Raw genomic sequence first — 113,847 nt, forward strand, 5'->3', positions numbered from 1 at the left:
GGCAAGAGGCACAGACGCTGATTTTCGAGACGTTCTCGGAGTTGCGCCGTACATCGACGAGGTTGTAGAGGCCGCAAACCGTGAGCGCCTTGCGCTAGGCTTCTTTCCGATCAGCCTGTTTAAAGAGCAGGCGCGCAAAGGCAATCTGTTCGTGGCGGTCAGGTGGTACGCGATGTTGAGGTAGATGTGGTATGGGGGAATGGCTTCTTCGCGGGCCCAACTGGATTCAATGATCTGGGCTAAGTCCGCCGACACGTCCAATGCCCATCGGTCACCCCAGCGGGCATCGAACCAGCTGGACAACTTCGCGGTACCCAGATGGTCCAGAACATCAACGTTGAGTTCGCCGTGTCGAGACAAGCCGGACAGCGTCAAATTGCTGCTTCCCACAAACCCGGTGATCGGATTGTTAATGTCATCGCGGAAAAGCAGGTACAGCTTTGCGTGCAGCGGATATGGCAGGAAAAGCTTGACGACCGTTTGCCCTGAGCGAAGTTGCTTCGCAAATGCGCGCAACCCTGCCTCGTCCTTGCCAGTGGGAATCCCCAAAGTGATTTGTTCCCGCAAATGGGCGGCGAACTGCATCTTGAGGCGAGTGGCCGTCGCGTTGTCGATGAGGGTGTCGTCGCTACTCTGACGATAGAGATCGCGGATTTCATCCTGTGGCGGACGTTGCATGCCGACCAACACACGGCAGACCTGGCCAGTTAATGGATTCCAGGGGCGGATCAAATCCTCAATGGCCTGCCAGCCCCGCAAGTTCAAATAGCCGACACAAAAGTCAGCTCGATGGGATACCGCCATCGTGCCGCGAAGTGCGGTGAGCAGGTCCTGCTCGATGTTGTCAAAAATTCTTGCCATATGTTCTTGCTGTTGTTATCGGGGACTGACATCCCGCCGCTGGCGAACTCATGTCCTTGGATTGTGGTTGAGGGTTGATCGTGCGGAAGCGAGTTGAACTAAAAAAACCCCGCGTAACCGTACCCTCTGGCTGGCCATGCACTAGCTCCGCTTAGAGAGACCGACTAAGGATCGACCCTTCCGGCTTGCGTTCGTTTGCTCACGGTCTACTGTTGGCAGAGGCCGGTTGAGGAAATGCTGATCAAGATTGCGCGTGCTCGCGTTGTAGGTCCACCGGACGAACTGCTCTAGCAAGCGTCTGTTTTCGTCCTCGAGTCTCTGGTTTGCCGCTGTCAGCCGCTCGATGCGGTCCAATGCCAGCTGTAGTTCAGGTTGCTTGGTAGGCCGTTTTGAAGCGCCAGCCCCCCCAGTAAGCGACCTCTTTCTGCTGCTAAATGCGTCTTTGATACGTGCATGCTTGTGTAGCGCCTGGCGTGTGTAGCGCACAAAGAGCCGCCGTTCGATCTCGGCAATGAGAAGCTCCCAGCGCAGCGGCGCGGTCCACCCATCGAGGATCTCAACAATTCTCGCGATGTCTTCATCGCTCAAGTTCCGCGCTCGGCTCATTCGAGGGCCTCCTCTTCAACAACGCGCCAGGACAGGCGCGCTGGAGTCGATTCTTCGGAGATCAACTTCCGGGCTTCTACTGCCTGCTGGAGCCTCGACGCGCCTTTTATGTGTCTGAGACGTATGACCGCTCCTCGTGGGACGCCCGGGTCTTCCAGAATTGCGAGCAACTGAGTCAGGCGTTCAAGGGCAATGCGCTGATGTCTAACCCAACGTGTCGCACCGTAAGCCTTCTCGGTCTCGGCAACTTCGGCTTCAAGCAGCAGCATTTGAATCTCGCTTAGCCTGGCTCGGAGGTTCACTTCCCCGATCTCGTCTCCTTTGATGCAGACCTGCTCGTTGCAATTGATGCAGTCCAGGTGCATCTGGCACGGCGACAAAGCATAGTCATGTGCACAGAAGCCGAAGTCCGTCGTGTGCGCGGCGTGAATGCCCATTGCGGCGAACTTGGCGCGGGGCAAGATATTCACTCGTGCCACGACCACTTCCTTGCTTGACGCTCTCGCTTCACTCTCAATCAGCTCCGCGAGACGCGCCTGAACGTCGCGGTCCGACATGTGGTTGTAGGCGCTGTTTTGGCGGATGTCTTTCCGGCCGGACCATTTCGCAATGTCCATCTCACTCAGACCACCCTTCTGGGCAAGAGTGTTCAGGTAGTGCCTGAACTGGTGCGAGCGAATTGAGATGGGTGTGCCGTCAGCCTCGAATAGGCCAAACCGATCGAAGACGGAACGGGAGCCATGCTCCGACGCATTGCCCAGACCCGTCGCAATAAGGCCTTGATCAATGCCATGCACGACGCACCTGTAAGTTGTCTTTGACTCGTTCAGCTCATGGCGACGGACGATGCAGAGTGCCTCGCTGAATCGAAGTCCTGTTTCGATGTCCAGGACTGGGAAGCGTTCCGGCATCAGCTTCAAAATTGCACGCTCTACATCAGCGAATTTCGCGACGTACTCGCCTCGCCCCCGCCTTTCCAGCGGAACGTCGTTGGTCTTGCACCATGCAGTCACTGAGTTGACCGCCGCGACGGCGAAGATGGTTCTGTCGTTGATGCAGGCGATTCGCTTGTCGGAGGTATTGAGGAGCCGCTCGCGGTTCTGGATGAGATAGCTCAGCACGGCCTCGTGCGGCCCCTCCAACCAAGCCTCAAAGCTTTTGCAGGTGTAGCACGCTATCGGGGCATTGAAGCCGCAGAACCCATGTCGCCCACACTCGCCCATTGCCTCGCCACTGCGGTCGATACGCAAGTCGATGATGCGCTGCGCAGGGTCGTGTTCACCAAGCAAGCCATCGACGACCACCCCGGCGAAGGCTTGGGCAAGCGGCGCCATGCCCATGGCGACAGACCGGTCGATGCGGTCGATGATGGCTGGCGAGTTTGCCGAGTACACCATGACGTTCTGCGTGTCGGTGTGGTCAAGCAGCTTAGCGATGACCAGAGGCCCGTACCCCTCTTCCGCAGCTCGAGTCCCAATCGTCCGGCGGAAACGCACGGGCAGGATTTTTAGCTTCTGGGCAGTTCGCTCTGACACGACCTCCAGGCTTTCAAGTACAGCCTTCAGTATCTGACCAAGTTCGCTGCTGGATTGATGGAACTTGTAGTCATCGGACCATCGGGTGCTTGCCCGACTGGGGAACAGGGGAGCCTCGCCGGCATCAGGGAGGGCGGTCGCAAATTCTTGCCTGAGACGCTCCGCGTATTCGTACAGAATTTCGCCGAACTGTTCGATGAGCGGCCGCTCCGTGAACTCGTCGCGCAGGTCTCGATGTCTTTGTTTTGCCCGAGGCATCATGATTGAGTACGTCGGCTCGCCATCTTCGTTGCGAACCAATCGGACATCGCAGACCTTGAGGACCGCGTGCTGGGTATTTCTCTGACCGAGCAGCATGTAGAGCCAGGCGAGCACGAATTGTTCAGTGTTGACCCGTCCTTCGGCGTACGCGGCGTTCAATGCAGCTTGCAGACCCTCGAGTTCGAGATAGGTGAACGGGCCCTCGTTCGGGTCCATTGTCAGCACCGCTTCCCCCTTGCGGTTGCCGTGCAGGCGTAGCTGTTTGAGGAGCAGAACGGCGTCATCGTCGACACCTGCATAACCTAGCCGATGCCAGCGCCGGAGTAGGCCCGCAAAGGTGGATAGATACCAGGCGTTGGTTTCATCGAGCGACGCGCGGTAGTTGATGAGGTCGTCGGCCCCGATGCTCGTCAGTGTCTGAGCATGACTCGCCCTCGCCTTCGCAAAATGTTTGAGCCGTTGGAACATATTGCTCAGATGGTCGGGCGAACGATTTCCGGCATACCAAGCGAGCACAGCTTTCGACGCCCGCACGAATTCTTCAGTGGCGCCTTCAAGTGCATCGAAGTCCAGAGACACATTCGTCACGCCATCGCGGTATGACCACCTCGCAGCGGAAGGGTCGAACGTGGCGCCACTTTGTGTTCGGACGACATTCTTGAACGCCTGCAACTTAGCGCTGCCGACGTCATTCTCAATTTGAGCGCCACGCTTCATTCTTCGCTGGCCCTCGGTGGCAACATTTTCGACTGGAGTTCGAGAGACGCCTCGTCGGACTTCCTCTTCACATGTCGCTTGGTGTAGACAGCTGCCATCTTCGACCTGTCGGACCAACCCATCTGCTGCTTCCGCATCTTCTCTTCCTCTTCTACGGGCACCTTGTGCTTGTCCATGAGTTCGGAGAAGCTGTCGTTCCAGTTATGCCGGAGCACATGAGGCGTCAGTTCTTCCGGCAAACCAGCAACCTTGTTTCTCAGTTCGACAAACAGCTTGTTCAAAGCAGACTTTGACAGCGGGCGACCTGTGCCGGTAGCAAGAATCAGATGCGGGTAGCGACTGCTGTTTTTGACGTTGCGACGCGCACCATGGATGTATGCACGCGTCAATGCAGCGAGCTCATCACCGAGCACAAGCAATCTGTCAAAGGTCTTTGCGTTGGGTGCGTCCGAACGGGGTTCTTCCGGGTCATCAGCCCGGCGAGCAATGAGTACTTCGTTGCTTCTCAGGTTGACGTCTTCCAAACGGATGATGAGCAACTCACTCTTCCGCAATCCAAGGCCTAGCAGCCAGTGGAAGATTAGCTGATTGCGGGTGCGAACGTGCGCGCCTTTCCATGGGTTCTCTGGTGAATCCGGTGCGATGACATCGAGCATTCGCGCAATGTCTGCCGACGCCATACCTTGAGGCAAGGCAACCTTATTGCGCCGCGCCGACGACTGGACGCGTTCGCTGAGGGACTCAACAACCAATCGCGACGTTGCCTGTAGCGGCAGGTACGTCGGGTGCCGCGGATTCAGCCGCAGAAGCCAGCGCCGCGCAAGCCAAGCGATGTAGTCCCGGATGTACATGAGCCGAATGCCCGCCGTCTCAACGCTGACGGTCGGCAGGGCTGCGCGCCCTGCCGACCGCATGCGCACCTGCTCGAGCGAAGGAACTTTCGCAGGGAGCAAAGACGTCTCGTCACCATAAGGGGGCAGGCCATCGAGCGCTTCTTGGCTTAATGCGGACAGTTTGCAAAGCGCCTCAATTTCGCCAAGGTCCAACACCTTTCCTTCGGCGAAGCGAGCGCTAAGGTCGACGTCGAGGTGGTCCAAGACGAGCTTGCAAACCATGATTGACCGTGTTGCCTGAGCCAACGTGGCGGACGCCCGATTGAGCGCGCGCAGTTCAGTCAGTACAAATAGGGTCGGCTCGAACAGTGGGGCCCCTGTGGTGCCGTCAAGCAAGAGGGGCAGTCGCTCTCCGGACTCGCAGACAAGATTTTTGACCCTATAGCGCAGCGACATGTTGTCGTTTCTAAAACATATTAGATAAGTGTAGTTCTGATCAAGTCCCTGAAAACTGTAAACAAGAAAAAAAGACCCGAAGCATAAGCGCTACGGGCCTTTTGTTTACGAATGCAAAAAAGTGGAGTCTAGAACGGGATGTCGTCGTCCATGTCGTCGAAGCCCGACGACGACTTGGCCGGTGCCTGGCGCAGCGCCGGTGCCGGGGCACGCGGTGCGGCAGCAGGTGCGCGCGGGGCGTAACCGCCACCACCGCCGCCGCCGCCGCCGCCACCACCACCACCGTTCCCGCCCTGCGAGTAGCCACCGCCACCGCCGCCACCTTGCGAGTAACCGCCGTCGTCCTCGGGACCGCCCGACGGGCCGCCCTGGCCTTGGCGGCTGCCCAGCATCTGCATCTGGTCGGCGCGGATTTCGGTGGTGTACTTTTCGATGCCGTCCTTGTCGGTCCACTTGCGCGTGCGCAGGCTTCCTTCGACGTAGACCTGCGAGCCCTTGCGCAGGTACTGGCCGGCAATTTCGGCCAGGCGGCCGTTGAAGACGATGCGGTGCCACTCGGTGGCTTCGCGCATTTCGCCGCTTTGCTTGTCTTTCCAGCGATCGGTGGTGGCCACTGTGACGTTCGCGACCTGATCGCCGCTCGGGAAGGTCCGCATTTCGGGGTCGCGCCCCAGGTTGCCGACGACGATGACTTTATTGACCGATGCCATATGCACTGCCCCTGATAAGTAGATGAAGGAGGAGGAAGAGAACCCTCGATTGTGCCCGATGCCGGCCCCACCGAAAGGCTTTCCGAGCCCGCCCGCTCGCCAGGAAATGCGCGCCGGACTATCATGTCCGGTTGCCCTCGGACGATCGCACCCTTTGAATTCCAAAGCCACTGACACAGCCGAAGCCCGCGAAAACAGCGCACAACGCGCCGAACGCGAAGAACGCGAACGTGATGCCCAGCGCGAACGCGACACCTACCTCGGCGCCGTGCTCGCGCAGCAACGCATCAGCATCCGCGGCGCGCGCACGCACAACCTGAAGAACGTCGACCTCGACATTCCGCGCAACAAGCTGGTGGTCATCACCGGCCTGTCGGGCTCGGGCAAATCGAGCCTGGCCTTCGACACGCTGTATGCCGAAGGCCAGCGCCGCTACGTCGAAAGCCTCTCGGCCTATGCGCGGCAGTTCCTGCAGCTGATGGACAAGCCCGACGTCGACGTGATCGAAGGGCTGTCGCCCGCCATCAGCATTGAGCAGAAGGCCACCAGCCACAACCCGCGCTCCACCGTGGGCACGGTGACGGAGATTCACGACTACCTGCGCCTGCTGTTCGCGCGCGCCGGCACGCCCTTCTGCCCCGACCACCACCTGCCGCTGCAGGCGCAGACGGTCTCGCAGATGGTCGACACCACGCTGGCCCTGCCCGGCGAGCCGCGCCTGATGATCCTGGCGCCCGTGGCGCGCGAGAAGAAGGGCGAGTTCCTCGAGCTCTTCGCGGAGATGCAGGCCGCGGGCTACGTGCGCTTTCGCGTCGACGGGCAAACCTACGAATACAACGACCTGCCCAAGCTCAAGAAGACCGAGAAGCACGACATCGACGTGGTCATCGACCGCCTGCGCGCGCGCGCCGACATGCAGCAGCGCCTGGCCGAGAGCTTCGAGGCCGCGCTGCGCCTGGCCGAAGGCCGCGCCATTGCGCTGGAGCTGGGCGCCGAGGGCGCGAGCGACACCGAGCACCTGTTCAACGCCAAGTTCTCCTGCCCGATCTGCCATTACTCGCTGTCGGAGCTCGAGCCGCGCTTGTTCTCGTTCAACTCGCCCGTGGGCGCGTGCCCGAGCTGCGACGGCCTGGGCCACCGCGAGGTGTTCGACCCGGCGCGCGTGGTGGCGTTTCCGTCGCTGTCGATCGCCAGCGGCGCCATCAAGGGCTGGGACCGGCGCAACGGCTACTACTTCAGCATGATCGAGAGCGTTGCCAAGCACTACAAGTTCGACGTCGACGCACCCTTCGAGTCGTTGCCCGCCTCGGTGCAGCAGGTGCTGCTGAACGGCTCGGCCGCGGAAGAGATCAAGTTCAACTACGTGATGGAGTCGGGCAACTTCGCGGGCAAGAAGCTCACGAAGAAGCACCCCTTCGAGGGGATCATCCCGAACATGACGCGGCGCTACCGCGAGACCGATTCGGTGCTAGTGCGCGAAGACCTCGCGCGCTTTCGCAACCTGCAGCCCTGCCCCGACTGCGGCGGCTCGCGCCTGCGGCGCGAAGCGCGCAACGTGTTCCTGGTGGACGAGTCGGGCCGGCCGGCGGACGGTGGCGAGGGCCAAGCCGCAGGCACTGAGCCCTCGCGCATGGCCATCTTCGAGCTCAGCCACCTCACCCTGCGCGACTCGCTGGCCTGGTTCCAGAACCTCAAGCTGCGCGGCTCCAAGGCCGACATCGCCGACAAGGTGGTGCGCGAGATCGGCCTGCGGCTGAAGTTCCTGAACGACGTGGGCCTGAACTACCTGAGCCTGGACCGCAGCGCCGAGACGCTGTCGGGCGGCGAGGCGCAGCGCATTCGCCTCGCCTCGCAGATCGGCTCGGGCCTCACCGGCGTGATGTACGTGCTCGACGAGCCCAGCATCGGCCTGCACCAGCGCGACAACGACCGCCTGATCGGCACGCTGAAGCACCTGCGCGACATCGGCAACAGCGTGATCGTGGTCGAGCACGACGAGGACATGATCCACGCCGCCGACCACGTCATCGACATGGGCCCGGGCGCCGGCGTGCATGGTGGCCGCGTGATGGCGCAGGGCACCTACGCCGAGGTGTCGGCCAACCCCGAGTCGCTCACGGGCCAGTACCTGTCGGGCACCCGCAAGATCGAAGTGCCAAAGCACCGCACCGCATGGCTGCCCGTGGTGAGCAAGCCCGCGTTCAACGAAGGCAAGAAGGCCTCGCGCTTCGCGCCCAGCCCCGCGGCCGAACGCCGCGCCGCGCGCGAGGCGGCCCACCTGGCCTCGCAGGGCGAGCTGCAGGAAATTCGCGTGGTCAACGCCAGCGGCAACAACCTGAAGAACGTGAGCGTGGCGTTTCCGGTCGGCCTGCTGACCTGCGTGACGGGCGTGTCGGGCTCGGGCAAGTCGACGCTGGTGAACGACACGCTCTACACCGCCGTGGCCCGCACGCTGTACCGCGCGCACGAGGAGCCGGCGGCGCACGAGGCCATCGAGGGCATCGAGTACTTCGACAAGGTCATCAACGTCGACCAGAGCCCCATCGGGCGCACGCCGCGCAGCAACCCGGCCACCTACACTGGCCTGTTCACGCCCATTCGCGAACTGATGGCCGAAACCAACACCGCGCGCGAGCGCGGCTACGGCCCGGGGCGCTTCAGCTTCAACGTGGCAGGCGGGCGCTGCGAGGCCTGCCAGGGCGACGGCGTGGTGAAGGTCGAGATGCACTTCCTGCCCGACGTGTACGTGCCCTGCGAGGTGTGCCACGGCCAGCGCTACAACCGCGAGACGCTCGAGGTGCTCTACAAGGGCCGCAACATCGCGCAGATCCTCGAGATGACGGTGGAGACCGCGCACGAGTTCCTGAAGGCCGTGCCCACCATCGAGCGCAAGCTGCGCACGCTGCTGGACGTGGGCCTGAGCTACATCAAGCTGGGCCAGTCGGCCACCACGCTGTCGGGCGGCGAGGCGCAGCGCGTGAAGCTCGCGCTGGAGCTCAGCAAGCGCGACACCGGCCGCACGCTGTACATCCTGGACGAGCCGACCACCGGCCTGCACTTCGCCGACATCGAGCTGCTGCTGAAGGTGCTGCACCAGCTGCGCGACGCGGGCAACACCATCGTGGTGATCGAGCACAACCTGGACGTCATCAAGACCGCCGACTGGCTGATCGACATGGGGCCGGAAGGCGGCGCGGGCGGCGGCACGGTGGTGGGCGAAGGCACGCCGGAAGACATCGCGGCGAACGAGGCGAGCCACACGGGGCGGTATTTGAAGCGGCTGCTCTAGAACTGACCGGGCGGCGAGTGCCGCGTTGTGGCGCTTGCTGCCTATTCGCTGAATTGCCTAATCGCCCAACAGGCCTCGCTGGCCATTGTCGAACCACGCTGAATCGAAACCGTCCGCCAGCAGTATCGGCTTGACCGTACTGATGCCGGCCTCGTTCAACCGGCGCAGGTACTTCACCAGCGTTTGCGCGTCCTCGGTGAGGATGTGCGTCAGCGATTCGCAGATGGCCTGGGCAATCAGCTTGATGTCGTCCTTGACGGCGCTTCGGTCGTCCGTGCCGTCCCGCTTCAGGTCGCGCATCAGCAATCCGGCAGTCATCGCATGGTCGATGTTGAAAGGGAGCACCTCGAAATTGCGCAGCGGCAGGTCGGTCACGGCCTGCTTGACCTGGAACTCCGACGCCGCGATCGCGGACAGGTACACGGGCACGCCGCGCCTCAACGCCTCCCGCAGGTAGTCGACCGCAGCCTGATGGTGCGCACGCGCCGGATCGGCCAGCGAGATCAGGTAGCTCGTGTCGAGCAGGATCGCGCTCACTCCTTGCTTCCCCGAAGCTCGTCGATCCAGGTTCCCGCATCGGGCACATCGCGCCATGCCTTGGCCCCGCGTTGCGTCAGGCGATCGAGGTCTTTTTCATCGAGCCGGCTTTCGTGCTCCACGAACTCCAGCAGCCTGGCGCCCCGGTACTCCCGCGTCATGACGTTGTACTCGGCAACGATGCGGATCATGGCCGGCTTGTAGAGCCGATTGACCTTTTCGTCACGCAGCATTTCACGGGCCGCATCGACCAGCAGCGCCTTGCCGTCGGGCAGGCGGATGTGGGCGTTCGGCTTGGTGTGGCCGCCCATGTCTTCGATCTCGCCACGCACATAGCGCTCTACGCGCACCCACTGGTCCGCATCGTCGGCGCGAAAGTCCGACTCGGCACTGATCACGATGGCGGCGGGCAGAAAGTCCGCCGCGATGCTCACGCGCCAGCGACGACCGCCGCGTGCACTTTTTTGCCACCGCTCGATCACGGCACGCCGCTTCAACCCGATGCCATCCATCTCCTGGCTGCCGGCCAGCTTGCGCAGGTCGTTCAGCAAGACAGGGTTGGCCGTGGGTGCCGTGCGAATGGCCAGCGATCCTTTTTCGACGGACACATCGAGTGCGCTGGTGTCGACGTCGTTGCTGTCGCCGCGAAGGAATTCGTCCACGTCCCTGGCAAAGCTGCGCAACACGGACAGCGGCACCCGGTCGGGCGAGATTTCATACCCGGCCGACTCGTCGTGCAAAGCAATCAGCAACTCTTGCGCTTCCATCGTTTCATTCTAGGGGTCGAGCCCCTTTTCTTGCAGGGGGCCAGCGCGGGAACGCCCTCGGCCATCCGGCACGAATGCACGCCCCACGCCACAATCGCGGCCCATGCCTTCCTTCACCCCCCGCCAGCTCGTCCTCCTCGTCCTCCTGACCCTCGTCTGGGGCTTCAACTGGCCGGTGATGAAGCTCGGCGTGGTCGACTATCCGCCGCTCGGGTTTCGCGCCATCTCCATCTGGCTCGGCCTGCCGGTGCTGGCCCTGGCGCTGGTGTGGCTGAAGGTGCCGTTTCGCGTGCCGCGCAGCGCGTGGCCCGAGCTGGTGTGGCTGGGCGCGACCAACATGTTCGTCTGGCACGCCTGCATCATCCTCGCGGTGAAGGCGCTGTCGGGCGGGCGCGCGGCGATCCTGGGCTACACGATGCCGGTGTTTTCCGCGGTGATCGGCGCGCTGCTGTTCTCGGCGGTGCTGGCGCGGCGCGCGTGGCTGGGCGTGGGCGCCTGCGCGGTCGGCGTGGGGCTGCTGCTGTGGCACGAGCTCACGGACCTGTCGGGCCGCCCCGGCTACGTGGCGCTGGCGCTGGTGGCCGCGGCCACCTGGGCATTGGGCACGCAGCTGCTGCGCCACACGCGCATCGGCCTGCCGACGCTCACGATCTCGTTCTGGATGACGGCCATGACCGCGGTGGTGATGACGGTGCTCTCGCTGCTCTTCGAGCGCGACCAGCTCTACTGGCCCGGCCAGGTGACCTGGGGGTCGATCGGCTACAACGCAGTGCTGATCTTCGGCTTCGCGCACGCGGCATGGTTCTACCTGGCGCGCGGCCTGCCGCCCATCGCGTCGACGCTGAGCGTGATGTTCATCCCGGTGCTCGGGGTGTTCAGCGGCGCGGTGTGGCTCGGCGAGGCCGTGCACTGGCAGGACTGGGTGGCGGTGGTGCTGATGGTGGTGGCCATCGCCTCGGTGCTGCTGCCCTCGCGCGCGGCCCCGGCCAAGGCCTGAGCGCGGGCGCTCAGGTCGTCGTCTGCACGTGCAGGCGGCTGGTCTTGCAGCGGTGCAGCGCGCGGTAGTGCTCCAGCGGCCGGCCGTTGGCGCCGTAGGCAATCGACTCGATGCGCAACAGCGGCTCGGGCGTGGGCAGGTTCAGCAGCTCGCAGGTGGCGGCATCGGGCAGCACCGCGTCGATCCAGCGTTCGGCGCGCACCAGCCGCAGGCCGTACTGGCGGCGCAGCACGTCGTACAGCGAGCGGTCGTCCAGCCGGGTGCGGTGCAGCCCCGGCGCCAGGTCGGCGGGCACCACGGTTTCCACCAGCAGGCGCAACTCGCCGTCCACGCTGCGCAGGCGCTTCAGCGCCACCACCTGCGTGTCGTCGGTGAGGCCCAGCGAGGCGGCCTCCTGCTCGGTGGGCGCGCGCAGCTCCTGCGTGAGGATCTGCGTGCGCACCGAGCGGCCCTTGCGCTCCATCTCGTCGGAGAAGCCGAGCACGGTGGAGACGAAGTCTTCGTCGCGTTCACGCGCCGAGACGAAGGCGCCGCGGCCCTTGATCTTGTAGATGAGGTTGTTGCGCACCAGGTCGGCCAGCGCCTCGCGCACCACGATGCGCGAGATGCCGAACTGCTCGCCCAGCTCGGCCTCGGACGGCAGCTTGGCGCCGATGGGCAGCACGCCCTGCAGGATCTGCAGGCGCAGCGCGTCGCGGAACTGGGCCCACAGGGGGGATTCGGAGCTCCGGTCGAGCACGGTCGGGATGTCTGTCGCAGAGTTCACGTTTGGGGCTGGCCCAGGGCCTGAGGGGTCGTCAATGATGCATCGAAAGGCGGCGGCGCATCGGCCACCACCGCTGAAAGCCGCACGCCGTGGCGCTCTCGCAAGGCGCTCGCGCAGGCCTGCAGTTCCTTGTGCTGCTGCTGTGCGTCCCAGCCCAGCGCCTCGGCCGCGATGGCCGCCATTTCGGCGAGCGCGGCGTCGGTGACGAGCCCGCGAATGGCCAGCAGCGTGCGGCGGATGACGAGGTCGTCCAGGTGGATCACGCCCGTCTCCAGGCACAGGTACGACAGCTCCGCGACCGAATACGTCGGCGCATGCTGCAGTGGCACGTCGCCCGAGGCGCCCAGGCGCTGCGCGAGCGGCATCGCCTTGGAACCGTAGCGGCGCAGCAGCGTGTGCGCCCGCGCGCGGCCCACGCCCGAAGACGCCACCATGCGCTCGATGAAGCGCTCGGTGGCCTGCGCATCGGCCGGCAGCTCCGCGCCGCCGCCGATGGGCAGGCCCTCGGTCGACGCGGTGCGCGGACGGCCCAGTTGCTGCAGCACCTCGTTGGTGGCCTCTTCGGCCAGCGCCCTGAAGGTGGTCCACTTGCCGCCGACCAGGCCGATGATGGGAATGTCGCGCGTCGCGTTCGGCAGGTCGAGCACCACCGAGTGGTCGCGCGAAATCTGCCCGGGCTTGTCGGCGTCGGAGCGCGCGAGCGGGCGCACGCCGACATAGGTGTACACCACGTCGCCGCGCCCGAATGCAAGGTTGGGAAACACCTCGGCCAGCACCTCGAGCAGGTAGTCGACCTCGGCCGGCTCGGTGCCGATCTGGTCGGGGTCGTCCACCGGAATGTCGGTGGACCCCACCAGCACGCGGTCCAGAAAGGGGTAGACGATGCACACGCGCCCATCCACCGCCTCGAAGTACGCCATGCGCCCTTCGAGCGCGTCGCGCAGCGCCGGGTGGTCGAGCACCAGGTGCGAGCCCTTGGTGCCCATCACGCGCGACTTGATGCGCGAGCCGGCGCCGCCCAGCACGGCGGTGCTGCGGTCCAGCCAGGCGCCGCTGGCGTTCACCACGGTGTCGGCCGTCACGCGCACCAGCGCGCCGGTGATCTCGTCGCGCAGCGTGAGGATGTTGCCCGCGCACCCGATCACGCGGCAGTAGTTGGACGCGGCCGAGCGCGGCTGGTCGCGGCAGGCATCGCCGATGAGCTCCAGCACCAGCCACTCGGGGTGGCTGATCCATGCATCGAAGAAGGTCGCGGTCCAGCGCACCGCGGCGCGAAACAGGTTGCGGTCGGCCGCCGGCACGCGGGCGATGCGGTGGTTGGGCATCACGCGCTGGCGGCGGCCCAGCAGGTCGTACAGGCGCAGGCCCGCGGCCACGGCCAGCAGGCCGCGGGTGCGTTGCGGCGGCGTGCGGCCGAAGAACTTCAGCGCGCTGCTCATCAGCCCGCCGAAGAAGCTCGACAGCGGCACCACCGTCTTCAGCGGCTGCACCAGGTGCGGCGCGTTGCGCAGCAGCAGGTTGCGCTCGCGCGTGGCCTCGGCCACCAGCGAGAAACTGCCGTTCTCCAGGTAGCGCAGGCCACCGTGGATCATGCGGGACGGCGCGCTGCTGGCGCCCGCGCTGAAGTCGCCCTTGTCGACGATGAGGCAATCCACGCGCTGCAGCGACAGGTCGCGGAACACGCCCACGCCGTTGATGCCGGCGCCGACGATCACGGTCGAGAAATGGCGGTCGGCCAGCGCGGCGGGGCGCACGAAGGGCAGTTGCCACGCGCTCATCGCGCGGCTCCCGACAGGTGGGAAAACACAGGGGACATGGTGTCGATCAGTTCGTTGAATCCGGCGTTGAAGTCGGCGTGGGCGCGCGCCTGCGCGGCGTCGGGTTCGACCGTGTCGCAGGGCGCGAGCAAGGCGCTGCCCTGCGCGGCGTCGTCGATGCCTTGCGACATGGCGGCATACAGCGCGGCGCCGCGCGCGCCGGTCTCGTCGTCGGCGCAACGCTCCACCGGGTGGCCGAGGAACGAAGCCAGCAGGCGCACGAGCCGCGTGTCGCTGGCGCCGCCGCCGAGCACGGTCGATGCGGCCACCGGCAAGCCGCAGGCCGCGAGCCGCGCCGTGTGGCGCGCATGCAGCGCAGCCACGGCATCGACCACGGCGCGCGCCATGTCGCCGCGCGTGTGGTGGCTCTTCAGGCCGACGAAGCCCGCAGTCACCCCACCTTCGCCACCTTCGCCACCTCCGCCTCCTCCGCCATTCACGAACGGCAGGAAGCGCAGCCCGCTGGCGCCCAGCGGCACCGACATCGCCAGGTCGACCACCGCGCGCGCATCGGGCAGGCCCAGCGCACCGGCCAGCCACGCGATGTTGGCCATCGAGGAGGGGCTGTTCTCCATGTACAGCCGCTTGTCGGCGCGGCCGAAGTTCACCACGGCCGCGACATCGGGCTTGGGCTCGATCACCGGGCCGATGACCGCGTTGACGCACCACGTGCCGAACACCGCCACCGCGCGCCCTCTTCCCTCGGCGCAGATGGCGGTCATCGACGCCAGCAGGTCGATGGCGCCCATCGCCACCGGAATGCCCGCGGGCAGCCCGCACAGCGCGGCTTCGGAAGGCTTCAACGTGCCGACGACCTCGCCGCTGGGCACCAGCGGCCCGAAGGCGCGGGGCCCGAGGTCGGCGATGCCCGAGGCGTCGAAGGCCGCCTGCGACCAGGTGCCCGTGGCGATGGACACCAGTCCCGCCGTGCTCGCGTCGCTTGCGTCGGTGGCGATCTCGCCGGTCAGCAGAAAGCCGAGGTAGTCCTTGGCGAAGAGCAGCCGGCGCACCGCGCCGCGCTGCACGGCGTCGGTGCCCAGCAGCTCGGCCGCGATCACCGTGGGCTGGCCCGGCCACGGCTGGCAGCCGACGTCGGCGAACAGCGCCTTGCCGTGGCTCAGCGCCAGCGAACGTGCCCGCGCATCGGCGCGCTGGTCGGTGGAGGCCACGGCCCGTCCGCCGACGAGTTCGTTCTTCGCGTCGAGCGCGTAGAGCCCCGCGCCGTGGCCGGTGCAGCCGATGGCGCGGACCTCGGCCACGCGGGCGCCGAGCTGGTGGGCGACGTCGCGCAGCACATGGGTCAGGGCTGCGCGAATGGCCGTGGCGGCCACCTCGCATCCCCCTCCAGGCAGCCGGTCGTGCGGCAATGGCATGCGGGACAGGGCGACGGCCCGGCCGCTGCCGGCCTCGAGGGCCAGGGCTTTCAGGCTGCTCGACCCCATGTCGATGCCGATGAGTATGTTGGGCTTCATGTCATAACAGCTTCGGCTGAATAAAAGCGCGTTGCCAGTAGCGTTTCCCCTAGTTATCGGCTCAAACGACCAGCGCTTACATTCTACCTGTCATAACAACTTTCGTGACAAAGAGGATCAGAGGGTTGCCCCGAAAGGGCAGCACCGCAAGTTGAGCCACCCAACGCGAGGAGACAAAAAATGAGGCGTAATTTCCTGAAGTCCGCAGCGGCCGCCGGCATCGGCCTGGCGGGCGCGAGCGCATTCGCGCAGCAGCCAGCGGCCACCCCTGCAGCAGGCGCAGCCGGTGCCGGCCTGCGCGGCAACGCCAGCGACGTCTACGTGATGAACGTGATGGTGTCGGGCGTGGAGTACTGGTTTCCGGTCTACGAAATGATGAAGCAGCTCGGCCGCACGCTGGGCGTGCGCACCCGCTACACCGGCACGCCGGAGTACGACGTGAACAAGCAGCTCGCGTCCTTCGAGCAGGAGCTGGCGCGCAAGCCCGCGGGCATCCTGCTGCACCCGATGAACCCCGACCCGTTCATCGAGCCCATCAACCGGGCGGCGGCCATGGGCATTCCGGTGGTCACCTTCGCGGCGGATTCGCCCAACTCCAAGCGCACATCGTTCATCACCTCGGACAACGACCGCGAAGGCACGCAGGCCGCCGACGCCATTGCCGCGTCGATGGGCGGCAAGGGCGAATACGCCGTGCTGGAGAACCCCGGCCAGGACAACCACGACCGCCGCATCGCCGCCTTCGTGAACCGCATGAAGACCAAGCACCCCGGCATGAAGCTGGTGGGCCGCGCCGCCAGCAACCAGGACCCGAACAAGGCCTACCAGGCCGTGCTGAGCCTGGCGCAGGCCAACCCGAACCTGGGCGCGCTCTTCATGCCCGAGGCCAACTCGGCGCTGGGCGCGGCGCAGGCCAAGGTCGAGACCAAGAAGAACATCAAGGTGATGTGCTGCGACGTGAACGCCAAGATTCTCGACATGATCAAGTCGGGCGACGTGTTCGGCTCCATCAACCCCAACCAGGGCATGCAGGGCTACATGGGCATGATGATGCTGTTCCTGGCGAAGAACCCCACGCTCATCGACCCGATGAACGACGCCAAGCGCAACGGCACCAACCCGATGGCCGTGCCCTTCCTGGACAACGGCCTGGCGGTGGTCAGCAAGGCGAACGCCGACGACTTCTACTGGGACAAGTACCTCGCGCGCCGCGGCACCAAGGGAATCGGGGAGTGAGCTCCTTGCTCGAACTGCGCGGCATCAGCAAGCGCTTCGGCGCTTCGCGCGCGCTCACGGGCGTGGACTTCTCGCTGCAGCGCGGCGAGATCCACGCGCTGTGCGGCGAGAACGGCGCGGGCAAGTCCACGCTGATGAACATCATCGACGGCATCCACCGGCCCGACGAAGGCGAGATCTCGCTGGACGGGCACAAGGTGGTCATCGACGGCCCGGCGCACGCCATGCGCCTGGGCATCGGCCTGGTGCACCAGGAGATCGCGCTGTGCGCCGACGCCACCGTGGCCGAGAACATCTTCATGCCGGAGATCAACGCCGGCAAGCACGCGTGGATGAACTACGCCAGCCTGAACGAGCGCGCGGCCAAGGTGCTGCAGCGCCTGGGGCAGGACGTGGACCCCGCCTGCCTGGTGAAGGACCTGAGCATTTCCACCCAGCAGCTCATCGAGATCGCCAAGGCGCTCACGCTGGACTGCAAGGTGCTGATCCTGGACGAGCCCACCGCGGCGCTCACCGACAACGAATCGGCCGCGCTGTTCAAGGTGCTGCACGACCTGAAGGACCAGGGCATCGGCATCATCTACATCAGCCACCGCATGGCCGAGATCTTCGCGCACTGCTCGCGCGTGACGGTGCTGCGCGACGGGCGCAACGTGCACAGCGGGCCGCTGGCCGAGCTGAACGCCGACGGCCTGGTGCGCCGCATGGTGGGGCGCGACCTGGGCAACTACTACCCGCCGAAGCTGGGCGAGCAGCAAGGCGCACCACACGGCGGCTCACACGGCGGCCCGCACGGCGAACCTGTGCTCGAGGTGCGCGACATCGCCGACGGCGAGCGCGTGCACGGCGTGTCGTTCACGCTGCGGCGCGGCGAAATCCTCGGCATCGCGGGCCTCATGGGCGCGGGCCGCAGCGAGCTCGCCGAAACCGTGTGCGGCCTGCGCGCGGCCACGCGCGGCACGGTGCGCCTGAATGGCAAGGCCTTGACCATCCGCAAGTACAGCGACGCGCTGCGCGAAGGCATCGCCTACCTCAGCGAAGACCGCAAGGCCGCGGGCGTGTACCTCGACCTGCCCATCGCGCAGAACATCGCATCGATGGCGCTGAAGCGCGTGAGCTCGCGCTTCGGCCTGCTGCAGCGCGCGGCCGAGCACAGGCTGGCGGTGGAGCTGGGCGCCAAGCTCAAGCTGAAGAGCGACGGCGTGGACATCGACGTGGCCAGCCTGTCGGGCGGCAACCAGCAGAAGGTGGCCATCGCCAAGCTGCTGGCCACGCACCCCTCGGTGCTGCTGATGGACGAGCCCACGCGCGGCGTGGACGTGGGCGCCAAGTCGGAGATCCACCACATCCTGCGCGAGCTGGCGAACCAGGGCGTGGGCGTGGTGGTGATCTCTTCGGAGCTGCCCGAGATCATCGGGCTGTGCGACCGCGCGCTGGTGATCCGCGACGGCCGGCTCGCCGGCGAAGTGCAAGACGACGACATGACGGAAGAGGCCCTGCTGCGGCTGGCCTCCGGACTTTGCGAACAGGAAACAGCATGAACTACCCGGCACAACTCGACGCGGGCGCGCCCGCGGGCCTGGCGCCCCGACAGCAAGGCGGCGGCCCCGTGAAGCCAGCCAACAAGCTCACCAGCATGCGCGAGATGGGCTTGCTGCTCATCATCGCGGTGCTGTGCGTGGGCATGAGCTTCGCGTCGCCCTACTTCCTCACCTGGGACAACGTGCGCGCGATGCTGCTCTCGTTCTCCATCGAAGGCATCGTGGTGGTGGGCATGACCATCCTGCTGATCGTCGGCGGCATCGACCTGTCGGTGGGCTCGGTGGTGTGCTTCGCGATGGTGGTCACGGGCAAGCTCTTCCTGATGGGCTTCGACCCGTGGACGGCGGGGCTCATCGCCATTGCCGCGAGCGCGGGCATCGGCGCCATGATCGGCGGCTGCGTCACGCGCATCGGGCTGAACCACTTCATCGCCTCGCTGGCCTTCATGGTCATCGTGCGCGGGCTGTGCCTGGCGCTCACGCAGGGCACGCCGCAGTCGCTGTTCTCGCTGCCGGCGGAGTTCAAGTTCATCGGCCAGGGCACGGTGTTCGGCATTCCGGCGGTCATCCTCATCTTCCTGGCGATCGTGGTGGTCAGCGACTTCGTGCTGCGCCGCTCCACCTTGCTGCGCCGCGTGTTCTACACGGGCAGCAACGAGAAGGCCGCGCTGTACTCGGGCATTCGCGTGGGGCACGTCAAGTTCTGGGTCACGGTGCTGTGCGCTGCGTCGGCGGGCCTGGCCGGCGTGATCTACACCGCGCGCTTCGGCGCCGCCACGCCCACCTTCGGCATGGGCATGGAGCTGAACGTGATCGCCGCGGCCGTCATCGGCGGGGCCAGCCTGAAGGGCGGCTCGGGCACGGTGCTGGGCGCGGTGCTGGGGCTGGCGCTGCTGTCGGTGGTGACCAGCTCGCTCATCCTGCTGGACGTGTCCCCTTACTGGCAGGACGTGATCAAGGGCCTGATCCTGCTCGCGGCCGTGACCATCGATCACCTCATGAACACCCGAAAGACCAAGCGATGAACAACCCGTCGATGAAGAAGACCACCCTGGGCCCCTCGGGCATCGAATGCGCGGCCATCGGCCTGGGCACCTGGGCCATGGGCGGCTGGATGTGGGGCGGCGGGGACAACGCCGCCGCGGTGCTGGCCATCCAGGCCTCGCTGGACGCGGGCGTGACGCTGATCGACACCGCGCCGGCCTACGGCCTGGGGCGCTCGGAGAGCATCGTCGGCACCGCGCTGAAGGGCCGCCGCCAGCAGGCCGTGGTCGCCACCAAGTGCGGGCTGGTGTGGCACACGCAGAAGGGAACGCACTTCTTTGAAGAAGACGGCCACCCGGTGTACCGCTACCTGGGGCGCGAATCGATCTTCCATGAATGCGAAGAGAGCCTGAAGCGCCTGCAGACCGACTACATCGACCTGTACATCACGCACTGGCAGGACAGCACCACGCCCGTGGCAGAGACCATGGACGCGCTGCTCGAACTGAAGAAGCAGGGAAAGATCCGCGCCATCGGCGTGAGCAACGTGAGCCCCGAGACGCTGGCCGAGTACCTGCGGTACGGCCCGGTCGACGCGGCGCAGGAGCGCTACAGCCTGATCGACCGCGAGATCGAGCAGGCGCTGGTGCCGCTGTGCGCCGAGCACGGCGTGGCAGTGCTGGGCTACTCGTCGCTGGCGCTCGGCCTGCTGGCGGGCCCCATCGATCCCGCGCGCCAGTTCACCGGCGACGACCAGCGCGCCAGCAACCCGCGCTTCAGCGCGCAGAACCGCGCGAAGCTCAAGGCCTTCTTCGACGAGCTGGAGCCGCTGCGCCAGCACCTCGAATGCTCGTTCGGCCAACTGATGATCGCGTGGACGCTGGCGCGCGGCAGCGTGCAGGTGGCGCTGTGCGGCGCACGCGTGAGCAAGCAGGCGAGCGAGAACGCGGCCGCCGGCTCGCTCGCGCTGCGCGACGACGCGCTGCTGCTCATCGACGCGGCGGCGGCCAGGCACCTGCACGCGCTGGCCTGAGCGGCCGACCTGCTTCATCCCCCAAACATCCCCACACAAGGACCTCTTCGTATGTCGAAGGACAAGACCGCACGCCTGAACCGGCTGCTGAACAACGGGCGCTGCCTGGACATCGCGCTCGACCACGGCGTGTGCAACGAGCCTTCGTTCCTCAACGGGCTGGAAGACATGCCCGCGATCGTCGACAGGCTGGTGGCCGCGCGCCCCGACGCGCTGCAACTCAATTACGGCCAGGCCGACCTGCTGCAGGACCGTCCGGGCCGGGACAAGCCCGCGCTGGTGCAGCGCATCGACATGGGCAACCCCTACAACGCCACCGCGCACCGCGTGATGTGGGCGCTGCTGCAGAACGAGCACGACCCGGTGCTGCCCGCGGTGCAGCGCGACGCGGCCTGCGTGGTGGTGAACCTGTTCATGCTGCCCAACGAGCCCGACCTGTTCCGCCAGTGCGTGCAGAACATCGCGCGCGTGCGCGCCGACTGCGATCGCTACGGCATGCCGCTGATGATCGAGCCGCTGGTGATGCGCCCGCACAGCGAGCAAGGCGGCTACATGGTTGACGGCGATGCCGAGAAGATCGTGACGCTGGTGCGCCTGGCGCGCGAGATGGGCGCCGACATCGTCAAGGCCGACCCCACCACCGACCCCAATGATTTCCACCGCGTGGTGCAGGCCGCGCGCTGCCCCGTGCTCGTGCGCGGCGGCGGGCGCGAAGACCTGCAGCAGGTGTTCGCGCGCTCGCGCGTGCTGATGGACCAGGGCGCGGTCGGCATGGTGTACGGGCGCAACGTGTACCAGCATGCCAACCCGTCGGCGGTGGTGGATGCGCTGATGGCCATGATCCACCGCGGCGCGAGCGCCAAGGCGGCATGGGACATCTACGAGTCGGGCGGCGAGCGCGAAGCCCGGGGCACAAACGAGCGCAAGGGCAGCGTGAACTGACGACCTGCCCGCCGTCGAAGACAAAAAAAGGAGAGAGAGAGGAAGAGAGAGGGAGAGGCTGTACGGCCGGCGGCGGGCTCGTCGCCGGCCGGGTGCGCCCCTGCGCGCGCGCTTTGTCGAGAGAACCCAACAACCTGGAGGCGACGATGAAAATCCGGTACTACGTGATGGCGTTCCTGCTGCCATTCGTCACGCTGCTGACGCATGCGGCAATCACCGGGGTCAGTCCGATGACGACCCTGAACAACATGGCCACCGCGGTGGCCCAGGCCGTTGCAGACCCGCTGCCCCTGCAGGGGCCGGGCCTGGGCAACCTCACCTACACATCGGCCGAGCTCTTCAAGCCGGTGTCGATGATCACCAGCCCCGCGCACCCGCTCGACCCCGCGCACAGCAGCGCCTACGAGTCGCGCGAGGTGCCGGCCACGTACCCGGGCCGCAAGGACTACGGCATGAACGCCGGCATCATGCTCAACGGCTACTTCCTCACCTCCTTCGCGCCGGACAGCGGCCTCGGCCCGGGCGGCTTCCTGCTGTACGACGTGTCGAACCCGCGCCAGATCAAGCTGGTGAAGAAGATCTACGAGCCTGACGACGCTACAGGTGGTCGCACCAAGGAGTTCCGCGAGACGCACTCCTTCGGCACCGCGAAGATCGGCGGCAAGACCTACGTGACGCTGCCCAGCATCAACGGCATCGAGTTCTGGGACTTCAGCGACATCAACGACATCAAGCAGGTGAAGAAGCTCGCGCTGCCCGGCGTGAACGGCGGCGACTACGAGAACGTGGCCTGGCAGCTGTGGTGGCAGGCGCCCTACGTGTACGTGGCCTCGGCGGGCCGAGGCATCTTCATCGTCGATGCGGCCGACCCCGCCAATGCCGTGGTCGCGAACCGCGGCGCGGGCAAGCCCAACCCGGTTCCCACGGGCGAGCTCGGTGGCTTCCGCATCGGCCCCATCTTCACCATCGGCAACCACATGGTGCTGACCGCGATGGAAAGCAACGGCGGCTTCGCGAGCCTGGACATTTCCGACCCGCTCAACCCCAAGGTGCTCGACACCATCGTGGGCAGCACGCCGTTCTACTACGCGACCTGCTTCGACGGGCGCAACCTGCATGCCTCCACGCGCAACAGCGGCGCGAAGATGTACAGCTACGACCTGAGCGACCGCTCGCGCTTCGTGGCCGAGGACAACCGGCTCGTCATCGACGAGCAGCTGTACTGCGCCACGCAGGACAACTACGTGATCCAGGGCGCGCAGACCCGCATCCACAAGGTGGACGTGAGCAATCCGCTGAACCACGTGGAGGTGGGCCGCGGCAGCATCCTGCGCGAGGACGACCCGAACTTCTCGCACTCGGACAACGGCCAGGTCGCGATGTTCGGCAACCTGGTCTTCGTGGGCAACGACCACGGCTCGGGCAGCGGCTTCATCGTGCACCAGGTCGACCCCGACACCACGAAGCCCGAAGTGAAGCAGGTCTCGCCCGTGAACGGCGCCAGGCAGCAGGCACTGAGCTCGCGCATCGGCCTGGGCATGACGGACAACATCCGCCCCGAGAGCGTGAACGCCAACACCTTCATCGTGCGGCCGGTGGGCGGCAACACGCTGGCGGGCACGTACAGCGTGCAGCTGGGCATCGTCAACTTCCACCCCGAGCAGCCGCTGCAACCGGGCACCAGCTACGAGGTGTTCCTGCCGGCCAACGGCCTGAAGGACTATGCGGGCAATGCCATCGGCGCGGACTACAGGTCGGTGTTCCACACCGGCAACGCGACCGACATCAGCCTGATGCACCACTGGACGCTGGCGGGCAACCTGTCCGACCAGATCGGCGCCAACAACGGCACGCCGGCCACCGGCGACGCCTTCGAGAGCATCGGCCTGAGCTTCGCGAACCGCACCGCGGGCGTGCCGCTGAAGAACGACACGGTGGCCACCGTGCTGGGAGGCACCGCCTCGCTGAGCTTCTACATGAAGACCACGCAGCCGGGCGCCGGCAACGCGTGGTCGGCGCCCGGCCTGTTCGGGCGCGACCAGGCCAACGGCACCGACGACGTGTTCTGGGGCTGGCTCGACAGCACCGGACGCATCAAGCTGTCGGTGGGCAACGACGGCGGCACCGCTTCTTCCGCGGTAGTGAACGACGGCGCCTGGCACCACGTGGTGCTGACGCGCGACGCGGCCTCCGGCGCGCAAGCCGTGTACGTCGACGGCGCTAAGACCACCTCGGCCGGCCTCACGGGCAACAAGGGGCTGTCGAACAAGTTCCAGCTGCTGGGGCAGATCCAGGGCAACACCGCGCTCTTCAAGGGCACGCTGGCCGAGGTGCGCGTGTACGGCCGCGTGCTGAACGACACCGAGGTGGCCGCGCTGCGCGCGCAGGCCATCATCGGCGACCCCGGCATCGGCGGCGGGCCGAAGGTGGTCAACGGGCAGCTGGTGTTCAACCCCGCCACGCTGGGCGCCAACGGCGCGCAGTACCGCTGGAACTTCGGCAACGGCACGCAGACGGCCTTCTCCAACCAGCCTAACTACACCTACACCTACGCGAGCCCCGGCCACTACACGGTGACGCTCACGGTGCGCGACGCGCAGGGCCGCGAGACCTACTACACCTACAACGTGACGGTGATCGCGCCGGTCACCGCGCGCGCGCCCACGCACACCACCAACATCGCGGGCGACGCCAACTCGGTGTATTCGGTGAACCCCGACAGCGGCACGGTGGCCGCCATCGACGCGCAGACGCTGGCCAAGCGCTGGGAAACGCGCGTGGGCGACGAGCCCAAGACGCTGGCCGTGGGGCCCGACGGCCGCATCTGGGTGTCGGTGCACGGCGAAGACAAGCTGGTGGCGCTGAACGCGGCCGACGGCGCCGTGTCGGCCAGCGTCTCGCTGGGCTACGGCAGCGGCCCTTACGGCGTGGTGTTCACGCCCGACGGCACCAAGGGGCTGCTCACGCTGGAGAGCAAGTCGGCGCTGATGAGCTTCGACCCGGCCAACGGCAACGCCACTGGCACGGTGCCGTTGCAGGGCGAGGTGCGCGGCATCGCGGTGAGCGCCGACTCGCAGGTGGCCTACGTGACGCGCTTCAAGTCGAAGCTCACCGGCGGCCAGCTGCACAAGGTGAACCTGCAGGGACTGAGCGCCATCGGCGTCATCGCGCTGCCGGTGGACACCAGCACGGTGGACACCGAGAGCCGCGCGCGCGGCGTGGCCAACTACCTGAGCCAGGTGGTGATCTCGCCCGACGGCACGCGCGCCGTGCTGCCTTCGAAGAAGGACAACATCGTGCGCGGCAAGTTCAGGGACGGCAACAACCTCGTGCACGACCAGACGGTGCGCTCCATCCTGTCGCAGGTCGACCTGCAGCAGGCGGCGGAGAAGTTCGACGAGCAGATCGACTTCGACGACCGCGCACCCGCGCGCGCCGCGCTGTTCTCGCCGGCGGGCGACTACCTGTTCGTGGCGCAGATGGAGGGCAACCGCGTGGCCATCGTCGACAGCTACACGCGCTCCGTTCGCGGTGAGATCAACGCGAGCAGCGCGCCGCACGGGCTGTACCTGGACGCGGTGCGCAAGCGGCTGTTCGTCAACAACTTCCTCGCGCGCTCGGTCACGGTGCACGACGTGGCGACGGTGCTGAGCGCCGAGAGCAACGCGCCCACCTTCCTGCAGACCGTGCAGACGGTGGCCAGCGAGCCCCTGGCCGCGGCGGCCCTGCGCGGCAAGCAGGTGTTCTACAACGCCTCCGACCGGCGCATGAGCAAGGACAACTACATCTCCTGCGCGAGCTGCCACGCGGACGGCGGCGACGACGGCATGGTATGGGACTTCACCCAGCGCGGAGAAGGCCTGCGACGCACCATCAGCCTGCAGGGCAAGCGCGGCACCAGCCACGGCAAGCTGCACTGGACGGCCAACTTCGACGAGCTGCAGGACTTCGAGAACGACATCCGCAACGAGTTCGGCGGCACCGGCTTCCTGAGCAACGCCGACTTCGCGGCCACGTCCGACCCGCTGGGCGCGCCCAAGGCCGGCAAGAACGCGCAACTGGACGACCTGGCGGCCTACCTGAACTCGCTGAACAAGTACATGCGCAGCCCGGCGCGCATGGCGGACGGCAACCTCAGCGTGGAGGCTGTGCGCGGGCAGACCGTGTTCAACACCGCGCAGTGCGCCACGTGCCACACCGGCGGCACGCTGCGCGACGGGCTGCGCCACGACGTGGGCACCATCCAGCTCTCGTCGGGCAAGGGCAGCAACCTGCCGCTGGCGGGCACGGGCTTCGACACGCCGACGCTGTCGGGCACGTGGAACGCGGCCTCGTACTTCCACAACGGGCAGGCCGCCACGCTGCAGGACGTGCTGGCGGGCGGCCACGGCAATGCATCGAGCCTGCCGGCGTCGGACGTGGTGGCGCTGCGCGAGTACGTGCGCTCGCTGGACACGGCACCGCCGTTCGTGGCGCGGCTGCGCTCGGAGCTGAGCGGCATGTGCGTGAACATCAAGGGCGGCGCGGCGGCCAGCGGTACCACCGCGGTGCAATGGCCCTGCGGCAACGCGAGCCACGAGAAGTTCACGGTGACGCCGATCCTCGGGGGCTACGTGCAGTTCGTGGCCGAGCACAGCGGCCTATGCCTGGCGCAGAACGGCACGGCCACCACCAACGCGCCGGTGGTGCAGGTGGCCTGCTCGGTGGGCAACACCGCGCAGTGGAGCGTGGTCGGCGGGGCGTTGAAGAACCGGGCCTCGGGCTCGTGCCTCGACGTGCCCAACAGCTCGACCACGCAGGACACCGCGCTCATCACCTGGACCTGCAACGGCGGCAACAACCAGAACTGGGCGCAGGTTCCCTGAGCGATCGACGCGAGCTTGCTCCTTTCGAAAGCCGCCCCCCGGGGCGGCTTTTTTTCGTTCGCGCTGCGCACCGCGCATGACCTCCCAGGTCATCGACCGAACGCAGCCGGTCTGGGAAAGTACCTCCATCGATTCACTAACCACCAGGAGAAAACACCATGACCGGCTTCAACATCCTTCCCCTCGCCGTCGCCTTGCTGATCGGCGTTGCCGCGCTCGGCTCGTGCCTGGGCATCGGGCTGGTCGGCCAGAAGTTTTTGGAGAGCACCGCGCGGCAGCCCGAGCTGGTCGACACGCTGCAGACCAAGTTCTTCCTGGTGGCGGGCGTGACCGACGGCGCCTTCATCATCGCGACCGGCATCGGCCTGTGGTTCGCCACGGCCAACCCCTTCGGCTGACCCGCCGAAAAGGCCCGCGCCCCACCCGGCAAAACGGGGCGCGCGCACCAGGAAGTGACATGAAGCACTGGCACCATTCGTGCTAGTACCGTTGACACCGAATTGTTTATGGTTAAAGTATTTAGCTATCAACGGTTCAATGTTGACGGTGCCGCATGGAGCGGCGCCGGTGCTTCGTTTCACCATTCCTCGCCGGAGAATCCATGAGCCAACTGTCCCCGAAGTCGCCCGCGCTGCCGCGCACCCTGCTCTCGCTGCTGCTGTGCGGCGCAGCCCTCGGTACCTCGGTGTCGGCGCTGGCCGCGCCGGTGAAGGTGGGCTTGGCCCTCGACATCTCAGGGCCATTCGCCGCGCTGGGCGCCGAAGCGCGCGACGGCTTCGCGCTGGGCATCAAGCAGCTCAACGGCAAGCTCGGCGGGCAGGACGTGGAGTTCGTGCAGGCCGACATGGCCGGCAGCCCCGACCAGGCCAAGCAGCTGGTCGACCGCATGGTCCAGCGCGACAAGATCGACATCTTCAGCGGCCCCATCGGCTCCAACGTGGCGCTGGCCGTGGGCCCCACGCTGTTCAACGCCAAGGTCCCGTACCTGTCGGCCAACGCCGGCCCCAGCCAGTTCGCGGGCGCGCAGTGCAATGCCTACTTCTTCGGCACCGCCTACCAGAACGACCAGTTCCACGAGGCCGCCGGCAAGTTCGCGCAAGACCGCGGTTTCAAGAAGACCGTGCTCATCGCCCCCAACTACCCGGCCGGCAAGGACGCCCTGGGCGGCTTCAAGCGCCAGTTCAAGGGCCAGGTGGCCGACGAGCTGTACACCAAGCTCGGCCAGATCGACTACGCCGCCGAACTGGCGCAGCTGCGCGCGGCCAAGCCAGACTCCATCTACTTCTTCCTGCCCGGCGCGATGGGCATCAACTTCATCAAGCAGTTCGTGGGCGCGGGCCTGTCGAAGGACATCACGCTGGTCACCAGCGGCTTCTCGGCCGACGAGGACGTGATCGGCGCCGTGGGCGAGCCCATGCTCGGCCTGTTCAACACCTCGCACTGGGCGCACGACCTGGACAACGCGGCCAACAAGCAGTTCGTGGCCGCGTTCCGCAAGGAATTCAACGGCCGCTACCCGTCGGTGTACGCGGCGCAGGCCTACGACGCCATCCTCGCGATGGACGCGGCCGTGAAGCAGGCCGGCGGCAACGCGCAGAACCGCGAGGCCGTGGTGGCCGCGCTGAAGAAGGCCAACTACGCGTCCACGCGCGGCAGCTTCAAGTACGCGAACAACCACTACCCCATCGAGAACTTCTACCTGCGCGTGATCGGCAAGGACGCGCAGGGCAAGGTCACGAACAAGCTGATCAACACGGTGCTCACGAACTACGGCGACAGCTACGCCGACAAGTGCCCACTGAAATAAAGCTCGCCCCCAGGCTGCGCGCACTTCGTGTCGCTTCTCCTTCCCCCTACCGGGGGCAACACCTGAGGCCCGGCGAAGCCGGTTCCTCGGTGTTTCCCGAATGAAAACGCGGGCAACCCTCTTCATCCTATGAGTGGAATTCTTGTTCTAGAGCAGTTGCTCAACGGCCTCGGCTACGGGCTGATGCTGTTCCTGCTGGCCGCGGGGCTCACGCTGGTGTTCGGCATCATGGACGTGCTGAACCTCGCGCACGGCTCGCTGTTCATGGCGGGCGCCTACGTGGCGGCCGAGGCGCACACGCGCACGGGCTCGTTCACCGCGGCCATCGTCATCGCGGTGGCGGTCACGGTGGTGGTGGCGCTGCTGCTCGAGGTGCTGCTGATGCGCCGGCTCTACACGCGCGACCACCTGGCGCAGGTGCTCGCGACCTTCGGCGTGATCCTGGTGGCCGACGACATCGTGACGATGGCGTGGGGCCCCTCGCCGGTGATGGCGCCGACGCCCGCCGCGCTCTCCGGGCCGGTCAACCTGATGGACGGGCTGCCTTACCCCTCGTACCGGCTGGTGATCCTGGTCGGCGGGCTTCTTGTGGCGCTGGCGCTGTACCTGCTGGTGAACCACACGCGCATCGGCATGCGGGTGCGCGCGGGCGCGTCGGACCGGCCGATGGCCGAGCTGATGGGTGTGCGCGTGGGCCGCATCTTCAACGGCGTGTTCCTGCTGGGCGCGGCGCTGGCCGCGCTGGCGGGCGCGCTCATGGGGCCGATCGTCGCGGTGCAGGTGGGCATGGGCGAGGCCATCCTGATTCCGGCGCTGGTGGTGCTGGTGATCGGCGGCATCGGTTCGGTGCGCGGCGCCTTCGTGGCCGCGCTGCTGGTGGGCGTGGTCGACACCATCGGCCGCGCGTTCGTGCCGATGCTGCTGCGCGCCACGCTGCCGCCGGCCACCGCGGCCGACCTGGGGCCGCTGTTCGCCGAAGTCGCGATGTACGCGCTGATGGTTGTCGTCCTCATCTTCCGGCCCTCCGGTCTTTTCTCGGCGCGCGCATGAAGCCTTCTCTTCTTTCATCTCCTCGTTACCTGGGCCTCGGGCTGCTGCTGGTGCTGCTGGCGGTGTTTCCGCTGGTGGCGCCGCTGTTCGGGCTGGAGTTCTACATCGGCTTCGTGCGGCGCGTGCTCGTCGTGGCGCTCGCGGCCGCGAGCCTCAACTTCGTTCTCGGCTTCGGCGGCATGGTGGCGCTGGGGCACGCGGGCTTCATCGGCGTGGGCGCGTACACGCTCGTGGCGCTGAGCGACGCGGGCGTGGTGTCGGGCTGGCTGCTGTGGCCGGCCGCGGCGCTGGTCGCGGGCGCGGTGGCCGCGCTGATCGGCACGGTGGCGCTGCGCACGCGCGGCGTGTACTTCATCATGACCACGCTGGCCTTCGCGCAGATGCTGTACTTCGTGGTGGTGTCGCTGCGCCGCTATGGCGGCGACGACGGCTACACGCTCATGAGCCGGCCCGTGCTGCTGCCGGGGCTGGACCTGGGCAACGAGGCCAACTTCTACTGGGTGGTGCTGGTGATCGTGGCGCTGGCGCTGTGGTGGCTGCACCGCGCCACGCAGTCGCGCTTCGGCCACGCGCTCATGGGCATCCGCGACAACGAGACGCGCATGCGCGCGCTGGGCTACCCGGTGTTCCGGCTGCAGCTGGTGGCCTTCGCCATCGCGGGCGCCATCGCCGGCCTGGCCGGCGCGCTGCTGGCGGGCGGCAACGGCTTCGTGAGCCCGGCGACCATGCACTGGACGCAGTCGGCCACGCTGCTGGTGATGGTGGTCATCGGCGGGCTGGGGCGCAGCTGGGGCGGGCCCGTGGGCGCGGTCGTGTGGCTGCTGCTCGAAGAGGTGCTCAAGCAGCACACCGACCATTGGCACATGCCGCTCGGGCTGCTGTTGATCGCCGTCGCGCTGTGGGCACCGAAGGGGCTGGCCGCCTTGTACAAGCGCCGCGTGCCCAACACCCTGACCCCGACGCTCTCGACCGAAGCCAAAGCGGGCAACGCACCATGAGCCTTTTCAGAATCGAAGGGTTGGTCAAGCGCTTCGGCGGCCTGCTGGCGACCGACCATGTGAACCTCACCGTGGAGCGCGGCGAAGTGCATGCGCTCATCGGGCCGAACGGCGCGGGCAAGACCACGCTGGTGAACCTGATCACCGGGCTGCTGAAGGCCGATGCCGGCCGGCTGCTGCTCGACGAAAAGGACATCACCGCGCTGAAGGACCACCAGCGCGTGGCCGCGGGCATGTCGCGCTGCTTCCAGGTAACGCGCGTGTTCCCGAAAGAGACCGTGCACGACAACCTGATGCTCGCCGCGCAGGCCCATGCGGGCAGCAGCCTCCGCTTCCTGGCGCCGCGCGCGAAGGAGCGCGGCCTGGTCGACCGTGCGGTGGCGCTGGCCGACCGCGTCGGGCTGGGCAACGAACGCGCGCGCATCGCGGGCACACTGCCGCACGGCGCGCAGCGCGCGCTCGACGTGGCGCTGGCGCTTGCCGCCGAACCCAAGCTGCTGTTGCTCGACGAGCCCATGGCCGGCATGGGCCCCGACGAATCGGCGCGCATGGTGGAGCTGATCGAGTCGCTGCGCGCGTCGATGGCCATCCTGCTGATCGAGCACGACATGGACGCCGTGTTCCGCCTGGCCGACCGCCTCACGGTGCTGGTGCAGGGCAAGGTGCTGATGAGCGGCACCGCCGACGAAGTGCGCGGCCACCCCGACGTGCAGGCCGTGTACCTGGGTACCGAGGCAGAAGGACATTCATGAGCGCGGCATCCACATTGCTCGAAGCGAAATCCATCGAGGCCGGCTACGGCGCCAGCCAGGTGCTGTTCGGCATCGACATCGACATCCGCCCCGGCGAAGTGCTGGCCCTGCTGGGGCGCAACGGCATGGGCAAGAGCACGCTGCTGAAGGTGCTGACCGGCACGCTCTCGCCGATGCGCGGCAGCGTGCACTTCGGCGGCGCGGCCATCGGCGGGCCGAGCAAGTCGATGAAGCCCGATGCCATCGCGCGGCGCGGCGTGGCCATCGTGCCCGAGGGGCGGCACGTGTTCCCGAACCTGAGCGTGGAAGAACACCTGCGCGCCTTCGCGCGGCCGCGCCCGGGCAGCGCGCCGCGCTGGACGGTCGAGGCGCTGTACGGGCTGTTTCCGCGCCTCGCGGAGCGCAAGGCCAACGCGGGCAACCAGCTCTCGGGCGGCGAGCAGCAGATGCTGGCCATTGCGCGCGCGCTGTCGACGCACCCGCGCCTGCTGATCCTCGATGAAGCCACCGAAGGGCTGGCACCGGTCATCCGCGAGGAGATCTGGCATTGCATCGCCACGCTGAAGGCCGAGGGCGAAGCGATCCTGGTGGTCGACAAGTACGTGCAGCGCCTGCTGCCGCTGGCGAACCGCCACGTGATCCTGGAGCGCGGGCGGGTGGTGTGGCAGGGGGACTCGGCGGCGCTGGACGCTGATCGGTCCTTGTGGACGCGGTACCTGGGGGTTTGACTAGACGTTGACCGGCCCCGCGGCCCGTTCGCGCCTCAGCCCACGCAACGCCAGCACCAGCACCGCCAACGAACACCCCGCGATCCCTACCACCATCGGCAGCGGCGTGCCATCGGCGAACGGCGACACCAGCGCCACCACCACCGCGCCGCCCGCGAAGTTCAAGGTGCCGAGCAAGGCAGACGCGGTGCCCGCGCGCGCCGCGTGCCCTTCCATCGCCACCACGAAGGCCGAGGGCACGATCACGCCGTTCAGGCCGTACACCACCATCAGCAGCGCGACCAGCACGCCGAGCCGGTCGACGCCCGCCAGCGTCAGCACCAGCAGCACCGCCGCGACACCGGCATGCACGGCGACCGCGGTGCGCAGCACGCGCCGGATGCCGAAGCGCGCGGCGAGCCGGGCGTTGAATTGCGAGGCGACGATCATCGACACCGCATTGAGCGCGAACAGCACCGCGTACAGGCGCGGCGACACGCCGAAGTGCGTGCTCATCACGAACGACGAATTGGCCACGTACACGAAAAAGCCCGACAGCGTGAGCGAGGCCATGAAGGCCACGGCCAGGAAGTGCCGGTCGCGCAGCAGCACGCCGTAGCCCGCCATGGCACCGCGCAGGCTGCTCTGCGCGCGCGCCGCGGGCGGGCGTGTTTCGGGCAGCAGCGCCGCCACCATCGCCACGGCCAGCACCGCGAGCGCGCCGATCACCCAGAACACGGCGCGCCAGCCGGCCGCCTCGGCCACGAGGCTGCCCACCAGCGGCGCGAGGATGGGCGACACGCTGTAGACCAGGATCAGCAGGGACATGAGCCGCGCCGCCTCGGTGCCGGTGTGCAGGTCGCGCACCACGGCGCGCGGCGTGACCATGCACGCGCAGGCGCCGAGCCCCTGCAGGAAGCGAAAGGCGATGAGCGTGCCGATGCCCGGCGCCAGCGCGCAGCCGATGCTGGCCAGCACGAACACCGCCAGGCCCACGTACATCGGCCGCTTGCGCCCGAACATGTCCGACAGCGGCCCCGCCACCAGCTGGCCCGCGCCGGTGGCGATGAAGAAGGCCATCAGGCTGGCCTGCACCGCATGCGCGTCGGCGCCCAGCGCGCGGCCGATGGCGGGCAGCGCGGGCAGGTACATGTCGATGGCGCTGGGGCCGATGGCGGTGAGCAGGCCCAGCACGATGGCGTAGCGGGACAGCGGGGCCCTGGAGGTGTCGGAGGTGTCGGAAGTGGTCATGCGCCCATGCTCGCGCTTGGCGCTGAATGATTGAATAATCAAAATAGCGCTTTTCCTATTCAACCGTACACAAAGAGCCAAAGACCATGGATCCGCTGTCCGATGTGTTGTCGATGCTCACGGTGAGCAGCACGCTGTCTTCGCGCTTCGAGGCGCGCGGGCGCTGGGGCTTCCGGTATCCGCGCTATGCGTCGCACATCAAGCTGGGCTGCGTGCTCACGGGGCGGCTGCGGATGCAGATCGAAAACACGGCAGATGCCGCGGCCGATGTCGTGTCCATGGCGGCCGGCGACTTCTACCTGCTGACCAACGGCCAGCCCTTCATGGCGTGCAGCGATCCGCCGGGCCCCTTGCAGGACGGCGTGCAGGCCAGCCGCGACCACCGCGGCGCCGACGGCGTGATGCGCTTCGAGGGCCACGGCGCAGGCAGCGAGACGGAAGGCGACGAGGCCAGCGCCCCCATGGTCACCATGGCCACTGGCCGCTTCACGCTCGACGGCGAAGCCGGCGAGCTGCTGCTGCGCCACCTGCCGCCGCTCATCCACCTGCGCGCGAGCGACCCGGGCACGCGACCGCTCGCGGGGCTGCTCGACCTGATGAGCTGGGAAACGGCCGAGCTGCGCCCCGGCGCCTCCATCGCGCGCACCCACCTCGCCGCGCTGGTGCTGGTGCAGGCGCTGCGCGTGTACCTGGCGAACGCGCCGCAGCCCGAGGGCTGGCTGGGTGCGATGGCCGACGCGCGCATCGGCCAGGCGCTGTCGCGCATGCACGGCGACATCGCCCAACCGTGGACGGTGGAGCGCCTGGCGCACACCGCGGGCATGTCGCGCACGGCCTTCGCGGTGCGCTTCAAGGCGCTGACCGGATCGACGCCGCTGGAGTACCTGGGCGGCTGGCGCATGACGGTGGCGCGCAACGCGCTGCGCCACAGCGACGAAGGCATCGCGCGCATCGCCGAGCGCATCGGCTACCAGTCGGAGACGGCGTTCAGCGCGGCCTTCAAGCGCGAGATCGGCGAGAGCCCGGGGCGCTTTCGCACGCGGGCGCGGGCGCAACATCCGGCACAGGCGGATCGACAGGAGCGTCCGGCGCATCCGCCACGGCCACAAGCCGCGGCGTGAACGCTCAGCGCACCTCGCAGTCGACGGCGTTCGACTTGGGCCCGCTGGAACTGCCCGTGACCGTCGGGGGCGCGCTGAACGCGGGCGGCAGCGTGAACTGCAGGCCGGGGTTCTTCGGCACGACGACCGGCGCCTGCACCGGCGTGGGTGTGAAGCCGAACTGGCCTGGGGCAAAGGTCTGGCTGCCGCCCTTGTTGGTCACGTTGATCAGCCCGTCGATCACCTGCACGTACAGGCCCGGCGGCAGCGGCGGGGTCGAGACAGGGGCCTTGGGCAGCGCCTGCTGCGCCAGGGCAGGCATCGCGGCGGTGGCCAGCACGGCAAGCGCTGCAGGCAGGGCAAGGAAGCGTTTTTTCATCGGTGTCTCGCGAAGGTGAGTGCGCTTCACGGCTGCTGCAGGGACACGACCATGCTGGCGTTGCCCTTGAGCGCGCCCATGGGCGTGTTGATGACGGTGGCGTCCTTGCTGCGCTGGCCCACCGCGCCGGCGGTGCTGCGGAAGCCGCCCTGCGCCAGGCCGAGCTCGATGCCGTCACGCTGCGGCTGCGCGGCGTCGTAGCTATAGCGCGTGACCACCAGCATCGACTGCGGCTGCAGCACCAACTCGGCGCCGTCGCTGAACTTCAGTTGCGCGTAGGCGCGGCTCTCGGTGGTCAGCGTGTCGCCCTGGCGGATCTGCGAGTCCACGGCCAGCAGCCGGGTGGCGCCTTCGGCCGTGCGAACGACCAGCACGCCCGAGAGGTTGGTTACGGTGCCGACCACCGGCGACGCACCCTGGGCCTGGGCCGCGCCCATGAGGGCGAACGAGGCGAAGGCCAGCAGGCCTGCGAGGAATGGGGTTGCTTTCATGCGTGGGTCTGCCTCAGTTGCAATACATCTTCTTGGCGGGCTCGTTCACGGTGCCGGTCTTCGATCCGGCGCTGTTCGTGTCGCTGTTCGTGTCGCTCTTTGTGTCATCGCCGGAACCCGACGCCGACGAACCACCCGGCGTCGCGCTCTTCTTCGTGTCCAGGAACGCCACCTGGTCGAAATCGGTCTTGGGCTGCGACGCGACCACGGTCTTGATGACCTCGTCGGCCGCCTGCTGCACCGGCTTGACCGGCTGCGACGCGGTCGGCGGCGACAGCACCTGGCACAGCGCCGAGTTCGGGGCGATGGTGCAGATGTCGGCCGACGGCGCGGGCGCAGGCAACGGCGCGGGCGGCAGCGTGGCGGCCGGCGGCGACGGGCACCCCGGCAGCAACGGGCTCACCGTGCACATCGCCACGCTGGGCAGGCGGGCCGAGCAGCCGTCCAGCATGCTGTTGGCCACGCACTGCGCCAGCGTCGGCAGCACGCTGTCGCAACCGGGCAACGCGGCGTTCGACGTGCACACGCCAACGGACGGCAGCACGGCGGCCGTGGCGCGCGCCACCGTGCCCTCGCTCGCGCCGGGCGCCGGGTAGCTCACGCTCAGCGTGGCCGTGCTGCTGGCCGACGCGAGGCCGGGCGCGTTGACCTGCGCGAAGGTGCCGCTGCCGGCGCCACGCGCCACCACGAAGTCGGCCATGGCGCCGTTCGCCGGCATGAAGCCACCGAGCGTGCCCAGGTTCAACGTGCCGCCCAGCGTGGCCGCGCCGTCGATGTCGAGCAGGTCGACGCCGTCGCTGCCCAGGCGAATGTTCAGCACGCCGTTGGCGCCCTGCACATAGCTGCCCTGCACGGCGATCCGGCCCAGCGCGTCCGCGCTGCCGGGGGCGACCGTGCCGTTGTTGAACAGCGTGGCGTCGCCGCCCAGCGCGACGGTGCCGCTGCCCGCGATGCTGCCGTTGTTGTACAGGTGCGTGTCGCCGCTGCCGAGCGTGCTGCCGGGCAGCAGCACGATGGCGCCGTTGTTCGGGTTGTCGGCGCCCATGCGCGCATCGAGCTCGCCCTCTTCGATGCGCACCGTGCCGCCGGCTAGGTTGGTGAGCGGCGCAGCGGTGCTGCCCACGCCGCTTTTCACCACGGTGCCGCTGTTCAGCAGATGGCCGTTGGCGGGGTTGCGAAAGACCGGGCCCGAGTCCGACCCATCGCTCACCAGGCGAACGGTGCCGCCGGCGTCGTTGGTGACCACGCCGGTGGCGGCCAGCCGCAACTGCGAGCCGGGCGACACGGTCAGCGCGGCGCCCGCGCGGTTGTTGAAGGCACCGCTGCCCTGCAACTCGAGCGTGCCCGGGCCCACGTCGCCGCGCGCGGCACCCGCCGTGCCCACGTTCACGCTGCCCAGGTTGTTCCAGGTCGTGGCGTCGGTCAGCACCCAGCTGGCGTTGTCGGTGATGTTCACCACGTTGCGCGTGGTGAACTGGTGGCCGTTGCCTTGCAGGTAGGTCAGCGGGCCGCCCGACAGCGCAGGCGCCGCCGCGCCGATGTCCACGTCGCCCAGCAGCGTGACCGCGCCGTTCCACGTGACGGCGCCGGTGCCCGAGAACACGACGCCGCTGTTCAGCGCGAGGCCGTAGAACGTGGCGTGCGCGCCGGCCGCCACCTGCACGGTGCCGCCTTGCGTGGAGTGCTGCAGCAGCAACTCGCCCGCGTCCACGCGCAGGGTGCTGCCGGCGGTGTTGGTGATGTCGAAGTAGTTCTGCGCGGCCACGCCGCTCTTCACGATGGTGCCGTTGTTGAAGAAGGTGCTCGCAGCCGTCGAACCCACCAGCACGTTGTCGAAGGTACCCGAGGTGGTGACGGTGCCGTTGTTCTCGAAGCGGTTGCCCGCCTGGTAGACGATGATGGCGCCGTCGCCGCGCACGTCGACGCTGCCGTTGTTCACCCAGGTGGCACCGCCCTGCAGGTCCATCTGGCTGTCGACCACGTGGCCCATGCCCTGCGTGGTGAGCACGCTGGCGTTGCTGGTGGAGACCGAAAGCCCGTGCATCACCAGCGCGCCGTTGCCCTTGCCGAAGCTGAGCGAGGTGCCCAGGTTGACGCTGTCGGACCACTCGACAGTGCCCGTGCCGGTAAAGACGGTGCCCGCGTTGAAGCTGTGGCCGCCAGAGAACGAAGCGCTCGACCCCGCGGCCACGTTGAACGTGCCGCTGTGCGTGCCGCTGTGGTCGAACAGCGCGGTGCCGCCGCCCACCGACACGGTGCCCGCGTTGTTCAGCGCGCCCGACAGGGCCGAGCCCGCGCGGTTCACCGCGAGCGTGCCGTTCGCCCCCACGTTGACGGTGTCCGCCACGATGGCCGACGTCGGCATGTTCAGCAAGGTGGTGCCGCCGACGATGTCGAGCGTGCCGTTGCCCGTGCCCTCGCCTTGCGACACCGTCAGCACGCCGCCGTGCAGGTCGAGGTTGGCGTTGAGCTGCGCCGCGTGGCTGACCTTGGCGTCTGCGTTCGCCAGGTTGCTGTTCAGGTTGAGCCCGAGCGTGCTCTTGCTGCTGCTGATGGCCGCATTGATGTAGATGTTGTTGCTCGCGTTCAGCGTGAGCGTCGAGTCGACGGCGCCGGTCTTGACGATGGCCCCGTTCACGGTGATGTCGCCGGCGCCGAACTCGCCCGGGCCCGCGCCCGTGGTGATCGACACATTGACGCCGTCGTCCAGCTGCGCCTTGATGGTGTTCGCGCCGATGCGCGCGCCGCCTTCGTTCGACACGATGACGCTCTGGCCGTTCTCGATGCCGCCGCTGGTGCCGCTGCCCAGGGAACCGTCCACGATCTCGATGTCGAAGGGGTCGATGTGCCACTCGCCGCCCTTGCCCACCACCGGCGCGTTGACCACGTCGAGCGACTTCTTGCCCGAGGTGTCGACGTAGCCGCCGCGGCCCGCGCTGCCGGTGGCCGACACGCGCCCGTCGATGCGGGCCGCGCCGTCGGCATACAGCTGCACGTTGCCGCCGGTGGTGCCGTTGGCGCTGATGTCGGAGGCAGCGGTGGTCTTCAGGTCGCCCGAGGCGCGCAGGAACACGCGCCCGCCTTCGCGCACCACGCTGTCGGCGTTGATGCTGCCGCTGTTGCTCACCAGGCCCGCCGCGAGGCCGATGCGCCCCGCTTCCGCCGCGATGCGCCCCAGGTTCTTCACCTCGCCGGCCGCGCCGGTGATGGCCACCGAGACGCCGGGCGTGCCGGTGTCCACCAGTTGCACGTTCTGCCCCGCCGCCAGCAGCACTTCGCCGTTGGGCGCGTTCAGCGTGCCGGTGTTGGTGACGCCGGGCGCCACCAGGTAGATGCTGCCGCCGCTGGCCGCGGTGATGGTGCCGGCGTTGCGCACTTCACCCGCTGCATCCGCTGCACCCGCCGTGCCCCCGGCCTTGAAGTTCAGCCGGCCCGCCAGGAAGTCGCTGTCGCTCACGTTGAGCGTGCTCGCGATGAAGCTGCCCACGTCGATGCGCGCGCCCTGGCCCACCATGATGCCGGCCGGGTTGATGAGCCACAGCGCGCCGTTGGCCTTGATCTGCCCGTAGATCTGCGAAGGGTTGCCGCCGGTGGTGCGCGCCAGCAGCGCCGAGGCGGCGCCGGGCTGGCGAATGTCGACCAGCGCGCCCGCGCCCACGTTGAAGGTGGCGAAGTTGACCAGCGCCTGCGGCGTGAGCTGCTGGATGTTGAGCGTGCTGCCGTTCTGCACGATCGACACGTTGCCCGAGCCGACGTTCCAGCCCGTGGGCAGCGCGCCCACCGCGAGCTGCGCATGCACGGGCGCGCCGGCCGCCGCGCACAGGGCCGCGATGGTGAGCGGGAGGAGCCGAAGCCGGGGCGGGAGTTTGGAGTGCGAGCGCATGGTGGTCGTCTGCCTGAGGTTCTAGGAGGCCGAATCGGTCGACGGGATCAACGGTTTCAGAACGCCACCATGGCGCTCAGATGGGCGCGCCAGTCGCCGCGCTTCTCGGTGAAGGCATTGCCGGCGTCGTTGACGCGGGCAATGTCCAGCCGCAGGTTGAAATTGCGTCCCCACGCGTAGCGCGCGCCGACGCCCATGCTCGCCACCGTGACGTGGCTGGGCACCAGCGTGCCGGCGGTGCGCTTGTTGGCGCCGTAGCCGGCGTCGTAGAAGGCCAGCAGGCGCAGCTGGCCTGGGATGCCGAGGGTGCCGGCCGGCCCGCCCAGCTCGGGCGTGTAGAGCTCTGCATTGGCGACGAGGCCGCTGTCGGCCGCCACCGCGCGCTCCTGGAAGCCGCGCACCAGCGACAGGCCCGTGAGGCCGAACTGCTCGCCCGCCACCAGCGGCGCGTTGGCGTACTGCGCGCTGCCGTTCAGGCGCAGCTGCCAGTCGTTCGACAGGCCCTTGAACCACGAGGCCGCGCCGTGCAGCACCACGAAGCCGTCGCGCGTGTCGCGGTTGCCCGGCGTGAGGTACGAGTAGCGGTCGGTGCGCCCGTCGAGGTTGGTGTAGCGCGTGCCGCTCGCCAGGTTGCGCGACACGCCCAGGCTGTAGCCCAGCGTCTCGCCCACGCTCTCGCGCTGGCCGACGTAGGTGAGGCTCAGCGGCGCCGTCACGTAGGGCACGCAGGCCGCGATGGGCGGCGTCGGCGGCGCGATGCTGACCTCTTGCCCGCCCACGTCGCAGCGCGAGTCGATGCGCTTGCGGTCGATGCCCAGCACCAGCTTCGCGCTGCTTTCGCCGCTGCGGCCCAGGAAGTGGTTGAAGCGCAGGCCGTAGATGTCGCCCTTGCCGGTAAAGCCCAGCACGCCGCCCAGCGTGGGCGAACTCGCGGGCGAGTTGGCGCTGGACTTGCCGTAGACGAAGTCGATGCTGTCGCCCAGGGCGTACAGCGGAATGCGGTAGCCCAGCGAGTACAGCTCCAGCCGCATGCCCGAGGGGCTGTCGGGCGAGGTGGTGTACGCGAGCGTGCCGACGTGGTCGCGGTCGAACAGGTTGGCGTGCTGCAGCGCCACGCCGGTGCGCCAGCGGCCGCTGGCCGGGGTGCCGGTGTTGTCCAGCGTGGCGATCACGCGCAGCGGGTCGTTGTCGGTCACGGCCACCTTGGCGTCCAGGGTGCCGGGGGTGGCGCCGTCTCCCAGCGTCACGCCCACCTGCTTGGCCGGGTTGTCGTTGGCCAGCTGCACCGAGCCCGAAATCGCGCGCAGGTCGGGCACGCGGCCCGGCTGCAGCGCGGGCAGGCTGGCGCGGATGTTCTGCTCGCTGAAGCGGGTGTTGCCGCTGACGGTGACCCTGCCGATGACGGCCTGCGTCACCTTCAGCGTGACGATGCCGCCCGTGAGCTCCTGCTCGGGCACCGACACCTTCACCGTGCTGTAGCCGGCCTGCGCATAGGCCTGCTGCAGCGCATCGACCGCGCGCTGGATGTCGCCGTAGGCGCGGCCCGGGCCGGCGATGCCGCCGACCAGGCGCTGTACTTCGGCGGCGCCGAGCAGCGTGTCGCCCTCGACCTGGAAGCGCGCGATGTCGAAGCGCTCGCCCTGCGCATGGGCCGCGCCGCCGCCCAGGACGGCCATTGCCACCGCGGCGGCCACGCCGCATCGAACCCACTGTCTCATCAAGCTTCGGCTCATTTCTTCTTCCAGCTACACCGTGGGCTGAACAAATGAGGCGCGAGGGCAGCGATGTTCAGAATCGCTGCCAATAGTAATCAGGTGTAAACAAAAGGCTGAATTTCTGCCAAAACCCAGCCTGTAAAGAACCGGTTTTGTTTCAATTTGTTGCCGAACGGCAACGTGCCGATCAGCTTCTACAGCCTCAGTCGGGCGCCGCGTCCAGCTGCAGCACGAGGTCCCGGCTGGCCTGGTTCATGCCGGTGACGTCCACCGTGCTGCCGTGCTTGCGCAGGCGCTCGACCACCTTCTTCAGCGCGGCCACGCCCGTCACGTCCCAGAAATGCGCCTGCGACACGTCGATGCGCACCGGCGCGGCGTCGATCTCGCGCACGTCGAAGGCGTCCACCAGCATGTCGGCCGAGGCGAAGAACACCTGGCCCGTGACGCGGTACACGAGGGCACCGTCGGCTTCCTTCGCTGCCTGCACGTTCAGCAGCCGCGCCACCTTGAAGGTGAAGAACACGCCGCTCAGCATCACGCCCACGGCCACGCCCGCCGCCAGGTTGTCGGTGCCCACCGTGACGGCCACGGTCGCGAGCATCACCGCGCTGGACATGCGCGGGTGGCGCACCAGCGTGCGCAGCGAGCCCCAGTCGAAGGTCGATGCAGACACCATCACCATGATGGCCACCAGCGCCGCCACCGGCACCTGCGACACCCAGGGCTTGAGCAGCACCATCAAGACCAGCAGGAACGCGCCCGCGAACAGCGTCGACAGCCGGCCGCGCCCGCCGTAGCGCACGTTGCTCACGGTCTGGCCGATCATTCCGCAGCCCGCGATGCCGCCGAAGAAGCTGGCCGCCACGTTGGCCACGCCCAGGCCGCTGCACTCGCGGTTCTTCGAGCTGGGCGTGTCGGTGAGCTCGTCGACCACGCTGGCGGTCATCATCGATTCGAGCAGCCCGACCATTGCGATGGCGAAGGCGGGCAGCGCGATGATGCGCAGCGTGTCGAGCGTGAACGGCACCTGCGGCAGCGCGAAGGCCGGCAATGCGCTCGGCAGCTGGCCCAGGTCGGCCACCGTCTTCAGTGGCAGGCCCAGCAAGTGGCCCGCCAGCGTGACCACCACGATGCACACCAGCGGCGAGGGCACGGCCGTGGTGAGGCGCGGCAGCAGGTAGATCACCGCCAGCCCGAGCCCCACCATGGCCCAGGTCGCCATGTTGGCGCCGATGAAGTGCGGCATCTGCGCCGCGAAGATCAGGACGGCCAGCGCGTTGACGAAGCCCGTGCGCACCGACGACGACACGAAGCGCATCAGCACGCCCAGGCGCAGCAGGCCGAACACGATCTGCATCGCGCCCGCGAGCACGCCGGCCGCCAGCAGGTACGGCAGGGCGTGCGCATGCACCAGCGGCGCGGCCACCAGCGCCACCGAGCCCGCCGCGGCCGACACCATGGCCGGCCGCCCGCCCGTGAAGGCGATGACGATGCCGATGATGAAAGAAGCGAACAGCCCGACCGCCGGATCGACCCCGGCCACGAACGAGAAGGCGATGACCTCGGGAATGAGCGCGAAGGTGGCGACGGCGCCGGCCATCAGCTCGCGGGGAATGCTGGGGCACCACGCGGTGCGCAAGCGACTGGGTTGGGAAGACATGAGGAAGAAGGAAAGCAGCCCGCAGGCCGCCGGCAAAGCGTGCGCGGCGGTGCGGGGCAGGTGCATGACAGGAGCTGGTGAACCGCAGCGAGGGTCACCGCGAGGGTTGCCGCGGAAGTCCGCGGCGTGCGTCAGTGCACCGGCGTCAAGGAGGCGTCGGCCGCGAGCAGCCGGACTGGCGGCGGCGAATGGGAAAGCGGGGCATCCTCGGGCACATGGGGCGCGATTCTAGGCAGCGGGGCCTTTCCTTCGCCCGCCGCCGGGCTTCACACCGAGCGCGTGATGCCGCCGTCCACCCGCAGGTTCTGCCCCGTGATGTAGCCGCCGCCTTCGGACGCCAGGAAGCCGATGACGGCCGCGATCTCGCTGCTCTTGCCGTAGCGGCCCATCGGAATGCGCGCGCGGAACTCGGCCTTCTCGGGCAGGCTGTCGATGAAGCCGGGCAGCACGTTGTTCATGCGCACGTTGTGCTCGGCGTACTTGTCGGCGAACAGCTTGGTGAACGCCGCCAGGCCCGCGCGGAACACGCCCGAGGTCGGGAACACCGGGTCGGGCTCGAAGGCCGCGAAGGTCGAGATGTTGATGATGCTGCCGCCGCCCTGCTTCACCATCAGCGGCGCCACCAGCCGCGCGGGGCGCACCGCGCTCAGCAGGTACACGTCCATGCCGCGGTGCCAGTCCTCGTCGGTGATGTCCAGGATGGGGGCGCGCGGGCCGTGGCCGGCACTGTTGACCAGCACGTCGACGCGGCCCCACTCGCCGCTTACGCGGTCCACCAGGCGCTTGACGTCGTCGTTCGACTGGTTGGACCCGGTCACGCCGATGCCGCCCAGCTCGGCGGCCAGCGCCTCGCCCTTGCCGGACGACGAAAGAATGGCGACGCGAAAGCCGTCTTCGGCCAGCTTGCGTGCCGCGGCGGCGCCCATGCCGCTGCCGCCGGCGGTGACGATGGCTACTTTTTGATCTGACATGCGGGGTTCCTTGGTTGGCGATGAACTCCCGAATTTAGCCAAGGATCGCCATTCGGCCGTCGATACAATCGCCGCCGGTTTCTCACCGCCCCCAGACATCCGCACGTAGCCAGGCCCGTCCGCCCCTCGCCGTTCCCCACGGCGCAGGGGACCGCCAATCCGGATCGAGGTGCTTTCCCCGCCCTTCTCAAGATTGCCTGGCTGCCCGCGTGCCCATGTTCCTCCCCGCCAACGACCCCGACGACCCGGCCGGCGCCGAAAGCCAGCTCGCCAGCCTGTACGCACGCTGGCGCAAGCCGCTGGTGCGCCTGTTTCGCGGGCGGCTGGGCCAGCACGACAAGGCCGAGGACGCCGCGCAGGACGTCTTCGTGCGCATGGCCGTCGCGCGCAAGTCGCTCGCGCCCGACGAAGAAGCCCCCTACCTGCGCACCACGGCGCGCAGCGTGGCGCTCGACGCATGGCGCCGCGACGGCCGCGGCGAAAGCCCCGAGCTCGTGTCGATGGAAACGGCCGGCCCCGAGCTGGCCGCGCTGCCCGCGGACGAGCGCCAGTCGCCGCTCGAACTCGCCGCGCACCGCGAGCGCCTGCAGCGGCTGGACGCCGCCGTGGCCGAGCTGCCCGAGCGCCAGCGGCAGGCCTTCCTGCTCAACCGCATCGACGGCCTGAGCCACGACGAGGTGGCCGCGGCCATGGGCATTTCCGCGCGCATGGTGGCCAAGCACCTGAACCGCGCGATGGCCTACTGCCAGCTGCGCGTGAAGTACCCGAGCCTGCAGCAGATGACGCAGCTGCACGTGCAGGACGACGCCCACGACGCACGCGATGCCCACGATTCCACCGACTCCCGCGATGCCGGCGCCGAAGAGCGCCAGGAGGCCCCATGACCGCGACGGCTGAGACTCCCCCGGGCCTGTCCCCGCAGGCGCTCGTCGCCCTGCACGAGACGGCCGCCGCGTGGTTCATGCGGCGCCACGAAACCAGCTGGACCGGCAGCGACGAGCGCGCGCTGAACGCCTGGCTGGCGGCCGACCCGCTGCACCGCGAGGTCTACGACGGCATGGCGCTCACCAGCCACGACCTGCACCAGATTCCGCTGGCCGCGGACCGGTCCTGGCGCGCGGCTGCCGCACCGGCTGCACCTGCTGCATTTGCCGCACCCGCCGCACCCGCCAGGCGCGCGACATCTGCAAAGACCGACGTGCGCCGTGCTCGTCGCGGATGGGCCCGCACGCTTTCCACCGGCTTCGCCGCCGTCGCCGCCTTCGCCGTCGTGGCGCTGGTCGGCGGCTACGGCCTGCACCGCTGGGCGGATACCGCCACCTTCACCACCGAGGTCGCGACCGCCCACCGCGAGACCCGTCGCGTCGACCTGCCCGACGGCAGCCACGTCGCGCTCAACACCGACAGCACCCTGCGCGTGCGTTACTTTCCGCGCCGCCGCGAGGTGACGCTCGAACGGGGCGAGGCCTTCTTCGAGGTGGCGCCCGACACCGGCCGCCCCTTCACCGTGGACAGCGGCGCCAGCCAGGTCAAGGTGGTGGGCACCGCCTTCAACGTGCGCGCAGCGCCGCCGGAGATCGTCGTCAAGGTGCGCTCGGGCCGGGTCGAGGTGCGACCGGACCGCGACGCGCGCGAGCCGCAGGTGCTGGTGCTGGGGCCCGGTGCCGGCGTGGCCATCGACCCCGCCACGCGCGCGCACCGCGGCGTGCCGGCCGATGCCGCCACGGTCGGCGACTGGCGCACCGGCCAGATCCAGTTCCAGCGCACGCCGCTGGGCGAGGTGGCGCAGGAGCTGTCGCGCTACCTGGGCCGGCCGGTGGTGCTGGCCAGCGCCGACCTGGCGCGGCAACCCATTTCGGGCGTCGCCGCCACGGCCACGCCCGAGGCCTTCCTGCAGGCCCTGCCCGGCCTGCTGCCGCTGCGCGTGCAGCAGCAGCCCGACGGCAGCTGGCGCATTGCCCGGAAGTGAACGGGCGCCGGCGAATTCATTTCGCTTTTTTCAGGCACGGCGGGTTCTGACTTTCGCCAGGCCTGCGTTCTATACCTGTGAGGGCCGCGAATGCTTCGCCCCCTCCCGACTGCCAGCCAAGCAGCTCGACGGCCCTCGCCTTCGTTCTCTCCAGCCAACGGTCTCCCTCACCGGCGCGGGCACAGCCACGCGCGGACCGACGAACGAACAGGAACACAAGAGATGCGAGCAAGGAATTTGAAGGGCGCCGTGGCGCGGGGTGCATTGGCCACGGGCCTGCGCGCCGGGGCGGGCGCCTCGCGGGCGACCATGGCGGCGGTGTCGGCGGGCGTGCTGGCCCTGCTGGCGACGGCCGGCACCGTGCACGCGCAGCCGCAGCCGCAGCCGCAACCCCAGCAGGTTCGCGTGCAGTTCGACATTGCCGCCCAGCCGCTGCCGGCCGCGCTGCGCGCCTTCGCCAGCCAGGCCCGCCAGCAGCTGCTGTTCGACGAAGACAAGCTCGCCCGCCTGCGCGCACCGGCGCTGGCCGGCAGCTACACCCCGCGCGAGGCGCTCGAGCGGCTGCTGGCCGGCACCGGCATCGTGGCCACGCAGTCGAGCCCCGGCTTCTTCACGCTCAAGGACGCGCCCGTGGCCACCGGCGCAGACCTGCCGCCCGTGACCGTGACGGCCACCGGCGACAACACCAGCGAAGGCACCGGCTCCTACGCGGCGCGCGCGAGCAGCAGCGCGACGCGCATGAACCTGTCGCTGCGCGAAACGCCGCAGTCGGTCAGCGTCATCACGCGCCAGCAGATGGACGACCAGGCGCTCACCAACGTGCCCGAAATCCTGGAGAAGACCGTGGGCGTCACCGTGGGGCGCAACGACAGCGAGCGCTCGACCTTCTACGCGCGCGGCTTCACGATCGAGAACTTCCAGTTCGACGGCGTGCCCAACACCATGGACAGCGCCAGCCAGTACACCACCTCGCTGGGCGACAGCGCCATCTACGACCGGGTGGAAATCGTCAAGGGCGCCACCGGCCTGCTCACCGGCGCGGGCAACCCGTCGGCCACCATCAACCTGGTGCGCAAGCGCCCGACGCCGGAGTTCGAGGCCTCGGTGTCGGCCGGCATCGGCTCGTGGAACAAGGTGCGCAGCGTGGCCGACATCTCGGGCCCGCTGAACGCGAGCGGCAGCGTGCGCGGCCGGCTGGTGGCCGCGGCGCAGAACGCCGACTCGTACGTGAACAACTACGGGCGCGACACGCGCAACCTGTACGGCATCGTCGAGGTCGACCTGGCGCCGCGCACGCTGCTCACGCTGGGCGTGGACCACATGGAAACGCGCGCCCACGGCGCCAGCTACGGCCACATTCCGCTGTTCTTCAGCGACGGGCGGCAGACGCACTTTTCGCGCCGCTGGAACCCGGCCACCAACTGGAGCTACTGGAACAACGAGAGCACCAACCTGTTCAGCACGCTGAAGCACGAGTTCGGCAACGGCTGGAAGCTCGACCTCTCCGCCAGCCGCCTGCGCCAGTCGCGCGACGTGGAGGTGGGCGCCGCCAGCTACGGCTCGCTCGACGCCTTCACCGGCGCGGGGCTGAACGTGCTGTCGGCCAAGATTCCGACCGACGCCACTACCAGCGCGGTGAACCTGGCGCTGTCGGGCCCCTTCCAGCTGTTCGGCCGCGAGCATGAGCTGTCGATGGGCCTGGGCTGGTCGCGCCAGACGCGCGGCGCGCCGGGCTACACGAGCGACTTCAGCCCGGTGCCCAACTACTTCGCGTGGGACGGCAACTTCGCCCGGCCCGACTTCATGCTGAAGGAACAGCGCACGACGCGCATCGCCGAGAAGGGCGCCTTCGCCGCGGTGCGCCTGCGCCCGGCGGACGACTGGTCGGTCATCCTGGGCACGCGCGTGAGCTGGTACAAGCTGCACGACAGCACGCTCGGGCTGGACGGCAGCTACAGCGTGGCCGACGACCTGAGCGTGAGCCACAAGACCATTCCGTACGCGGGCGTGGTGTACGACGTCAACCGCCAGTGGTCGCTGTACGCGAGCTACACCGACATCTTCAACCCGCAGACTTTCTACAAGGACGCCTCCGAGCGCGCGCTGGCGCCGCTGACCGGGCAGGCGGCCGAGGTGGGCATCAAGGGCGAGCTGCTCGACCGCCGGCTCAACACCAGCCTGGCGCTCTTCTACGTGAAGCAGAAGAACGCGGCGCAGTACGTCGGCAGCAGCGACACCACGGGCAACGAGGTCTACAAGGCGGTGAACGGCATCACCAGCAAGGGGCTGGAACTGGAGGTGTCGGGGCAGCTCACGCCGGCGTGGAACATCGCGGGCGGCTACACCTTCCGCATGTCGCGCATTCCGCCGCAGCCCGATGAAATCCTGAGTGCGGTCAACACCAACCAGCCCAAGCATTTGGTGAAGCTGAGCACCAGCTACAGGCTGCCGGGCGACTGGAGCCGGCTGACCGTGGGCGGTTCGCTGTCGTGGCAGAGCCGCACTTACTACCAGGCCTCCGACGGCACGGGCTTCCGCGCGGACCAGCCGTCTTACGCACTGGTCGGCCTGATGGCGCGCTACGAGTTCGACCGCCACCTGAGCCTGGCGCTGAACATCAACAACCTGCTCGACAAGACCTACATGCCGGGGCTGGGCTCCTATGGCACCGGGGTGTACGGGGATCCGCGCAATGTGCTGCTGACGGTGAACTACAAGTTCTGATTTGGAAGGCAGGGGGCGGCGTTGCGGCGTTGCTGTTCAGGGCGTGTGAACAGGCCGCCGGGTACTTCCCTCCGCGAATGTCCCCCGCTTCGCTCCTCCTTTATTTCGCTGCGGGAAGCACCCGACGCCCTGTTCACCTGGGCACGATGTCGGTGTGCGGCCGATCAACTGATGCTCTGAGGGCTTGCGCCTATTCGCCGATTTCCCAACGCGGCGTGACGGCAAACGCCTCTGAGTCCTGCAACTGAAACCGCGTCAGTTCCTCGTCCAGTTGCGCTTGGGAAATGAGCGAAGGCACCTGCTCCGGCTTCGCGCGGGGCCCCGCCTTGTAAGGCCGCGATTCGACAGGCAAGCGGCTCAGCCCCTGCAGCCAGCCCGCGGTCTTCGCGTCCATGAACGCCGTGACAACCCCCACGTCCGCGATCACGCGCTCGGCGATCTCCGGGCCGGACAGGTCCCACGCCTCGAGATGGCTCATGTCGGCGAAGGTCTGCAGGAACATGGCGCAGACGAAATCGGAGAACGTGCCGTGGTCGACGCGGCTCTGCTCGTCGTCGTGCCACACGAGCGATACGCCCACCACATCGCTCACCACCCCGCCGGGCAATGGCACCAGGCAGTACGCATCGCCACCGCCCGACTGCGCGAAAGGCAGGAAGCGGCGGCCGCCCTGCCACCTGGCGTCCAGCCACCCGTCGAGGGTCTCGCTGGCCTGCCTCGCATCGATCCACTCGAAGTCGTAGAAGCTGGCCAGCGTGGGCTGGCCGCTGTCGATGAGCTGGCGCAACAGCGGCGGCAACGCGATGCCGGTGCGCTGCGACAGGTCGCCGAACGTCAACTCGCCTGTGCCTTCGCTCACACCGATGGCAGCGTCGCCTGCATCGACGCGCGCTGGTTGAAGGCATCGAACCACTTGGCGGTGTTCGGTGCTTCGGCGCGCCAGTTCACATCGGGGAAACGAAAGTCCATGTAGCCCAGCGCGCAACCGAAGGCGATGGTTCCGATGTCGACGCGCTCGCCGAACGACGGCGCCGCCGTTTCCAGCCACTCGAGGCCGGTGCGCACCTTGGCCAGCTGGCCGTCGGTCCAGTCGGCCCAGCGCAGCGGCTCGGGGCGCAGCACGTTCTCGTAGCGCGCGAGCAGCGCGGCGCCGGTCATGCCGTCGGCCAGCGCCAGCTCGGTCAGGCGCGCCCAGCGTGCGGCCCCATCGGCGGGGAACAGCGTGCCCGACTGCGTGGCGTTCAGGTACTCGCAGATCACGCGGCTGTCGAACAGCGCCTGGCCGTCGTCGGTGATGAAGGTCGGCACCTGGCCCAGCGGGTTCTTCGGGATGATGGTCGCGTCGCGCTTCACCGGGCCGGCGGCGCTGGGCAACTTCTCGATGCGCTCGGCCATGCCGAGCTCGTGCGCCACGACCATGCACTTGCGCACGAAGGGGGATGCGGGGGAAAAGAAGATTTGCATGATGTCTTGGGGTTGAGCCGTGGCGGGGCGTGTGGTGAACGTGGCGTGTCGTGCGGTTGCTCGTCTCAGGCTTGCGGCTTTTTGGAGCGGATGCGCAGCATCCCCTCCTGCGCCGCCGACGCCACCAGCCGCCCATCGCGCGCATAGAGGCTGCCGCGGCACAGGCCGCGCGCGCCGCCGGCGCTGGGCGAGTCGAGCACGTACAGCAGCCAGTCGTCCATGCGGAAATCGCGGTGGAACCACATCGCGTGGTCGAGGCTGGCGGGGCGCACCTGGCCGCTCATGAAGCTCAGGCCGTGCGGCAGCATGGCCGCGCGCAGCAGGCCGTGGTCGGACGCATAAGCCAGCAGGGCGCGGTGCACCATGGGGTCATCGGGCAGCGGCGCGATGGCGCGCATCCAGATGGCGCTTTGCGCCGAGGTCGGGCGCACGGCGGGGGCAATCAGGTCCTCGGGGTCGACGCGGCGGTACTCGATGCCGTGCGGCTGCGTGGCCTTGGCGCGCCACGGTTCGGGCAGGCGGTCGCCCAGGGCGATGCGCTGGTCGAGCTCGCTGGCAAGGCCGTCGGGGCCGGCCACCTCGGGCATGTCGAACTGGTGCTCGACGCCGTCGTCCACGGTCTGGAACGAGGCCGACATCTCGAAGATGATGCGCTCCTGCTGGCGCGCCACCACGTGGCGGGTGGTGAAGCTGCGGCCGTCGCGCACGCGGTCGACGCTGTACTCGATGGGCGCATGCTCGCCCGGCAGCAGGAAGTAGGCGTGCATGGAATGCACCGGGCGCTCGGCGCCCACGGTGAGGCTGGCGGCCATCAGCGACTGGCCGAGCACCTGGCCGCCGAAGACGGCGGGGGTGCCGATGTCCTCGCTCTGGGCGAGGAAACGGTCGCCGCCCAGGGGTTCGAGCTGCATGAGCGCGACGAGTTCGTGGACGAGGCGGGAGGCGGTGGTGGGGTCGGTGGTCATCGGGAAAACAATGCGGGCTGGCAAAAAGGCAACCCACGACCATAGCAAAGCCCGGGCCCGCGGGCTGTCGCGGCCCGGTCAGCCGGCGCCCGGGCGCGCTTGCGGCCGGGTCACAGCCGGGCTACCTGAAGAAGCAGATGTCCATGTACTTCGCGCGGCAGCTGAAGTCGGTGCCGCCCTGCACCACGCGCACCGGCACGCCGTCCAGCAGCGCCGAGCCGTCGTCCGCGTACGCCAGCGGCGAAGGCGCGGCCTTGGAGAAGGGGGCGCTCAGCGTCTCCTGCTCCACGTAGCTCAGGTCGTAGCGCCGCGAGAAGTCGACCTTGTCGGCCGGCTTCAGCGCCGCCGCCTCGTAGCGCTTGCCGTACACGGTGCCGAAGTAGCGCAGCACCGGGCCCGTGCGGTCGCCGTACTTCACCTCGGCCTTGGCGAAGCCGGTCTGCACGAGAAAGCTGCGGTCTTCGGGCGTGAGGTCGGCGTCGAACGCCATCAGCACGTACTGGCCTTCGAAGCTCTGGTTGCGCGCCACCTTGAACTCGCCGATGAGCGCGGGCGTGACCTTGGCGCGGCCGCTCCAGCGCAGCAGCGCCGCCACCGAGGGGTCGCCGTCGAACACGTAGTGGTACTTCTCGCCGGCAATGGCCACCTTGCGGCCGTCCTTGGCCGCCAGGAAGCTCACGATGCGGTCCTTGCCGTGGACCGGGTCGCCCTCGGGGGTGCTGGCGCAGCCCGCCTGCAGCAGGCCGAATGCGGCGCACGACAGCGCCAGGAAGATGCGGCGCGCGGCGGGCGCCAGCGAAGGCAACGAAAGAAAGTGCACGTTTCGTCCGGGATTCGAGTTTTTCAAGCCCCGGACTCTAGCCGCATCCCGTGCGCGCGGAGCGCTGAGCGCTCAGCGGTCCAGGTCGGCGCCGTCGGCCAGCAGCTTCTTCTGCAGCGCCGGCACGTCGACCTGCGCGAAGTTGGCGCTGCCCAGCGTGGCCGCCGCGGTGCCCGCGGCCTGCCCCATGACGAAGCAGCCGCCGCTCGCGCGCGCGGCCGACTGGCCTTCGTGCGTCATCGACGCGCAGCGCCCCGCCACCAGCAGGTTGTCGATCGCCTGCGGCACCAGCATGCGCCACGGCAGGTGGTTGTAGGCGTTGGCTTCGTCGCGCGGAAAGGCCCACTCGATGCGGCCGTCGGCGTGCATTTCCATCGGCCAGGCGTTCAGGCCGATGTTGTCGTCGAACCTGGCCGAACCCAGGATGTCCTCGCGCTGCAGCGCGTACAGGCCCTGGATGCGCCGCGTCTCGCGGATGCCGACCTGCGGCGCGATCTCCACGATGGCCGACTGCGCGAAGCCCGGCACCTCGGCCTTCAGGAACTTGAAGTACTCGGTGATCTGGCGGCGGCCCTCGAGCTCGCCGTCGGTGAGCTCCTGCGCGTCCACGCCGTTCATCGCGCGGCCCTGGGCATTGCGAATTTGCGTGACGTTGGCGCGCCACTCGCGCGGGTCCTTGTTCGGCCGCAGGATGGCGCCTTCGCGCGGAAACTTGTACACGCCCGGCTTCTGCGCCTCGGCGCGCGCCATGAAGTCGTTGATGGCCTTGAACTCGCCCACCGCCTCCAGCGCGGCCGGCGCGTCGACCTGGCCGATGCGGAACATGGTGGTCGGGAACAGCCCGCTGCCGTGGCCGTCGCCCACCTCGAAGGGCACGCCGGCAAAGGCGGCCACGTCGGCGTCGCCGCTGGCGTCGATGAAGGCGTTGGCGCGCAGGGCCTGGCGGCCCGACTTGGTCTCCACCACCAGCGCCGCGATGCGGTTGCCGTCGCGCACCACCGCGGCCGCGAACGCATGGAACAGCAGCTTCACGCCGGCGGCCTGCAGCAGCTGGTCGGCCGCGAGCTTGTACGCCGAGGTGTCGTACGAGCGCACGCAGATGCGCCCGCCCATGCCGTTCTGCGGGTCGTTCATGCCGTTGAGCGCGGCGATGCGCTCGATGAGCTCGTCGACCACGCCGCGCACCAGCTGCGTCATCTCGCCCTTGCGCTTGCCGTACAGGCCCGCGAAGTTGGTCACGCCGCCGGCGGTGCCCATGCCGCCGAGAAAGCCGTAGCGCTCCACCAGCAGCGTGCTTGCGCCGTGGCGCGCGGCGCTCACGGCCGCGGCGATGCCGGCGGGGCCGCCGCCGACCACGACCACGTCGTAGTCGCCGAACACCGGCAGCTCGCGCGCCGGTTCATGCAAGGTCTTCGCAGTCATCACTGGAGCTTGATGCCGCGGGCGGAAATGATCTTGGTCATGATGGCGGCCTCTTCGGTCACGCGCGTGCGCATGCCGTCCGGCGAGGTGCCCACGGCCTGCCAGCCCTGCTCGAACAGCTTGCGGCGCACCTCGGGGTCTTTCATGACCACCTCGAGCGAGCTGCTGATGCGCGCCTGCGCGGTCTTCGACAGGTTGGACGGGCCGAGCAGCGCCACCCACACCTCGAGGCTGAAGTCCTTCACGCCGGCGTCGGCCAGCGGCGGAATCTCGGGCACCAGCGCGCTGCGCCCGCCGGTGAGGCCGATGGCCTTGAGCTTGCCGGCCTTGATCTGCGGCATGGCCACGCCCGGGGGAATCAGGCCCATCTGCACCTGGTCGCCCAGCATGGCCGTGATGACCTGCGGGTTGCCCTGGTAGGGCACGTGCTCGGGCTTGAAGCCGGGCACGCGCGTCTTCAGCAGCTCCATGCCCAGGTGGCCGACCGAGCCGATGCCCACCGAGCCGTAGTTCCACTTGTCGCCGGCCTTGCGGCCCGCGTCGAAGAAGGCGGTGCCCGAGGGCAGGTTGTTCTGCGCCACCAGCACCAGCGGCGCGGTCGCGAGCAGCGAGAGGTAGGTGAAGTCCTTGACCGGGTCGTACGGCAGCTTGGCGTACAGCATCTTCGAGGAGGTCAGGTTGCCGTTGATGACGACGCCCAGCGTGTGGTCGTCGGTGGCCTTGGCCACCTGGTCGGCCGCGATGTTGCCCGAGGCGCCGGCCTTGTTGTCCACCACGATGGGCTGGCCCAGCGCCTTGGACAGCGGCTCGGCGATGGTGCGCGCCGCGATGTCGGGGCTGGAGCCACCAGGAAAGCCCACCAGCAGGCGAATGGGCTTGGTCGGCCAGGCGGCGTTCTGCGCGCTGGCGGTCAGGGGCAACACGGTGGCGGCGGCCAGGCCGCAGGCAATCAGGAGGGCTCTCTTGGTGGCGTGCATGGAAAAGTGTGAAAAATTGTCAAAAAAACAAAGAAGGCCAGCTTAACTGCCGGGCAAAGCCCTGGGCAAGGCGCGGCCTGCGCTATTCGAGGCTGATGTTGCCCCTGCGCACCAGCTCGCCGTACACCTTCGACTTGGCCTCGGCATTGCGCTCGATTTCCTCGGGCGACCAGGCCAGCGGCTCGAAGGCGAAGGTGTCGAAGCGGGCGCGAATCTCGGGGTCGGCGATGACCTTGGCCACGTCGGCATTGATCTTCGCCTTGATGGCCGCCGGCACGCCCTTGGGCACGAGCAGCGACACGAAGGAGTTGACCTCCAGCGAGGCCGGGCCGCCGGCCTCGGCCATGGTGGGCACGTCGGGCATCTGCGGGATGCGCCGGGGCGCGGCAATGGCCAGGTAGCGCAGCTTGCCGGCCTTGTAGATGCCCTGGCTCGACGGAATGCTGGCGAAGCTCCACGGCACCTCGCCCGCGCCCACGTTGGCGAACAGCTGCGACACCTCGCGGTACGGCGCGTGGCGCATGCGCACGCCGGTGAGCGCCTCGAGCTGCTGGGCGCCCAAATGGCCAGGGCTGCCCACGCCCCACGAGCCGTAGACCACGCCCTCGGGGTCGGCCTTGGCCGCGGCGATCAGGTCGCTCATGTTCTTCCACTTCGAGTCGCTCGCCACGGCCACGAAGAAGGGCGTGCGAAACAGCGAGGCCACCGGGTCGAAGTGCTGCAGCGTGACGAAGTTCTTCGACTTGTACAGGTGCGGCAGCGCGGCGATGTGCTCGCTGTCGAGCTGCAGCAGCGTGTAGCCGTCGGGCGCGGCGCGGCGGGCCTGGTCGATGGCGATGAAGCCGCCGCCGCCGGGCTTGTTGTCCACGAGCACGCGCTGGTTCCACAGGCGCGAGAGCTTGTCGGAGACCAGGCGCAGCACGGCGTCGGGGCCGCTGCCGGCCGCGAAGGGGGTGACCAGGGTCACGGGCTTGCTGGGGTAGTCGCCGGCCTGTGTCTGGACTTGGGCCTGTGCGCCCGTGGCCGCCGTGAAGGCAAGGACGCCGGTGAGCAGTGCGCGCGAAAAGTTCATGTCGTTTGTCTCCTGGGCTTGACCTGGAAGGGTCGCGTCGATGGTTATTGGTTATGGATGATGAAAGAAACAGGTGTCAGTGCGGCGAAAGCGCGGCGGCGGGTTCCGCCATTGCAACGCCCCGGGGCTGCAGCGCCCCGGGTGCGTCCTCCAGGCAATGCTCGGGCCGCCAGGCGTAGAGCCACTCGACCGCATCGTAGAAGCGTTCGGGCGAGCGGCCCACCCACAGGCTGTTGCGCACCAGCCGCTCCACACCCTTGGCGTGGTACAGCCGCCCCATCTCGCGCACCGACAGCACCACGCGCGCCGTGCGGGCGACGCGCGCCGCCTCGTACAGCTTGAAGGCGGCGGGCATGTCGAAGCCGCAGGCCTTCACGGCCTCGCCGAGCGTCACCGCGTCTTCCAGCGCCATGCAGGCGCCCTGCGCCAGGTACTGCATCATGGGATGCGCCGCGTCGCCCAGCAGCGTGGCCGGGCCCTCGCTCCAGCGCGCGACCGGGTCGCGGTCGGCGGTGCTCCAGCGGCGCCACGAGGTCGGGCGGTCCAGCAGCTGGCGCGGCCGCGCATGCACGCCCTCGAAGTACGACAGCACCTCTTCCTTGCTGCCGTCGCTCACGCCCCACTCTTCCCGCTCGCGGCTGTGGAAGGTGACGACCAGGTTGTATTGCTCGCCGTGGCGCAGCGGGTAGTGCACCAGGTGGCAGTCGGGGCCGGCCCACACCACGGGCGCGTTCCAGCGCAGGTCGGCGGGCATGTCGGCCGCGGGCACCACGGCGCGGTACACCACATGGCCCGACACGCGCGGCGCATCGCCGATGAGCCGCGCGCGCACCACCGACTTCACGCCGTCGCAGCCGACGATGGCGTCGGCCTTGAAGCGCCGGCCGTCCTGCGTCACGGCCGTGACGCCCTGGGCGCCCATGTCGACGTGCGCGACCTGCGCCGAGGTGTGGAAGCGAATGAGCGGGTGCTGCTTCACCGCCTCGTGGATGGCGCCATGCAGGTCGGCGCGGTGGCTCACCGCGTACGGGTTGCGAAAGCGCGCGCGAAAGGCCTCGCCCACCGGCACCGAGGCCACTTCGCCGCAGTCGACGGCGTCCATCATCACCAGCCGGTCGGTGAACACCGAGCCCCGGCGCACCGCCTCGCCCACGCCCAGCGCGTCGAGCGCGGCGAAGGCGTTGGGGCCCAGTTGCAGGCCGGCGCCGATCTCGCCGATGGTGGCGCTTTGCTCCAGCAGGTCGACAGCCACGCCGATGCGCGCCAGCGCCAGCGCGGCGGCCATGCCGCCGATGCCGCCGCCGACCAGCAGCACGGAGGGAGGGTTGTTTGCGGAGGTGGAGGCGATGGACATGGGGGCTCCTGCCGCGGGCGGCGGCATGCGGTCGAACAGGAAAACGGAACGGTCTGAAAGGCGTCGGAAGGCCGGGGCCGCTGCTTCAGGCCTCTTCGAGGAAGGCCTCGCGCAGGATGCCCATGGCCTGCTGCACGGGGCGGTCTGAAAAGCTGAACAGCACCGCCTCCCCGTCGGGCGAGGCGAGCCGCAGCGGCGCCCACGACGGCACCACGAAGGTGTCGCGCGGGCCGAAGTGAAAGCGCTGGCCGGCAATGTCCGCCGTGCCGTGGCCTTCGACCACGCTGTACACGGTGCCGTCGGTGGCGCGGTGCGCCTTGCCCGCGAAGCCCTTGGGCAGCAGCTGCAGCTGGGTCGAGATGGTCGGCATCGGCGAGCCGCCCGTCAGCGGGTTGATGTAGCGCAGCTTGTGGCCGAGCCAGGCGTCGGGCGCCTCCTGCCGGCCGAGCTGGGCCAGCGCCTCGCGGCTGCGCGCATAGGGGTAGTTGAAGATGGGCGAGGTGGCCGCGGCGTGGTCGTGGCGCACCGGCACCATGTTGTGGCCGAAGCGCGCCAGGCTGTTTCCCTCGGGCCGCGCCACGTGCTGCACCTTGGCGTCGTCGTTCTCGGCGAAGCCGGCGTCGAAGAAGCGCAGCATCGGAATGTCCAGCCCGTCCAGCCACACCACCGGCTCGCTCACGCCCTCGATGCCCTCGTTGCCGTGGTCGTGCCAGGCCCACGAGGGCGTGATGATGAAGTCGCCCGGGTACATGGTGGTGCGCTCGCCGCCCACCGTGGTGTACGCGCCCTTGCCGTCGACGATGAAGCGCAGCGCCGACTGCACATGGCGGTGCGACGGCGCCACCTCGCCCGGCATGATGAGCTGCAGCCCCGCGTAGATCGACTGCGTGATCGACGAGTTGCCCGGCAGCGCCGGGTTCTCCAGCACCAGCACGCGGCGCACGGCCTCCTCGGCGGTGATGAGCGCGGCCGACTCCATCAGCAGCGGGCGGATCTCGTCGTAGCGCCACAGGGCGGGCACGCAGGGCGTCTGCGGCTCGCGCGGCACCAGGGCGTGCAGCGATTCCCACAGCGGCGTGAGGTTCAGCGGGCGGATGCGGGCGTAGTAGTCGCTGCGCTCGGCGGCGTTGGAAGGCGCGGTTTTCATGGCGTGGGTGTCTCCGTGCCGCGATTCTTGATCCGCACCACTATTTCCTCAAGCCTGGTGGCCAATACAAGGAATTCGAAATTTCGATAATGGTGGCTTTCGTTGCACAAGAAAAGGCGCCGGCGGTCCACCATGTCCAAGCTCGATACCGAATGGCTCGCCGTGTTCGACGAGGTCTACAAGACCGGCAACGTCTCCAAGGCGGCCGAGCGGCTGGGCATGGCGCAGGCCGCGGCGAGCACCGCGCTGAACAAGCTGCGCGCCCACTTCGACGACCGGCTTTTCACCCGCACCGCGCAGGGCATGCAGCCCACGCCGCATGCCGAGCGCATCTACCCGCACCTGCGCGAGGTGCTGGCCCAGCTGGCGCAGGCGCGCGGCAACCGCAGCAGCTTCGAGCCCGCGCAGGCGCAGCGGCGCTTTCGCGTGTGCATGACCGACATCAGCGAGGTGGTGCTGCTGCCCGGCCTGCTCGACCACCTGCGCCACGAGGCGCCGGGCGTGCACATCGAAACCGAGATCATCTCCACCCAGAGCGGGCGCCGCCTGCAGGACGGCGAGGTCGACCTGGCCGTGGGCTTCATGCCGCAGCTGGACGCGGGCTTCTACCAGCAGACGCTGTTCATGCAGAACTTCGTCTGCCTGGCGGCGCAGAACCACCCGCGCATCGGCGGCAACAAGCTCACGCGCAAGCGCTTCGAGGCCGAGGCGCACGCGGTGGTGTCCACGTCGGGCACCGGGCATGCCATCGTCGACACCACCATCGCGCGGCTGGGCCTGCGGCGCGACGTGGTGGTGCGGCTGTCGAGCTTCCTGAGCGTGGCGCGCATCGTGGCGCACACCGAGCTGATCGTGGTGGTGCCGCGCATCCTGGGCCAGGTGCTGGCCACGCAGGAGCCGGTGAAGCTGCTGGAGCCGCCCTTCGCCCTGCCCGCCTACGCCGTAAAGCAGCACTGGCACGAGCGCTTTCACGCCGACCCGGGCAACGCCTGGCTGCGGCGCACGCTGGCGCAGCTTTTCAGCGGCGGCTGAGCCAGCGCGAACGGGCACGGGTGGCACGAGCGGGCAAACAGGCCCGACGGGCGGCGCCGTCGGGTATTCGGGCGCTCGCATAATCGCGGCTCCCCACACCCACAGCCCTACACACAAGGCGGCCCCCATGTCCTCGATCACCCTGCGATTCCTCGCAGAACCCAGCACCGTCAACTTCGGCGGCAAGGTCCACGGCGGCACGGTCATGAAGTGGATCGACGAGGCCGGCTACGCCTGCGCGACCAGCTGGGCCAAGCGCTACTGCGTCACCGCGTTCATCGGCAGCATCCGCTTTCACCGCCCGATCATGATCGGCGACCTGGTCGAGGTGGAAGCCCGCCTGGCCTACACCGGCACCACCAGCATGAACATCTCGGTGGAGGTGCGCAGCGGCGACATGAAGGGCGGCGTGATGGAGAAGACCACCGAATGCCTGATCGTGTTCGTCTCGGTCGACTCGCACGGCCGGCCGCTGCCGGTGGAGGCCTTCGTGCCCGGCACGCCCGGCGAAATGGCGCTGGCCGAACGCGCCAAGGCGCACCTGGACGCCAGCCGCGCGGCCGGCGCCACGCCCTGACGGCATAGCGACACTGCACCGCGCTGCAAAGCACAAGAAAGCGCGTGCACCGGCTAGGCGGAAAGCTCTAACCGCGCGGGCATCGGGCGGCTAGAGTCCTGCGATTCGACCTTTTCGCACTTTCTCCCAGGAACACCCCGCATGGCCTCCGCCCGCCCCCACGACAGCGACAGCAGCGACGACAACAGCAGCGCCAACGGCAAGTCCGCCGACCGCATAAAGGACTCCGCCCAGCAGATCTGGCTGGCCGGGCTCGGCGCCTTCGCCAAGATGCAGCAAGAAGGCAGCAAGGCTTTCGAGGCGCTCGTCAAGGACGGCGCCGGCATGCAGAAGAAGACCCAGCAGGCCGCCGAGGAAACCCTGAGCCAGGCCCAGCAGCGCATGGCCGGCTTTGCCAGCGAGTTCGGCTCCAAGGCCGCCGGCCAGTGGGGCAAGCTGGAGAACATCTTCGAAGAGCGCGTGGCGCGCGCGCTCGAAAAGCTGGGCACCCCCACCGCCGCCGACATGGCCGCGCTGCAGGCGCGCGTCGATGTGCTCGAGGCGCAACTGAAGAAGCAGCAAGCGCACGGCGGCGCCGCCAAGGAAGCCGCCCCCGCGCGCGCCAGCCGGAACGCCACCCGCGGCGCCACCCGCAAGACCGCCGCCCCCACCGCCTCCGCCCCCAAGAAGACGACCTTGCGCCGCAGCAAGGCGGGCTGAAGCGCCAGTGATCTGCCCGTGAAGCGCCGGGCCTGGGCAGGCCCGCGGCGGCCCGCCCGAATTGCGGCACCGCACCAAAAAACGAGGCCCGCAAAACATGTCCCGCGCCCGCCATGGTGCGGTGCACATACGCTAGAGTGTCCCCAACAGACCACGAGACAAACGGGGGCACCGACATGGCAAAGAAGGCGCCACGACGCACGGCGCAACGCATCCTCGAAGCCGCTTTGGACCTGTTCAACCGCTTCGGGGAGCCGAACGTCTCGACCACGCTGGTGGCGGGCGAACTCAACATCAGCCCGGGCAACCTGTACTACCACTACCCGGCCAAAGAAGAGCTGATCAACAAGCTCTACGAAGGCTACGAGGCCGAGCTCAACGAGCTGCTGCATGCCAGCGAAGGCGTGCACGACGTGGAGGACGCATGGTTCTTCATGCACACGCTGTTCGAGCTCATCTGGCGCCACCGCTTCCTGTACCGCGACCTGAACGACCTGCTCAGCAAGAACCGGCACCTGGAAACGCAGTTCCAGCTGGTGCTGAAGAACAAGGCCCGCGCCATCCGCCAGCTGATTGCCGGCCTGAGCCGCGCCGGCCACCTCGAGATTGACGTGCACGAGGTCGACACTCTCGCGCAGAGCATGGTGGTCGTGCTGACCTACTGGCTGAGCTACGAGTACGTGCGCAACCCGCGCGAGGCGCTGGAGCCCGCGCATGCGCAGGGCGCGCTCATGCGCGGCGCCCACCACACGCTGCACCAGCTCGCCCCCTATCTCGGGCGCGAGCAGCGAAGGCACCTGCTGGCGCTGAGCCATGCCTACAACGGCGAGGACGGCGGCAACGGCAGCGCCAAGGATGGCAAGAACAGCAACAGCAGCAACAGCAGCAACAGCAGTGCGGCACCCCGTGCCGACATGGCGGTCTAGAACAAAAATGCCCCACCCCGACTTCAAACCGCTCTCGCTGATGTCCGCCCACCCGGCCGCCGCAAACGCCGACCCGTGGACGCCCCTGCCCTGGGCCGACGTGCCGCGCTACGACGCGCGCAGCGTGGCCTCGCACTGGCCGCGCCTGCACGCCGGCCATGAGCTGCCCGTGCCCGACGAGACCTCGCCGCTGGCCGAGGGCTGGGCGCTGTACCACAGCGGCGAATTCGAACGCGCCGCCACGCTCGGCCTGCTGCACGGCGCCGAGGGCCTGGCGCTGGCCAACCAGGCCACGGCCATCTACGCCAACTACCTGGAGCCGCGCGAGGCCGTGCGGCTGGCCATGTTCCGCCAGGTGATCGAACGCGCCGGCGCGCAGGCCGAGGCCGAACCCGACAACTGCCAGGCGCTGTACTGGCAGGCCTATGCACTGGGCCGCTACAGCCAGGGCATCAGCGTGGCGCGCGCGCTGGCGCAAGGGCTGGGCAGCAAGCTCAAGGGCGCGCTGGAACACGTCATCGAACTGCAGCCGCGCCATGCCGATGCGCACCTCGCGCTGGCGTCGTTCCATGCGGAGGTGATCGACAAGGTGGGCGCGCTGGTCGGGCGCATGACCTACGGCGTGCGCGCGGAAACGTCGATGGCGCTGTTCGAGCGCGGGCTTGCGCTGCATCCGCATTCCGCCGCCGGCAAGATGGAATACGCCCGCGCCCTGCTCATGCTGCACGGCGACTCGCGCATGGGCGAGGCCACGGCCCTGTACGAGCAGGCCGCGGCGTTGAAGCCGGCGGACGCGCGCGAAAGGCTGGACGTGGAGCTGGCGCGCGCGGGGCTGAAGGACTGAGCGGCTACACCTGCGGCGCTGCACCGGTACCCCTGGGTACCGCACGATTTAAGATCCGCGGTTTCCGCTTTCAACACCGTCTTGCCATGTCCGATCTCAACGCCCAGTTCGAAGCCGCCCAGGCCAACTCCAAGCTGCTCGCCGAGCGCCCCGACAACCCCACGCTGCTGAAGATCTACGGCCTCTTCAAGCAGGCCACGGAAGGCGACAACACCGCCAAGAAGCCCAGCTTCAGCGACATCGTCGCGCGCGCCAAGTGGGACGCGTGGACCGCGCAGAAGGGTGCGAGCGCCGACGAAGCCAAGCAGAAGTACATCGACCTGATCGAGTCGCTGCGCGGCTGAGCCGCTGGCTTTCCAGGGCTCAGCCCACGATCCCGCGCGCATGCAGTGCGGCGATCTGCTCGGCGCTCAGCCCGATTTCTCTCAGCACCGCGTCGGTGTCCGCCCCCAGCGCCGGCGCGTTCACCCGGTGGCTGGCCGGCGTGAGCGACAGCTTGGGCACGAAGCCGGGCACCGCCAGCGCGCTGCCGTCGGACATGCGCACCTGCTGCAGCATGCCGCGCGCCGCGTAGTGCGGGTCGGCCGCGATGTCGGCGATGGTGTAGATGCGCCCGGCCGGCACATGCGCCGCGTCGAGCGCGGCCAGCACCTCGTCCACCGTGCGCTGCGCGGCCCAGTCGCCGATGGCGGCGTCCAGCACCTGCACCTGCGCCACCCGGCCCGCGTTGCCGGCCAATGCCGGGTCGGCCGCGAGGTCGGGCCGCCCGATGCACGCCATCAGCCGCCGGAAGATGCTGTCGCCGTTGCCCGCGACGATAGCGTAGCCGCCGTCCGCGCAGCGGTAGGCATTGGTCGGCGCAATGCCCGGCAACGCGCTGCCGGCCGCCTCGCGCACCGCGCCGAAGGCGCCGTACTCCGGCAGCAGGCTTTCCATGCAGTTGAAGACCGCCTCGTACAGCGCCACGTCGATCACCTGGCCGATGCCCTTCGGGTGCGCGGCGCTCACCGTGGCGTGCCGGTGCTGCATGGCCATCAGCACGCCGATCACGCCGTGCAGCGAAGCCAGTGTGTCGCCGATGGACACGCCCACGCGCACCGGCACGCGGCCCGGTTCGCCCGTGAGGTGGCGCAGCCCGCCCATGGCCTCGGCCACCACGCCGAAGCCGGGACGGTCGCGGTACGGGCCGGTCTGGCCGTAGCCGCTGATGCGCAGCATCACCAGCGCGGGGTTGGCCGCCAGCAGCGCGTCGGGCCCCAAGCCCCAGCCTTCCATGGCGCCGGGGCGGAAGTTCTCGATCAGCACGTCGGCCTCGGCGGCCAGTTGCCGCACGATGGCCTGCGCCTCGGGCTCGCGCAGGTCGAGCGCCAGCGAACGCTTGTTGCGCGACTGCACCTGCCACCACACCGAGGTGCCGTCCTTCATGAGCCGCCAGCTGCGCAGCGGATCGCCCGCGCCGGGCGGTTCGATCTTGATGACTTCGGCGCCGAAGTCGGCCAGCGTGCGCGCCGCGAAGGGCCCGGCAATGAGCTGCCCCAGCTCGATGACCTTGAGCCCGGCCAGCGGGCCCGCCGCCGCAGGAGAAGAAGAGGTTGTCGTCGTCATGGCGCCAGAGTGTGCCGTGGTGCCGCACGCGAAGCCACATGCGGAGCCACATGCGGTGCCGCCTTCGCGCTGGCAAACTCGCTGGATTCCATCAAGGTGCTGCTCAAGCCGCAGCCCCGATCCTGAGAGACGACACACCATGAAATACGTGATCGGCGTGGACATCGGCACGCAGAGCACCAAGTGCCTGCTGGTCGGCGTCGACGGCAAGGTGCACTCGCAACACAGCGTGGCCTACCAGCCCGAGACGCCCAGGCCGCTGTGGGCGCAGCAGGATTGCGAGGTGTGGTTCGACGCGGTGTGCGAGAGCGTGCGCGGCTGCATCGCGGCCGCGTTCAAGGGCGGCGGCGTGGCCCCCGCCGACATCGCCGCGCTGTGCGTGAGCAGCCTGTACGGCGGCGCGGGCATTCCGGTCGACGAGGCGATGCAGCCGCTGCACCCCTGCCTGATCTGGATGGACCGCCGCGCCACGGCCGAGGTGGCATGGGTGAACGCGAACGTCGACGTGCCGCGGCTCGAAACCATCACCGGCAACGGCGTGGACAGCTACCACGGCTTCACCAAGATCCTGTGGGTGCGCGAGCACCTGCCGCAGGTGTGGGAGCGCACGCGCTACTTCCTGCCGCCCAACAGCTACATCAACTGGCGCCTCACGGGCGAGCTGGCGGTGGACCACAGCTCGGCCGGCAACATCGGCGGCGTGTACGACGCCGGCCGCAGGCAGTGGTCCGAAGAGGCCATGCGCATGCTCGGCATTCCGGCGCGCATGATGCCGCCGCGCCTGGTCGAGTCGAGCGACGTGGTGGGCGGGCTGGGCGCCGAATGGGCGGAGAAGCTGGGGCTGGCCGAAGGCATGCCGCTGATGGCGGGCGGCGTCGATGCGGCGGTGGCCACCTTCTGCGCGGGCGTCACGGGCAGCGGCGACCATGTCGCGATGATCGGCACCAGCATGTGCTGGGGCTTCGTGAGCCCGACGGTCGATGCGCGCCACAAGCTCATCACCATGCCGCACGTGTACCGCGGCGCGGACCGCAGCTATGTGTTCGGCGGCGCCATCACCGCGGGCGCGGCCGTGACGTGGTTCCGCGAAACCTTCTGCCAGGCCGAGGTGGCCGAGGCCGCGCGCACCGGCGAAGACGCGCATGCGCTCATCGAGCGCAAGGCGATCGACGTGCCGCCGGGCGCGGAGGGCCTGGTGTTCCTGCCCTACCTGATGGGCGAGCGCAGCCCCATCTGGGACGCGCAGGCCAAGGGCGCGTTCATCGGTCTGTCGCTCGCGCACAGCCGCGCGCACCTGTACCGCGCGGTGCTCGAGGGCGTGAGCTTCGCGCTGCAGCACAACATAGAAGCCGGCCGGCAAAGCGGCCAGCCGCTGGACGACCGGCTCATCGTGGTCGGCGGCGCGGCGCACTCCGACCTGTGGATGCAGATCGTGGCCGACGTCACGGGCTACCCGGTGTTCACCATCGAGCAGGAGGTCGAGGCCGCATTGGGCGCGGCCATGCTCGCGGCGCTGGGCGCGGGGCTGGTCGATGCGGCAACGGCCGAGCGCGGCTGGGTCACGCTGGTGGAGCGCGCGCGGCCGGAGCCTGCGGCGCAGGCTGTGTACCGGGAGCGTTTCGACATCTACAAGTCGCTGTACCCGGCGTTGCGGGATGCGATGCATCGGCTGGGGTGAGCTGCTGCTTCTTTTGACGTTGGCGGTCGTCGTTGTTCAGGGCGCGCTCACGTCGATGGCCGAACAGGCGTGGGCCGATCCGGTGAAGCGCGCGGTGGCGCTTTGCACGGGTGGAAGAAGTGGTGGCGCCGGTGCTCTTCCTGCTTCGAGCGGAGGTTCGTTCAGGCGAGCCGGGTGCCGCCGCCGGGTGCGCCGAGCATCGCGTCGAGGTTGCGCGTGATCTTCTGCTCGATCATTTCGCTGAAGCTGCTGAACAGGAAGCCCAGCGTCGCGTCGAGCGTGAAGGTGCTGGCCGTGACCTCGACGGTGCCGTCGATGCCTGCGCGCGTGAAGGTGGCCACGTCGCGGTCCTCGCCCGGGGTGTAGACGCACTCGAGGCCGAACTCCTGCTCGGCCTGCTCGATCCATTGGTGCGCGACCTTGCGCGCGCCGGCGATGCCCAGCGTGTGATTGCGTTCGATGTGGATGTCAGGCACCGTGATGTTCCTTGTTGTCTGTGCTGGGGCTGGAATAGGTTTGCAGGATGCCGCTGGCGGCCTGCAGCGCGCTGCGGCGCTCCTCGCTGGTCGGCAGCGCGGCAATGCGCTTGACCTCAGTGTAAAAGCGCGGCCAGTCGCGGCCCTGGCGCTCGAACAGCGTCTCGAAGCTGGGCACCAGGTCGTCGTACGCGCCCTGCGCGCCGAAGGCCGCGTTGTTGGCGCGCGCCACCCAGCCGTCGTAGGCGTTCTGGCGCGGGCCGCTCCAGCCGGCCTTCAGCCTGGCGTAGCGCTCGCGAAAGTCGGCCATGGCCGCCTGCTTCATGGCCTCGAGCCGGGCGCGGTCGCCGGCCTTGGCCTCGGGCGATTCGTACACCTGCGTCAGCGCGCGGCGCGTGGCCAGCGCCAGCGCGCGAAAGCCCTGGCGCTGCGCGTCGAACTGCGTGTACTCCGCGCGCGCGGCCTCGCCGGCCTCGCGCTGCAGCCACATCGCGCCGCCGATGCGCTCCACCGCGGTGGCGTACGACTCGTTGAACACTGTGTCGCCGGGCACGTAGAGCACCTGGTGCGCCAGCTCGTGGAACACGATGCGCGCGAGCTCGCCCTCGGGGTAGCCGATGAAGGTGGACAGCAGCGGATCGCCGCCGGCCCAGTTGGTCCAGCCCAGCGTGGAGTACGCGGGCACGGGGTACACGGCGACTTCGAGGTTCAGCTTCTTCTGCGCCTCGGCCTCGGCCTTGGCCGCGTCCTCGCTGTAGTAGCCCCGGTAGCCCACGCAGCCGGCCACCGGAAAGCACCAGCTCTTCAGCGTGAGCGAATACGGCGGCGCGGCCACCACGTTCCACACCGCGGCGGCGCGGTGCAGGTCGGCGTACGAGGTGTAGCTGCGGTTGTCGGGCAGGCCGAGCTCGCGGGTGGCGAAGCGGCGGATGCGCTGCGTGAGCTCGAGCTTGGCTTTCAGGGGCGCCGAGGTGGCCGGGTCGGCCAGCCACTCGGGCACGGGCTTGGCGGCCCGCATGATGCCGATGTGGCCGCTGGCCGATTGCCAGTAGTAACCGAGGTCGGCGCAGCCGGTGAGGGCCAGCAGCGCCCCGGCCCCGGCGAGTGCGGCGAGCGCGGCGAAGGGCCTCACGCCTTCTCGACCTCGACCAGGCAGTCGTAGAAGGTCGGGCCGCGGCCGATGTCGGTCAGGCGCTGGCTCGTGAGCTCGTTGACGTTGGTGCCGTCCATGCCCAGCTTGCGCCACCAGATGCCCATGCCGTGCACCACGCCGCGGCGCGCGCGACGCGACACCTCGGCGCGGCAGCGGTGCTCGCCGCGCTGGTTGAACACGCGCACCGTGGCGCCGTCCTCGATGCCGCGCGCGGCGGCGTCGTCGGCATGGATTTCGAGCAGCGGCTCCACCTCGATGGCGCGCAGGCTGGTCACGTTGACGAAGGTCGAGTTGAGAAAGTTGCGCGCCGGCGGCGAGATCATGGCCAGCGGGAACTCGGCCGAGCTGCCGGCCGGCTCCCAGTTGGGCACGTGGTCGGGCACGCCGTTCATGCCCATGGCCTCCAGCCGGGCGCTGAAGAATTCGCAGCGGCCCGAGGGCGTGGGAAATCTGCCTTCGGCGAACGGCGCCTCGGGCAGCTTCACGCTGGTGAAGCCCTGCTCGAGCAGCTGGGGAAAGTCGATGGCGTGCTCGGCGAAGGCGGTGCGGCACAGCGTTTCGTCGGAATCGCCGAAGCAGGGCTCGGTAAAGCCCATGCGGCGCGCCAGCTCGCGGAACACCCAGGCGTTGCTGCGCGCCTCGCCGCGCGGCGCCACGGCCGGGCGGTTCAGCAGCACGTCGGTGTGGCCGTAGCTGCAGTGGATGTCCCAGTGCTCCAGCTGCGTGGTGGCGGGCAGCAGGTAGTCGGCGTAGTCGGCGGTGTCGGTACGAAACTGCTCCAGCACCACGGTGAACAGGTCTTCGCGCGCGAAGCCCGCCGCCACCTTGGCCGACTCGGGCGCCACCGCCACCGGGTTGCTGTTGTAGACCACGATGGCCTTCACCGGGTGCGCGGTGTCCAGCAGCGCGTCGCCGATGGTGCTCATGTTGATGGTGCGCGGGCGCCGGCCGGCCAGCAGGTCGGGGCGCTGCAGCGCGGCGCGGTCGACCGGGTAGTGGCCCGAGCTGCTCAGCAGCACGCCGCCCGCGCGCTCGCGCCAGGCACCCACCAGCGCCGGCAGGCAGGCGATGGCGCGGGCCGCGTTGCCGCCGCCGCGCACGCGCTGCATGCCGTAGTTCAGGCGAATGGCCGCCGGCCTGGTGGTGCCGTAGGCCTTGGCCAGCGACACGATCTGTTCTTCGGGGATGCCGCAGACCTCGGCCGCGCGCGAGGGCGGCCATTGAAGCGCGCGCTCGCGCAGCTGTTCCCAGCCCAGCGTGTGCTCGGCGATGTAGCCGTGATCGAGCCAGTCGTGCACGATGAGCTCGTGCATCAGCGCCAGGGCCAGCGCGGCGTCGGTGCCGGGCAGCAGCGCGACGTGCTCGTCGCACTTGTCGGCGGTTTCGGTCTTGCGCGGGTCGATGCACACCACCCGCGCGCCGGCCCGCTTGGCCACCTGCACGTGGCGCCAGAAGTGCAGGTTGCTGGCGATGGAGTTGCTGCCCCAGATCAGGATGAGCTTCGCCTCGGCGAAGAACTCGATGCGCATGCCCACCTTGGCGCCCAGGGTGTAGACCATGGCCTCGCCGCCGGCCATGGAGCAGATGGTGCGGTCCAGCAGGCTCGCGCCCAGCTTGTGGAAGAAGCGCCGGTCCATCGACTCGCCCTGCACCAGGCCCATGGTGCCCGCATAGCTGTAGGGGAGAATGTCTTCGGGTTTACCCTGTAATGCGCCAAGATGTGCAGCGATGTCGTCCAGCGCGGCGTCCCAGCTCACCGGCTCGAACTGGCCGCTGCCCTTGGGACCGACGCGCTTCAGCGGCTGCACCAGCCGTTCGGCATGGTCGTTTCGCTCGATGTAGCGCGACACCTTGGTGCACAGCACGCCACCGGTGTGCGAATGCGCGGCATTGCCCTGCAGTTTCACGGCCACGCCGTCCTTGACGGTGGTGACGAGCGCGCACGTGTCCGGACAGTCGTGGGGGCAGGCCCCCAGGACGGTGGCCGTGGCGGTGGGCAGGGGTGCTTCTTTGAGCAATGAATCCGGTGCGTGGGGCATCGGGCAAGTCTAATTTGTGCGCGAGTCAGCGCGCGTGAGGGGGGTTTTGAACATGACGATGAATCGACGACGTTTTTCCTTGGCCGCGGGCGCGGCCGCCACGCTGGGCGGCTTCGGCCTGGCCCGGGCGCAGGGCGAGGCACCGCTGGTGCTGGGCCAGTCGGCACCGTTCACCGGTCCGGCGGCGCAGCTGGGCATCCAGTTCCACCAGGGCGCCAAGCTGTTCCTGGACAGCTACAACGCCCAGCCGGGCCGCCGCAACGTGGTCATCAAGAACCTGGACGACGGCTACGAGCCCGAGCGCTGCGCGGCCAACACGCAGAAGCTGATCGACGAGGACGTGTTCGCGCTCTTCGGCTACATCGGCACGCCCACCAGCCTGGCCGCGCTGCCGCTGGCGGTGAACAGCAAGGTGCCGTTCATCGCGCCGCTGACCGGTGCGATGTCGCTGCGCGAGCCCTTCCAGAAGAACGTGTTCCACCTGCGCTCCTCGTACAACGACGAAACCGCGCTGATGGTCAAGCAGCTGACCACGCTGGGCCTGAAGAAGATCGCGGTCTTCTACCAGAACGACGCCTACGGCAAGGCCGGGCTCGACGGCGTGACGCTGGCGCTGGAACAGCTGCAGCTCAAGCCGGTGGCGCTGGCCACGGTGGAGCGCAACTCGAACGACGTGGCCGCGGCGGTGAAGACCATCGCGGGCGCGCGGCCCGACGCGGTGGTGCAGATCGGCGCGTACAAGGCCTGCGCGGCCTTCATTCGCGAGGCACGCAAGGCCGGCTACGGCGGCACCTTCTTCAACATGTCGTTCGTGGGCACGCAGGCGCTGGCCGACGAGCTGGGCAAGGACGCCGCGGGCGTGATGGTCACGCAGGTGGTGCCCTCCCCCTACAACCCGGCCAACGCCCTGGCGCGCGAGTTCGCGGACGCGGTGCGCAAGGCCGGCAACGCAGCCAGCGCCAACTTCTCGAGCATGGAAGGCTACCTGGCCGCCAAGGTGCTGACCGAGGGCCTGCGCAAGGCGCCGGGCAAGCCGACACGCGACAGCCTGGTGGCCGGGCTGGAAAGCATCGACCGCCAGCAGTTCGGCGGGTTCGAGGTGTCGTTCTCGGCGAAGAACCACGTGGGCTCGAAGTTCGTCGAGCTGTCGATGCTGACGGCCGACGGCCGCGTCAGGACCTGAGGCTCAGCCCGCGAGCCCGTCCACCGCCTGGAACATCGCCTGCCGGGCCTGGCTCACGACCTGCCCGCGCCAGGCGTCGGTGTCGGTATAGAACGCCTCCACCATCCGCGCCCGGATGCCGTCGGCCAGGTCGGCCGGCGCTTCCGGGTGCTTGTGCAGCCAGTGGTCGGCGCGCAGCGCACCGGTCACCTCCAGGATGGGCAGCGTGCCGTACTCCAGCGCGATGCCGGTGTACTCGGCCTGCGGGCATTCCTCGTACACCGCGTCCCACATCAGCCCGCGCAGCAGCGCCGAGGTGGAAGACCCGTCGTAGATCGAGGTGACCGGCGCGGCCGGCGTGCCCCACCACGCGTTGGCGCGCGCGTAGGTGGCCTTGTCGTCCCTGCCCGCGTAGATGCGCTCGCCCAGGCCGTTGGGGCCCAGCCCGGTGTGCAGGTCGATCCACGCGAGCCGCCTCGCGCGGCCCGCGTGGGTGGCCAGCACCTTGCGGATCGTCTTGTTGCTCCAGGTCGGCGCCTTGCCGCCGAAGAACAGGCCGTCGTCGAACTGGTACTGGCCGCTGGTCACGGCGGCCTGGTAGGCGGTGGCGCCGTGCTTGTCGATCCACTTGGCCACGGCCGCCTGGTTCTCGGGCGTCGGCGGCCAGGTGGCCGGCAGCAGCAGCTCGTGCAGCCTGGCGTAGGGCTCGTTCACCGGCACCGGCTTCGAGAAGTCGATGAAGTTCCGGTTCAGGTCGACGTTCTCGTGCGTCACGCGCCGGCCGTGCGAAAAGCCGTGCGGGTTCAGCGCATGCACATACAGCACCGCCACGCCCTGCGCCCTGGCCTTCTCGCGCCACTCGGCGTCGTGCAGCGCAAACACCTGCACGCCGCTGCCGCAATGGCCTTCCACGCCATGGCAGGCGCTGGTGACGACCAGCAGCCGCTCGGCGTTCGCGTCGCCGTCGAGCGCCACGTCCATCGACAGCTCCTCGCCGTCTCGGCCCTTCAGCGGGTGGGCGTGCGGCTCCACCGTGAGGCCCGCGCTCACGCAGGCCTGCAGGAACTTCTGGCGCGCCTGGGCGTAGCGCGGAGAGAAGGCCTCGGCGATGCCGATCATGCGGCGCTCATAGGGTGGTACCGCCGGGCGTCAGGAACTGCTCGGCCAGTTGCACCCAGCAGGTCGCGCCCAGCGGGATCAGGTCGTCGTTGAAGTCGTAGCTCGCGTTGTGCAGCGTGCACGGGCCCTCGCCGTGGTGCACGTCGCGGTGCGCGCCGTCGCCGTTGCCGATGAAGGCATAGGCGCCGGGCTTGGCCTGCAGCATGAAGGCGAAGTCTTCCGAGGTCATGGCGGCCTCTTGCCGCAGCACGTTGTCGGGGCCCACGATGTCGCCCATCACGCGGCGGGCGAAGTCGGCCTCGGCCTCGGTGTTGATGGTGGGCGGGTAGTAGCGCTCGAAGCGGAAGTCGCAGGTGGCGTCGTGCGCCGCGCAGATGTGTTTGGCGATCTGCTCCATCTTGGCCTCGATCAGGTCGAGCACCTCCAGCGAGAAGGTGCGCACCGTGCCCGACAGCTCGCAGTTGTCGGGAATCACGTTGTTGGTTTCGCCGGCATGGATGGTGGTGACCGAGATCACGGCCGAGTCGGTCGGCTTCATCTTGCGCGTGAGGATGGTCTGGAAGGCCTGCACGATCTCGCAGGCGATGGGCACCGGGTCGATGCCGGTCTGCGGCAGCGCGGCATGCCCGCCCTTGCCGATCACGTTCACGTGGAACTTGTTGCCCGAGGCCATCACCGGCCCGGGGCTCACGGCGAACTGGCCGGCCTTCATGCCGGGCCAGTTGTGCATGCCGAACACGGCGTCCATGGGGAACTGCTCGAAGAGCCCTTCCTTGATCATCTCGCGGGCGCCGCCGCCGCCTTCTTCGGCCGGCTGGAAGATCAGGTACACGGTGCCGTCGAAGTTGCGGTTCTTGGCCAGGTGCTGCGCGGCGGCCAGCAGCATGGCGGTGTGGCCGTCGTGCCCGCAGGCGTGCATCTTGCCGTGGTGCTGGCTGGCGTGGGCGAAGGTGTTGAGCTCGGTGACGGGCAGCGCGTCCATGTCGGCGCGCAGGCCGATGGCGCGGGTGCTGGTGCCGTTCTTGACGATGCCCACCACGCCGGTGGTGCCCAGCCCGCGGTGGATGGGAATGCCCCATTCGGTGAGCTTGCCTGCCACCACGTCGGCGGTGCGGACTTCTTCGAAGCAGAGTTCAGGGTGGGCGTGGAGGTCACGTCGGACGGCGGCGATGCCGGCCGCCTGGGTGACGAGCGAATCGATGAGTTTCATGCTTCACAGTCTAGGCTTTGCCACTGCACCCGCAAAGACCGTGCCGGGCAAACCCTCAGGTCAGGACGGGACGGCATCGACGCTGGCGGCGGCAGTGGCACTGGCATTTGCAGTGGCCGACAACGCACGCGCCGCGCCGACTTCCGGGAGAATGCGCCGCATGCTCCACACGCTTTCCCCCCAAAGCCTTCTGCTGGCCCAGACGCTGGTTCGCATGAACACCGTCAGCGCCAACAGCAACCTCCAACTGATCGACTTCGCGCAGAGCCACCTCGCGGCCCTGGGCGTGAAGAGCCGCATCACCTACAACGCCGAGCGCACCAAGGCCAACCTGTTCGCCACGCTGGGCGAAGGCAAGCCGGCCGGCGTGATCGTCTCGGGCCACACCGACACGGTGCCCTGGGACGGCCAGGACTGGAGCGTCGACCCGCTCTCCGCCGTGGTGCAGAACGAAAAGCTCTACGGCCGCGGCTCGGCCGACATGAAGAGCTTCATTGCCATCGCGCTGGCCAACGCCCACCGCTTCCTGGAAAGCGACTCGCCCTTCGCGGTGCACTTCGCCTTCAGCTACGAGGAAGAAATCGGCTGCTTCGGCGTGAAGGAGCTCATTGCCGACATGCGCGACGCGGGCATCAAGCCGCTGGCCTGCATCGTGGGCGAGCCCACCAGCATGGTGCCGGCCATCGCCCACAAGGGCGTGTACCGCTACAAGTGCTGCGTGCGCGGCAAGGAGGCGCATTCGTCGCTCACGCCCAAGTCGGTCAACGCCATCGAGATGGCCGCGCGCGTGATCGGCAAGGTGCGCGACATGGCCGAGGACTTCGAGCGCAACGAGCCGCGCTACGAAGGCTTCGACGTGCCCTTCAGCACCGCCAGCGTGGGCCAGTTCCACGGCGGCATCGCCGACAACGTGGTGCCGCGCGACGCCGAGTTCCGCTACGAGTTCCGCGACCTGCCCACCGCCGACGCCAGGCGCATGCAGAGCGACGTGGTGGCCTACGCGGGCGGCCTGGAGCCGGCCATGAAGAAGGTCGCGCCCGACGCGGGCTTCCAATTCGAGACCATCTGCGAAATTCCCAGCTTCCTGGGCTCGGCCGACGACCCCATCACCCTGCTGGCCCAGCGCCTGGCCAGCGAGGACCGCACCACGCTGGTGGCCTTCGGCACCGAAGCGGGCCTGTTCAAGAACGCCGGCATCCCCACCGTGGTGTGCGGCCCCGGCAGCATCGAGCAGGCGCACCAGCCCGACGAGTTCGTGAGCCTGGAGCAGCTGGCGCGCTGCGAGCTGTTCATGGAGCGGCTGGCCACCTCGCCCAAGATTGGCTGACCCGCAAGACAGCGGCGCGCTGCAACGCATGAAGCGCGTCGCGCTCGGCCTGCTGTGCGGCGCCGCGCTGCTGTACGCGGCGGCCAGCGTGCTGCACGCGCGGCACCCGGCCTGGGACTCTTTGGGCTATGTGGCGGCTTTTGCCGAGGCGGCCATGGTCGGCGCCATTGCCGACTGGTTCGCGGTGGTGGCGCTGTTTCGCCATCCGCTGGGCCTGAAGATTCCGCACACGGCCATCATCCCGAGCAACAAGGACCGCATCGGCGCCAAGCTCGCGGGCTTCATCTGCGACAACTTCCTGAGCACCGCGCAGGTGCTGGGCAAGGTGCGGCAGTTCGACGCGGCCGGCCGCATCGCCGACTGGCTGGCCCGCCCCGCCAGCGGCGAGAAGCTGGGCGAATGGGGCGTGGCCGCCACGCGCTACGGGCTCGCGGCCTTCGACGACGAGCGGGTGCGCGCCTTCATGGGCCGGGCCGCCGCTGCGGGGCTGCAGAAGATCGACCTCTCGCGCCTCACCGGCCAGGCGCTGGACGCGCTCACCGCCGGCGGGCGCCACCAGGCGCTGCTCGACGATGTGCTGCAGCAGGTGGCCGGCCTGCTCGAGGGCGAGGAGCTGCAGGCGCACATCACCGAGGCCATCGCGCGCGAGATCAAGACGCTGCGCTACGTGGGCCTGGACCAGGTGGCCGCCAAGCTGGCCACGCGCAAGATCGTGGCGGCCGTGGCGCGCACCATCGGCGAGCTGGCGGCCGAGCCCGACCACCCGATGCGCAAGCGCTTCGACCACTTCGTCGACGACTTCGTCGTGCGCCTGAAGCTGGACCCCGAGTTCCAGCAGCGCGGCGAGCAGATTCGCGCCGAGCTCATCGCGCACCCCGCGCTGGGCGACTACCTGCACGGCCTGTGGGGCGAGCTGCTGGGCTGGCTGCACGACGACCTGGGCCGCCACGACTCGACCATTCGCCAGCGCATCGCCTCGATGGCCGGCGCGCTGGGCACGCGGCTGCAGGGCGACGAGGCCATCCGCCGCTGGATCAACGAGCAGATCGAGGCCGCCGCGCCGCTGGCCATCGAGCGCTACCGCGAGGACATCCGCCGCTACATCGAGGAGCGCGTGGGCGAGTGGAACGCGCAGGAAATGACGCTGGAGCTGGAGCGCCACATCGGGCGCGACCTGCAGTTCATCCGCATCAACGGCACGCTGGTGGGCGGGCTGGTGGGTTTGCTGATCCACACGGTCACGCAGCTGCTGCGCGGCTGAACGACGAACGGCTGAGCGGCCGCCAGCGGCAGCCGAACGGCCGGGTAAGCCCCAGCGGACGAAAGTCCGCACCGTGTCCCGGGAGCGACTCCACGCCCCGCCCCGCCTCCTAGACTGCCTCGCGCGCCCCGTCGCGCGACCACAAAGAGGAGACACAACGCATGACCCGTCTTTCGTCCGGCGCCCTTCGCGGCGCCCTGCTCGCCACCGGCCTCGCCCTGCTAAGCGCGTGCGGCTCGGTGATGGCGCCTTTCTCGGCACCGTCCGTCAACATATCCAAGGCGCCGGCCGCCACCCGGCCGGCCTCGTGGGCCGCGCCCGAGGTGCTGGTCGCGCCCTCGTCCTTCGCTGGCGTACACGGCCTGGCCATCGACGGCAAGGGCCGGCTGCTCGCGGGCTCGGTGCTAGGCAACACGCTGTGGGAAGTCGACCGCACCACCGGCGCGGCCAAGGTGCTGGTCGACGCGCCCGAAGGCCAGGCCGACGACATCGCCGTGGGACCGAAGGGCGAGCTGGCGTGGACCAACTACCTCATGGGCATGCTGCGCTACCGCGAGAGCGACAGCGCCCCGCTGCGCGTGCTGGCCAAGGACCTGCCCGGCCTGAACTCGCTGGACTTCGACCGCCGCAACGGCAAGCTCTACGCCTCGCAGGTGTTCCTGGGCGACGCGCTGTGGGAGATCGACCGCGAAGGCCAGAAGCCGCCGCGGCTCATCAAGAAGGACATGGGCGGCTTCAACGGCTTCGAGGCCGGCCCCGACGGCATGCTCTACGGGCCGCTGTGGTTCAAGGGCCAGGTGGTGAAGATCGACCCGGCCAACGGCGCCATGACCGTCATCGCGGACGGCTTCCAGATCCCGGCCGCCGCCAACCTCGACGGCAAGGGCAACCTCTGGGTGGTCGACGCGCGCAGCGGCGAGCTGGTGAAGGTGGAGCTGGCCACCGGCCGCAAGACCGTCGCGAAGCAGTTGCGGCCCTCGCTGGACAACCTGGCCATCGCGAAGGACACGCCGGACGGCACCATCTACGTGTCCAACATGGCCAACAACGAGGTGCAGGCCTTCAACCCCGCCACCGGCGAGCTGCGCACGCTCACCAGCGGCAAGGTGGCGGTGCCGGCCGGCATGAAGATCGACGGCAACGACCTGTGGGTGGCCGACGTGTTCGGCTTTCGCCGGGTCGACGTGCGCACGGGCGAGGTGCACGACGTGTTCCGCATGCAGCGCGAGCCCGAGCTCGACTACCCGTTCGCGGTCGGGCTGTCGCCGAAACTCATCGCGCTGACCTCGTGGTTCACCGGCTCGGTGCAGCTGGTCGACCGCCAGACGCTGAAGACGGTGGACGTCATCCACGGCCTGAAGGCGCCCTTCGACGCCATTCCAATGCCCGATGGCAGCGTGGTCTACGCCGAGATCGCCACCGGCAGCATCACGCGCGCCAGCGGACCCAGGTTCGCCCAGAAGTCGGTGATTGCCAGCGGCCTGAACGGCCCGGTGCAGATGGTCGTCGGGCAGGACGGCGCGCTCTACGTCACCGAGGCCGCCGGCAAGCTGCTGCGCATTCCTCTGGACGCCAGCGCGCCGCTGCGCACCGTGGCCGACGGCCTGGCGCTGCCCGAGGGCCTGGCGCAAACACCGTGGGGCAGCTTCGTGGTAGCCGAGAGCGCGGCGCGCCGACTGGTGGAAATCGACCCGGCCGACGGCAGCCGCCGCACGGTGGCCGAGAACCTGCCGATCGGCCTCGCGCCCGGGCCCGGAATGCCGCCGCCCTACGTGGTGACGGGCGTGGCCGTGGGGCGCGACGGCACGGTCTACGTGTCGGCCGATCGGAACAATGCGATATATCGAATCAACCCTGTCAGGTAGCGTAACAAGAAGTGTAAATACCTGTTTACTTTTAATAACAAACATTACAGACTGATCGGCACGTCTCGCGGCGTACCGGTCAGGCAGGGGTTTTCGGGGGTCGCGGGCGTTCTTGTTCTTCACTGAAAGGAACCCTCCTCATGACTCCGCTCGTCACAGGCCAGCTGCTTTCGCCCGAGTACTCCGTGGGCATGGTGGCGCTTTCGTTCTTCATCTCGTTCGCGGGCTCGCTGGTGGCGCTGATCTGCGCCGGGCGCATGGTCGGCGCGGACGGCAAGCCCAACCTCGCCGTGGTGGCCTGCGCCGCCGTGGCGCTGGGCGGCATCGGCATCTGGTCGATGCACTTCATCGGCATGCTGGCGTACCGGCTGCCGGTGGCCATCTCGTACAACGTGCCGCTCACGGTGGTGTCGCTGGTGGCGGCGGTGCTCATCTCGGGCATTGCGCTGTACATGGCGGGCGGGCGCCGCCAGTTCAGCAAGTCGGGCTGGCTGGGCGGCAGCCTGCTGGCCGGCGCCGGCGTGTGCGTGATGCACTACATGGGCATGTTCGCGATGAACATGCGCGCCTCGATGGACTTCGACATCGCGCGCGTCGGGCTGTCGGTGGTCATCGCGGTGAGCGCGGCGGCCGCGGCGCTGTGGCTGGCCTTCAACCTGCGCCGCTTCACGCACAAGGTGGCGGCCGCCGCGGTGATGGGGCTGGCCGTGTGCACCATGCACTACGTGGGCATGAGCGCGGCCGACATGATCTGCACCGCCGCCGCGCCGGTCGACGCGCTGGCCATCGGCGGCAGCTCCATGAGCCTCACGGTGTTCGGCACGGCCGGCGCGGTGCTCATCTTCATCTACTGGGTGGTGACCGGCAGCAGCCTGGACACGACGCCGGCCGCAGGCGTGCGGCACCCACGTATCAGCTGAGCCAGCCGACCAGCTAGTTGGCGCAAGCAGGGCCGGCGGGCCCCTCCTACAGTCTGTACAGAGCGACAACAACGACCCGTACAGACACCCCATGCCCGTCATCGAATCCCGGCTGCACGCGGCCAGCGACACCTTCCAGGCCAACCGCGCGGCGATGCTCGCACTGCTCGGCGAGGTGCGCACCCACGAGGCCCGTGCCGCGGCCGCCTCCGGCGCCTCGGCCGAGCGCTTCGCCAGGCGCGGCCAACTGCTGCCGCGCGAGCGCATCGCGCTGCTGCTGGACACCGGCGCCCCCTTTCTTCCGCTGGCCTCGCTCGCGGGGCTGGGGCAGGACAACCCCGACCTGTCGAAGAGCGTGCCCGGCGGCGGGCTGATTTCGGGCATCGGCCAGGTGGCGGGCGTGCGCTGCATGGTGAACGCCTCCGACTCCGGCATCGACGCCGGCGCGCTGCAGCCCATGGGGCTGGACAAGCAGTTGCGCGTGCAGGAGATCGCGCTGGAAAACAAGCTCCCCTACGTGCAGCTGGTGGAAAGCGCGGGCGCCAACCTCATGCAGTACCGCGTGCAGGACTTCGTGCGCGGCGGCAACATCTTTCGCAACCTCGCGCGGCTGTCGGCCGCCGGGCTGCCGGTCGTGACGGTGACGCACGGCTCCTCGACCGCGGGCGGCGCCTACCAGACGGGCCTGTCCGACTACATCGTGATGGTGCGCGACCGCACCCGGGCCTTTCTTGCCGGCCCGCCGCTGCTGAAGGCCGCCACCGGCGAGATCGCGACCGAAGAGGAACTGGGCGGCGCCGTGATGCACACCCATGTTTCCGGCCTGGGCGACTACCTGGCCGAGGACGACCGCGACGCCATCCGCATCGCGCGCTCGATTTTGGGCGGCATCGACTGGGCGCGCGAAGACAAGCCGCGCCCCTTCGCCCCTCCGCGCCACGACGCCGAAGACCTGCTGGGCCTCATGCCCAGCGACGGCCGGCGGCCGGTGGACATGCGCGAGGTCATCGCGCGCATTGCCGACGGCTCCGAGTTCCTGGAGTTCAGCGAGCACTACGGCAGCGCCACCGTGTGCGGCCACATCCGCCTCGAAGGGCATGCGGTGGGCCTCGTCACCAACAACGGGCCCATCGACTCCGACGGCGCCACCAAGGCCACGCACTTCATCCAGGCGTGCTGCCAGTCGCGCACCCCCATCGTCTACCTGCAGAACATCACCGGCTACATGGTGGGCCGCGCGCATGAAGAGGCCGGCATCATCAAGCACGGCGCCAAGATGATCCAGGCCGTGACCAACGCCACCGTGCCGCAGATCACGCTGCACTGCGGCGCCTCGTACGGCGCGGGCAACTACGGCATGTGCGGCCGCGGCTTCGCGCCGCGCTTCTGCTTCAGCTGGCCCAACGCGCGCACCGCGGTGATGGGCGGCGAGCAGGCCGCAAAGACCATGGCCATCGTCATGGAGGCCGGCATGGCGCGCAAGGACGGCGGCAAGGGCGTGGTCGACCACGCGAAGATCGACGCGATGCAGCAGCAGATCGTCGAGCGCTTCGACCGGCAGATGAGCGTGTTCACCACCAGCGCGCTGCTGCTGGACGACGGCGTGATCGACCCGCGCGACACGCGCGCCGTGCTGGCCGAGGTGCTCTCCGTGTGCCGCGACGCCGATGCGCGCACGCCGCAGGCCATGCAGTTCTCGGTGGCACGGCCATGAGTGGTTTTCAAAAAATCCTGATCGCCAACCGCGGCGAAATCGCCGTGCGCGTGATGCGCACCGCGCGCGCCATGGGCTACCGCACCGTGGCCGTGTATTCCACCGCCGATGCCGACGCCGAGCACGTGCGCCAGGCCGACCAGGCCGTGTGCATCGGCGAAGCGCTGCCCGCGCAGAGCTACCTGAACATCGCCGCCGTCATCGAGGCCGCGCGCACCAGCGGCGCCGACGCCGTGCACCCCGGCTACGGCTTTCTCGCGGAGAACGCCGCGTTCGCGCAGGCCTGCCGCGACGCCGGCCTGGTCTTCATCGGCCCATCGCCCGACGCCATTCGCGCGATGGGCGACAAGGCCGGCGCCAAGCGGCTGATGCAGGCCGCGGGCGTGCCCTGCATTCCGGGCTTCCAGGGCGAAGACCAGCGCGCCGCCACGCTCGCTGCCGAAGCCGCGCGCATCGGCTGGCCCGTGATGATCAAGGCCACGGCCGGCGGCGGCGGGCGCGGCATGCGGCTCGTGAGTTCGGCCGCGCAGTTCGACGAGTTGCTGCGCAGCGCGCAGTCCGAAGCGCTCAACGCCTTCGGCGATGCCACGGTGATCCTGGAGCGCGCCATCGTCGCGCCGCGCCACATCGAGGTGCAGGTGTTCGCCGACCGGCACGGCCACGCCATCCACCTGGGCGAGCGCGATTGCTCGGTGCAGCGCAGGCACCAGAAGGTGATCGAGGAGGCGCCCTCGCCCGCCGTGTCCGAGGCCTTGCGCGAGCGCATGGGTGCCACGGCCGTGGCCGCGGCGAAGGCCATCGGGTACGAAGGCGCGGGCACGCTCGAGTTCCTGCTCGACGCCGAGGGCCAGTACTGGTTCATGGAAATGAACACCCGCCTGCAGGTCGAGCACCCCGTGACCGAGGCCGTGACCGGGCTCGACCTGGTCGAGCTGCAGCTGCGCGTGGCCGCCGGCGAGCCGTTGCCGATCACGCAGCAGCAGGTGCGCATCAGCGGCCACGCGATCGAGGTGCGCCTGTGCGCCGAAGACCCGCAGCAGGGCTTCATGCCGCAGAGCGGCACGCTCGCCGCGTGGCGGCCCTCGCCCGTGCTGCGCACCGAGCACGCGCTGCGCGACGGCGCGGCCGTGCCGCCCTTCTACGACTCGATGATCGCCAAGCTGGTGGCGCACGGCCGCACGCGCGACGAAGCCCGCCACCGGCTCGTCGCCGGCCTGCGGGACACGGTGGCGCTCGGCATCGCGACCAACCAGGCCTTGCTGCAACGCGCGCTGTCGCACCCGGTGTTCGCACGCGGCGAGGCGACGACCGCCTTCATTGCCGACCATGTCGATGCGCTGCTCGCACCCGATGCCGCCACCGACACGCAAGCCGCCTTGCTGGCCGCCCTGCTGCTGCAACTCGGCGAGCGCGGATGGCCGTCTCCGCTGGCGCACACGCTGCCGAATGCCTTGCGCTTCTCGCTCGACGGCGTGGTGCATGCGGCGCGCGTGACGCCGCGCGGCAAGGGCGCGTTCGACGTGGCGCTGGACGACCGGCCCGCCACGCAGGTCGCGCTGCTGGCCCTGCAAGACCACGGCGCGCTGCGCTTCGCGTGCGGCGGACTGGCCGAGCAGGCCATGGTCGTGCGCGAGCCGGGCCGCGCGCACTTTCCGTTCTTTCATTTCCGCGGCCGCGCGTTCCGGCTCGACGACCTCACGCACGTGGCGGTGGCCCGCGCGGGCGACGGCGGCGGCGACGGCCTGCTGCGCGCCTCCATGAACGGCCGCGTCATCGCGCTGCTCGTGGCCGAAGGCGATGCCGTGGCCGCAGGGCAGCCGCTGGTCACGCTGGAGGCGATGAAGATGGAGCACGTGCACTGCGCGCCGCGCGCGGGCCGTGTCGCGCTGCATGTCGCGGTCGGTGCGCAGGTGGCCGCCCGGCACGTGGTCGCGGAGGTTTCAGATGCAGCCGAAGCAACCGACGTTGCCGCTGCCGCATGACGCGCGTCCACCCAAGTTCTTGAAAGTTTCCGACATGAATGCTCCTTCTCGCTACCGCTCCGTCTTCACGCCCGGCCTCTTCGACGGGCAGGTCATCGTCGTCACGGGCGGCGGCTCGGGCATCGGCCGCTGCACCGCGCACGAACTCGCCGCGCTCGGCGCGCACGTGGTGCTGGTCGGCCGCAAGCAGGACAAGCTGGACGCGGTGAAAGCCGAGATCGAGGCCGCCGGCGGCAAGGCCAGCACGCAGGCCTTCGACATCCGCCAGGAAGACGCGGTGCGCGCGGCCATCGGCGCCGTCGTCGCGGCGCAGGGCCGCATCGACGGGCTCGTCAACAACGCGGGCGGCCAGTACATCACGCCGCTGCACGCCATCTCGGCCAAGGGCTGGGAGGCGGTGATCCACACCAACCTCACGGGCGGCTTCCTGGTGGCGCGCGAGTGCTACCTGCAGAGCATGCAGGCGCACGGCGGCGCCATCGTCAACATCGTGGCCGACATCTGGGGCTCCATGCCCAACATGGGCCACAGCGGCGCGGCGCGCGCGGGCATGGTGAGCTTCACCGAGACGGCCGCGGCCGAGTGGGCCGTGAGCGGCGTGCGCGTGAACGCGGTGGCGCCGGGCTACATCGCATCGAGCGGCATGGACCACTACCCGCCCGAGGCCGGCGACATGCTGCGCGCCATGCGCAAGACGCTGCCCGCGGGCCGCTTCGGCACCGAGGCCGAGACCTCCGCCGCCATCGCCTTCCTGCTGTGCCCCGCGGCCAGCTTCATCAGCGGCACCGTGCTGCGCGTGGACGGCGCGCGGCCGCAGGTGCGCATGGGCTGGCCCATGGAACTGCCCGACGCGCAGGCGCGGCAGCGCGAGGCGGTGAAGCCCTTCGACGGCTTCCACCTGGCGCGGACGCCACGCGTCTTCCAGGATGCGCAGGACAAATAAAGAACGAACAAACGAACAGAAGACCGGAGACAACCCCCCATGCAGTACACGCACGAACACCTCGAGATCCAGAAGACCCTGCGCCGCTTCATCGACGAAGAAATCAACCCGCACGTGGACGAATGGGAAGAGGCCGAGATCTTTCCCGCGCACCAGGTCTTCAAGAAGCTCGGCAACCTCGGCCTGCTGGGGCTGAACAAGCCCGAGGCCTTCGGCGGCGGCGGGCTCGACTACTCGTACGCCATGGCCATGGCCGAGGCGCTGGGCCACGTGAGCTGCGGCGGCGTGCCCATGGCCATCGGCGTGCAGACCGACATGTGCACGCCCGCGCTCGCGCGCTTCGGCAGCGACGCGCTGCGCCGCGAGTTCCTGGCGCCCGCCATCGCGGGCGACATGGTGGGCTGCATCGGCGTGAGCGAGCCCGGCGCCGGCAGCGACGTGGCGGGCCTGAAGAGCCACGCGCGCAAGGACGGCGACGACTACCTCATCAGCGGCCAGAAGATGTGGATCACCAACAGCCTGCAGGCCGACTGGATGTGCATGCTGGTCAACACCAGCGACGGCCCCGTGCACCGCAACAAGTCGCTGGTGATGGTGCCCATGGACAGCCCCGGCATCGAGAAGGCGAAGAAGATCCGCAAGATCGGCATGAACTCCAGCGACACCGGCCTCATCTACTTCGACAACGTGCGCGTGCCGCAGCGCTACCGCATCGGCGAGGAGGGCCAGGGCTTCATCTACCAGATGCAGCAGTTCCAGGAAGAGCGGCTGTGGGCCGCGGCGAGTTCGCTCGAGTCGATGGAAGACTGCATCGCGCAGACCATCGAATGGGCGCAGCAGCGCCAGATGTTCGGCGGCACGCTGGCCGACCAGCAGTGGGTGCAGTTCAAGCTGGCCGAGCTCAAGACCGAGGTGGAGGCGCTGCGCGCGCTCACCTACCGCGCCTGCGACCTGCATGTGCAGGGCGAAGACGTGCTCGAGCTCGCGTCGATGGCCAAGCTCAAGACCGGGCGCCTCACGCGCCAGGTGGCCGACACCTGCCTGCAGTTCTGGGGCGGCATGGGCTTCACGCTCGAAAACCGCGTCTCGCGGCTTTACCGCGACGGCCGGCTCGGCTCCATCGGCGGCGGCGCGGACGAGGTGATGCTGGGCATCCTCGCGAAGACCATGGGCATCGCCAAGCGGGCGCCGCGCGTCTGAGGGCGCGCCGGTGAACGACGAACTGAACGCCGACCGCGCGGCGCTCGCCGACACGGTGCGGCGCTTCGCGCAAATCGAGATCGCGCCGCACGTGCAGGCCTGGGACGACGCGGGCGAGTTCCCGCGCGCGCTGTACGCACGCGCCGCCGAGCTCGGCCTGCTGGGCCTGGGCTACCCCGAGGAACTGGGCGGCACGCCGGCCTCCTACGCGCTGAAGCTGCCCGCATGGATCGCGCTGGCGCGCCACGGCCAGAGCGGCGGCGTGCTCGCCAGCATGTTCTCGCACAACATCGGCCTGCCGCCGGTGGTGCTGCACGGCAGCGAGGCGGTGCGCCAGGAGGTGGTGCCGCCGGTGCTGCGCGGCGAGCAGATCGCGGCGCTGGCCATCACCGAGCCCGGCGGCGGCTCCGACGTGGCCGCGCTGCGCACCACCGCGCGGCGCGACGGCGCGCACTACGTGGTGAACGGCGAGAAGACCTTCATCACCTCCGGCATGCGCGCCGACTGGATCACCGTGGCCGTGCGCACCGGCGAGGGCCGCGGCGCGGGCGGCATCTCGATGCTGCTGGTGCCGGGCGATGCGCCGGGCCTCTCGCGCACGCGCCTGTCGAAGATGGGCTGGCTGTGCTCCGACACCGCCACGCTGCACTTCGACAACGTGCGCGTGCCCGCGCGCTACCTGCTCGGCGAAGAGGGCGCGGGCTTTCGCATGGTCATGGGCAACTTCAACGGCGAGCGCATCGGCCTGGCCGCGGGCGCGCTGGGCTTCTCGCAGGCGTGCCTGGACGAGGCGCTGGCATGGGCGCGCGAGCGCAAGACCTTCGGCGCCGCGCTCATCGAACACCAGGCGGTGCGCCACAAGCTGGTCGACATGCAGATGCGCATCGCGTCGACCGAGGCATGGCTGGAAGCGGTGTCCGCAGAAGGCGATGCGCTCGAAGCCGCAGGTCGCCACAACGCGCCGGAATGGGTCGCGCAGATCTGCCTGTTGAAGAACCACGCGACGCAGACCATGCAGTTCTGCGCCGACCAGGCCGTGCAGGTCCTGGGCGGCATGGGCTTCATGCGCGGCACCGTGAGCGAGCGCATCTACCGCGAGGTGAAGGTGATGATGATCGGCGGCGGCGCCGAGGACATCATGAAGGAACTGGCGGCGAAGCAGATGGGCTGGTAGGCAGCCTCGCCGCGTCGAACGCTCGCGGCTTCCGCGCGCCAGCGGAAAACTGTTCTTCACGCACGGGGCCCGCAGCGCATGGCGTTTCGCGCCGCGCCTGCTTACCATCGGCCGGCATCCCCCATGCCACTGAACGCAGGAGCCTCGCGTGATCTTCGTTTTTCATCTTCTGGACAAGCCCGGCTCGGCCGCGCTGCGCACCGCGGTGCGCCCCGAGCACAAGGCCTACCTGGCCCATGTGGCCGACCGCATGGCCTTCGCCGGCCCGCTGCTGGCCGACGACGGCAAGACCATGGTCGGCAGCCTGCTGGCCATCGACTTCGACAGCCGCGCCGCGGCCGAGCAATGGCAGGCGAACGAGCCCTTCACCCGCGCCGGGCTCTACGCCAGCAGCTCGGTGCTGGCCTTCACCAACCTGTGGCCGCAGAAGGTCGGCTTTCCGCCGGCCGAATGAACGCGCGCACCATGCCCACGCCGATGCCCGCGCCCGTGTTGAAGCACATCGTCATGTGGGACCTGCGCGGCGACACGCCGGAAGAAAAGGCGCAGGCCCGCGCGCTGCTCAAGCGCCAGTTCGAATCGCTGCGCGGGCAGATCCCGGGGCTGCTGCACCTGGAGGTCGGCGTGGATTCGAGCGGCATCGGCTATGCCTGCGACGTGGTGCTGTACAGCGAGTTCGACAGCCAGGCGTCGCTCGACGGCTATGCCACGCACCCGGCGCATCTGCGCGTGCGCGAAGAACTGGGCGACCTGCGCATCGCGCGGCACCAGGTGGACTACGCGGTCGGCTGAGTCGAGGCGGGGCGACCGGCGCCGGAGCGCGCGGTCGCCACGCAGAAGCTGCGTACCAGTTGCAGCGCGGGCGCCTCGGTGCGGCCTTCGAGCGTGACGAAGGCGAACTGCGCGCTCAGCCCCGCCGCGGGGTGCACCTTCAGCTCGGCCAGCTCGCCGCTGTCCTGCAGCGCGCGCGTGGCCGCCAGCACGCCCAGGAAGATGGCGTCGGTGTTGCGCACCGCGCCAATCAGCGCACCGATGTCTTCCGATGACACGTGCAGCCAGCGCTGCGGGCTGGCGTCGCTGCCGTAGCGCGCCACCAGCGTGCGCGCCACGTCGTCGCTCACCATCGTGGAGATCACCGGGTAGCGCGTGAGCGCGTCGAAGCGCACGGGCTTGCCGCCGCCCTGCGCGAGCAGCGGATGGTCGCGCCGGCAGACGAAGCCCGAGCGCATGGTGGGCAGCACCTCGATGTGCAGGTCTTCGCGCGGCGGCACCGCGCGGTAGGTGAGCACCAGCGCGTCGAGCGTGCGCGCCCGCAACGCCGCCAGCTGGAGCTCGGGACTGCCGCCGTGCAGCTGCAGCCCCACGCGCGGGTGCTTGCGCAGCATCTCGATCAGCAAGGGGCCCGAGAACAACGCGCCGGGCGCCGCGCCGAGCCCCAGCCGCACCGAGCCCGCCTGCCCGTCGGCCAGCAGCGCCGCGGCGCGCTTGAGCTCGTGCGCTTCCGTCGAGATGCGCTTGGCGCGCGCCAGCACCATCGCGCCGAAGGGCGTGAGCTCGTTGCGCTTGCCGATGCGGTCCACCAGCTGCATGCCCAGCTCCTGTTCGAGCATCTGGATGCTGCGGCTGAGCGCCGGCTGCGTGAGGTGCACCTTCTCGGAAGCGCGGCTGAAGGAGCCGGTTTCCGCAAGCGCGAGCAAGTGGTCGAGTTGCTGGAGGTTCATGGCGGTGGCGCGAGCGTGTTTGCATGCGGGGTCTGCATGAGTGATGCGCATGGTAATGACAAAAACAATGCATTGGACGGATGAAAGACCGATTCCTAGCATCCAGCGCACACCACTCAAGACCCAGGAATTCACCATGAAACGATTCGGCCGATGGCTCTGCGCGCTAGCTTTTCTGGGCTGCGGCACGGCGGGGACGGCGCAAGCGCAGCCACAAGCGCAGTCACAAGCACAGCCACCCGCCTTCCCCTCGAAGGTGGTCACGCTGATGGTCCCCTACCCCGCCGGCGCGGCCAGCGACTTCACCGCGCGGGCGCTGAGCGAACCCTTCGCCAAGGCGCTCGGCGGCCCGGTGATCGTGGAGAACATCGGCGGGGCGACCGGCGCCATCGCCGCGGCCAAGGTGCTCGGTGCGCCGGCCGACGGCCACTACCTGTTCCAGGGCTCGCCCAACGAGCTGATCCTGTCGGGGCTGGTGAACAAGAGCACGCGCTACAAGCCCGAGGACTTCCAGTGGATCGCGCCGGTGGCGACCTCGCCGCTGGTGCTGGTGGTCAACAGCAAGCTGCCGGTGCATTCGCTGGACGAGTTCGTGGCGCTGGCGCGCGCCCGCAAGGACGCGCCGTTGAGCTACGGCACGCCGGGCGCGGGCACGCTGTACCACCTGCTCGGCGAGCTCTTCACCCGGCGCACCGGCGCGCCCCTCACGCACGTGCCCTACAAGGGCGGCGCGCCGATCATCCAGGACCTGCTCGGCGGGCAGATCGACTTCGCGTTCATGCCCTACCAGGCCTTCTACGTGGACTACGTGAACCAGGGCCGCCTGCGCCTGGTCGGCTCGCTCTCTCCGGGCAAGCGCCTGCCCGCGCCCTTCGACACGCTGCAGACCAGCGCGCAGAGCAAGGACATGAAGGAGTTCGACTTCGGCATCTGGACCTCGTACATGGTGCGCAAGGGCACGCCGCAGCCGGTGGCCGAGCGGCTGAACGCGGCGATCGCGACCGCGCTGAAGAACCCGCATGCACGCGCGCAGCTGGAGTCGCAGGCCAAGACGGTCTTCGAGCCGATGAGCCTGGAGGCGGGCGAGAAGTTCTACGCGAGCGAGGTGGCGCGCTACCGCGAGCTGGTCAAAACCATCGGCTACGAAGCGCCCTGACGGTCGCGGTCTTTCCGCCCCATCGCCATTCGATTCCCTTCGAGGAGACGCATTCATGAAGAACGGACACATCCCCGGCCTCGCGCTGACCCTGGCGCTCGCGCTGTCGCTCTCGGCCTGCGGCGGCGGCGGGGGCGCCACGGGTTTCGGCGGCATCGCGCTGCCACCTTCCGCCACACCCGCGACAGCCGAGCCCCCGGCGCCGGTGGCGCCACCACCCGCGCAGGACCTCTCGCTCGCCACGACCACCGAGGGCCAGGTCGCGGGCACGGCCGGCGCCGAGGTGGTGTCCTTTCTCGGCATTCCCTATGCGCAGGCGCCGGTGGGCGCGCTGCGCTGGGCGCCGCCGCAACCGCCGGCCGCGCGCACCGGCACGCTGCAGGCCAAGGCCTTCGGCAACGCCTGCCCGCAGGCGACCGGCGCGGTGTCGTCGCCGATTGCCGAAGACTGCCTCTACCTGAACGTGTGGAAACCCGCGGGCACGAAGCCCGGCGACCGGCTGCCGGTGGTCTTCTACATCCACGGCGGCGCCTTCACGCTCGGCTCGGGCGAGATGGGCCCGAGCCCGCTGGCCAGCCGCGGCGTGGTGGTGGTCAGCCTGAACTACCGGCTGGGCGCGCTCGGCTACCTGGCCAACCAGGCGCTGCGCGCGGCCAACAAGGACGGCAGCCTCGGCAACTTCGCGGTGATGGACCAGCTCGCCGCGCTGGGCTGGGTGCAGAAGAACATCGCGGCCTTCGGCGGCGACGCGGGCAACGTCACGCTGTGGGGCACCTCGGCCGGCGCCACGCAGAGCTTCTCGCTGCTGCAGTCGCCCAAGGCCAAGGGGCTGTTCCAGCGCGCGGTGATGCAGAGCGGCGGTTCGGCCGAGTACTCGAACCCGAGCATGGACACCTCGCTGGCCGTCGGCGACATGGCGGTGAAGAACCTGGGCTGCAACACCGCGGCCGACGTGGTCGCCTGCCTGCGCGCGCTGCCCGTGTCGGCGCTGCTCGGCCAGGGCGGGCTCAAGTGGCGACCCACGGTGGACGCGCAGGTCATCACGCAGGTGCCCGCGCGCGCCTTCCAGAGCGGCAACTTCAACCAGGTGCCCGTGATGATCGGCGGCGTGTACGACGAGGGCACGCTGTTCGTCGACACGAAGCTGAGCGCCGACAACTACCCGCTGTACCTGCGCAGCCTGGCACCGGCGGGGTACGACACCACGGCCATCGAGGCCGCGTACCCGGTCGGCAGCTACGCCGTGCCCGCGCAGGGCTTCGCGCGGGCCATGGGCGACGCGCTGTACGCCTGCGGCAACAGCGCGCGGCGCGATGCGCTGTCGGCCTGGGTGCCGGTGTACGGCTGGGAGCTGACCGACCCGCAGCTCTCGTTCCCAGCGAGCCCCACGAATTTCTACTACGGCACCGCGCACGGCATGGACAGCTACTACTTCACCGGCACGGTCGACGCGCTGCCCAGCTACCCGTACTTCGACCCCGGCAGCGCCACGCCAGACGCGGCCACCACGGCGCAGCGCAAGGCGCTGTCGGCGCAGATGGTTTCGTACCTGCTCAACTTCGCGAAGAACGGCGACCCGAACGGCGACGGCCACGAGGTCGCCACGCCCTGGCCGCGCTTCACGGGACCGTCGGACCGCGCGCTGATCGACTTCAGCTACCCCGCCGTCAAGACCTCGCGCAACGCGTTCGAGCAGGCGCACAAGTGCGACACGCTGTGGGGGCCCGCCGTGTTCCCGCCGCTGTACTGAACCCTGACCTTCAGACCCCCAACGGATTCCCCATGAACGAACAACACGTCATCGACCACCTCGCGGCGCGGCAACCCGAGATCGTGGACTGGCTCAAGGCCTTCCTGCGCATACCGAGCGTGAGCGCCGACCCGGCCTTCGTGCAGGGCATGCACAGCGCGCGGCGCTTTCTTGTCGATCGGCTGGAACACATCGGCCTGGCCAACGTGCGGCTGCTCGACGGTGGCGGCGAGCCTGCCGTGTACGGCGAATGGAACGGCGCGCCGGGCAAGCCCACGCTCATGGTCTACGGCCACTACGACGTGCAGCCGGCCGACCCCGTCGACCAGTGGCGCACGCCGCCCTTCGAGCCCACGGAGGTGAACGGCCGGCTCTACGCCCGTGGCACTTCCGACGTGAAGGGCTCGACCACCATCGCGCTGGAGGTGATTGCCGCGTTCCTCTCGGTGCAGGGCGCCTGCCCGGTGAACATCAAGATGTTTCTCGAAGGCGAGGAAGAAACGGGCAGCCCGTCGCTGCGCACCCTGGTCGAACGCCACCGCTCATTGCTGCAGGCCGACGCGGTGCTCTCCGCCGACGGCGGGCGCGCGAGCGCCGAGGTGCCCACCATCAACACCGGCGCGCGCGGCAACGCGCAACTCGAGGTGCGGCTGCGCACCGCGCACAAGGACCTGCACTCGGGCCGCTACGGCGGCAGCGTGCGCAACGCGCTGCACGAGATGGCGCGGCTGGTGGCGTCGCTGCACCACGCGGACGGCAGCGTTGCGGTCGAAGGCTTCCACGACGGTGCGTTGCCGCCGACCGCGCGGCAGCGCGACGACACGGCCGCGTTTCCGTACGACGAGGCGGCGTTCTTCTCGGACGTCGGCGGCAGCGCGCATGGCGAGCCGGGCTACACGGCGCGCGAGCGCGTCACGCTGCGGCCCGCCCTCGACGTCAACGGCCTGTGGGGCGGCTACACCGGCGGCGGCGGCAAGACCATCGTGCCCTGCGAGGCGCAGGCCAAGCTCACGCCGCGCGTGGTCGCGGGACAGGACCCGGCCGCGGTGATCCGCGCGGTGCTGCGCCACCTGCAACGCCATTGCCCCGAAGGCTGCACGCTCGACGTGGTGGCGATGAACGACGGCTCGCCCGCATCGACGCTCGCCGCGGACCATCCGCTGGTGCGCGCGGCCGAGGCGGTGCTGGAGCGCGAGAGCGGCCGCCGGCCCATTCACGTGCGCCTGGGCGCGAGCGTGCCGGTGACGGCGATCTTCAAGGAGATGCTGGGCATCGACACGCTGATGTTCGGCTTCAACCTGCCCGACGAGGACGTGCACGCGCCGAACGAGTTCTTCAGGCTGAAGTCGATCGGCGAAGGCACGCGCGGGTGGACGCTGCTGCTGGCGGAGCTGGCGAAGCATTCGCCGGCGTCGTTCCACGCCGGGCGGGGCTGAGGCGGAACTGGGGACGGAACCGAGCAAATCGGGCTCAGAGCCCGCCGTCGTTCCCGTTGTTGTCGCCACCCGCTTGCGCGGCCTTCGCCGCCGCGCGCAGCTTGTCCTTCTTGCTCGGCCGCTTGCCCTTGACGCCGCCGGTGCCCGACGCGTCCGTCACCGGCACGGCCACCTCGGTCGGCTCGAAGCCTTCGATGCGCTCGCGCGGCAGGCTCAGGCCCTGGCGCTTCTCGATCAGCTGGAAGTGCGCCTCGGTCGACGCGCTCACGAAGCTGATCGCCAGGCCGCTCTCGCCCGCGCGCCCGGTGCGGCCGATGCGGTGGATGTAGTCGGTCGGCGAGCGCGGCAGGTCGTAGTTGATGACCACCGGCAGCTGCGCGATGTCGATGCCGCGCGCCGCCAGGTCGGTGGCAATCACCACGTCCCAGCGGCTCTGCTTGAACTGCGACAGGATGTCGGTGCGCGTGCCCTGCGCGATGTCGCCGTGGAAGGGCACCGCGTAGATGCCGTTCTTGTAGAGCTTCTCGGCCACGATCTGTGCCGCATGCTGCGTGGCGACGAACACCAGCACGCGGTCCCATTCGCCTTCGTGCTGCTTGAGCAGGTGGCGCAGCAGCTGGGTGCGGCGGATGGCGTCGACCTCGATCACGCGCTGCACGATGTTGGGCTCGGTGCCGGGCTCGCCCTGCACGTCGATCACCGCGGGCTCGTGCAGCATGCCGTCGGCCAGCGCCTGGATGGCGGGCGGGAAGGTGGCGGAGAACAGCAGGTTCTGCCGCTTGGCGGGCAGCAGCGCGAGGATGCGGCCGAGTTCCTCGGCAAAGCCAAGGTCGAACAGGCGGTCGGCCTCGTCGAGCACCAGCGTGGACACGGCGGCGAGCCGCAGCGCGTTGTGCTCGACCAGGTCGAGCAGCCGGCCCGGCGTGGCCACGACGATGTCGGCACCGCCGCGCAGGCCCATCATCTGCGGGTTGATCGACACGCCACCGAAGGCGACGACGATCTTCAGCCGTTCGGGCAGGTGCTGCGCCAGGCTGCGCAGGGTCTCGCCGACCTGGGCCGCGAGCTCACGCGTGGGCACGAGCACCAGGGCGCGCACGCGGCGGGGGCCTTCGGCCTGCGCGGCGCGCTCGCTGCTCAGGCGCTGCAGCAGCGGAAGGGAAAATGCGGCGGTCTTGCCGGAGCCGGTCTGCGCCGAGCCCCGCACGTCGCGACCTTGCAGAATCGCGGGGATGGCCGCGGCCTGGATGGCGGTCGGCGCGGCGTAGCCGCTTTCGGCGGCAGCCTGCACGAGCGCGGGGGCCAGGCCCAGTGAATCGAATGGCATGTGAGCAGACAGAGAGAAAAACCCGAGATAGAGAAGAGACGTATCGAATGTCGACGATGAAACAGCGCAATCAAGCCGGCAGCGCACTGGTGTACTCCACCGAGGCGGGCGGGCGCATGTGCCCGGACTGCGGCGAGCCGGTGGCCCAGTGCCGCTGCAAGGAACTCAAGGCGCGCGTGCCGGCCACCGACGGCATTGTGCGTGTATCGCACGAAACCAAGGGCCGCAAAGGCAAGGGCGTGACCGTGGTGAAGGGCGTGGCGCTGAACGCCGAAGGCCTCGCGGCGCTGGGCAAGCAGCTGAAAACCGCCTGCGGCTCGGGCGGCACGGTGAAGGACGGCGTGATCGAAATCCAGGGCGACCATCGCGACACCGTGATCGCCGCCCTCGTAAAGCAGGGCCACACCGTCAAGCGGGCCGGAGGCTAGCCGCGCGATGAAACCCGAAGACCTGCAGCGCCTGGTGACCCTTCAAATGCCCTTTGGCAAGCACAAGGGCACGCTGATTGCCGATTTGCCCGGAAATTACCTGACCTGGTTTGCACGCGAGGGTTTTCCCTCAGGAGAAATTGGCCGACTGCTCGCTTTGATGCATGAAATAGACCACAACGGCCTTTCAGACCTGCTCAAACCGTTGCGAAACCGCCCGCCGGCTCGCGATGTTTCTCAATAACACACGAATTTCCAACGCTTTTTGCAATTGGGGCTGATAATCCGGCCCACGTGTCTGTGAGCTTTGTCTCCCGTGCACGTAATTCGGTGATCGGTCAGTTTCGCGCCACAGCGCACTTGTTTGTTGTGATTCTGGGACTCCATCGCTTTGTCTTGTTGGTTTGAATTAGGAGTCCCTCAATGGGCAAGAAACTCTACGTAGGCAACCTCGCCTACTCCGTGCGTGACAACGACCTGGAACAAGCTTTCGGCGAGTTCGGCTCGATCGTCAGCGCCAAGGTCATGATGGAACGCGACACCGGTCGTTCGAAGGGCTTCGGCTTTGTCGAAATGGGCACGGACGCTGAAGCACTCGCAGCCATCGAAGCCATGAACGGCCATTCCCTGCAGGGCCGCGCCCTGACGGTGAACGAAGCCCGTCCGATGGAAGCTCGTCCCCCCCGCACCGGCGGTGGTGGCGGCGGCGGCTACGGTGGTGGCGGCGGCGGTGGCGGCTACGGCGGTGGTGGCGGCGGCTACGGCGGCGGCGGCGGTGGCCGCAGCGGTGGTGGCGGCGGTTACGGCGGCGGCGGCGGTGGCCGCGGCGGCTACTAAGCCCTCCCCTGCACTCGAAGCGTTTCGGCGCTTCGAATGAAAAGAAAAAGCTCCTTCGGGAGCTTTTTTCGTTTCTGCGCCACCGTTCGACCCCGGCGGTCAGGTCACCCTAATAGAAACCCGGTAAGCATTTGTCCGTACCCTCGCGGTCAGCCAACGGTCAGCCGCGCGGAACGACCCTCACCCCTCCAAAACAAGAGGGGCGAGACATGCGCATCAAGAGTCAGGCGGACTTCTTTTCAGGAGTCATGTTCACCAGCGTGGGAGGGGCCTTCGCGATAGGCGCCACCACGTACACCATCGGCGACGGCGCCCGCATGGGGCCGGGGTACTTCCCGCTGATGCTGGGCATCCTGCTGGCCGTGCTGGGCGCCATCATCATGTTCCAGGCCCTGGTGGTCGAAACCACCGACGGCGACCCGATCGGCAAATGGGCCTGGAAGCCGCTGGCCTTCGTGCTCGGCGCCAACCTGGCCTTCGGCGTGCTGCTGGGCGGTCTGCCCAGCATCGGGCTGCCGGCGATGGGAATGATCATCGCCATCTACGCGCTCACCATCATCTCGAGCATGGCCGGCGAGCACTTCAAGCTGCGCGACGTGCTGGTTCTCTCGACCATCCTGGCGGCCGGCAGCTACGTGGCCTTCATCTGGGCGCTGAAGCTCCAGATCCAGGTCTGGCCCACTTTCATTTCGGGCTGAGGAGCGAACACCATGGACCTGATCCACAACCTTTCCATCGGTTTCGGCGTCGCCTTCACCTTCACCAACCTGCTGTACTGCCTGCTGGGCTGCATCCTGGGCACGCTCATTGGCGTGCTGCCGGGCATCGGGCCGGTCGCGACCATCGCGATGCTGCTGCCCGCCACCTACGCGCTGCCACCCGTGTCGGCGCTGATCATGCTGGCCGGCATCTACTACGGCGCGCAGTACGGCGGCTCCACGACGGCCATTCTGGTCAACCTGCCGGGCGAGTCCTCGTCGGTGGTCACCTGCATCGACGGCTACCAGATGGCAAGGCAGGGCCGCGCGGGTCCGGCGCTGGCCGCGGCGGGCCTGGGCTCGTTCTTTGCCGGTTGCGTGGGCACGCTCATCCTGGCCGCCTTCGCGCCGCCGCTGACCGAGCTGGCCTTCAAGTTCGGCCCGGCCGAGTACTTCTCGCTGATGACGCTGGGCCTGATCGGCGCGGTGGTGCTGGCCTCGGGCTCGCTGATCAAGGCGGTGGCCATGATCGTGCTGGGCCTGCTGCTGGGCATCGTGGGCACCGACGTGAACTCGGGCGTGGCGCGCTTCAGCTTCGACGTGCCCGAGCTCACCGACGGCATCGGCTTCGTGGTGATCGCCATGGGCGTGTTCGGCTACGGCGAAATCATCGGCAACCTGTCGCAGCCCGACGACGAGCGCGAGGTGTTCACGCACAAGGTGAAGGGCCTGTGGCCCACCAAGGAAGACTTCAAGCGCATGACGCCGGCGGTGCTGCGCGGCACGGCACTGGGCTCGGCCCTGGGCATCCTGCCGGGCGGCGGCGCGCTGCTGGCATCGTTCGCGGCGTATGCGCTGGAGAAGAAGATCAAGATGCGCCCGGGCGAAATGCCCTTCGGCAAGGGCAACATCCGCGGCGTGGCGTCGCCCGAGTCGGCCAACAACGCTGGCGCGCAGACCTCCTTCATTCCGCTGCTGACGCTGGGCATTCCGCCCAACGCGGTGATGGCGCTGATGGTGGGTGCCATGACCATCCACAACATCCAGCCCGGCCCGCAGGTGATGACCAGCAACCCCGAGCTGTTCTGGGGCCTGATCGCCTCGATGTGGATCGGCAACGCGATGCTCATCATCCTGAACCTGCCGTTGATCGGCATGTGGATCAAGCTGCTGTCGGTGCCTTACAAGTTCCTGTTCCCGGCGATCGTGCTGTTCTGCGCCATCGGCGTGTACTCGACCAACAACAACACCTTCGACGTGTGGATGGTGGCGGCCTTCGGCTTCATCGGCTACCTGTTCATCAAGCTCCGGACGGAGCCGGCGCCGCTGCTGCTGGGCTTCATCCTGGGGCCGATGATGGAAGAGAACCTGCGGCGCGCCCTGCTGCTGTCGCGCGGTGCGTGGAGCGTGTTCGTCACGCGGCCGCTGTCGGCGGGGCTGCTCGCGGCGGCGGTGCTGCTGCTCGGCATCGTGCTGCTGCCTTCCATCAAGGCCAAGCGCGAAGAGGCTTTTGTCGAAGAGTGAGCGTCTCGGCTTTCTCTGCGAGCCCCCGGTTTCGGGGGCTTTTTCATTTCCGGTGGTTGTTCGGTGCGCTGCCGTTCGGCACGCGCGAACAGGCCCCTACCGAAGAAACGCGTCGTAAGCCGTCTTCAGGATCAGCGCGCTCACCACCACGATGAACACCACGCGCACGAACCCCGCGCCGTGCTTCAACGCCACGCGCGTCCCCAGCAGGCTGCCCGCCACATTGGCCACCGCCATCACCAGACCGTAGTGCCACCACACGTGGCCCTTGGCCGCCAGCAGGATCAGCGCGGCGGCGTTGGTCAGCGTGTTGATGATCTTGGCGGAGGCCGAGGCGTTGAGAAAGTCGTAGCCCATCCAGCGCACGAACAGGAACACCAGGAAGCTGCCCGCGCCCGGCCCGAAGAAGCCGTCGTAGAGCCCGATCGACAGGCCGATGGTGCAGGCCGCCACGGTTTCGGCGCGGCCGGTGAAGCGCGGCGCGTGCAGCCGGCCCATGTCCTTGCGCGCCAGTGTGTAGAGCAGCACCCCCAGCAGGATGACCGGCAACGCCCGGCGCAGGAAGTCGCCGGGAAACATCGTGACACCCCAGGCACCCAGCATCGCGCCGACGAAACCGAGCAACGCGGCGGGCCACAGCGCACCCCAACGCATCTGCACCCGCTGGCTGAACTGGGCCGCCGCGGCCGCCGTGCCCCAAATGGACGCGCTCTTGTTGGTGCCCAGCAGGGTCGCCGGTGGTGCGCCCGGGAACACGGCGAACAGCGCCGGCACCAGGATCAACCCGCCCCCGCCCACGATCGAATCGACAAAACCCGCGAGCAGCGAGGCACCCGTGACCACCAGCATTTCCATGGCTGGATTGTCTCACCCACTTCGCTATCGAAACGATAGCTGCACGCGCATGCGCACCATGCCTTGGGAGCCACTTCGGCTCGGGTAAAAAACCCGGACTTCCCGTTCGGACAGGCATAAAAAAAGGCGCCGACCAGCGGCGCCTTTTCAAGTTCTGACCAGGCATCTCGTACGGAGCCTTTGAAGATTTTTCTTGTTGCTTGGGAAGTTGTCTCCTCGGACCCTCGGCAGCACGAGCAGGGCCCGTTCGCGAGTGGGCAGACTTTAGGGCGTGCACCGCGCCAGTGCATTAGGAATTACCCGCTTTGTCTTACGTCTGAAACACGTTTGTCGAACCAAAGTGTGTCGGAGCGTTAACGACATGGCATGACTTGTGCACGTAAGGCCACAGTCCACAACTCGAAGAAGACACCGGCCATGGCCTTGGCAGCACAAGCCTCCATCAACGCGGCAGACACCGCGTGGATGATGACCTCGACCGCGCTGGTGCTGCTGATGACGCTGCCCGGCATTGCGCTCTTCTACGCGGGCATGGTGCGGCGCAAGAACGTGCTGGCCACCATGGCGGCCGTGGTGGCCATCGCGGCGGCGGTCTCGCTGACGTGGTTCCTCGTGGGCTATTCGCTCGCGTTCACGCCCGGCTGGCCCTGGCTCGGCGGCCTGGGCAAATGGGGCTTCTCGGGCTTCGAATACCTGAAGGAAGCGGGCCAGGTGGCGGTGAGCCACGTGGCGCCCAACGTGCCCGAGTCGGTCTACGCGATGTTCCAGCTCACCTTCGCCATCATCACCACCGCGCTGGTGCTGGGCGCCTTCGTGGAGCGCATGCGCTTCTCGGCGGTGCTGTGGTTCGCGCTGTTGTGGAGCGTGCTGGTGTACGCCCCGGTCGCGCACTGGGTGTGGGAGCCGGGCGGCTGGCTCGCGCAGATGGGCGCGCTCGACTTCGCGGGCGGCTCGGTGGTGCACGTCAACGCGGGCATCGCGGGGCTGGTGTGCGCCTATGCGCTGGGGCCGCGCAAGGGCTACGGCAAGGAGGCCTTCGAGCCCTACAGCCTGGCGATGACGATGATGGGCGCGGGCCTGCTGTGGGTGGGCTGGTTCGGCTTCAACGCGGGCTCGGCGGTGGCGGCCGACGGCCGTGCGGGGCTGGCGATGCTGGTGACGCACATCGCGGCGGCCGCGGGCGCCATGAGCTGGATGGTCGGCGAATGGATCGTGCGGCGCAGCCCGTCGCTGCTGGGACTGTGCTCGGGCCTGGTGGCGGGGCTGGTGGCCATCACGCCGGCGGCGGGCTTCGTCACGCCGCTGGCCGCGCTGGCCATCGGCGCCATCGCGGGGCTGGCCTGCTACTGGGGCGCCACCGGGCTCAAGCACCTGCTGGGCGCGGACGACTCCCTGGACGTGTTCGGCGTGCACGGCATCGGCGGCATCGTGGGCGCACTGCTCACGGGCGTGTTCGCCGACGCGCGCATCTCGGGCGCCACCGGCGACGTGCTGACCCAGGCGATCGCAGTGGGCAGCGTGGCCATCTACAGCGCCACGGGCACGGCGGTGGTGCTCTTGCTGGTGCACGCGCTGGTGGGCCTGCGCGTCGACGCGCAAAGCGAGCAGCTGGGCCTCGATCTTGCACAGCACAGGGAGCACCTGGGGAGTTGACGCACGCACCGAAGGAGGAACCATGCCGTCCATGTCCGAAAGCGAACGCATCGCCCTCGCCGCCCGCCTGCATGTGGCCCTTCGGCGAAAGCATGGGCGCGTGACCGACACCGAATGGATGGCGACCAACGCGGAGTACGCCGCGGAAATCGTCCGCATGACGCGGGCGCATGCCGCCGAGACGAAGGACGACGAGCTCGACCAGCTCGCCACGCGGCTGGAGCAGGCGATGGAGCCGGTGGCGCGCGCGGCCCGGCTGGCGGCGCGGCAGCCCGACGGGCAGCCGCCCACGCCGCCGCCGCGCTACGTCGGCGGCCTGCGCTGACCGTTCGCAGGCCCGCGCTCGGCGTTCGGGCCGCCCCCGATCAAGCCGCGGCCAGCGCCGCCTTGCGAATCGACTGCAGCGTGCTGGCCGGCGTGATGGCTTCCGGGTCCAGCAGGCAATGCAGGATGGCCGGCTTGCCGCTGGCGCGCGCGCGGGCCAGCGCGGGGCCGAACTCTTCGGTGGTCGTCACGCGCTCGCCGTGGCCGCCGAACACCTCGGCGTAGCCGCGGAAATCGGGGTTCTTCAACTGCGTGGCACTGATGCGGCCGGGGTAGTGCCGCTCCTGGTGCATGCGGATGGTGCCGTACATGGCGTTGTCCAGCAGCACCACGATGATCGGCAGGCCGTACTGCACGGCCGTGGCGAACTCCTGGCCGTGCATCATGAAATCGCCGTCGCCGGCGAACACGACCACCTCGCGCTGCGGCCACAGCCGCTTGGCACCCACGCCGGCCGGCAGGCCGTAGCCCATCGAGCCACTGGTGGGCGCCAGCTGGCTGGCAAATGCGCGAAACGGCCAGAAGCGGTGCACCCAGGTGGCGAAGTTGCCCGCGCCGTTGCAGAAGATGGTGTCGGCCGGCAGCACCTCGCGCAGGTGCTGCATCACCTCGCCCATCTGCAGCGGACCCGGAATGCGGATCGGGGCCGGGTCGCTCCAGCGCAGGAAGTCCTCGCGCGCGGCCTTCGTCTCGGCCTGCCATGCGGGCGTCGCTGCGGGGCGCAGCGCGGCCACGGCTTCGGCGAAGGCCTGCGGCGTGGCGTGGATGCCCTGCGCCGGGCGGTAGAGCTTGCCGAGCTCGTCGGCGTCGGCGTGCACGTGCACCAGCGCCTGCCGCGGCTGCGGAATGGCCAGCAGCTCGTAGCCCTGCGACGGCACCTCCGACAGCCGCCCGCCCACCAGCAGCACCAGGTCGGCATTGCGGATGCGCTCCAGCATGCGCGGGTTGGCGCCCAGGCCCAGGTCGCCGGCGTAGCTGGGGTGCTCGGCCGACAGCAGCATCTGGCGGCGGAACGAGCAGTACACGGGCAGCGAGTACGCGGCCGCGAAATCCGCGAACTGCAGCGCGGCCTTTTCCGACCAGCGGCTGCCGCCCAGGATGACGACCGGGCGCTGCGCCTGCGCAAGGCGCTGCTGCAGCTCGGCGAGTTGCGCCGCGCCGGGATGGGTTTCGGTGACGGCGTAGGGCAGCGCGTCGGCGACCGTGACGGCTTCGGTCAGCATGTCTTCGGGCAGCGCGATCACCACCGGGCCGGGGCGGCCCGAGGTGGCGACGTGGAAGGCGCGCGACACCAGCTCGGGCAGGCGCGCCGGGTCGTCGATCTGCACAACCCACTTGGCCATGGTGCCGAACACGGCGCCGTAGTCCAGCTCCTGGAAGGCCTCGCGGCCCAGCGCGTCGCGCGCGACCTGGCCGACGAACAACAGCAGCGGCGTGGAGTCCTGGTGCGCGATGTGCACGCCCGCGGCGGCGTTGGTGGCGCCGGGGCCGCGGGTGACGAAGCAGATGCCGGGCTTGCCGGTGAGCTTGCCCTGCGCCTCGGCCATCATGGTCGCGCCGCCTTCCTGGCGGCACACGGTCACGTCGATGGCCGCATCGTGCAGCGCGTCGAGCACGGCGAGAAAGCTTTCGCCGGGCACGCAGAAGAGCTGCTGCACGCCGTGGGTGATGAGCTGGTCGACCAGGATCTGGCCGCCGGTGCGGGGTGAGGTCATGCTTGTTCCAAAAGGCTGAAGGTAAGGAGAGCGGCTCCTTCCCCCGCGGGGGGAAGGTTGGGATGGGGGCAAGCGGCGTTGGCTACACCGGCAGCAATTGACATGCCGCGAGGCCCCCACCCCTGTCCTCCCCCGGAAGGGGAGGGAGACATGCAGAGTCATTCGAGGGCGTTGCACGCGGCGACGATGCGGCTGCACGCCTCTTCCAGTTGCGACATCGACGTCGCATAAGAAATCCGGAAATACGGCGCCAGCCCGAACACGCTCCCCGGCACCACCGCCACCTCGAAGTCCTGCAGCAGGTAACTGCAGAAGTCGCTGTCGCTTTGCAGCCGCGTGCCGCCGCGCGTGCGCTTGCCCATCACCCCGGCGCAGCTCGCGAAGGTATAGAACGCCCCTTCGGGAACGCGGCAGCGCAGCCCCGGCGCGCGGTTCAGCGCGGCCACCACGAAGTCGCGCCGCGACTGAAAGTCCGCGCACCGCTCGGCCACGATGTCCTGCGGCCCGGTCAGCGCCTCGATGGCCGCGGCCTGGCTGATCGACGACGGGCACGAGGTCGTCTGGCTCTGCACCACCGCCATCGCCGCGATGAGCGCGCGCGGCCCCGCCCCGTAGCCCAGGCGCCAGCCGGTCATCGCGTAGGCCTTCGACACGCCGTTCAGCGTCAGCGCGCGCTCGCGCAGGCGCGGCTCCACGGCCACGGGCGTCGCGAACGCGAGGCCGTCGTAAAGAATGTGCTCGTAGATGTCGTCCGCCAGCACCCACACCTGCGGGTGCCGCAGCAGCACCTCGCACAGCGGCTGCAATTGCGCCGCGCTGTAGGCCGCGCCGCTCGGGTTCGACGGCGAATTGACGAAGAGCCACTTCGTGCGCGGCGTGATGGCCGCCTCGAGCTGCGCCGCGTCGAGCCGGAAGCCGTTGGCCTCGGTGCATTGCACGCTCACCGGCACGCCGCCGCAGATCTGCACGATGTCCGCGTAAGACGTCCAGTACGGCGCCGGCAGGATCACTTCGTCGCCCGGGTCCAGGCTGGCCATCAGCGCGTTGAAGATGACCTGCTTGGCGCCCGCGCTCACGCTGATCTCGTCGAGCGCGAAGTCCAGCGCGTTGTCGCGCCTGAACTTCAGCTGCACCGCCGCCTTCATCGCCGGGCTGCCGTCGAGCACGGTGTAGCGCGTGTCGCCGCGCTCGATGGCGCGCACTGCGGCCTCGCGCACGTTCTGCGGCGTGTCGAAGTCGGGCTCGCCCGCGCCCAGCACGATCACCGGGCGGCCGGCGCGCTTGAGCGCGTTGGCATGGTCGGTGATGCGCAGAATTTCCGACACGCCCATGGCGCGCACGCGCTGCGCCGGCCGAAAGGCGATGGAGGTGGCGCTGTGCTGGCTCACTTGGCGTACGCCTCCAGCGGCTTGTCGTTGGGCTCGGCCATCAGCTGCTTGAGCGCCGGGCTCATCGGCAGGTTCAGGCTGGTGTTCTTCGGCGGAATGGCGGCCACGAACCACTTGGTGTAGATCTTCTCGAGGTCCCCACTCTTCATCATGCGGCGCAGCGAGTCGTCCACCGCGGTCTTGAAGGCCGGGTCGTCCTTGCGGAACAGCAGCGCGATCGGCTCGGAGCCCAGCGCCTCGCCGACGATGCGGTAGCTCGCCGGGCTCTTCGAGTTCGCGATGATGCCGGCCAGCAGGTTGTCGTCGAGCACGAAGGCATCGGCGCGGCCCGACTCCATCAGCAGGAAGCTCTCGAGGTGGTCCTTGCCCAGCATGGTGTTGTAGGACACGTTCTGCGCGCGCTCGCGCTTGCGCAGCAGCTGCACGGCGGTGGTGCCGGTCGAGGCCGACACGTTGCGGCCCGCGAGCTGGTCGAGCGTGGTGATGCCCGAGTCGACCTTGGTGGCCATGCGCACCTCGCTCACGTACGTGGTGAGCGCGAAGGCCACCTGCTGCTGGCGCGCGGTGTTGTTGGTGGTGGGGCCGCAGCCGATGTCCAGCGTGCCGTTCTGCACCAGCGGAATGGTGTTCTGCGCGGTGACGGCCATGTACTCGAGCCTGGCCTGCGGCGCGATGTCCTTCAACACGCGCTCGCACAGCTCCACGTGGTAGCCCACGTACTTCTCGCCCGCGCCCAGCATGTAGGCCATGGGCGGCGAGGCCTCGCGCACGCCGAGCACCACCTTGCCGCTCGCCTTGATCTTGTCGAGCGTGCCGGTGGCGGTCTGCGCGGCGGCGCCGAATGCCAACGCGAGCATGGCGGTTGCGATGGCGGTGGTGGCCGCTGTCTTGAAGGGAATGTGCATGGTCTCTGTCTCCTGTGGTTGTTGTGATCTGCAAGGCAAAGGCTGGCCGCGAGCAGCGGACAGCCCGTTCGCGAGACATCGCGGAGCCGGCTTTGCCGGGCCGCTGATGTCGCCCCCGGAAGGGGGTTGGCGCAGCGACACGAAGTGCGCGAAGCCTGGGGGAGAGCCTTACTCTCCGATATCGAACGTGACGCCTTGCGCCAGCGGCAACGCGGTCGAGTAGTTGATGGTGTTGGTCGCGCGGCGCATGTACGCCTTCCAGCTGTCGGAGCCGGCTTCGCGGCCGCCGCCGGTTTCCTTCTCGCCACCGAAGGCCCCGCCGATCTCGGCGCCGCTCGGGCCGATGTTGACGTTGGCGATGCCGCAGTCGGAGCCCGCGCTCGACATGAAGCGCTCGGCCTCGCGCACGTTCAGCGTGAAGATCGACGACGACAGGCCCGCGCCCACTTCGTTGTGCCATTCGATGGCCTCGTCGAGCGTGCTGTAGCGCACCACGTAGAGGATGGGCGCGAAGGTCTCGCGCAGCACCGGGCCGGCGTGCGACTTGAGCTCGACCAGCGCGGGGCGCGCGTAGTAGGCGTCGTTCGTGCCGATGCCCTCGACGCGCTGGCCGCCGTGCACCGTGGCACCGGCCTCGCGGCTTTCGCCGAGCGCCTTCTGCATGCCGTCGAAGGCGGCGCGGTCGATCAGCGGGCCGACCAGCGTGCCGGCTTCGCGCGGGTCGCCGACCTGCACGTTGCCGTAGACCTTGGCCAGCTTGGGCACCAGCTGGTCGTACACGCTGTCGTGCACGAACAGGCGGCGCAGCGTGGTGCAGCGCTGGCCGGCCGTGCCCATGGCCGCGAAGGCGATGCCGCGCAGCGTGAGGTCGAGGTCGGCCGAGGGCGTGACGATGGCGGCGTTGTTGCCGCCCAGCTCCAGAATGGCGCGGGCGAAGCGCGCGGCCAGCTTCGGCCCCACCTGGCGGCCCATGGCCGTGGAGCCGGTGGCCGAGAGAATGGGCACGCGGTGGTCGTCCACCAGCACCTCGCCGATGTCGCGCTGGCCGAGCAGCAGGCCCAGCAGGCCCTCGGGCGCATCGCCGAAGCGTTCGATGGCGCGCTGCGCGATGGCATGCACGGCCAGGGCGGTGAGCGGCGTCTTTTCGGACGGCTTCCACACCACCGAGTCGCCGCACACCAGCGCCAGCGCCGCGTTCCACGACCACACGGCCACCGGAAAGTTGAAGGCCGAGATCACGCCGCACACGCCCAGCGGGTGCCAGGTTTCCATCATGCGGTGCTCGGCGCGCTCGGTGGCCAGCGTGAGGCCGTACAGCTGGCGCGACAGGCCCACGGCGAAGTCGCAGATGTCGATCATTTCCTGCACTTCGCCGGCGCCTTCGGACGGGATCTTGCCGGCCTCCAGCGTCACCAGGCGGCCCAGGTCGCGCTTGGCCGCGCGCAGCTCTTCGCCCAGCAGGCGCACCAGCTCGCCGCGGCGCGGGGCCGGCACGTTGCGCCAGGCCTTGTAGGCGGCATGGGCGCGGCCGATGGTGTCGGTGGCTTCGCCCGGCGTGGTCTGGCGCACCTGCGCGATCACCTCGCCGGACACGGGCGAGCGCACCGTGAGCTCGCCGCCGGTGTGCGCCTCGCGGGGCACGCCCAGGCGCAGCAGCAGCTGCTCGACTTCGGTGGCGACGGGAAGAGGGGTGTGGGCTTCGGACATGGACGCGCTCCGGGGAAGGAGGTGAAGGAAGGAAGGCAAACGGGACGGTGAAAGCCGGCCAATATCAGCGAACTCCGCGCGATTGGCTAGCGACAAATTGGAAGGACGTGATGCGTTTTGGGAAGGAAGCCCCCTACAAATCGTGCTGAAATCGCACGCATTTTTCCCAGCACCGTCGCCAAAGCGGTTAACCATGAGCTTCGAATTTCAGAGTCAACCGCCGGAAGACTACGCAGAACTGATTGCCGAGCATCAACTGCTTACCCATTGGTTAGCACTTCACCACCGGAGAGGTGTTGCGGACGACCTGCACGGCAGAATGATCGACAGAGAGAACCGGACGGTCGTGTACTGCATCGGTGGGATTGGCATGGGCAACGGCAGGCGGTTTGCGCTCGTCCAGCAGCGAGGCATCATCATCTTCAATGCAATGGAGTCGCTCACGTCGGAGCGTGAGCGGGCGATGCGACTGTCGAGCGTCGAAGTTCCGGAGGCGTTCGATACGCGGCGTGACGTTTTTCGAACGCTGATTGTGGAAGCTTGCAAGTGCTACTACGACTGGGTCGACAAGGATTGGCCATGCTCGCCAATAGTGCAGTTCGAATTCGACAGCCACCCATGGCGCATCGTCCCAACCCGATATTCCAGGCTTTACTGGCTGGAACAAGCAAAGAAGTTGAAAGTTGCGGCAAAACCGAAGTGGCTTGCCGTCTGGCGTTCGCTGGTCAGCCCACTGGCTAGCACTGTTGCACTGGCCTTCCTGGCAGCGCTGTCGCTAGCGCAGGTGCGCATTCCGCTTCCGGCCGTGGTGCTGGCGGCCTGCTGGTTCTGGTGGCGCCTTTCGAGGTATGACGACGACCTCTTGCTTGGCCCGTGGTTGGTCGGCAAGACGAAACTGAAAAATCCAATGAGCGTTCATAAGACGATGTTGCGCTTGCTGGAGCCCCGATCACTGAACGCGTTCAAAGTCGTGTTGATTCGCCCTGGAGCATCTCGGCCAGACTGTTTCACGTTGAAAGTGCTGAACACCAGTTGGTATCCGGCTTTCCATTTCTCGATATCGGCGAAGGAGGTTGCCGACCTCGTGGCGCCGGGATTCAGCGATGCGCTGCGCGCCGCCAACAAGGGAACCGCTAATCAGGATGCACTCCATGCCGTGTTCTCCGACCTTCAACGTCGCTGGCTGCTCCCCCGTCAAGCGATCGAATGGCATGTCAAAGCACAAGCCGAATTTCCTCTCGAAAAGGCCAAGCTCGAAGTCGTCGCCCTTCTCGCCATCTCAAGGCACGTCTCAGGCGAACCCAAGCACGGATCGCAGAGTTTTCGGTTGCCTGTGGAGGTCGCTGACCGATGACCGTTGAAAGCGATGCGACGCCCTTACCGATCAATCTGAGCCAACTCGGCGGAAGTGGTGGTGATCGAGATGGTCATGACGCTGCGTGTTTCCCGGACGTTTCCGAAAGCGAAGCCTTCGACAGCACAGCGGCATGAAGATGACCTGCAGGCGTTGTTCGCGGAGATCGACAGGGCAACCCCCAGCCATCAGCCCGGCCCCGGCGCCTCGGGCAGCTCGATCTTCTGCCCCGCCGGCGAGCTCGCCAGGCTCTGCGCCGGGCGCCTCAGCGTGGCGTCGAACGGGTTGATCTTCGGCCCGATGGCCGCCGCCTCGCGCTTGAGCAGCTCCACCACCGTCGGCATGCGGTCGGCGTTCAGCCGGTCGGCGATGGTGCCCACGCTCAGCGCCGCCACCGCGCGCCCCTCGCGGTCGAGCACGGGCACCGCCACCCCGGCCATGCCTTCGAGCAGCCCGGTGTTGCGCCCCGCGTAGCCCTGCTGGCGCACGCGCTCTATCTCGGTGCGCAGGTACACCTCGTCATACACGCCGTACTCGCGCACACGCGACAGGTTGAAGCGAATGACCTCTTCGCGCTCGGCCTCGGGCAGGAAGGCCAGGATCGCCAGCGCGCCCTGTCCCACGCCCAGCGCAATGCGCCCGCCGATGTCGCCGGTGAACGAGCGGATGGGAAACGGCCCCTCGCTGCGGTCCAGGCAGATGGCGTCGAAGCCGCTGCGCGCCAGCAGGAAGATGCTGTCGCCCAGGCTGGCGCACAGCCGCAGCAGCACCGGCCGGCAGATGGAGCGCAGGTCGCCGGGGTTGCCCGCGCTGGCGGCCAGCGCGAAGAAGTCGATGCTCAGGCGGTAGAGCTTGCTGCGCTCGTCCTGCTCGACCATGCCCTCGGCCATGAGCGACTGCAGCAAACGGTGCGTGGTGGCCTGCGTGAGGCCCACCGAGCGTGCGATCTGGGTCACGCGCCCGCCCTCGGCCTGCACCGCGCCGAGCGCGCGGATCACCGAGAAGACGCGCGGCACGCCGCCGCTGGCCGCCGTGGTTGCCGAGGTAGCTGCCGAAGTGACCGCCGAAGTGCTTTCCATGCCTTGTTCCTGTGGAATTCGATCCATTGCTTTCGGTCATGATATTCCATTGATCGGAATAAATTAAAGAAAGATTCTGATTAATGGAATACCCGAGGCGATCTGGCGCAATCGTTGCAATAGAGTGAATTGAACGCAGCACGCTGTCCATGGCCTGCACCAACTTGAAACGTGGTGCCCAAGGCCATCTTTTCGCCCCCCGCAGAAAGGCAAGCCTCCATGTCATTCCTTCGGCTGACCGACGTCACCAAGTTCTACGGCGCCACCCGCGCGGTGTCGGCCATGAACCTCACGGTGGAAAAAGGCGAGTTCGTCTCGCTGCTGGGGCCCTCGGGCTGCGGCAAGACCACCACGCTGCAGATGATCGCGGGCTTCGAGGCCGTGAGCAGCGGGCGCATCGAGCTCGCGGGCAAGGACATCACGCATGCCAAGGCCAACACGCGCGGCCTGGGCATCGTGTTCCAGACCTACGCGCTGTTCCCGCACATGACGGTGGCCGACAACGTGAGCTTCGGCCTGGAAATGCGCAAGATGCCCAAGGCCGAGCGCGCCGAGCGCGTGAAGCAGGCGCTGGCGCTGGTGCACCTGGAGGCCCACGCCGCGCGCTACCCGCGCGAGCTCTCGGGCGGCCAGCGGCAGCGCGTGGCGCTGGCGCGCGCGCTGGTCATCGAGCCGCCGGTGCTGCTGCTGGACGAGCCGCTGTCCAACCTGGACGCCAAGCTGCGCGAGGAAATGCAGTTCGAGCTGCGGCAGATCCAGCGCAAGGTCGGCACCACCACGGTGATGGTCACGCACGACCAGAGCGAGGCCATGTCCATCAGCGACCGCGTGGTGGTCATGGAGGGCGGCTGCGCCACGCAGATCGACCACCCGCAGCGCGTGTACGAGCACCCGAGCACGCGCTTCATCTCCACCTTCGTGGGCAAGGCCAACCTGCTGGACTGCCGCGTGTCCGGCAGCGGCGCCACGCGCACCTGCGTGGAGGTCGGCACGCTCTCGCTCGACGTGGAGGACGACACCGGCTTCTGCGTCGACGCCTCGGCGCTGCTGAGCGTGCGGCCCGAGAAGCTGCAGCTGGTGCCGCCGGGCCGCGGCCGCATCGACGGCGAGGTGCAGGAGCGCTTCTTCCTCGGCAGCCAGTGGCTCTACCGCGTGGCCACGCCCGTGGGCGACCTCACCGTGCTGAGCCCCAACGACGGACGCGACGCGCTCGAGGAAGGCGCCCGCACCGGCATCGACTGGCCCGCGCACTGCATGCGCCTGCTGCCGGCGGATGTGCCGGTGGATGTGTCGGTGGGTGCGCCGGCGAAGGCTGTCGCGGCATGAGCGCATCGAAGCACACGGCCACCCCCTGGTGGCTCTCCGCCCCGGCGCTGCTGCTGTTCACCGCGCTGCTGGTGGTGCCGCTCGCGCTCACGGCGGTGCTGTCGTTCAACGTGTACGACCCGGCCACCGGCCCCAAGGCGGGCGAGTTCACGCTCGCGCACTACGCGCTGGTGTTCTCCGACTCTTATTACCTCGGCATCTTCTGGCGCACCTTCTGGGTGTCGGGCCTGGTCACGCTGATCTGCGTGGTGATCGGCGCGCCCGAGGCCTACGTGCTCAGCCGCATGCGCAACCCGTGGCGCTCGGTGCTCCTGCTGGTGGTGCTGGCGCCGCTGCTGGTGTCGGTGGTGGTGCGCGCCTTCGGCTGGAGCATGCTGCTCGGGCCCGAGGGCGCCGTGAACGGGCTGCTGGGCCTGCTGGGCATCGGCCCGGTGAAAATTCTGTACACCAACGCGGCCGTGGTCATCGCGCTGGTGCACGTCATGCTGCCCTTCATGGTGATCCCGGTGTGGACCTCGCTGCAGAAGCTGGACCCGGGCGTCGAAAACGCCGCCCTCTCGCTCAACGCCACGCCCTTCACCACGCTGCGTCGCATCGTGCTGCCGCAGGTGATGCCGGGCATTCTCTCGGGCAGCCTGATCGTGTTCGGCCTGGCAGCGAGCTCGTTCGCGATTCCGGGGCTGCTGGGCGGACGCAGGCTGAAGATGGTCGCGACCATCGTCTATGACGAGTACCTGAGCGAACTCAACTGGCCGTTGGGCGCCGCCGTCGCGCTCGTGCTGCTGGTAGCCAACCTCGTGGTCATGCTCAGCTACAACCGCCTGGTAGAAGGCCGCTACAAGAAAGCGCTGGGCTGAACATGACCCCCACGCTCCATCACTTCGTGTATTCGCTGCCCCCCGAGGGGGCGCGTGCCTCCCTTGGGGCGGCCCGGCGGGAGGCACCATGACCAAGAACGGCCCCATCGCCCTCGCGTTCAACGCGCTCGTCATCACCTTCATGCTCGCGCCGCTGGTGGTGGTGTGCGTGGTGGCGTTCACGCCCGAGAACACGCTGACCATTCCGACCACGCACTTCTCGCTGCGCTGGTTCCGCGCGGTGTTCGCGCACCCCGACTTCATGCAGTCGTTCTGGAACAGCCTGTGGCTCGCGCTCAGCTCGGCCACCATCGCCACGCTGCTGGCGGTGCCGGCGGGCATGGCGATCACGCGCTACGAGTTTCCGGGGCGCAACTTCCTGAACGGCCTGTTCCTCTCGCCGCTCATCGTGCCGCACCTGGTGCTGGGCGTGGCGCTGCTGCGGCTGTTTGCGCTGGTCGGCGGCACGGGCAGCTTCGCGTGGCTGGTGATGGCGCACGCGCTCATCGTCACGCCCTATACGCTGCGGCTGGTGGTGGCGGCGCTGGTGGGCTTTGACCGCAGCGCCGAGCAGGCGGCGCTGTCGCTGGGCGCGAGCCAGGCCACGGTGTTCCGCCGCATCACGCTGCCGATGATTTTGCCGGGCGTGACCGGCGGCTGGATGCTGTCGTTCATCAACAGCTTCGACGAGGTGACCATGTCGATCTTCGTCACCTCGCCCAGCACGGTGACGCTGCCGGTGCGCATGTACATGTACGCCACCGAGTCCATCGATCCGCTGATGGCGGCGGTGTCGGCGCTGATGGTGGCGGTGACCGCCTTTGCGATGGTGCTGCTCGACCGTGTGTACGGGCTGGACCGCGTGCTCGTGGGGCGCAGCAAATGACGGCATCGCATGCACATCCATTGCTGCACCGCGTGGCCGAGGCCGCCGGCCGCGAGAGCGTGCGCTTCACGCTCGACGGCGCTCCCGCCAGCGCGCTGGCCGGCGACACCGTGCTGACCGCCGTGCTCACGCAAGGCGCCCAGCTTCGGCGCAACGAGTTCAGCGGCCTGCCGCGCGCGGGCTTCTGCATGATGGGCGCCTGCCAGGACTGCTGGATCGCCACCGGCGAGGGCGAGCGCCTGCGCGCCTGCTCGACCTTCATCGCGCCCGGCATGGCGCTGGTCACCGGAAAGAGCGGCGCATGAGCACGACCGAAGCACTTCGCCCCGTGGTCGTCGGCGCCGGCCCGGCCGGCGTGCGCGCGGCGCAGGCCCTGGTGGCGCACGGGCTGCGGCCCGTGGTGATCGACGAGGCCTCGCGCGCCGGCGGGCAAATCTACCGGCGCCCGCCCGCGGGGCTGGCGCAGCGCACCGCGCGCACGCTCTACGGCTTCGAGGCGCCGCGCGCCGATGCGCTGCACGCCGCCTTCGACGGCCTGCAGGGCTGCATCGACCACCACCCCGACAGCCTGGTGTGGAGCGCGCAAGACAAGGTGCTCGACGTGATGCACGGCCCCACACGCGGCAACCGCCGCGTGCCCTACAGCCACCTCATCGTCGCCACGGGCGCCACCGACCGCGTGCTGCCCGTGCCGGGCTGGACGCTGCCGGGCGTGTACACGCTGGGCGGCGCGCAGGTGGCGCTCAAGTTCCAGGGCTGTGCCATCGGCCAGCGCGTGGTGTTAATGGGCACCGGGCCGCTGCTGTACCTGGTGGCCTATCAGTACGCGAAGGCCGGCGTGAAGGTGGCCGCGGTGCTCGACACCGCGCGCCTGGCCGACCAGCTGGCCGCCACGCCCGCGATGCTGTCGCAGCCCGCCGTGTTCGCCAAGGGCGTGTACTACGTCGGCTGGCTGCGCGCGCACGGCGTGGCGCTGCACAGCGGCGTGCGCCCGCTGCGCGTGCTCGGCGACGAGGCGCAGGGGCGCGTCACCGGCGTGGCCTGGCAAGCGGGCAACGGCAAGGAAGAACACACGCTGGCCTGCGACGCCGTCGGCTTCGGCTATGCGCTGCGCTCCGAAACGCAACTGGCCGACCTGCTCGGCTGCCGCTTCGACTACGCGCCCATGCACCGCGCCCACCTGCCGGTGCGCGACGCGGCGGGGCGCACCAGCGTCGAGGGCGTGTACCTCGCGGGCGACGGCGCCGGCATCATGGGCGCGGACGCCGCCGAGTGGGCGGGCGAGCGCGCGGCGCTGGCGCTGCTGGCCGACGCGGGCATCGCGGCCGACACCGCGCGCGCCGCCGAGCTCGAACGCAAGCTGCACAAGCTCGGCGCTTTCCGCCAGGGCCTGGAGCGCGCCTTTCCGGTGCCGGACGACTGGGCCGCGCACGCGCCCGACGAGCTCGTGGTCTGCCGCTGCGAGAACATCACCGCCGGCACGCTGCGCCAGGCCGTCGCCGTGCAGGGCGCGGACGAAATCAACCGCCTGAAGGCGCTGTCGCGTGTCGGCATGGGCCGTTGCCAGGGCCGCATGTGCGGCGTGGCGGCGGCGGAGATACTGGCGCACGCCACGCAGCAGCCGCTGCAGCAGGTCGGCCGCCTGCGCGGGCAGGCACCGATCAAGCCGATTCCGATGCGGCTGGTGCCCGCCGAAGGGAGCGGCGCATGAGCGGCACCAGGACACTGAAGACCGACGTCGCCATCGTCGGCGGCGGCATCGTCGGCGCGTCCGCCGCGCTGGCCTTGCGCCGCATGGGCCTGGGCGTGGTGCTGCTGGAGCGCGACCTGTGCGGCTCGCGCTCCAGCGGCGTGAACTTCGGCGGCGTGCGCCGGCAGGGCCGCCCGCTGAGCCAGCTGCCGCTGGCGCAGCGCGCGCACCGCATCTGGGGCGAGCTGCCCGCGCGGCTGGGCACCGACGGCGAGTACATCCGCTCGGGCCATTTCAAGATCGCGCGCAGCGAAGCGGACATGGCCTCGCTGGAACGCTACCGCGCCATGAGCAGCGATTTCGACCTGGGCCTGGAGCTGATTTCCGCCGCGCGCCTGCGCACCGAATGCCCCTGGCTCGGCACGCGCGCCGTGGGCGGCTCGCTGTGCCTGGAAGACGGCCAGGCCAATCCGCGCCTGGTGTCGCCGGCCTTCGCGCTGGCCGCGAAGCGCGCCGGCGCGCAGGTGCTGGAGCGGCACCGCGTCGACGAGTTGGCGCACGACGGCGCGCTGTTCACCGTGCGCGCCACGGTGCTGTCGGCTCAGGACGCCGGCACGCTGGAGGTGCGGGCGCCGGTGCTGCTCAACTGCGCGGGCGCCTGGGCCGGCGCCATCGCCAGCCAGTTCGGCGAGACCCCGCCGATGCGCGCGCGCAGCCCGATGATGGCGGTGACCGAGCCGGTGCCGCACTTCATGGGCTGGAGCCTGGGCGTGGAAGGCGGCGGCATCTACTGCCGGCAGGTGGCGCGCGGCAACCTGGTGCTCGGCGGCGGCACCGGCATCACGCTGGACGCCGACCGCGCGCGCGCCGACCACGACGCCATCGCCACGCTGGCGGTGCAGGCGGTCGAGCTGCTGCCCGTGCTGCGCCACGCGCACATCATCCGCACCTGGGGCGGCACCGAGGGCTATTTGCCCGACCGCGAACCGGTGCTCGGACCCAGCCGCACCACGCCAGGCCTGTTCCACGGCTTCGGCTTCGCGGGCGCGGGCTTCCAGATCGGCCCGGCCGCCGGCGAGGTGCTGGCCGAGCTCGCGCGCGACGGTCGAAGCGACACGCCCATCGACGCGTTCGCCATCGAGCGCTTCGCGCATGCCGGCGCGCAGGCGCTGGCCGTTGCGGACGGCTGAATCAACCTGCCTCGCGTTCCCCACGTCACCACGTCACCCACGTCGAATTTCCCCACCTGAACTTGATTGGAGAGCATCACCATGTCCCGCACCGCCAAGTCCCGTATCGCCACGTCCCGCGTTCTTTCCTCCCTCCCCGCCGCCGTCGCCATGGCCGCGCTGCTTGCCTGCGCCGGCACCGCGCTCGCGCAGACCAAGACCATCTACATCGGCATGAACGGCGGCACCATGGAGAAGGCGTACTCGCAGTACGTGTTCCCCGCCTTCGAGAAGGCCTACGGCGCCAAGGTGGTGGTGGTGCCGGGCACCTCGTCCGACATCCTGGCCAAGGCCCAGGCCAACAAGGACAAGCCGCAGATGCACGTGATGTTCCTGGACGACGGCATTATGGTGCGCGCCATCGGCATGGGCCTGTGCCAGAAGCAGAAGCCCAACCCTTCGCTCAGCGAGATCTACCCGGCCGCGCGCTTCAAGGACGACATGGCCAGCGGCGTGAGCCTGGGCATGACCGGCCTGGCCTACAACGCCAAGATGTTCAAGGAAAAGGGCTGGGCCGCGCCCACCTCGTGGATGGACCTGGCCGACCCCAAGTACAAGGGCAAGGTGGTGTTCCAGTCGATGTCGTCCTCGTCCTTCGGGCTGCACGGCTTCCTGATGTTCAACCGCATCCAGGGCGGCAACGACAAGAACGTGGAGCCCGGCTTCAAGGCCTGGCCCACCACCATCGGCCCGAACGTGCTGGAGTACATCCCGAGCTCGGCCAAGCTGTCGGAGATGGTGCAGACCGGCGAGGCGGCCATCTTCCCGCTGACGCCCACGGCCGTGGCCGCGCTCAAGACCAAGGGCATTCCGGTGGAGTACGCGCCGCCCAAGGAAGGCGCGGTGGTGCTCATGGTGGGCCAGTGCGTGATCGCCAACAACAGCGAGCCCGAGCTGTCGCAGAAGCTCGCCGAGTTCCTGCTGAGCCCGGTGGCGCAGGCCAACGTGCTGCAGTACGGCGCGCAGATCCCGACCAACCCCAAGACCCCGGCCGAGGGTGAAGGCGCGGCGCAGGTGGCGGACATCACCAAGTGGATGAAGACGGCCGTGACCATCGACTGGGAAAGCATCAACGCGAACCGGCCCGCGTGGAACGCGCGATGGAACAAGACCATCGAGCGTTGATTTGGCCTGCTGCCTCGCCTTCCGGGGGAGGGTTGGGGTGGGGTGAGCGTCGGATCGAGTCAGCGCGATGTTGTGAGGCCGTCGGCCCTCACCCTAGCCCTCTCCCGCAAGCGGGAGAGGGGACAACACGACACCCCCCACCGCGCCAAATTCGCCCCCGATGTCTTGCTCCCTCCCCTTCCGGGGGAGGGCTGGGGTGGGGGCACGCGGCGATGAAGACTGCGCGATGTTGTGAGGCCGTCGGCCCTCACCCTAGCCCTCTCCCGCAAGCGGGAGAGGGGACAACACGACACACCCCGCCGCGCTGAATTCGTCCCCGATGTCTTGCTCCCTCCCCTTCCGGGGGAGGGTTGGGGTGGGGGCACGCGGCGATTGAGTCAGCGCGATGTTGTGAGGCAGTCGGCCCTCACCCTAACCCTCTCCCGCAAGCGGGAGAGGGGACAACACGACACACCCCACTGCGCTGAATTCGCCCCTGATGCATTGCCCCCTCTCCCGCACGCGGGAGAGGGCTGGGGTGAGGGTGAGCGGCGATGACGTCCGCGCAATGCAGCAAGCCTCCCGCCCCACCTAACGCATCGTCTTCAAATCGATCAGCGTGCGCTGGTCGCGCAGCGACGACTCCGAGCGGCGGAACATCGGCGTGGTGCCGTCGCGTTCGGCGGCCACGTGCGCCGGCATCGGCTGCGCGCGCGCGACACCTGCCCGCCCCGCCCTGCCCGCCACCCCACGCGCAGACCGGCTCGGTGCCCCCGCCCCCGCAACAATCCGCCTGAACGTCGACATCACCGTCTTCTCGTCGTCGTCGAAGTCCCCATGGTGCATCGCGCCCGAAGCCCCCTGCGAATCCGCCGGCGCGTTGTTCGGCGCCAGCACCAGCTCCGCGCCCAGCTGCTCGAAGGTGCCGCGCAGGCCCGCGTCGATCCAGCGCTCCATGCCCAGGATGGGCTCGCCCTCGCGGAACAGCGGAATGCGCTGCTGCGCCTCGAACGCGGCGGACACCAGGTACAGCAGCGACTTGTTGTAGATCCTGGCGCAGTTGTCGTCGCGCTCGGTCTTGTCGCTCAG

At 68.8% G+C, this 113,847-nt stretch carries 95 protein-coding genes and 1 pseudogene (2 of these 96 running past the window's edge); 55 read left to right on the forward strand and 41 right to left on the reverse strand.

The window, feature by feature from the left end; all coding sequences use genetic code 11:
- From QTI51_RS21815 to ssb, 5 genes are all read right to left on the reverse strand, one after another.
- Positions 1 to 861: the 5' portion of a phospholipase D-like domain-containing protein gene (locus QTI51_RS21815; protein ID WP_286516261.1), read on the reverse strand. 54 nt of this gene lie to the left of the window's left edge; 861 of the gene's 915 nt are visible here — the first part of the coding sequence; its start codon is at positions 859 to 861; its stop codon lies off the left edge, out of view.
- A 141-nt stretch (positions 862 to 1,002) separates the two neighbouring features.
- Positions 1,003 to 1,449, reverse strand: coding sequence for a hypothetical protein (locus tag QTI51_RS21820; RefSeq protein WP_286516259.1), 447 nt, complete (start codon positions 1,447 to 1,449; stop codon positions 1,003 to 1,005).
- A gap of 14 nt (positions 1,450 to 1,463) precedes the next feature.
- Positions 1,464 to 3,980, reverse strand: coding sequence for a site-specific integrase (locus QTI51_RS21825; protein ID WP_286516258.1), 2,517 nt, complete (start codon positions 3,978 to 3,980; stop codon positions 1,464 to 1,466).
- On the reverse strand, positions 3,977 to 5,269 hold the full coding sequence (locus QTI51_RS21830; protein WP_286516257.1) for a tyrosine-type recombinase/integrase: 1,293 nt from the start codon (positions 5,267 to 5,269) through the stop codon (positions 3,977 to 3,979). Before QTI51_RS21830 ends, QTI51_RS21825 begins: the two co-directional genes overlap by 4 nt.
- A 128-nt stretch (positions 5,270 to 5,397) precedes the next feature.
- A complete protein-coding gene (gene ssb / locus QTI51_RS21835; protein ID WP_286516256.1) occupies positions 5,398 to 5,979 on the reverse strand; it encodes a single-stranded DNA-binding protein in 582 nt (193 codons plus the stop codon).
- Between the two features lie 154 nt (positions 5,980 to 6,133).
- Between ssb and uvrA the strand changes: the two genes are divergently transcribed.
- Positions 6,134 to 9,268, forward strand: a complete 3,135-nt coding sequence (gene uvrA, locus QTI51_RS21840) for an excinuclease ABC subunit UvrA (RefSeq protein ID WP_165840443.1) — start codon at positions 6,134 to 6,136, stop codon at positions 9,266 to 9,268.
- Positions 9,269 to 9,325: 57 nt separating this feature from the next.
- Here the strand turns inward: uvrA and QTI51_RS21845 are convergent, their stop codons facing one another.
- Positions 9,326 to 9,805, reverse strand: a complete 480-nt coding sequence (locus QTI51_RS21845) for a type II toxin-antitoxin system VapC family toxin (RefSeq protein ID WP_116912502.1) — start codon at positions 9,803 to 9,805, stop codon at positions 9,326 to 9,328.
- On the reverse strand, positions 9,802 to 10,572 hold the full coding sequence (locus QTI51_RS21850) for a hypothetical protein (protein WP_116912503.1): 771 nt from the start codon (positions 10,570 to 10,572) through the stop codon (positions 9,802 to 9,804). The genes QTI51_RS21845 and QTI51_RS21850 overlap by 4 nt, the downstream gene beginning before the upstream one ends.
- Positions 10,573 to 10,675: 103 nt before the next feature.
- Here QTI51_RS21850 and QTI51_RS21855 point away from each other — a divergent pair, with 103 nt between their 5' ends.
- Positions 10,676 to 11,569, forward strand: a complete 894-nt coding sequence (locus QTI51_RS21855) for a DMT family transporter (RefSeq protein WP_116912504.1) — start codon at positions 10,676 to 10,678, stop codon at positions 11,567 to 11,569.
- Between the two features lie 10 nt (positions 11,570 to 11,579).
- On the opposite strand, the gene QTI51_RS21860 is transcribed toward QTI51_RS21855, so the two are convergent.
- From QTI51_RS21860 to QTI51_RS21870, 3 genes are read right to left on the reverse strand one after another with little or no spacing between them, the layout of a single operon-like run.
- Positions 11,580 to 12,335, reverse strand: coding sequence for a GntR family transcriptional regulator (locus QTI51_RS21860; protein WP_116912505.1), 756 nt, complete (start codon positions 12,333 to 12,335; stop codon positions 11,580 to 11,582).
- Positions 12,332 to 14,113, reverse strand: a complete 1,782-nt coding sequence (locus tag QTI51_RS21865) for a glycerol-3-phosphate dehydrogenase/oxidase (protein ID WP_116912506.1) — start codon at positions 14,111 to 14,113, stop codon at positions 12,332 to 12,334. The genes QTI51_RS21860 and QTI51_RS21865 overlap by 4 nt, the downstream gene beginning before the upstream one ends.
- Complete coding sequence (locus tag QTI51_RS21870) at positions 14,110 to 15,624, reverse strand: FGGY family carbohydrate kinase (RefSeq protein ID WP_116912507.1); 1,515 nt, start codon at positions 15,622 to 15,624, stop codon at positions 14,110 to 14,112. Before QTI51_RS21870 ends, QTI51_RS21865 begins: the two co-directional genes overlap by 4 nt.
- Positions 15,625 to 15,804: 180 nt before the next feature.
- Between QTI51_RS21870 and QTI51_RS21875 the strand changes: the two genes are divergently transcribed.
- From QTI51_RS21875 to QTI51_RS21930, 12 genes and pseudogenes are all read left to right on the forward strand, one after another.
- On the forward strand, positions 15,805 to 16,860 hold the full coding sequence (locus QTI51_RS21875) for a substrate-binding domain-containing protein (protein ID WP_116912508.1): 1,056 nt from the start codon (positions 15,805 to 15,807) through the stop codon (positions 16,858 to 16,860).
- On the forward strand, positions 16,857 to 18,401 hold the full coding sequence (locus tag QTI51_RS21880) for a sugar ABC transporter ATP-binding protein (protein ID WP_116912509.1): 1,545 nt from the start codon (positions 16,857 to 16,859) through the stop codon (positions 18,399 to 18,401). The genes QTI51_RS21875 and QTI51_RS21880 overlap by 4 nt, the downstream gene beginning before the upstream one ends.
- Positions 18,398 to 19,426 (forward strand): ABC transporter permease, encoded by a 1,029-nt coding sequence (locus QTI51_RS21885; RefSeq protein WP_116912510.1) that lies wholly within the window; start codon positions 18,398 to 18,400, stop codon positions 19,424 to 19,426. Before QTI51_RS21880 ends, QTI51_RS21885 begins: the two co-directional genes overlap by 4 nt.
- Positions 19,427 to 19,437: 11 nt before the next feature.
- Positions 19,438 to 20,418 carry an aldo/keto reductase gene (locus QTI51_RS21890; protein ID WP_116912538.1) on the forward strand — a complete coding sequence of 327 codons (981 nt, stop codon included), beginning with the start codon at positions 19,438 to 19,440 and terminating at the stop codon, positions 20,416 to 20,418.
- Positions 20,419 to 20,469: 51 nt separating this feature from the next.
- Positions 20,470 to 21,360: a class I fructose-bisphosphate aldolase gene (locus tag QTI51_RS21895; protein ID WP_116912511.1), complete on the forward strand. Its 891-nt coding sequence runs from the start codon at positions 20,470 to 20,472 to the stop codon at positions 21,358 to 21,360.
- Between the two features lie 146 nt (positions 21,361 to 21,506).
- Positions 21,507 to 26,225, forward strand: coding sequence for a ricin-type beta-trefoil lectin domain protein (locus QTI51_RS21900; protein WP_286516251.1), 4,719 nt, complete (start codon positions 21,507 to 21,509; stop codon positions 26,223 to 26,225).
- 158 nt (positions 26,226 to 26,383) lie between these two features.
- Positions 26,384 to 26,623, forward strand: a complete 240-nt coding sequence (gene atpE, locus QTI51_RS21905; RefSeq protein ID WP_012745530.1) for a F0F1 ATP synthase subunit C — start codon at positions 26,384 to 26,386, stop codon at positions 26,621 to 26,623.
- A gap of 203 nt (positions 26,624 to 26,826) precedes the next feature.
- On the forward strand, positions 26,827 to 28,032 hold the full coding sequence (locus QTI51_RS21910) for an ABC transporter substrate-binding protein (protein WP_116912513.1): 1,206 nt from the start codon (positions 26,827 to 26,829) through the stop codon (positions 28,030 to 28,032).
- Between the two features lie 129 nt (positions 28,033 to 28,161).
- The gene (locus QTI51_RS21915) at positions 28,162 to 29,082 is read left to right on the forward strand and encodes a branched-chain amino acid ABC transporter permease (protein ID WP_116912514.1); all 921 of its coding nucleotides are present in this window, start codon (positions 28,162 to 28,164) and stop codon (positions 29,080 to 29,082) included.
- Entirely contained in the window at positions 29,079 to 30,080 is a 1,002-nt protein-coding gene (locus QTI51_RS21920; protein ID WP_116912515.1) for a branched-chain amino acid ABC transporter permease, read from the forward strand. The genes QTI51_RS21915 and QTI51_RS21920 overlap by 4 nt, the downstream gene beginning before the upstream one ends.
- Entirely contained in the window at positions 30,077 to 30,832 is a 756-nt protein-coding gene (locus tag QTI51_RS21925) for an ABC transporter ATP-binding protein (RefSeq protein ID WP_116912516.1), read from the forward strand. Before QTI51_RS21920 ends, QTI51_RS21925 begins: the two co-directional genes overlap by 4 nt.
- Positions 30,833 to 30,909: 77 nt before the next feature.
- Positions 30,910 to 31,560, forward strand: a pseudogene (locus QTI51_RS21930) (ABC transporter ATP-binding protein); the annotation flags it as partial.
- Here the strand turns inward: QTI51_RS21930 and QTI51_RS21935 are convergent.
- A complete protein-coding gene (locus QTI51_RS21935; RefSeq protein WP_116912518.1) occupies positions 31,561 to 32,790 on the reverse strand; it encodes a multidrug effflux MFS transporter in 1,230 nt (409 codons plus the stop codon).
- Positions 32,791 to 32,876: 86 nt separating this feature from the next.
- Between QTI51_RS21935 and QTI51_RS21940 the strand changes: the two genes are divergently transcribed.
- Positions 32,877 to 33,911 (forward strand): AraC family transcriptional regulator, encoded by a 1,035-nt coding sequence (locus QTI51_RS21940; protein ID WP_116912519.1) that lies wholly within the window; start codon positions 32,877 to 32,879, stop codon positions 33,909 to 33,911.
- Between the two features lie 4 nt (positions 33,912 to 33,915).
- Here the strand turns inward: QTI51_RS21940 and QTI51_RS21945 are convergent, their stop codons facing one another.
- From QTI51_RS21945 to QTI51_RS21970, 6 genes are all read right to left on the reverse strand, one after another.
- Positions 33,916 to 34,269 carry a hypothetical protein gene (locus tag QTI51_RS21945; RefSeq protein WP_132748993.1) on the reverse strand — a complete coding sequence of 118 codons (354 nt, stop codon included), beginning with the start codon at positions 34,267 to 34,269 and terminating at the stop codon, positions 33,916 to 33,918.
- A gap of 26 nt (positions 34,270 to 34,295) precedes the next feature.
- On the reverse strand, positions 34,296 to 34,760 hold the full coding sequence (locus QTI51_RS21950; protein ID WP_116912521.1) for a FecR domain-containing protein: 465 nt from the start codon (positions 34,758 to 34,760) through the stop codon (positions 34,296 to 34,298).
- Positions 34,761 to 34,773: 13 nt separating this feature from the next.
- Positions 34,774 to 38,643 carry a beta strand repeat-containing protein gene (locus QTI51_RS21955; RefSeq protein WP_286516246.1) on the reverse strand — a complete coding sequence of 1,290 codons (3,870 nt, stop codon included), beginning with the start codon at positions 38,641 to 38,643 and terminating at the stop codon, positions 34,774 to 34,776.
- Positions 38,644 to 38,699: 56 nt separating this feature from the next.
- Positions 38,700 to 40,361 (reverse strand): ShlB/FhaC/HecB family hemolysin secretion/activation protein, encoded by a 1,662-nt coding sequence (locus tag QTI51_RS21960; RefSeq protein ID WP_286516245.1) that lies wholly within the window; start codon positions 40,359 to 40,361, stop codon positions 38,700 to 38,702.
- A gap of 199 nt (positions 40,362 to 40,560) precedes the next feature.
- Positions 40,561 to 42,018: a SulP family inorganic anion transporter gene (locus QTI51_RS21965; RefSeq protein WP_116912539.1), complete on the reverse strand. Its 1,458-nt coding sequence runs from the start codon at positions 42,016 to 42,018 to the stop codon at positions 40,561 to 40,563.
- A 266-nt stretch (positions 42,019 to 42,284) separates the two neighbouring features.
- The gene (locus QTI51_RS21970) at positions 42,285 to 42,989 is read right to left on the reverse strand and encodes an SDR family oxidoreductase (RefSeq protein WP_116912524.1); all 705 of its coding nucleotides are present in this window, start codon (positions 42,987 to 42,989) and stop codon (positions 42,285 to 42,287) included.
- A gap of 215 nt (positions 42,990 to 43,204) precedes the next feature.
- Here QTI51_RS21970 and QTI51_RS21975 point away from each other — a divergent pair, with 215 nt between their 5' ends.
- From QTI51_RS21975 to QTI51_RS21985, 3 genes are all read left to right on the forward strand, one after another.
- Positions 43,205 to 43,873, forward strand: a complete 669-nt coding sequence (locus QTI51_RS21975; protein WP_116912525.1) for an RNA polymerase sigma factor — start codon at positions 43,205 to 43,207, stop codon at positions 43,871 to 43,873.
- Positions 43,870 to 44,958, forward strand: a complete 1,089-nt coding sequence (locus tag QTI51_RS21980; RefSeq protein WP_286516242.1) for a FecR family protein — start codon at positions 43,870 to 43,872, stop codon at positions 44,956 to 44,958. Before QTI51_RS21975 ends, QTI51_RS21980 begins: the two co-directional genes overlap by 4 nt.
- A 222-nt stretch (positions 44,959 to 45,180) precedes the next feature.
- Positions 45,181 to 47,682 (forward strand): TonB-dependent siderophore receptor, encoded by a 2,502-nt coding sequence (locus QTI51_RS21985; RefSeq protein WP_286516241.1) that lies wholly within the window; start codon positions 45,181 to 45,183, stop codon positions 47,680 to 47,682.
- 190 nt (positions 47,683 to 47,872) lie between these two features.
- Here QTI51_RS21985 and QTI51_RS21990 read toward each other — a convergent pair whose 3' ends face one another.
- From QTI51_RS21990 to gtdA, 9 genes are all read right to left on the reverse strand, one after another.
- Positions 47,873 to 48,541: an SMI1/KNR4 family protein gene (locus QTI51_RS21990; RefSeq protein WP_116911417.1), complete on the reverse strand. Its 669-nt coding sequence runs from the start codon at positions 48,539 to 48,541 to the stop codon at positions 47,873 to 47,875.
- Positions 48,538 to 49,146, reverse strand: a complete 609-nt coding sequence (locus QTI51_RS21995; RefSeq protein WP_116911418.1) for a glutathione S-transferase — start codon at positions 49,144 to 49,146, stop codon at positions 48,538 to 48,540. The genes QTI51_RS21990 and QTI51_RS21995 overlap by 4 nt, the downstream gene beginning before the upstream one ends.
- Before the next feature lie 65 nt (positions 49,147 to 49,211).
- Positions 49,212 to 50,111, reverse strand: a complete 900-nt coding sequence (locus QTI51_RS22000; protein ID WP_116911419.1) for an acyl-CoA thioesterase — start codon at positions 50,109 to 50,111, stop codon at positions 49,212 to 49,214.
- Between the two features lie 121 nt (positions 50,112 to 50,232).
- The gene (locus QTI51_RS22005; RefSeq protein WP_286516239.1) at positions 50,233 to 50,931 is read right to left on the reverse strand and encodes a hypothetical protein; all 699 of its coding nucleotides are present in this window, start codon (positions 50,929 to 50,931) and stop codon (positions 50,233 to 50,235) included.
- A 72-nt stretch (positions 50,932 to 51,003) separates the two neighbouring features.
- On the reverse strand, positions 51,004 to 52,353 hold the full coding sequence (locus tag QTI51_RS22010; RefSeq protein WP_116911420.1) for an FAD-dependent oxidoreductase: 1,350 nt from the start codon (positions 52,351 to 52,353) through the stop codon (positions 51,004 to 51,006).
- On the reverse strand, positions 52,353 to 53,330 hold the full coding sequence (locus QTI51_RS22015; RefSeq protein ID WP_116911421.1) for a Bug family tripartite tricarboxylate transporter substrate binding protein: 978 nt from the start codon (positions 53,328 to 53,330) through the stop codon (positions 52,353 to 52,355). The genes QTI51_RS22010 and QTI51_RS22015 overlap by 1 nt, the downstream gene beginning before the upstream one ends.
- A gap of 82 nt (positions 53,331 to 53,412) precedes the next feature.
- Positions 53,413 to 54,402, reverse strand: coding sequence for a Bug family tripartite tricarboxylate transporter substrate binding protein (locus QTI51_RS22020; RefSeq protein WP_116911422.1), 990 nt, complete (start codon positions 54,400 to 54,402; stop codon positions 53,413 to 53,415).
- 76 nt (positions 54,403 to 54,478) lie between these two features.
- Positions 54,479 to 55,756: a 3-hydroxybenzoate 6-monooxygenase gene (locus QTI51_RS22025; RefSeq protein WP_116911423.1), complete on the reverse strand. Its 1,278-nt coding sequence runs from the start codon at positions 55,754 to 55,756 to the stop codon at positions 54,479 to 54,481.
- Between the two features lie 85 nt (positions 55,757 to 55,841).
- On the reverse strand, positions 55,842 to 56,903 hold the full coding sequence (gene gtdA / locus QTI51_RS22030; protein WP_116911424.1) for a gentisate 1,2-dioxygenase: 1,062 nt from the start codon (positions 56,901 to 56,903) through the stop codon (positions 55,842 to 55,844).
- Positions 56,904 to 57,035: 132 nt separating this feature from the next.
- Between gtdA and QTI51_RS22035 the strand changes: the two genes are divergently transcribed.
- The 6 genes from QTI51_RS22035 to QTI51_RS22060 all read left to right on the forward strand — a co-directional run bounded on the left by QTI51_RS22035 (position 57,036) and on the right by QTI51_RS22060 (position 61,325).
- The gene (locus QTI51_RS22035; RefSeq protein WP_116911425.1) at positions 57,036 to 57,935 is read left to right on the forward strand and encodes a LysR family transcriptional regulator; all 900 of its coding nucleotides are present in this window, start codon (positions 57,036 to 57,038) and stop codon (positions 57,933 to 57,935) included.
- Between the two features lie 127 nt (positions 57,936 to 58,062).
- A complete protein-coding gene (locus QTI51_RS22040) occupies positions 58,063 to 58,512 on the forward strand; it encodes an acyl-CoA thioesterase (RefSeq protein ID WP_108139880.1) in 450 nt (149 codons plus the stop codon).
- A 141-nt stretch (positions 58,513 to 58,653) separates the two neighbouring features.
- The gene (locus QTI51_RS22045; protein WP_116911426.1) at positions 58,654 to 59,211 is read left to right on the forward strand and encodes a phasin family protein; all 558 of its coding nucleotides are present in this window, start codon (positions 58,654 to 58,656) and stop codon (positions 59,209 to 59,211) included.
- A gap of 176 nt (positions 59,212 to 59,387) precedes the next feature.
- Positions 59,388 to 60,137 (forward strand): TetR/AcrR family transcriptional regulator, encoded by a 750-nt coding sequence (locus QTI51_RS22050; RefSeq protein ID WP_116911427.1) that lies wholly within the window; start codon positions 59,388 to 59,390, stop codon positions 60,135 to 60,137.
- Between the two features lie 7 nt (positions 60,138 to 60,144).
- Positions 60,145 to 60,981: a tetratricopeptide repeat protein gene (locus QTI51_RS22055; RefSeq protein ID WP_207786757.1), complete on the forward strand. Its 837-nt coding sequence runs from the start codon at positions 60,145 to 60,147 to the stop codon at positions 60,979 to 60,981.
- Positions 60,982 to 61,067: 86 nt separating this feature from the next.
- Positions 61,068 to 61,325, forward strand: coding sequence for an acyl-CoA-binding protein (locus QTI51_RS22060; protein ID WP_007835415.1), 258 nt, complete (start codon positions 61,068 to 61,070; stop codon positions 61,323 to 61,325).
- Positions 61,326 to 61,344: 19 nt separating this feature from the next.
- Here the strand turns inward: QTI51_RS22060 and QTI51_RS22065 are convergent, their stop codons facing one another.
- Positions 61,345 to 62,586, reverse strand: coding sequence for a CaiB/BaiF CoA transferase family protein (locus tag QTI51_RS22065; protein WP_116911428.1), 1,242 nt, complete (start codon positions 62,584 to 62,586; stop codon positions 61,345 to 61,347).
- A gap of 139 nt (positions 62,587 to 62,725) precedes the next feature.
- On the opposite strand from QTI51_RS22065, the gene QTI51_RS22070 reads away from it, so the two are divergent.
- Positions 62,726 to 64,264, forward strand: a complete 1,539-nt coding sequence (locus QTI51_RS22070) for an FGGY-family carbohydrate kinase (RefSeq protein WP_116911429.1) — start codon at positions 62,726 to 62,728, stop codon at positions 64,262 to 64,264.
- A gap of 161 nt (positions 64,265 to 64,425) precedes the next feature.
- Here the strand turns inward: QTI51_RS22070 and QTI51_RS22075 are convergent, their stop codons facing one another.
- From QTI51_RS22075 to QTI51_RS22085, 3 genes are read right to left on the reverse strand one after another with little or no spacing between them, the layout of a single operon-like run.
- Positions 64,426 to 64,740, reverse strand: coding sequence for a polyhydroxyalkanoic acid system family protein (locus tag QTI51_RS22075; RefSeq protein WP_116911430.1), 315 nt, complete (start codon positions 64,738 to 64,740; stop codon positions 64,426 to 64,428).
- Positions 64,733 to 65,872 carry an aminopeptidase gene (locus QTI51_RS22080; RefSeq protein ID WP_116911431.1) on the reverse strand — a complete coding sequence of 380 codons (1,140 nt, stop codon included), beginning with the start codon at positions 65,870 to 65,872 and terminating at the stop codon, positions 64,733 to 64,735. Before QTI51_RS22080 ends, QTI51_RS22075 begins: the two co-directional genes overlap by 8 nt.
- On the reverse strand, positions 65,869 to 67,932 hold the full coding sequence (locus QTI51_RS22085; RefSeq protein WP_116911432.1) for a molybdopterin-containing oxidoreductase family protein: 2,064 nt from the start codon (positions 67,930 to 67,932) through the stop codon (positions 65,869 to 65,871). The genes QTI51_RS22080 and QTI51_RS22085 overlap by 4 nt, the downstream gene beginning before the upstream one ends.
- Positions 67,933 to 67,984: 52 nt before the next feature.
- On the opposite strand from QTI51_RS22085, the gene QTI51_RS22090 reads away from it, so the two are divergent.
- Positions 67,985 to 69,115: an ABC transporter substrate-binding protein gene (locus tag QTI51_RS22090; protein WP_116911637.1), complete on the forward strand. Its 1,131-nt coding sequence runs from the start codon at positions 67,985 to 67,987 to the stop codon at positions 69,113 to 69,115.
- A 3-nt stretch (positions 69,116 to 69,118) separates the two neighbouring features.
- Here QTI51_RS22090 and QTI51_RS22095 read toward each other — a convergent pair whose 3' ends face one another.
- Positions 69,119 to 70,213, reverse strand: a complete 1,095-nt coding sequence (locus QTI51_RS22095) for a M14 family metallopeptidase (protein WP_116911433.1) — start codon at positions 70,211 to 70,213, stop codon at positions 69,119 to 69,121.
- A gap of 7 nt (positions 70,214 to 70,220) precedes the next feature.
- Positions 70,221 to 71,423 (reverse strand): M20 aminoacylase family protein, encoded by a 1,203-nt coding sequence (locus QTI51_RS22100; protein WP_116911434.1) that lies wholly within the window; start codon positions 71,421 to 71,423, stop codon positions 70,221 to 70,223.
- Positions 71,424 to 71,583: 160 nt separating this feature from the next.
- Between QTI51_RS22100 and argE the strand changes: the two genes are divergently transcribed.
- The 11 genes from argE (at position 71,584) to QTI51_RS22155 (ending at position 84,601) form a co-directional block, all read left to right on the forward strand.
- Positions 71,584 to 72,750 carry an acetylornithine deacetylase gene (argE, locus tag QTI51_RS22105; RefSeq protein ID WP_116911638.1) on the forward strand — a complete coding sequence of 389 codons (1,167 nt, stop codon included), beginning with the start codon at positions 71,584 to 71,586 and terminating at the stop codon, positions 72,748 to 72,750.
- Complete coding sequence (locus tag QTI51_RS22110; RefSeq protein WP_286516227.1) at positions 72,743 to 74,011, forward strand: DUF445 domain-containing protein; 1,269 nt, start codon at positions 72,743 to 72,745, stop codon at positions 74,009 to 74,011. Before argE ends, QTI51_RS22110 begins: the two co-directional genes overlap by 8 nt.
- A 161-nt stretch (positions 74,012 to 74,172) precedes the next feature.
- A complete protein-coding gene (locus tag QTI51_RS22115; protein WP_116911435.1) occupies positions 74,173 to 75,876 on the forward strand; it encodes a Vgb family protein in 1,704 nt (567 codons plus the stop codon).
- Positions 75,877 to 76,016: 140 nt separating this feature from the next.
- On the forward strand, positions 76,017 to 76,796 hold the full coding sequence (locus tag QTI51_RS22120; protein WP_116911436.1) for an MHYT domain-containing protein: 780 nt from the start codon (positions 76,017 to 76,019) through the stop codon (positions 76,794 to 76,796).
- Between the two features lie 91 nt (positions 76,797 to 76,887).
- Positions 76,888 to 78,510 (forward strand): acyl-CoA carboxylase subunit beta, encoded by a 1,623-nt coding sequence (locus QTI51_RS22125; RefSeq protein ID WP_116911437.1) that lies wholly within the window; start codon positions 76,888 to 76,890, stop codon positions 78,508 to 78,510.
- A complete protein-coding gene (locus tag QTI51_RS22130; protein ID WP_116911438.1) occupies positions 78,507 to 80,492 on the forward strand; it encodes an acetyl/propionyl/methylcrotonyl-CoA carboxylase subunit alpha in 1,986 nt (661 codons plus the stop codon). The genes QTI51_RS22125 and QTI51_RS22130 overlap by 4 nt, the downstream gene beginning before the upstream one ends.
- Before the next feature lie 34 nt (positions 80,493 to 80,526).
- A complete protein-coding gene (locus tag QTI51_RS22135) occupies positions 80,527 to 81,435 on the forward strand; it encodes an SDR family oxidoreductase (RefSeq protein WP_116911640.1) in 909 nt (302 codons plus the stop codon).
- 39 nt (positions 81,436 to 81,474) lie between these two features.
- On the forward strand, positions 81,475 to 82,635 hold the full coding sequence (locus QTI51_RS22140; protein WP_116911439.1) for an acyl-CoA dehydrogenase family protein: 1,161 nt from the start codon (positions 81,475 to 81,477) through the stop codon (positions 82,633 to 82,635).
- Between the two features lie 10 nt (positions 82,636 to 82,645).
- On the forward strand, positions 82,646 to 83,809 hold the full coding sequence (locus QTI51_RS22145) for an acyl-CoA dehydrogenase family protein (protein WP_116911440.1): 1,164 nt from the start codon (positions 82,646 to 82,648) through the stop codon (positions 83,807 to 83,809).
- A gap of 148 nt (positions 83,810 to 83,957) precedes the next feature.
- Positions 83,958 to 84,263 carry a YciI family protein gene (locus tag QTI51_RS22150; protein WP_116911441.1) on the forward strand — a complete coding sequence of 102 codons (306 nt, stop codon included), beginning with the start codon at positions 83,958 to 83,960 and terminating at the stop codon, positions 84,261 to 84,263.
- Entirely contained in the window at positions 84,260 to 84,601 is a 342-nt protein-coding gene (locus QTI51_RS22155; protein ID WP_286516225.1) for a Dabb family protein, read from the forward strand. The genes QTI51_RS22150 and QTI51_RS22155 overlap by 4 nt, the downstream gene beginning before the upstream one ends.
- On the opposite strand, the gene QTI51_RS22160 is transcribed toward QTI51_RS22155, so the two are convergent.
- Positions 84,586 to 85,530: a LysR family transcriptional regulator gene (locus QTI51_RS22160; RefSeq protein WP_116911442.1), complete on the reverse strand. Its 945-nt coding sequence runs from the start codon at positions 85,528 to 85,530 to the stop codon at positions 84,586 to 84,588. The two genes, QTI51_RS22155 and QTI51_RS22160, sit on opposite strands and share 16 nt — an antisense overlap.
- A gap of 268 nt (positions 85,531 to 85,798) precedes the next feature.
- Between QTI51_RS22160 and QTI51_RS22165 the strand changes: the two genes are divergently transcribed.
- From QTI51_RS22165 to QTI51_RS22175, 3 genes are read left to right on the forward strand one after another with little or no spacing between them, the layout of a single operon-like run.
- The gene (locus QTI51_RS22165) at positions 85,799 to 86,686 is read left to right on the forward strand and encodes a tripartite tricarboxylate transporter substrate binding protein (RefSeq protein ID WP_286516224.1); all 888 of its coding nucleotides are present in this window, start codon (positions 85,799 to 85,801) and stop codon (positions 86,684 to 86,686) included.
- A 55-nt stretch (positions 86,687 to 86,741) separates the two neighbouring features.
- The gene (locus QTI51_RS22170) at positions 86,742 to 88,436 is read left to right on the forward strand and encodes a carboxylesterase/lipase family protein (RefSeq protein WP_207786758.1); all 1,695 of its coding nucleotides are present in this window, start codon (positions 86,742 to 86,744) and stop codon (positions 88,434 to 88,436) included.
- A gap of 32 nt (positions 88,437 to 88,468) precedes the next feature.
- On the forward strand, positions 88,469 to 89,872 hold the full coding sequence (locus QTI51_RS22175; RefSeq protein WP_116911444.1) for a dipeptidase: 1,404 nt from the start codon (positions 88,469 to 88,471) through the stop codon (positions 89,870 to 89,872).
- Positions 89,873 to 89,906: 34 nt separating this feature from the next.
- Here the strand turns inward: QTI51_RS22175 and QTI51_RS22180 are convergent, their stop codons facing one another.
- Entirely contained in the window at positions 89,907 to 91,199 is a 1,293-nt protein-coding gene (locus QTI51_RS22180) for a DEAD/DEAH box helicase (RefSeq protein WP_116911445.1), read from the reverse strand.
- Positions 91,200 to 91,246: 47 nt separating this feature from the next.
- Between QTI51_RS22180 and QTI51_RS22185 the strand changes: the two genes are divergently transcribed.
- The 5 genes from QTI51_RS22185 to QTI51_RS22205 all read left to right on the forward strand — a co-directional run bounded on the left by QTI51_RS22185 (position 91,247) and on the right by QTI51_RS22205 (position 94,686).
- On the forward strand, positions 91,247 to 91,627 hold the full coding sequence (locus QTI51_RS22185) for a translation initiation factor Sui1 (RefSeq protein ID WP_116911446.1): 381 nt from the start codon (positions 91,247 to 91,249) through the stop codon (positions 91,625 to 91,627).
- Between the two features lie 7 nt (positions 91,628 to 91,634).
- A complete protein-coding gene (locus QTI51_RS22190; protein WP_116911447.1) occupies positions 91,635 to 91,871 on the forward strand; it encodes a DUF3820 family protein in 237 nt (78 codons plus the stop codon).
- A 179-nt stretch (positions 91,872 to 92,050) separates the two neighbouring features.
- Entirely contained in the window at positions 92,051 to 92,464 is a 414-nt protein-coding gene (rbp, locus tag QTI51_RS22195) for an RNA-binding regulator (protein ID WP_108139928.1), read from the forward strand.
- Positions 92,465 to 92,673: 209 nt separating this feature from the next.
- Positions 92,674 to 93,162, forward strand: coding sequence for a tripartite tricarboxylate transporter TctB family protein (locus tag QTI51_RS22200; protein WP_116911448.1), 489 nt, complete (start codon positions 92,674 to 92,676; stop codon positions 93,160 to 93,162).
- Between the two features lie 12 nt (positions 93,163 to 93,174).
- Positions 93,175 to 94,686: a tripartite tricarboxylate transporter permease gene (locus tag QTI51_RS22205; protein ID WP_116911449.1), complete on the forward strand. Its 1,512-nt coding sequence runs from the start codon at positions 93,175 to 93,177 to the stop codon at positions 94,684 to 94,686.
- A 96-nt stretch (positions 94,687 to 94,782) separates the two neighbouring features.
- Here the strand turns inward: QTI51_RS22205 and QTI51_RS22210 are convergent, their stop codons facing one another.
- A complete protein-coding gene (locus QTI51_RS22210; protein ID WP_116911450.1) occupies positions 94,783 to 95,541 on the reverse strand; it encodes a TSUP family transporter in 759 nt (252 codons plus the stop codon).
- A 417-nt stretch (positions 95,542 to 95,958) separates the two neighbouring features.
- Here QTI51_RS22210 and QTI51_RS22215 point away from each other — a divergent pair, with 417 nt between their 5' ends.
- Both QTI51_RS22215 and QTI51_RS22220 read left to right on the forward strand, forming a co-directional pair.
- Positions 95,959 to 97,194: an ammonium transporter gene (locus QTI51_RS22215; RefSeq protein ID WP_116911451.1), complete on the forward strand. Its 1,236-nt coding sequence runs from the start codon at positions 95,959 to 95,961 to the stop codon at positions 97,192 to 97,194.
- Positions 97,195 to 97,216: 22 nt separating this feature from the next.
- Positions 97,217 to 97,519: a hypothetical protein gene (locus tag QTI51_RS22220; protein WP_116911452.1), complete on the forward strand. Its 303-nt coding sequence runs from the start codon at positions 97,217 to 97,219 to the stop codon at positions 97,517 to 97,519.
- Between the two features lie 40 nt (positions 97,520 to 97,559).
- On the opposite strand, the gene QTI51_RS22225 is transcribed toward QTI51_RS22220, so the two are convergent.
- The 4 genes from QTI51_RS22225 to amaB form a co-directional block, all read right to left on the reverse strand.
- A complete protein-coding gene (locus QTI51_RS22225) occupies positions 97,560 to 99,233 on the reverse strand; it encodes a thiamine pyrophosphate-binding protein (RefSeq protein ID WP_116911453.1) in 1,674 nt (557 codons plus the stop codon).
- 158 nt (positions 99,234 to 99,391) lie between these two features.
- Positions 99,392 to 100,564 carry a pyridoxal phosphate-dependent aminotransferase gene (locus tag QTI51_RS22230; protein WP_286516276.1) on the reverse strand — a complete coding sequence of 391 codons (1,173 nt, stop codon included), beginning with the start codon at positions 100,562 to 100,564 and terminating at the stop codon, positions 99,392 to 99,394.
- A 53-nt stretch (positions 100,565 to 100,617) separates the two neighbouring features.
- Complete coding sequence (locus tag QTI51_RS22235) at positions 100,618 to 101,526, reverse strand: amino acid ABC transporter substrate-binding protein (RefSeq protein WP_116911455.1); 909 nt, start codon at positions 101,524 to 101,526, stop codon at positions 100,618 to 100,620.
- 168 nt (positions 101,527 to 101,694) lie between these two features.
- A complete protein-coding gene (gene amaB, locus QTI51_RS22240) occupies positions 101,695 to 103,233 on the reverse strand; it encodes an L-piperidine-6-carboxylate dehydrogenase (protein ID WP_116911456.1) in 1,539 nt (512 codons plus the stop codon).
- Positions 103,234 to 103,426: 193 nt separating this feature from the next.
- Between amaB and QTI51_RS22245 the strand changes: the two genes are divergently transcribed.
- The gene (locus QTI51_RS22245) at positions 103,427 to 104,587 is read left to right on the forward strand and encodes a hypothetical protein (RefSeq protein WP_116911457.1); all 1,161 of its coding nucleotides are present in this window, start codon (positions 103,427 to 103,429) and stop codon (positions 104,585 to 104,587) included.
- A 188-nt stretch (positions 104,588 to 104,775) separates the two neighbouring features.
- Here the strand turns inward: QTI51_RS22245 and QTI51_RS22250 are convergent, their stop codons facing one another.
- A complete protein-coding gene (locus tag QTI51_RS22250; protein WP_116911458.1) occupies positions 104,776 to 105,666 on the reverse strand; it encodes an IclR family transcriptional regulator in 891 nt (296 codons plus the stop codon).
- 219 nt (positions 105,667 to 105,885) lie between these two features.
- On the opposite strand from QTI51_RS22250, the gene QTI51_RS22255 reads away from it, so the two are divergent.
- The 7 genes from QTI51_RS22255 (at position 105,886) to QTI51_RS22285 (ending at position 112,779) form a co-directional block, all read left to right on the forward strand.
- A complete protein-coding gene (locus QTI51_RS22255) occupies positions 105,886 to 106,992 on the forward strand; it encodes an ABC transporter ATP-binding protein (protein WP_116911459.1) in 1,107 nt (368 codons plus the stop codon).
- Positions 106,989 to 107,849: an ABC transporter permease gene (locus tag QTI51_RS22260; protein WP_116911460.1), complete on the forward strand. Its 861-nt coding sequence runs from the start codon at positions 106,989 to 106,991 to the stop codon at positions 107,847 to 107,849. Before QTI51_RS22255 ends, QTI51_RS22260 begins: the two co-directional genes overlap by 4 nt.
- Positions 107,850 to 107,937: 88 nt before the next feature.
- On the forward strand, positions 107,938 to 108,735 hold the full coding sequence (locus tag QTI51_RS22265; RefSeq protein WP_116911461.1) for an ABC transporter permease: 798 nt from the start codon (positions 107,938 to 107,940) through the stop codon (positions 108,733 to 108,735).
- Positions 108,732 to 109,040, forward strand: coding sequence for a (2Fe-2S)-binding protein (locus tag QTI51_RS22270; protein WP_116911462.1), 309 nt, complete (start codon positions 108,732 to 108,734; stop codon positions 109,038 to 109,040). Before QTI51_RS22265 ends, QTI51_RS22270 begins: the two co-directional genes overlap by 4 nt.
- Positions 109,037 to 110,446 carry an FAD-dependent oxidoreductase gene (locus QTI51_RS22275; RefSeq protein WP_286516217.1) on the forward strand — a complete coding sequence of 470 codons (1,410 nt, stop codon included), beginning with the start codon at positions 109,037 to 109,039 and terminating at the stop codon, positions 110,444 to 110,446. The genes QTI51_RS22270 and QTI51_RS22275 overlap by 4 nt, the downstream gene beginning before the upstream one ends.
- Positions 110,443 to 111,615, forward strand: coding sequence for an NAD(P)/FAD-dependent oxidoreductase (locus QTI51_RS22280; RefSeq protein ID WP_116911464.1), 1,173 nt, complete (start codon positions 110,443 to 110,445; stop codon positions 111,613 to 111,615). The genes QTI51_RS22275 and QTI51_RS22280 overlap by 4 nt, the downstream gene beginning before the upstream one ends.
- A gap of 81 nt (positions 111,616 to 111,696) precedes the next feature.
- Positions 111,697 to 112,779 carry an ABC transporter substrate-binding protein gene (locus QTI51_RS22285; protein WP_503011534.1) on the forward strand — a complete coding sequence of 361 codons (1,083 nt, stop codon included), beginning with the start codon at positions 111,697 to 111,699 and terminating at the stop codon, positions 112,777 to 112,779.
- A 570-nt stretch (positions 112,780 to 113,349) separates the two neighbouring features.
- Here QTI51_RS22285 and QTI51_RS22290 read toward each other — a convergent pair.
- Positions 113,350 to 113,847, reverse strand: partial view of a C1 family peptidase gene (locus QTI51_RS22290; protein ID WP_207786759.1) — the end only. It continues 2,310 nt past the right edge of the window; the window shows 498 of its 2,808 coding nt (coding positions 2,311-2,808); the start codon falls outside the window, past its right edge — the gene reads right to left on this strand; its stop codon occupies positions 113,350 to 113,352.

The sequence above is a fragment of the Variovorax sp. J22G73 genome, from assembly GCF_030317035.1.
Classification (GTDB): domain Bacteria; phylum Pseudomonadota; class Gammaproteobacteria; order Burkholderiales; family Burkholderiaceae_C; genus Variovorax.

What these genes read in the sequence shown, in the direction of transcription:
- QTI51_RS21825 (WP_286516258.1), bottom strand. Translation starts at nt 3,980, where the DNA reads ATGAAGCGTGGCGCTCAAATTGAGAATGACGTCGGCAGCGCTAAGTTG.
- QTI51_RS21830 (WP_286516257.1), bottom strand. Translation starts at nt 5,269, where the DNA reads ATGTCGCTGCGCTATAGGGTCAAAAATCTTGTCTGCGAGTCCGGAGAG.
- ssb (WP_286516256.1), bottom strand. Translation starts at nt 5,979, where the DNA reads ATGGCATCGGTCAATAAAGTCATCGTCGTCGGCAACCTGGGGCGCGAC.
- QTI51_RS21850 (WP_116912503.1), bottom strand. Translation starts at nt 10,572, where the DNA reads ATGGAAGCGCAAGAGTTGCTGATTGCTTTGCACGACGAGTCGGCCGGG.
- QTI51_RS21855 (WP_116912504.1), top strand. Translation starts at nt 10,676, where the DNA reads ATGCCTTCCTTCACCCCCCGCCAGCTCGTCCTCCTCGTCCTCCTGACC.
- QTI51_RS21865 (WP_116912506.1), bottom strand. Translation starts at nt 14,113, where the DNA reads ATGAGCGCGTGGCAACTGCCCTTCGTGCGCCCCGCCGCGCTGGCCGAC.
- QTI51_RS21870 (WP_116912507.1), bottom strand. Translation starts at nt 15,624, where the DNA reads ATGAAGCCCAACATACTCATCGGCATCGACATGGGGTCGAGCAGCCTG.
- QTI51_RS21875 (WP_116912508.1), top strand. Translation starts at nt 15,805, where the DNA reads ATGAGGCGTAATTTCCTGAAGTCCGCAGCGGCCGCCGGCATCGGCCTG.
- QTI51_RS21885 (WP_116912510.1), top strand. Translation starts at nt 18,398, where the DNA reads ATGAACTACCCGGCACAACTCGACGCGGGCGCGCCCGCGGGCCTGGCG.
- QTI51_RS21890 (WP_116912538.1), top strand. Translation starts at nt 19,438, where the DNA reads ATGAAGAAGACCACCCTGGGCCCCTCGGGCATCGAATGCGCGGCCATC.
- QTI51_RS21895 (WP_116912511.1), top strand. Translation starts at nt 20,470, where the DNA reads ATGTCGAAGGACAAGACCGCACGCCTGAACCGGCTGCTGAACAACGGG.
- QTI51_RS21900 (WP_286516251.1), top strand. Translation starts at nt 21,507, where the DNA reads ATGAAAATCCGGTACTACGTGATGGCGTTCCTGCTGCCATTCGTCACG.
- atpE (WP_012745530.1), top strand. Translation starts at nt 26,384, where the DNA reads ATGACCGGCTTCAACATCCTTCCCCTCGCCGTCGCCTTGCTGATCGGC.
- QTI51_RS21910 (WP_116912513.1), top strand. Translation starts at nt 26,827, where the DNA reads ATGAGCCAACTGTCCCCGAAGTCGCCCGCGCTGCCGCGCACCCTGCTC.
- QTI51_RS21915 (WP_116912514.1), top strand. Translation starts at nt 28,162, where the DNA reads ATGAGTGGAATTCTTGTTCTAGAGCAGTTGCTCAACGGCCTCGGCTAC.
- QTI51_RS21920 (WP_116912515.1), top strand. Translation starts at nt 29,079, where the DNA reads ATGAAGCCTTCTCTTCTTTCATCTCCTCGTTACCTGGGCCTCGGGCTG.
- QTI51_RS21925 (WP_116912516.1), top strand. Translation starts at nt 30,077, where the DNA reads ATGAGCCTTTTCAGAATCGAAGGGTTGGTCAAGCGCTTCGGCGGCCTG.
- QTI51_RS21935 (WP_116912518.1), bottom strand. Translation starts at nt 32,790, where the DNA reads ATGACCACTTCCGACACCTCCGACACCTCCAGGGCCCCGCTGTCCCGC.
- QTI51_RS21940 (WP_116912519.1), top strand. Translation starts at nt 32,877, where the DNA reads ATGGATCCGCTGTCCGATGTGTTGTCGATGCTCACGGTGAGCAGCACG.
- QTI51_RS21945 (WP_132748993.1), bottom strand. Translation starts at nt 34,269, where the DNA reads ATGAAAAAACGCTTCCTTGCCCTGCCTGCAGCGCTTGCCGTGCTGGCC.
- QTI51_RS21950 (WP_116912521.1), bottom strand. Translation starts at nt 34,760, where the DNA reads ATGAAAGCAACCCCATTCCTCGCAGGCCTGCTGGCCTTCGCCTCGTTC.
- QTI51_RS21955 (WP_286516246.1), bottom strand. Translation starts at nt 38,643, where the DNA reads ATGCGCTCGCACTCCAAACTCCCGCCCCGGCTTCGGCTCCTCCCGCTC.
- QTI51_RS21960 (WP_286516245.1), bottom strand. Translation starts at nt 40,361, where the DNA reads ATGAGACAGTGGGTTCGATGCGGCGTGGCCGCCGCGGTGGCAATGGCC.
- QTI51_RS21965 (WP_116912539.1), bottom strand. Translation starts at nt 42,018, where the DNA reads ATGTCTTCCCAACCCAGTCGCTTGCGCACCGCGTGGTGCCCCAGCATT.
- QTI51_RS21970 (WP_116912524.1), bottom strand. Translation starts at nt 42,989, where the DNA reads ATGTCAGATCAAAAAGTAGCCATCGTCACCGCCGGCGGCAGCGGCATG.
- QTI51_RS21975 (WP_116912525.1), top strand. Translation starts at nt 43,205, where the DNA reads ATGTTCCTCCCCGCCAACGACCCCGACGACCCGGCCGGCGCCGAAAGC.
- QTI51_RS21980 (WP_286516242.1), top strand. Translation starts at nt 43,870, where the DNA reads ATGACCGCGACGGCTGAGACTCCCCCGGGCCTGTCCCCGCAGGCGCTC.
- QTI51_RS21985 (WP_286516241.1), top strand. Translation starts at nt 45,181, where the DNA reads ATGCGAGCAAGGAATTTGAAGGGCGCCGTGGCGCGGGGTGCATTGGCC.
- QTI51_RS21995 (WP_116911418.1), bottom strand. Translation starts at nt 49,146, where the DNA reads ATGCAAATCTTCTTTTCCCCCGCATCCCCCTTCGTGCGCAAGTGCATG.
- QTI51_RS22000 (WP_116911419.1), bottom strand. Translation starts at nt 50,111, where the DNA reads ATGACCACCGACCCCACCACCGCCTCCCGCCTCGTCCACGAACTCGTC.
- QTI51_RS22010 (WP_116911420.1), bottom strand. Translation starts at nt 52,353, where the DNA reads ATGACTGCGAAGACCTTGCATGAACCGGCGCGCGAGCTGCCGGTGTTC.
- QTI51_RS22015 (WP_116911421.1), bottom strand. Translation starts at nt 53,330, where the DNA reads ATGCACGCCACCAAGAGAGCCCTCCTGATTGCCTGCGGCCTGGCCGCC.
- QTI51_RS22020 (WP_116911422.1), bottom strand. Translation starts at nt 54,402, where the DNA reads ATGAACTTTTCGCGCGCACTGCTCACCGGCGTCCTTGCCTTCACGGCG.
- QTI51_RS22025 (WP_116911423.1), bottom strand. Translation starts at nt 55,756, where the DNA reads ATGTCCATCGCCTCCACCTCCGCAAACAACCCTCCCTCCGTGCTGCTG.
- gtdA (WP_116911424.1), bottom strand. Translation starts at nt 56,903, where the DNA reads ATGAAAACCGCGCCTTCCAACGCCGCCGAGCGCAGCGACTACTACGCC.
- QTI51_RS22035 (WP_116911425.1), top strand. Translation starts at nt 57,036, where the DNA reads ATGTCCAAGCTCGATACCGAATGGCTCGCCGTGTTCGACGAGGTCTAC.
- QTI51_RS22040 (WP_108139880.1), top strand. Translation starts at nt 58,063, where the DNA reads ATGTCCTCGATCACCCTGCGATTCCTCGCAGAACCCAGCACCGTCAAC.
- QTI51_RS22045 (WP_116911426.1), top strand. Translation starts at nt 58,654, where the DNA reads ATGGCCTCCGCCCGCCCCCACGACAGCGACAGCAGCGACGACAACAGC.
- QTI51_RS22050 (WP_116911427.1), top strand. Translation starts at nt 59,388, where the DNA reads ATGGCAAAGAAGGCGCCACGACGCACGGCGCAACGCATCCTCGAAGCC.
- QTI51_RS22055 (WP_207786757.1), top strand. Translation starts at nt 60,145, where the DNA reads ATGCCCCACCCCGACTTCAAACCGCTCTCGCTGATGTCCGCCCACCCG.
- QTI51_RS22060 (WP_007835415.1), top strand. Translation starts at nt 61,068, where the DNA reads ATGTCCGATCTCAACGCCCAGTTCGAAGCCGCCCAGGCCAACTCCAAG.
- QTI51_RS22065 (WP_116911428.1), bottom strand. Translation starts at nt 62,586, where the DNA reads ATGACGACGACAACCTCTTCTTCTCCTGCGGCGGCGGGCCCGCTGGCC.
- QTI51_RS22070 (WP_116911429.1), top strand. Translation starts at nt 62,726, where the DNA reads ATGAAATACGTGATCGGCGTGGACATCGGCACGCAGAGCACCAAGTGC.
- QTI51_RS22085 (WP_116911432.1), bottom strand. Translation starts at nt 67,932, where the DNA reads ATGCCCCACGCACCGGATTCATTGCTCAAAGAAGCACCCCTGCCCACC.
- QTI51_RS22090 (WP_116911637.1), top strand. Translation starts at nt 67,985, where the DNA reads ATGACGATGAATCGACGACGTTTTTCCTTGGCCGCGGGCGCGGCCGCC.
- QTI51_RS22095 (WP_116911433.1), bottom strand. Translation starts at nt 70,213, where the DNA reads ATGATCGGCATCGCCGAGGCCTTCTCTCCGCGCTACGCCCAGGCGCGC.
- QTI51_RS22100 (WP_116911434.1), bottom strand. Translation starts at nt 71,423, where the DNA reads ATGAAACTCATCGATTCGCTCGTCACCCAGGCGGCCGGCATCGCCGCC.
- argE (WP_116911638.1), top strand. Translation starts at nt 71,584, where the DNA reads ATGCTCCACACGCTTTCCCCCCAAAGCCTTCTGCTGGCCCAGACGCTG.
- QTI51_RS22115 (WP_116911435.1), top strand. Translation starts at nt 74,173, where the DNA reads ATGACCCGTCTTTCGTCCGGCGCCCTTCGCGGCGCCCTGCTCGCCACC.
- QTI51_RS22120 (WP_116911436.1), top strand. Translation starts at nt 76,017, where the DNA reads ATGACTCCGCTCGTCACAGGCCAGCTGCTTTCGCCCGAGTACTCCGTG.
- QTI51_RS22125 (WP_116911437.1), top strand. Translation starts at nt 76,888, where the DNA reads ATGCCCGTCATCGAATCCCGGCTGCACGCGGCCAGCGACACCTTCCAG.
- QTI51_RS22130 (WP_116911438.1), top strand. Translation starts at nt 78,507, where the DNA reads ATGAGTGGTTTTCAAAAAATCCTGATCGCCAACCGCGGCGAAATCGCC.
- QTI51_RS22135 (WP_116911640.1), top strand. Translation starts at nt 80,527, where the DNA reads ATGAATGCTCCTTCTCGCTACCGCTCCGTCTTCACGCCCGGCCTCTTC.
- QTI51_RS22140 (WP_116911439.1), top strand. Translation starts at nt 81,475, where the DNA reads ATGCAGTACACGCACGAACACCTCGAGATCCAGAAGACCCTGCGCCGC.
- QTI51_RS22155 (WP_286516225.1), top strand. Translation starts at nt 84,260, where the DNA reads ATGAACGCGCGCACCATGCCCACGCCGATGCCCGCGCCCGTGTTGAAG.
- QTI51_RS22160 (WP_116911442.1), bottom strand. Translation starts at nt 85,530, where the DNA reads ATGAACCTCCAGCAACTCGACCACTTGCTCGCGCTTGCGGAAACCGGC.
- QTI51_RS22165 (WP_286516224.1), top strand. Translation starts at nt 85,799, where the DNA reads ATGGTCCCCTACCCCGCCGGCGCGGCCAGCGACTTCACCGCGCGGGCG.
- QTI51_RS22170 (WP_207786758.1), top strand. Translation starts at nt 86,742, where the DNA reads ATGAAGAACGGACACATCCCCGGCCTCGCGCTGACCCTGGCGCTCGCG.
- QTI51_RS22175 (WP_116911444.1), top strand. Translation starts at nt 88,469, where the DNA reads ATGAACGAACAACACGTCATCGACCACCTCGCGGCGCGGCAACCCGAG.
- QTI51_RS22180 (WP_116911445.1), bottom strand. Translation starts at nt 91,199, where the DNA reads ATGCCATTCGATTCACTGGGCCTGGCCCCCGCGCTCGTGCAGGCTGCC.
- QTI51_RS22185 (WP_116911446.1), top strand. Translation starts at nt 91,247, where the DNA reads ATGTCGACGATGAAACAGCGCAATCAAGCCGGCAGCGCACTGGTGTAC.
- QTI51_RS22190 (WP_116911447.1), top strand. Translation starts at nt 91,635, where the DNA reads ATGAAACCCGAAGACCTGCAGCGCCTGGTGACCCTTCAAATGCCCTTT.
- rbp (WP_108139928.1), top strand. Translation starts at nt 92,051, where the DNA reads ATGGGCAAGAAACTCTACGTAGGCAACCTCGCCTACTCCGTGCGTGAC.
- QTI51_RS22200 (WP_116911448.1), top strand. Translation starts at nt 92,674, where the DNA reads ATGCGCATCAAGAGTCAGGCGGACTTCTTTTCAGGAGTCATGTTCACC.
- QTI51_RS22205 (WP_116911449.1), top strand. Translation starts at nt 93,175, where the DNA reads ATGGACCTGATCCACAACCTTTCCATCGGTTTCGGCGTCGCCTTCACC.
- QTI51_RS22210 (WP_116911450.1), bottom strand. Translation starts at nt 95,541, where the DNA reads ATGGAAATGCTGGTGGTCACGGGTGCCTCGCTGCTCGCGGGTTTTGTC.
- QTI51_RS22215 (WP_116911451.1), top strand. Translation starts at nt 95,959, where the DNA reads ATGGCCTTGGCAGCACAAGCCTCCATCAACGCGGCAGACACCGCGTGG.
- QTI51_RS22220 (WP_116911452.1), top strand. Translation starts at nt 97,217, where the DNA reads ATGCCGTCCATGTCCGAAAGCGAACGCATCGCCCTCGCCGCCCGCCTG.
- QTI51_RS22225 (WP_116911453.1), bottom strand. Translation starts at nt 99,233, where the DNA reads ATGACCTCACCCCGCACCGGCGGCCAGATCCTGGTCGACCAGCTCATC.
- QTI51_RS22230 (WP_286516276.1), bottom strand. Translation starts at nt 100,564, where the DNA reads ATGGGCGTGTCGGAAATTCTGCGCATCACCGACCATGCCAACGCGCTC.
- QTI51_RS22235 (WP_116911455.1), bottom strand. Translation starts at nt 101,526, where the DNA reads ATGCACATTCCCTTCAAGACAGCGGCCACCACCGCCATCGCAACCGCC.
- amaB (WP_116911456.1), bottom strand. Translation starts at nt 103,233, where the DNA reads ATGTCCGAAGCCCACACCCCTCTTCCCGTCGCCACCGAAGTCGAGCAG.
- QTI51_RS22245 (WP_116911457.1), top strand. Translation starts at nt 103,427, where the DNA reads ATGAGCTTCGAATTTCAGAGTCAACCGCCGGAAGACTACGCAGAACTG.
- QTI51_RS22250 (WP_116911458.1), bottom strand. Translation starts at nt 105,666, where the DNA reads ATGGAAAGCACTTCGGCGGTCACTTCGGCAGCTACCTCGGCAACCACG.
- QTI51_RS22255 (WP_116911459.1), top strand. Translation starts at nt 105,886, where the DNA reads ATGTCATTCCTTCGGCTGACCGACGTCACCAAGTTCTACGGCGCCACC.
- QTI51_RS22260 (WP_116911460.1), top strand. Translation starts at nt 106,989, where the DNA reads ATGAGCGCATCGAAGCACACGGCCACCCCCTGGTGGCTCTCCGCCCCG.
- QTI51_RS22265 (WP_116911461.1), top strand. Translation starts at nt 107,938, where the DNA reads ATGACCAAGAACGGCCCCATCGCCCTCGCGTTCAACGCGCTCGTCATC.
- QTI51_RS22270 (WP_116911462.1), top strand. Translation starts at nt 108,732, where the DNA reads ATGACGGCATCGCATGCACATCCATTGCTGCACCGCGTGGCCGAGGCC.
- QTI51_RS22275 (WP_286516217.1), top strand. Translation starts at nt 109,037, where the DNA reads ATGAGCACGACCGAAGCACTTCGCCCCGTGGTCGTCGGCGCCGGCCCG.
- QTI51_RS22280 (WP_116911464.1), top strand. Translation starts at nt 110,443, where the DNA reads ATGAGCGGCACCAGGACACTGAAGACCGACGTCGCCATCGTCGGCGGC.
- QTI51_RS22285 (WP_503011534.1), top strand. Translation starts at nt 111,697, where the DNA reads ATGTCCCGCACCGCCAAGTCCCGTATCGCCACGTCCCGCGTTCTTTCC.